Annotated in this window: 97 protein-coding genes and 1 other annotated feature (2 of these 98 cut by a window edge); of the genes, 79 read left to right on the top strand and 18 right to left on the bottom strand. The window is 41.8% G+C overall.

Going from position 1 to position 115,343, the window contains the following annotated elements:
• The 6 genes in view from RIL182_RS20125 to RIL182_RS20100 are tightly spaced (at most 59 nt apart) and all read left to right on the top strand, a layout consistent with a single transcriptional unit that may run on beyond the window.
• Nucleotides 1-672 carry the 3' end of an alpha/beta hydrolase-fold protein gene (locus tag RIL182_RS20125; RefSeq protein ID WP_006856472.1) on the top strand. 1,674 nt of this gene lie to the left of the window's left edge, so 672 of the gene's 2,346 nt are visible here — the last part of the coding sequence; the start codon falls outside the window, past its left edge; it ends in the stop codon at nucleotides 670-672.
• A 28-nt stretch (nucleotides 673-700) separates the two neighbouring features.
• Nucleotides 701-2,107, top strand: a complete 1,407-nt coding sequence (locus RIL182_RS20120; RefSeq protein ID WP_055195957.1) for a family 43 glycosylhydrolase — start codon at nucleotides 701-703, stop codon at nucleotides 2,105-2,107.
• A gap of 41 nt (nucleotides 2,108-2,148) precedes the next feature.
• Nucleotides 2,149-4,050: an endo-1,4-beta-xylanase gene (locus tag RIL182_RS20115; RefSeq protein WP_055195956.1), complete on the top strand. Its 1,902-nt coding sequence runs from the start codon at nucleotides 2,149-2,151 to the stop codon at nucleotides 4,048-4,050.
• Nucleotides 4,051-4,109: 59 nt separating this feature from the next.
• Entirely contained in the window at nucleotides 4,110-5,726 is a 1,617-nt protein-coding gene (locus RIL182_RS20110; protein WP_006856467.1) for a glycoside hydrolase family 43 protein, read from the top strand.
• Nucleotides 5,719-7,944 (top strand): glycoside hydrolase family 95 protein, encoded by a 2,226-nt coding sequence (locus tag RIL182_RS20105; protein ID WP_006856466.1) that lies wholly within the window; start codon nucleotides 5,719-5,721, stop codon nucleotides 7,942-7,944. Before RIL182_RS20110 ends, RIL182_RS20105 begins: the two co-directional genes overlap by 8 nt.
• Before the next feature lie 56 nt (nucleotides 7,945-8,000).
• Nucleotides 8,001-9,542, top strand: a complete 1,542-nt coding sequence (locus RIL182_RS20100) for a glycoside hydrolase family 43 protein (protein WP_006856465.1) — start codon at nucleotides 8,001-8,003, stop codon at nucleotides 9,540-9,542.
• Between the two features lie 209 nt (nucleotides 9,543-9,751).
• Here RIL182_RS20100 and RIL182_RS20095 read toward each other — a convergent pair whose 3' ends face one another.
• Nucleotides 9,752-10,885, bottom strand: coding sequence for a glycoside hydrolase family 27 protein (locus tag RIL182_RS20095; protein WP_006856464.1), 1,134 nt, complete (start codon nucleotides 10,883-10,885; stop codon nucleotides 9,752-9,754).
• A 114-nt stretch (nucleotides 10,886-10,999) separates the two neighbouring features.
• Between RIL182_RS20095 and RIL182_RS20090 the strand changes: the two genes are divergently transcribed.
• From RIL182_RS20090 to RIL182_RS20080, 3 genes are all read left to right on the top strand, one after another.
• Nucleotides 11,000-11,797, top strand: a complete 798-nt coding sequence (locus RIL182_RS20090) for an AraC family transcriptional regulator (RefSeq protein ID WP_167535099.1) — start codon at nucleotides 11,000-11,002, stop codon at nucleotides 11,795-11,797.
• Nucleotides 11,798-11,943: 146 nt separating this feature from the next.
• Complete coding sequence (locus RIL182_RS20085) at nucleotides 11,944-13,779, top strand: family 43 glycosylhydrolase (RefSeq protein WP_044998810.1); 1,836 nt, start codon at nucleotides 11,944-11,946, stop codon at nucleotides 13,777-13,779.
• Complete coding sequence (locus RIL182_RS20080; protein ID WP_006856461.1) at nucleotides 13,766-15,340, top strand: glycoside hydrolase family 43 protein; 1,575 nt, start codon at nucleotides 13,766-13,768, stop codon at nucleotides 15,338-15,340. Before RIL182_RS20085 ends, RIL182_RS20080 begins: the two co-directional genes overlap by 14 nt.
• Before the next feature lie 49 nt (nucleotides 15,341-15,389).
• Here the strand turns inward: RIL182_RS20080 and RIL182_RS20075 are convergent, their stop codons facing one another.
• Both RIL182_RS20075 and RIL182_RS20070 read right to left on the bottom strand, forming a co-directional pair.
• The gene (locus RIL182_RS20075; protein WP_006856460.1) at nucleotides 15,390-16,322 is read right to left on the bottom strand and encodes a helix-turn-helix transcriptional regulator; all 933 of its coding nucleotides are present in this window, start codon (nucleotides 16,320-16,322) and stop codon (nucleotides 15,390-15,392) included.
• 142 nt (nucleotides 16,323-16,464) lie between these two features.
• On the bottom strand, nucleotides 16,465-17,922 hold the full coding sequence (locus RIL182_RS20070) for an IS5-like element ISRin1 family transposase (protein ID WP_006856457.1): 1,458 nt from the start codon (nucleotides 17,920-17,922) through the stop codon (nucleotides 16,465-16,467).
• Between the two features lie 407 nt (nucleotides 17,923-18,329).
• Here RIL182_RS20070 and RIL182_RS20065 point away from each other — a divergent pair, with 407 nt between their 5' ends.
• The 15 genes from RIL182_RS20065 (at nucleotide 18,330) to RIL182_RS19995 (ending at nucleotide 40,715) form a co-directional block, all read left to right on the top strand.
• Nucleotides 18,330-21,242 (top strand): extracellular solute-binding protein, encoded by a 2,913-nt coding sequence (locus RIL182_RS20065; RefSeq protein WP_134523464.1) that lies wholly within the window; start codon nucleotides 18,330-18,332, stop codon nucleotides 21,240-21,242.
• Nucleotides 21,243-21,253: 11 nt separating this feature from the next.
• The gene (locus tag RIL182_RS20060) at nucleotides 21,254-22,192 is read left to right on the top strand and encodes a carbohydrate ABC transporter permease (RefSeq protein ID WP_006855167.1); all 939 of its coding nucleotides are present in this window, start codon (nucleotides 21,254-21,256) and stop codon (nucleotides 22,190-22,192) included.
• Nucleotide 22,193: 1 nt separating this feature from the next.
• Entirely contained in the window at nucleotides 22,194-23,096 is a 903-nt protein-coding gene (locus tag RIL182_RS20055; protein ID WP_006855168.1) for a carbohydrate ABC transporter permease, read from the top strand.
• Nucleotides 23,097-23,109: 13 nt separating this feature from the next.
• Nucleotides 23,110-24,627 carry an NHL repeat-containing protein gene (locus RIL182_RS20050; protein WP_134523462.1) on the top strand — a complete coding sequence of 506 codons (1,518 nt, stop codon included), beginning with the start codon at nucleotides 23,110-23,112 and terminating at the stop codon, nucleotides 24,625-24,627.
• 14 nt (nucleotides 24,628-24,641) lie between these two features.
• A complete protein-coding gene (locus RIL182_RS20045) occupies nucleotides 24,642-25,298 on the top strand; it encodes a YIP1 family protein (RefSeq protein ID WP_134523459.1) in 657 nt (218 codons plus the stop codon).
• Between the two features lie 19 nt (nucleotides 25,299-25,317).
• Nucleotides 25,318-27,915: a DUF5696 domain-containing protein gene (locus tag RIL182_RS20040; RefSeq protein WP_044998439.1), complete on the top strand. Its 2,598-nt coding sequence runs from the start codon at nucleotides 25,318-25,320 to the stop codon at nucleotides 27,913-27,915.
• A 17-nt stretch (nucleotides 27,916-27,932) separates the two neighbouring features.
• Nucleotides 27,933-28,838 carry a carbohydrate ABC transporter permease gene (locus RIL182_RS20035; RefSeq protein WP_242655437.1) on the top strand — a complete coding sequence of 302 codons (906 nt, stop codon included), beginning with the start codon at nucleotides 27,933-27,935 and terminating at the stop codon, nucleotides 28,836-28,838.
• Nucleotides 28,831-29,835, top strand: coding sequence for a carbohydrate ABC transporter permease (locus RIL182_RS20030; protein ID WP_006855241.1), 1,005 nt, complete (start codon nucleotides 28,831-28,833; stop codon nucleotides 29,833-29,835). The genes RIL182_RS20035 and RIL182_RS20030 overlap by 8 nt, the downstream gene beginning before the upstream one ends.
• A gap of 113 nt (nucleotides 29,836-29,948) precedes the next feature.
• Nucleotides 29,949-31,388: an ABC transporter substrate-binding protein gene (locus tag RIL182_RS20025; RefSeq protein WP_044998440.1), complete on the top strand. Its 1,440-nt coding sequence runs from the start codon at nucleotides 29,949-29,951 to the stop codon at nucleotides 31,386-31,388.
• 195 nt (nucleotides 31,389-31,583) lie between these two features.
• Nucleotides 31,584-32,246, top strand: coding sequence for a YesL family protein (locus RIL182_RS20020; RefSeq protein ID WP_006855244.1), 663 nt, complete (start codon nucleotides 31,584-31,586; stop codon nucleotides 32,244-32,246).
• Nucleotides 32,247-32,259: 13 nt separating this feature from the next.
• Nucleotides 32,260-35,109, top strand: a complete 2,850-nt coding sequence (locus RIL182_RS20015) for a glycosyl hydrolase 115 family protein (RefSeq protein WP_006855245.1) — start codon at nucleotides 32,260-32,262, stop codon at nucleotides 35,107-35,109.
• A gap of 16 nt (nucleotides 35,110-35,125) precedes the next feature.
• Complete coding sequence (locus RIL182_RS20010; protein WP_044998441.1) at nucleotides 35,126-36,838, top strand: GDSL-type esterase/lipase family protein; 1,713 nt, start codon at nucleotides 35,126-35,128, stop codon at nucleotides 36,836-36,838.
• 249 nt (nucleotides 36,839-37,087) lie between these two features.
• Complete coding sequence (locus RIL182_RS20005; RefSeq protein WP_006855247.1) at nucleotides 37,088-38,284, top strand: pyridoxal phosphate-dependent aminotransferase; 1,197 nt, start codon at nucleotides 37,088-37,090, stop codon at nucleotides 38,282-38,284.
• 20 nt (nucleotides 38,285-38,304) lie between these two features.
• Nucleotides 38,305-39,366 carry a histidinol-phosphate transaminase gene (gene hisC / locus RIL182_RS20000; protein WP_006855248.1) on the top strand — a complete coding sequence of 354 codons (1,062 nt, stop codon included), beginning with the start codon at nucleotides 38,305-38,307 and terminating at the stop codon, nucleotides 39,364-39,366.
• Between the two features lie 626 nt (nucleotides 39,367-39,992).
• A complete protein-coding gene (locus RIL182_RS19995; RefSeq protein WP_006855250.1) occupies nucleotides 39,993-40,715 on the top strand; it encodes a MerR family transcriptional regulator in 723 nt (240 codons plus the stop codon).
• Between the two features lie 49 nt (nucleotides 40,716-40,764).
• On the opposite strand, the gene RIL182_RS19990 is transcribed toward RIL182_RS19995, so the two are convergent.
• Both RIL182_RS19990 and RIL182_RS19985 read right to left on the bottom strand, forming a co-directional pair.
• Nucleotides 40,765-41,160 carry an HI0074 family nucleotidyltransferase substrate-binding subunit gene (locus tag RIL182_RS19990; RefSeq protein WP_006855251.1) on the bottom strand — a complete coding sequence of 132 codons (396 nt, stop codon included), beginning with the start codon at nucleotides 41,158-41,160 and terminating at the stop codon, nucleotides 40,765-40,767.
• A complete protein-coding gene (locus RIL182_RS19985; protein ID WP_006855252.1) occupies nucleotides 41,157-41,453 on the bottom strand; it encodes a nucleotidyltransferase family protein in 297 nt (98 codons plus the stop codon). The genes RIL182_RS19990 and RIL182_RS19985 overlap by 4 nt, the downstream gene beginning before the upstream one ends.
• Before the next feature lie 325 nt (nucleotides 41,454-41,778).
• Here RIL182_RS19985 and RIL182_RS19980 point away from each other — a divergent pair, with 325 nt between their 5' ends.
• Nucleotides 41,779-43,137 carry an ATP-binding protein gene (locus tag RIL182_RS19980; RefSeq protein ID WP_172606730.1) on the top strand — a complete coding sequence of 453 codons (1,359 nt, stop codon included), beginning with the start codon at nucleotides 41,779-41,781 and terminating at the stop codon, nucleotides 43,135-43,137.
• 85 nt (nucleotides 43,138-43,222) lie between these two features.
• Here RIL182_RS19980 and RIL182_RS19975 read toward each other — a convergent pair whose 3' ends face one another.
• A complete protein-coding gene (locus tag RIL182_RS19975; protein ID WP_022112022.1) occupies nucleotides 43,223-43,393 on the bottom strand; it encodes a DUF362 domain-containing protein in 171 nt (56 codons plus the stop codon).
• Between the two features lie 199 nt (nucleotides 43,394-43,592).
• Nucleotides 43,593-44,630 carry an aldose epimerase family protein gene (locus tag RIL182_RS19970; RefSeq protein ID WP_006855254.1) on the bottom strand — a complete coding sequence of 346 codons (1,038 nt, stop codon included), beginning with the start codon at nucleotides 44,628-44,630 and terminating at the stop codon, nucleotides 43,593-43,595.
• A 230-nt stretch (nucleotides 44,631-44,860) separates the two neighbouring features.
• Between RIL182_RS19970 and RIL182_RS19965 the strand changes: the two genes are divergently transcribed.
• The 15 genes from RIL182_RS19965 to RIL182_RS19900 all read left to right on the top strand — a co-directional run bounded on the left by RIL182_RS19965 (nucleotide 44,861) and on the right by RIL182_RS19900 (nucleotide 56,612).
• Nucleotides 44,861-45,913, top strand: coding sequence for an L-threonylcarbamoyladenylate synthase (locus tag RIL182_RS19965; RefSeq protein ID WP_006855255.1), 1,053 nt, complete (start codon nucleotides 44,861-44,863; stop codon nucleotides 45,911-45,913).
• Nucleotides 45,914-45,934: 21 nt separating this feature from the next.
• Nucleotides 45,935-46,414 carry an arsenate reductase/protein-tyrosine-phosphatase family protein gene (locus RIL182_RS21850; protein WP_006855256.1) on the top strand — a complete coding sequence of 160 codons (480 nt, stop codon included), beginning with the start codon at nucleotides 45,935-45,937 and terminating at the stop codon, nucleotides 46,412-46,414.
• A 1-nt stretch (nucleotide 46,415) separates the two neighbouring features.
• Nucleotides 46,416-47,045 carry a uracil phosphoribosyltransferase gene (upp, locus tag RIL182_RS19960; protein WP_015561153.1) on the top strand — a complete coding sequence of 210 codons (630 nt, stop codon included), beginning with the start codon at nucleotides 46,416-46,418 and terminating at the stop codon, nucleotides 47,043-47,045.
• Nucleotides 47,046-47,078: 33 nt separating this feature from the next.
• Nucleotides 47,079-47,564, top strand: a complete 486-nt coding sequence (locus RIL182_RS19955; protein WP_006855258.1) for a deoxycytidylate deaminase — start codon at nucleotides 47,079-47,081, stop codon at nucleotides 47,562-47,564.
• Between the two features lie 299 nt (nucleotides 47,565-47,863).
• A complete protein-coding gene (locus tag RIL182_RS19950) occupies nucleotides 47,864-48,109 on the top strand; it encodes an AtpZ/AtpI family protein (RefSeq protein WP_022112587.1) in 246 nt (81 codons plus the stop codon).
• Entirely contained in the window at nucleotides 48,090-48,524 is a 435-nt protein-coding gene (locus tag RIL182_RS19945) for an ATP synthase subunit I (RefSeq protein WP_006855261.1), read from the top strand. The genes RIL182_RS19950 and RIL182_RS19945 overlap by 20 nt, the downstream gene beginning before the upstream one ends.
• The gene (gene atpB / locus RIL182_RS19940) at nucleotides 48,487-49,275 is read left to right on the top strand and encodes a F0F1 ATP synthase subunit A (RefSeq protein WP_006855262.1); all 789 of its coding nucleotides are present in this window, start codon (nucleotides 48,487-48,489) and stop codon (nucleotides 49,273-49,275) included. The genes RIL182_RS19945 and atpB overlap by 38 nt, the downstream gene beginning before the upstream one ends.
• Nucleotides 49,276-49,347: 72 nt before the next feature.
• Nucleotides 49,348-49,602, top strand: coding sequence for an ATP synthase F0 subunit C (gene atpE, locus RIL182_RS19935; RefSeq protein WP_006855263.1), 255 nt, complete (start codon nucleotides 49,348-49,350; stop codon nucleotides 49,600-49,602).
• A gap of 59 nt (nucleotides 49,603-49,661) precedes the next feature.
• On the top strand, nucleotides 49,662-50,177 hold the full coding sequence (atpF, locus tag RIL182_RS19930) for a F0F1 ATP synthase subunit B (RefSeq protein ID WP_006855264.1): 516 nt from the start codon (nucleotides 49,662-49,664) through the stop codon (nucleotides 50,175-50,177).
• Entirely contained in the window at nucleotides 50,165-50,731 is a 567-nt protein-coding gene (gene atpH, locus RIL182_RS19925) for an ATP synthase F1 subunit delta (protein WP_006855265.1), read from the top strand. Before atpF ends, atpH begins: the two co-directional genes overlap by 13 nt.
• Nucleotides 50,728-52,236, top strand: a complete 1,509-nt coding sequence (gene atpA, locus RIL182_RS19920; RefSeq protein WP_006855266.1) for a F0F1 ATP synthase subunit alpha — start codon at nucleotides 50,728-50,730, stop codon at nucleotides 52,234-52,236. Before atpH ends, atpA begins: the two co-directional genes overlap by 4 nt.
• A 42-nt stretch (nucleotides 52,237-52,278) precedes the next feature.
• A complete protein-coding gene (gene atpG / locus RIL182_RS19915) occupies nucleotides 52,279-53,142 on the top strand; it encodes an ATP synthase F1 subunit gamma (RefSeq protein WP_006855267.1) in 864 nt (287 codons plus the stop codon).
• A 77-nt stretch (nucleotides 53,143-53,219) separates the two neighbouring features.
• Nucleotides 53,220-54,617 carry a F0F1 ATP synthase subunit beta gene (gene atpD / locus RIL182_RS19910; RefSeq protein ID WP_006855268.1) on the top strand — a complete coding sequence of 466 codons (1,398 nt, stop codon included), beginning with the start codon at nucleotides 53,220-53,222 and terminating at the stop codon, nucleotides 54,615-54,617.
• A gap of 15 nt (nucleotides 54,618-54,632) precedes the next feature.
• Nucleotides 54,633-55,043 (top strand): ATP synthase F1 subunit epsilon, encoded by a 411-nt coding sequence (gene atpC / locus RIL182_RS19905; protein ID WP_006855269.1) that lies wholly within the window; start codon nucleotides 54,633-54,635, stop codon nucleotides 55,041-55,043.
• A 240-nt stretch (nucleotides 55,044-55,283) separates the two neighbouring features.
• Nucleotides 55,284-56,612, top strand: coding sequence for an MATE family efflux transporter (locus RIL182_RS19900; protein ID WP_006855270.1), 1,329 nt, complete (start codon nucleotides 55,284-55,286; stop codon nucleotides 56,610-56,612).
• Nucleotides 56,613-56,713: 101 nt separating this feature from the next.
• Here RIL182_RS19900 and RIL182_RS21845 read toward each other — a convergent pair whose 3' ends face one another.
• The 3 genes from RIL182_RS21845 to RIL182_RS19890 all read right to left on the bottom strand — a co-directional run bounded on the left by RIL182_RS21845 (nucleotide 56,714) and on the right by RIL182_RS19890 (nucleotide 58,161).
• Nucleotides 56,714-57,421: a hypothetical protein gene (locus RIL182_RS21845; RefSeq protein ID WP_006855271.1), complete on the bottom strand. Its 708-nt coding sequence runs from the start codon at nucleotides 57,419-57,421 to the stop codon at nucleotides 56,714-56,716.
• 63 nt (nucleotides 57,422-57,484) lie between these two features.
• Nucleotides 57,485-57,829 (bottom strand): hypothetical protein, encoded by a 345-nt coding sequence (locus tag RIL182_RS21840; protein ID WP_006855272.1) that lies wholly within the window; start codon nucleotides 57,827-57,829, stop codon nucleotides 57,485-57,487.
• Between the two features lie 17 nt (nucleotides 57,830-57,846).
• Nucleotides 57,847-58,161, bottom strand: coding sequence for a hypothetical protein (locus tag RIL182_RS19890; protein ID WP_006855273.1), 315 nt, complete (start codon nucleotides 58,159-58,161; stop codon nucleotides 57,847-57,849).
• 46 nt (nucleotides 58,162-58,207) lie between these two features.
• Between RIL182_RS19890 and RIL182_RS21425 the strand changes: the two genes are divergently transcribed.
• The 24 genes from RIL182_RS21425 (at nucleotide 58,208) to RIL182_RS19770 (ending at nucleotide 86,520) form a co-directional block, all read left to right on the top strand.
• The gene (locus tag RIL182_RS21425) at nucleotides 58,208-58,381 is read left to right on the top strand and encodes a hypothetical protein (RefSeq protein WP_006855274.1); all 174 of its coding nucleotides are present in this window, start codon (nucleotides 58,208-58,210) and stop codon (nucleotides 58,379-58,381) included.
• A gap of 14 nt (nucleotides 58,382-58,395) precedes the next feature.
• Nucleotides 58,396-60,075 (top strand): IS66 family transposase, encoded by a 1,680-nt coding sequence (locus RIL182_RS19885; RefSeq protein ID WP_134523155.1) that lies wholly within the window; start codon nucleotides 58,396-58,398, stop codon nucleotides 60,073-60,075.
• 260 nt (nucleotides 60,076-60,335) lie between these two features.
• A complete protein-coding gene (locus tag RIL182_RS19880; RefSeq protein ID WP_006855420.1) occupies nucleotides 60,336-60,950 on the top strand; it encodes a histidine phosphatase family protein in 615 nt (204 codons plus the stop codon).
• A gap of 279 nt (nucleotides 60,951-61,229) precedes the next feature.
• The gene (locus RIL182_RS19875) at nucleotides 61,230-61,973 is read left to right on the top strand and encodes a DeoR/GlpR family DNA-binding transcription regulator (protein ID WP_044998456.1); all 744 of its coding nucleotides are present in this window, start codon (nucleotides 61,230-61,232) and stop codon (nucleotides 61,971-61,973) included.
• Between the two features lie 57 nt (nucleotides 61,974-62,030).
• The gene (gene pfkB, locus RIL182_RS19870; RefSeq protein ID WP_015521812.1) at nucleotides 62,031-62,948 is read left to right on the top strand and encodes a 1-phosphofructokinase; all 918 of its coding nucleotides are present in this window, start codon (nucleotides 62,031-62,033) and stop codon (nucleotides 62,946-62,948) included.
• A 176-nt stretch (nucleotides 62,949-63,124) separates the two neighbouring features.
• Nucleotides 63,125-65,062, top strand: a complete 1,938-nt coding sequence (locus RIL182_RS19865; protein WP_044998455.1) for a PTS fructose transporter subunit IIABC — start codon at nucleotides 63,125-63,127, stop codon at nucleotides 65,060-65,062.
• Between the two features lie 107 nt (nucleotides 65,063-65,169).
• On the top strand, nucleotides 65,170-65,427 hold the full coding sequence (locus RIL182_RS19860; protein WP_015561166.1) for an HPr family phosphocarrier protein: 258 nt from the start codon (nucleotides 65,170-65,172) through the stop codon (nucleotides 65,425-65,427).
• 31 nt (nucleotides 65,428-65,458) lie between these two features.
• On the top strand, nucleotides 65,459-67,099 hold the full coding sequence (gene ptsP / locus RIL182_RS19855) for a phosphoenolpyruvate--protein phosphotransferase (protein WP_006855414.1): 1,641 nt from the start codon (nucleotides 65,459-65,461) through the stop codon (nucleotides 67,097-67,099).
• Between the two features lie 338 nt (nucleotides 67,100-67,437).
• Nucleotides 67,438-68,700, top strand: a complete 1,263-nt coding sequence (locus RIL182_RS19845) for an amidohydrolase (RefSeq protein WP_006855412.1) — start codon at nucleotides 67,438-67,440, stop codon at nucleotides 68,698-68,700.
• 101 nt (nucleotides 68,701-68,801) lie between these two features.
• Entirely contained in the window at nucleotides 68,802-69,683 is an 882-nt protein-coding gene (locus tag RIL182_RS19840) for a VanW family protein (RefSeq protein WP_006855411.1), read from the top strand.
• A gap of 158 nt (nucleotides 69,684-69,841) precedes the next feature.
• On the top strand, nucleotides 69,842-71,368 hold the full coding sequence (locus RIL182_RS19835; RefSeq protein ID WP_006855410.1) for an Eco57I restriction-modification methylase domain-containing protein: 1,527 nt from the start codon (nucleotides 69,842-69,844) through the stop codon (nucleotides 71,366-71,368).
• A 23-nt stretch (nucleotides 71,369-71,391) separates the two neighbouring features.
• On the top strand, nucleotides 71,392-72,384 hold the full coding sequence (locus RIL182_RS19830; protein WP_006855409.1) for a BsuBI/PstI family type II restriction endonuclease: 993 nt from the start codon (nucleotides 71,392-71,394) through the stop codon (nucleotides 72,382-72,384).
• A 12-nt stretch (nucleotides 72,385-72,396) separates the two neighbouring features.
• On the top strand, nucleotides 72,397-73,110 hold the full coding sequence (gene surE, locus RIL182_RS19825; protein ID WP_006855408.1) for a 5'/3'-nucleotidase SurE: 714 nt from the start codon (nucleotides 72,397-72,399) through the stop codon (nucleotides 73,108-73,110).
• 190 nt (nucleotides 73,111-73,300) lie between these two features.
• Nucleotides 73,301-74,275 carry a substrate-binding domain-containing protein gene (locus tag RIL182_RS19820; RefSeq protein WP_044998453.1) on the top strand — a complete coding sequence of 325 codons (975 nt, stop codon included), beginning with the start codon at nucleotides 73,301-73,303 and terminating at the stop codon, nucleotides 74,273-74,275.
• A 92-nt stretch (nucleotides 74,276-74,367) separates the two neighbouring features.
• The gene (locus RIL182_RS19815) at nucleotides 74,368-75,480 is read left to right on the top strand and encodes a phosphate/phosphite/phosphonate ABC transporter substrate-binding protein (RefSeq protein WP_044998452.1); all 1,113 of its coding nucleotides are present in this window, start codon (nucleotides 74,368-74,370) and stop codon (nucleotides 75,478-75,480) included.
• Nucleotides 75,481-75,667: 187 nt separating this feature from the next.
• Nucleotides 75,668-76,429, top strand: a complete 762-nt coding sequence (phnC, locus tag RIL182_RS19810) for a phosphonate ABC transporter ATP-binding protein (RefSeq protein ID WP_006855404.1) — start codon at nucleotides 75,668-75,670, stop codon at nucleotides 76,427-76,429.
• Nucleotides 76,429-77,250: a phosphonate ABC transporter, permease protein PhnE gene (gene phnE / locus RIL182_RS19805; protein ID WP_006855403.1), complete on the top strand. Its 822-nt coding sequence runs from the start codon at nucleotides 76,429-76,431 to the stop codon at nucleotides 77,248-77,250. Before phnC ends, phnE (RIL182_RS19805) begins: the two co-directional genes overlap by 1 nt.
• A gap of 14 nt (nucleotides 77,251-77,264) precedes the next feature.
• Entirely contained in the window at nucleotides 77,265-78,074 is an 810-nt protein-coding gene (gene phnE / locus RIL182_RS19800; protein WP_006855402.1) for a phosphonate ABC transporter, permease protein PhnE, read from the top strand.
• A gap of 3 nt (nucleotides 78,075-78,077) precedes the next feature.
• Nucleotides 78,078-79,565, top strand: coding sequence for a bifunctional metallophosphatase/5'-nucleotidase (locus RIL182_RS19795; protein WP_006855401.1), 1,488 nt, complete (start codon nucleotides 78,078-78,080; stop codon nucleotides 79,563-79,565).
• 49 nt (nucleotides 79,566-79,614) lie between these two features.
• Nucleotides 79,615-79,823 (top strand) — a binding site (T-box leader).
• Nucleotides 79,824-79,877: 54 nt separating this feature from the next.
• Entirely contained in the window at nucleotides 79,878-81,653 is a 1,776-nt protein-coding gene (gene thrS / locus RIL182_RS19790; RefSeq protein WP_006855400.1) for a threonine--tRNA ligase, read from the top strand.
• Between the two features lie 234 nt (nucleotides 81,654-81,887).
• Complete coding sequence (locus tag RIL182_RS19785) at nucleotides 81,888-83,288, top strand: methyl-accepting chemotaxis protein (RefSeq protein ID WP_242655443.1); 1,401 nt, start codon at nucleotides 81,888-81,890, stop codon at nucleotides 83,286-83,288.
• 128 nt (nucleotides 83,289-83,416) lie between these two features.
• Nucleotides 83,417-85,411, top strand: a complete 1,995-nt coding sequence (locus RIL182_RS19780; protein ID WP_006855398.1) for a bifunctional metallophosphatase/5'-nucleotidase — start codon at nucleotides 83,417-83,419, stop codon at nucleotides 85,409-85,411.
• A 2-nt stretch (nucleotides 85,412-85,413) separates the two neighbouring features.
• Nucleotides 85,414-86,193, top strand: coding sequence for a hypothetical protein (locus RIL182_RS19775; protein WP_006855397.1), 780 nt, complete (start codon nucleotides 85,414-85,416; stop codon nucleotides 86,191-86,193).
• A gap of 12 nt (nucleotides 86,194-86,205) precedes the next feature.
• Nucleotides 86,206-86,520: a hypothetical protein gene (locus RIL182_RS19770; protein ID WP_006855396.1), complete on the top strand. Its 315-nt coding sequence runs from the start codon at nucleotides 86,206-86,208 to the stop codon at nucleotides 86,518-86,520.
• A 22-nt stretch (nucleotides 86,521-86,542) separates the two neighbouring features.
• Here the strand turns inward: RIL182_RS19770 and RIL182_RS19765 are convergent, their stop codons facing one another.
• The gene (locus tag RIL182_RS19765) at nucleotides 86,543-87,610 is read right to left on the bottom strand and encodes an LCP family protein (protein ID WP_006855395.1); all 1,068 of its coding nucleotides are present in this window, start codon (nucleotides 87,608-87,610) and stop codon (nucleotides 86,543-86,545) included.
• A 315-nt stretch (nucleotides 87,611-87,925) separates the two neighbouring features.
• Between RIL182_RS19765 and RIL182_RS19760 the strand changes: the two genes are divergently transcribed.
• The 7 genes from RIL182_RS19760 to RIL182_RS19730 all read left to right on the top strand — a co-directional run bounded on the left by RIL182_RS19760 (nucleotide 87,926) and on the right by RIL182_RS19730 (nucleotide 102,901).
• Nucleotides 87,926-88,618: a response regulator transcription factor gene (locus RIL182_RS19760; protein WP_044998451.1), complete on the top strand. Its 693-nt coding sequence runs from the start codon at nucleotides 87,926-87,928 to the stop codon at nucleotides 88,616-88,618.
• A 64-nt stretch (nucleotides 88,619-88,682) separates the two neighbouring features.
• The gene (locus tag RIL182_RS19755; RefSeq protein ID WP_006855392.1) at nucleotides 88,683-90,704 is read left to right on the top strand and encodes a sensor histidine kinase; all 2,022 of its coding nucleotides are present in this window, start codon (nucleotides 88,683-88,685) and stop codon (nucleotides 90,702-90,704) included.
• 153 nt (nucleotides 90,705-90,857) lie between these two features.
• Nucleotides 90,858-93,161, top strand: a complete 2,304-nt coding sequence (locus RIL182_RS19750) for a hydratase (RefSeq protein WP_044998450.1) — start codon at nucleotides 90,858-90,860, stop codon at nucleotides 93,159-93,161.
• A 121-nt stretch (nucleotides 93,162-93,282) separates the two neighbouring features.
• Nucleotides 93,283-94,611: an AI-2E family transporter gene (locus RIL182_RS19745; RefSeq protein ID WP_006855390.1), complete on the top strand. Its 1,329-nt coding sequence runs from the start codon at nucleotides 93,283-93,285 to the stop codon at nucleotides 94,609-94,611.
• 221 nt (nucleotides 94,612-94,832) lie between these two features.
• Nucleotides 94,833-97,499 (top strand): tetratricopeptide repeat protein, encoded by a 2,667-nt coding sequence (locus RIL182_RS19740; protein ID WP_006855389.1) that lies wholly within the window; start codon nucleotides 94,833-94,835, stop codon nucleotides 97,497-97,499.
• Between the two features lie 47 nt (nucleotides 97,500-97,546).
• Nucleotides 97,547-99,445, top strand: coding sequence for a 1,4-alpha-glucan branching protein GlgB (gene glgB, locus RIL182_RS19735; protein ID WP_006855388.1), 1,899 nt, complete (start codon nucleotides 97,547-97,549; stop codon nucleotides 99,443-99,445).
• 246 nt (nucleotides 99,446-99,691) lie between these two features.
• On the top strand, nucleotides 99,692-102,901 hold the full coding sequence (locus RIL182_RS19730; RefSeq protein WP_006855387.1) for a DUF6240 domain-containing protein: 3,210 nt from the start codon (nucleotides 99,692-99,694) through the stop codon (nucleotides 102,899-102,901).
• Between the two features lie 15 nt (nucleotides 102,902-102,916).
• Here RIL182_RS19730 and RIL182_RS19725 read toward each other — a convergent pair whose 3' ends face one another.
• From RIL182_RS19725 to RIL182_RS19705, 5 genes are all read right to left on the bottom strand, one after another.
• Nucleotides 102,917-103,681: an N-acetylmuramoyl-L-alanine amidase gene (locus tag RIL182_RS19725; protein ID WP_006855386.1), complete on the bottom strand. Its 765-nt coding sequence runs from the start codon at nucleotides 103,679-103,681 to the stop codon at nucleotides 102,917-102,919.
• Between the two features lie 89 nt (nucleotides 103,682-103,770).
• Nucleotides 103,771-105,603, bottom strand: a complete 1,833-nt coding sequence (locus RIL182_RS19720) for a glycosyl hydrolase family 18 protein (protein ID WP_006855385.1) — start codon at nucleotides 105,601-105,603, stop codon at nucleotides 103,771-103,773.
• Between the two features lie 251 nt (nucleotides 105,604-105,854).
• The gene (locus RIL182_RS19715; protein WP_006855384.1) at nucleotides 105,855-106,055 is read right to left on the bottom strand and encodes a hypothetical protein; all 201 of its coding nucleotides are present in this window, start codon (nucleotides 106,053-106,055) and stop codon (nucleotides 105,855-105,857) included.
• A 138-nt stretch (nucleotides 106,056-106,193) separates the two neighbouring features.
• Nucleotides 106,194-106,598 carry a hypothetical protein gene (locus RIL182_RS19710; RefSeq protein WP_006855383.1) on the bottom strand — a complete coding sequence of 135 codons (405 nt, stop codon included), beginning with the start codon at nucleotides 106,596-106,598 and terminating at the stop codon, nucleotides 106,194-106,196.
• 190 nt (nucleotides 106,599-106,788) lie between these two features.
• A complete protein-coding gene (locus tag RIL182_RS19705) occupies nucleotides 106,789-108,228 on the bottom strand; it encodes a serine/threonine protein kinase (protein ID WP_006855382.1) in 1,440 nt (479 codons plus the stop codon).
• 126 nt (nucleotides 108,229-108,354) lie between these two features.
• Between RIL182_RS19705 and RIL182_RS19700 the strand changes: the two genes are divergently transcribed.
• A complete protein-coding gene (locus RIL182_RS19700) occupies nucleotides 108,355-109,233 on the top strand; it encodes an adaptor protein MecA (protein WP_006855381.1) in 879 nt (292 codons plus the stop codon).
• A gap of 132 nt (nucleotides 109,234-109,365) precedes the next feature.
• Here the strand turns inward: RIL182_RS19700 and RIL182_RS19695 are convergent, their stop codons facing one another.
• Nucleotides 109,366-109,575, bottom strand: a complete 210-nt coding sequence (locus RIL182_RS19695; RefSeq protein WP_006855380.1) for a DUF1858 domain-containing protein — start codon at nucleotides 109,573-109,575, stop codon at nucleotides 109,366-109,368.
• A gap of 280 nt (nucleotides 109,576-109,855) precedes the next feature.
• On the opposite strand from RIL182_RS19695, the gene RIL182_RS19690 reads away from it, so the two are divergent.
• Together RIL182_RS19690 and RIL182_RS19685 are read left to right on the top strand one after the other, a co-directional pair.
• On the top strand, nucleotides 109,856-111,316 hold the full coding sequence (locus RIL182_RS19690) for a flagellin N-terminal helical domain-containing protein (protein WP_044998449.1): 1,461 nt from the start codon (nucleotides 109,856-109,858) through the stop codon (nucleotides 111,314-111,316).
• A gap of 15 nt (nucleotides 111,317-111,331) precedes the next feature.
• The gene (locus RIL182_RS19685; protein WP_022111842.1) at nucleotides 111,332-111,808 is read left to right on the top strand and encodes a flagellar export chaperone FliS; all 477 of its coding nucleotides are present in this window, start codon (nucleotides 111,332-111,334) and stop codon (nucleotides 111,806-111,808) included.
• On the opposite strand, the gene RIL182_RS22220 is transcribed toward RIL182_RS19685, so the two are convergent.
• The gene (locus RIL182_RS22220; RefSeq protein WP_241070994.1) at nucleotides 111,772-111,969 is read right to left on the bottom strand and encodes a DUF2508 family protein; all 198 of its coding nucleotides are present in this window, start codon (nucleotides 111,967-111,969) and stop codon (nucleotides 111,772-111,774) included. The genes RIL182_RS19685 and RIL182_RS22220 overlap by 37 nt on opposite strands.
• 203 nt (nucleotides 111,970-112,172) lie before the next feature.
• Here RIL182_RS22220 and RIL182_RS19675 point away from each other — a divergent pair, with 203 nt between their 5' ends.
• The 5 genes from RIL182_RS19675 to RIL182_RS19655 form a co-directional block, all read left to right on the top strand.
• Nucleotides 112,173-112,445: a pro-sigmaK processing inhibitor BofA family protein gene (locus tag RIL182_RS19675; protein WP_006855375.1), complete on the top strand. Its 273-nt coding sequence runs from the start codon at nucleotides 112,173-112,175 to the stop codon at nucleotides 112,443-112,445.
• A gap of 107 nt (nucleotides 112,446-112,552) precedes the next feature.
• Complete coding sequence (locus RIL182_RS19670) at nucleotides 112,553-112,993, top strand: prepilin peptidase (protein WP_006855374.1); 441 nt, start codon at nucleotides 112,553-112,555, stop codon at nucleotides 112,991-112,993.
• Complete coding sequence (locus RIL182_RS19665) at nucleotides 112,986-114,035, top strand: P-loop NTPase family protein (RefSeq protein ID WP_006855373.1); 1,050 nt, start codon at nucleotides 112,986-112,988, stop codon at nucleotides 114,033-114,035. Before RIL182_RS19670 ends, RIL182_RS19665 begins: the two co-directional genes overlap by 8 nt.
• On the top strand, nucleotides 114,016-115,266 hold the full coding sequence (locus tag RIL182_RS19660; RefSeq protein ID WP_006855372.1) for a CpaF family protein: 1,251 nt from the start codon (nucleotides 114,016-114,018) through the stop codon (nucleotides 115,264-115,266). The genes RIL182_RS19665 and RIL182_RS19660 overlap by 20 nt, the downstream gene beginning before the upstream one ends.
• Nucleotides 115,267-115,343 carry the 5' end (the start) of a type II secretion system F family protein gene (locus RIL182_RS19655; RefSeq protein ID WP_006855371.1) on the top strand. It continues 661 nt past the right edge of the window, so the window shows 77 of its 738 coding nt (coding positions 1-77); its start codon is at nucleotides 115,267-115,269; its stop codon lies beyond the right edge, outside the window. It abuts the gene before it with no gap.

The raw sequence follows: 115,343 nt of genomic DNA, 5'->3' as shown, positions 1-115,343 counted from the left end.
AGAGAAAAACTCTGTTATGTCTATACACCGGCAGATTATAATCCGGCCGGTGGGAAAAGGTACCCGGTGCTTTATCTGCAGCATGGCGGCGGCGAAAATGAAATTGGATGGCTGCATCAGGGAAAAATCGCAAATATTGCAGATGGGTTGATTGCAGAAGGAAAAATGCAGGAGATGATCATCGTAATGAATACAGGTTATGCATTTCGATCAGATGGAACAAGCCACCCGGCAGTAGGGTCGTTTGAAGAGGAACTGGTAGAGGATTGCATTCCATATATTGATTCCCGGTATAGGACAATTTCTGACAAAGAACATAGGGCAATAGCCGGTCTTTCCATGGGAGGAATGCAATCTCAGAAAATTGCGCTTCATCATCTGGATTTATTTTCCTGGCTCGGTATTTTCAGCGGTGGATTCGTAATCGCAGATGATGAGGAAGATTACAGATATCTGTTGTATCGGGAAGAAGTTTTCAGGGAGAAAATGAAATTATTATTTGTATCATGTGGAAAACAGGATGCATTTTATGAAAAAACAATTGCAAATACAGAGGAAGTAAATGCGCATGGAGTTCCGGTGACCTCATATTTTATAGAGGGAAGGCATGATTGGAATTTCTGGCGGCGCAGTGCGGTTGCCTTTTTACAAATGGTATTTAAAGAAAAGTAGAAAGAAATGAGAGGAATGAAAACGGGGGATGAAAAAGCAAGCATTTAATCCATATCTGCCGTCATGGGAATATATACCTGACGGTGAGCCGTATGTGTTTGGAGACAGGGTTTATATTTATGGTTCACACGATTACTATAACGGGCATGTTTTCTGTCTTGGCAATTATGTCTGCTGGTCTGCTCCAGTTGATGAACTTGGAAATTGGCGTTATGAAGGCGTGATTTATGAAAAAACAGAAGATCCATTAAACAGAGAAGGAAAAATGTGTCTTTATGCGCCGGATATTACCAAAGGACCGGATGGACGGTACTATTTATATTATGTACTTGATCATGTAAGTGTGGTTTCAGTTGCAGTTTGTGATACACCTGCCGGAAAATTTGAATTTTATGGATATGTACACTATGCAGATGGTACGCGCTTAGGAGAGCGGGATGGGGATGAGCCGCAGTTTGATCCGGGTGTTCTTACAGAGGGAGAAAAAACATTTCTTTACACAGGTTTTTGCGGAAAAGGAGATAAATCAAGAAGTGGTGCAATGGCAACTGTGTTGGGGGCAGATATGCTGACAATCAAAGAACCACCGGTAATTGTGGTACCGGGTTGTGAATATGGCAAAAATTCCGGATTTGAGGGGCATGAATTTTTCGAAGCCTCTTCTATTCGTAAAGTGGGAGACTACTACTACTTTATATATTCTTCTGTTGTGATGCATGAATTGTGTTATGCAATCAGTAGAGAACCGACAAAGGGATTTACCTATGGCGGCGTTATCGTAAGCAACTGCGACCTGCATATTGCCAGTTATAAGCCCTCCGCAATGCCAATGGCATATGGAGCAAATAATCATGGAAGTATCGTGCGGATTGGCAAAGATTGGTATATTTTTTACCATCGGCATACAAGCGGAACATGGTACAGTCGGCAGGGATGTGCAGAAAAAATAGAAATTTTGCCTGACGGAACCATTCCGCAGGTGGAAATTACCTCCTGTGGATTAAATGGAGGACCATTGAGAGGAGAGGGAGAGTACCTGGGCTATCTGGCATGTAATCTTTTTACGGATACACCATCCGTATATGTTGGTGGTGACGGATTTCCAAAGGTTATGCAGGATGGACGTGATGGTGACGAAGAGCCGGGCTATATTGGAAACATTCAGGATGGTGCTACTGCCGGTTTTAAATATTTTGATTGTCGGGGTGTTCATGAAATCGCAATTAAGGCACGAGGATATGGTGATGGGGTATTTGAAATTCGTACCAGATGGGATGGGGAGGTACTGGGAAGTATCCGGGTACAATATACAAATGTTTGGGAAGAATACAGTACAACGGTCCGCATTCCGGATGGAGTGCAGGCAATCTATATCACCTATCGCGGAGGTGGAAACGTGAGTCTGTTATCCTTTACCCTTAAGAAGGAAAAGTAAAACATTTGGATAAAGACAGGCGGAGAAGGGATGTAATTAGAATGAAGGCTGGAAAAGTAAGAAAAAAAGTGCTGGCATTATTGCTGGCGGGAACGGCTATATTGGGATTGACAGGAGGGGGAACAATGCAGGTGGAAGCAGCTGGGCAGGAAAATGCCTATGTGGATACAAGCAGTTATGAACAGCTTTATAAGCTTTATGAAGACTATTTCAAATTAGGTATAGCCTGTCAGGCAATGGATCATTGGAATGATCCGACTGCGGAAATTGGAAATCAGGAAAAAGAAGAGCTGATAAACAGAATGTTTAACAGCATGACATTTGGAAATGAATTGAAACCGGCATATAATTTTGATGCTTCGTCTGAAAACTTATTTAAGGTCGATTTTGCAGCTGAAGAAATGCTTGAGTGGGCAAAGGAAAATAATATGAAGGTCAGAGGACATGTATTGGTATGGCATAGTCAGGTGGATCCTTCTATTTTTGCAATTGATTATCAGGCATACGCAGACGGTAAACTGACAAAATCGGATACGGCAAAGCTGGATGAAGAATGTCTGGTGGATAGAGAAGAACTTCTGGCTCGTTTAAAGCGGTATATCTATGGTGTATTGGAGTATACTTACAAGAATGGTTATGCAGATGTTATTTATGCATGGGATGTAGTAAATGAAGCGGCCGACGAGAATCAGTATGATGGTTTGCGGCGCAGCTATTGGTATCAGATTATTGGACCGGACTATCTGTATTATGCTTTTTTATATGCGAGAGAAGCAGAGACATTGTATGCAAAGCAGTATGCATCACTTTATGGATTGGATGCGGATACAGATGATCTTTCTTCCATTCAGCCAAAACTGTTTTATAACGATTATAATGAGTGGTTTGGAAGCCGTAGCGATGCAATTATTCATTTTTTGACAGAAGAGCCATGGAATGAAAACCATGAAAAAGTAAAGAGTTCTGTAATTAATCCAGACGGAGATGGTACGATTTATGGAGATGGTTTACTTGACGGGATTGGTATGCAGGGTCATCTTGATGACACACAGAATATTGAGCAGTATATGATTGCATTAGAAAAATATAATGCGGCAGTACCGGAGCTTCATATTACAGAATTGGATATTGGACGTACCGGAACAGATGCAAATGCAAATTATTATCAGGCAAAATTTTATTATGAATTTTTCTCACGTTTAATTGAAGAAGTAAAAAAGGGAGTGAATCTTACCTCTGTGACATTATGGGGATTAACAGATGATGCATCATGGAGAAGAGATTCGAATCCATTGCTTTTCAATGCAGATTTGTCCAAAAAACCGGCATTTGAGGCAATGGTAATGGCTGCAAAAGGAGAAGAGTTCTCTATGACACCTGAAAAGATTGCTGTTGAAGCAAAAGATATGCTTGTCACTTTTGAACCATTTAAGGAAGATGGAAAAACAAAAACTGTAACACCACAGGACATCGGTGCAGTCAGTCGTGGAAGCGGTCATCAGTCAGTGATTACAGTTGTAAATGAAGAAAATCATACAGAGGATGCAGCAATTGGTTTCTCACTTCGCGTCAGAAGAAATGAGAATGATGCATCAATGAAAATGGATGTGTCTTCCTATATCGGTAAAACAATAAAAATTACTGCATTTGTTAAGACACAAGATAAGAAAATTCGTATGGGATTAGATGGGGCAGAGTCAAAATTACTTGTAGAAGAGAAGTCATTGGGTGATTGGACAGAATTATCTACTGTTTGTGAGATTTCAGAGGAGTTAAATTCTGCCTATTTATTTTTTGAAACAGATGGTAATGCAGACTTTTATCTGGATGATATTTCTATCACATGTCAGGATACAGATATTATAGAACAGGAACAAAAAGAAATGAGTCTGTGGGAAAAAATAGTAAAATTCTTTGAAAATTTATTTCATTCTGATAAATAGAGTGATAAAAATTTTCTGTGATAAATAGAAGAAGCTGTCAACGACAGGAGGAGAGCAGAATGAGTGAGGTGACATGGATGGAAAGAGATGTGAATCCAATTACAAAGCTTGATTATCCGGATGTGGATGTTATACGTGTAGAAAATACGTATTATATGGTTAGCACAACCATGCATTTTATGCCGGGCTGTGAAATATTACGTTCATATGACCTTATTCATTGGGAGCATGCTACATATGTGTATGATAGACTGGACGGTACATCAGGGCAGAGGCTTGAGGAGAATGAGAACATTTACGGAAAAGGAATGTGGGCAGCAAGCCTTCGTTGCCATAAGGGTATATTCTATGTGTGCTTTGTTGCAAATGATACAGGCAAGACTTATCTGTTTCAGTCGAAGGATATCTATGGACCATGGAAGAAACAGACAATTGAAGGGTTTTATCATGATTGTTCATTGTTATTTGATGACGATGACAGAGTGTATCTTGCATCCGGGAATAAGAATATTCGTTTAGTGGAGCTAAAAAAAGATATGAGTGGACCAAAGGAAGGTGGGATTGACCGTATCGTAGTAAGCGATGAGGGAAACCCGAACCTTGGATATGAAGGAACTCATTTTTATAAAATCAATGGAAAATATTATTTATTTTTCATTCATTCACTTAGGAGTGAGTGGAAACGTGTAGAAGCATGTTTTGTATCTGATTCACTCGAAGGAGAGTTTATAGGTAAAGACGTACTGAACGATGATAGGGGTTATTGTAATCAAGGTGTTGCACAAGGAGGCATTGTGGATACTCCGGATGGAAGGTGGTATGCAATGTTGTTTCAGGATCATGGTGCAGTAGGAAGAATTCCGGTGTTACTTCCGATAAGCTGGGAAAAAGATTTTCCAGTATTTGGAGACAATGGAAGAATACCTAAGATCTTTGAAATCGGTAGTACAAAAGAAACTTACGAATATCGTCCGTTAGTGGAGAGTGATGATTTTCGAAAGAGAGGAATGCCAGTAGATGCTTCCCAAGATAGAGTGACAGTCGAAGAAGCATATGATTCTTTTGGATTCAAAAGCTGTTGGCAGTTTAATCATGAACCGGATCTGGACTTGGTAGAAAACGACTGTGAAAAAGGTTGCATTACGATTAAAACAGGAAAATTATGTGAGAATATTATGCAGGCAAAAAATGTTCTGACACAGCGCATGATGTTTCCGGAATGTTGTGGAGAAATCACCATAGATGCTTCTAATATTAAGGAAGGTGATTATGCAGGGCTCTGTGCATTTCAGGGATGTTATGGAATGGTAGCCGTGACAAAGCGAAATGGCAGATATTATGTCGTTATGAAAGAAATGCCGGATGTAAAACATGGAACCCCAAAAGATATAGAAGAAATGGAAAGAGAATGCATTCCGGTTGAAAACACAAAAATTCATTTAAAAATTGAAGCTAATTTTCAAAAAATGAAGGATGAAACAGTTTTCTATTTCGATGATGGACAAGGTTTTAAACAGATTGGAATTCGAAAAAAACTATATTTTAAATTAGATCATTTTAGCGGCTGTCGCTTTGGACTATTTGTATATGCCACAAAGGAGACAGGAGGAAAAGCATCCTTCACTGATTTTATCTACACAGGCAGTTCGGATAAGAAAAGAGGAAAATATGAGTAGTCTATGGTATAAAGAACCGGCAAAAGTATGGGAAGAAGCACTGCCATTAGGGAACGGCAGAATAGGTGCAATGATTTTCGGTGGTGTGGAACAGGAACGAATACAGGTAAATGAAGAAAGTATCTGGTATGGTGGTCCGGTTGATAGAAATAATCCTGATGCAAAAGCGCATTTAGAAGAAATTCGGCAGCATATTTTTGAAGGAAGACTGAAAGAAGCACAAAGGCTTATGAATTTAACAATGTCAGGGTGCCCGGACAGTATGCATCCCTACCAGACATTGGGCGATATCAATATTTATAGTAGTGGAATCGAAGATGTGGAGAATTATAAAAGAAGCCTTAACTTAGAAGAGGCTGTATGTCTGGTAGAATTTGATAGTCGCAGTGTGCATTTTAAGCGAGAAATGTTTTTGTCATATCCAAAGGATTGTCTGGTAATTCGTTTTACAGCAGATAAATCATCACAGATTTCTTTTCAGGCGAATTTATCGCGCGGCAGATATTTTGACGGAATAAATAAGCTGGGAGAAAATGGTATCTGCTTATATGGAAATCTTGGAAGAGGTGGAAGTGATTTCGTAATGGGAATCAAAGCATGGGCAAAAGGTGGAGTGGCAAGTGCAGTTGGAGGAAATCTTTGTGTGCAAGGTGCAGATGAAGTGCTACTGACTTTTTGTGCAGCTTCATCCTTCCGGAACAAGAAAAAATGTGATGAACTGTTGCGGGAAATTGAAGAAAAAATGAATAATGCGGCAATGCTTACCTATGAAGAACTTTTTGAGGAGCACAAAGAGGATTATCGGACTTTATTTGCCAGGGTGGAATTTCAGCTTGATGGAGTCGAAAAGTTTGATGTTATACCAACAAATGAGCGAATAGAAAGAGCGGCAAAGGAAACGCCGGACATAGGCCTTAGCAAAATGTTATTTGACTATGGGAGATATTTGCTTATTTCCTGCAGTAGACCGGGAGGACTTCCGGCAACTTTGCAGGGAATTTGGAATCAGGATTTTACTCCGCCATGGGAATCAAAATATACAATAAATATTAATACAGAAATGAATTATTGGCTGGCGGAAAGTTGCAATCTTTCCGAATGTCATATGCCATTATTTGATTTGCTTGAAAGAATGGTAGAAAACGGACGAAGGACAGCAGAAAAAATGTATGGTTGCAGAGGGTTCGTGGCGCATCATAATACAGATATTCATGGAGATACTGCACCTCAGGATACCTGGTATCCTGCAACTTATTGGGTAATGGGAGCAGCCTGGCTTTGTACTCATTTGTGGACACATTATGAATACACATTGGATAGAGAATTTCTTGAAAGAAGTTATCCGATTATGTGTGAGGCAGCATTGTTTTTTATTGATTTTCTCGTGGAAAAGGATGGCTATCTGGTCACTTGCCCTTCACTGTCACCGGAAAATACATATTGTTTGCCGAACGGAGAAATGGGAGCTGTTAGCTATGGTGCTACCATGGATAATCAGATTTTAAGAGATTTATTTTCTCAGTGCCTTGCAGCGGGAAAAATTTTACAGGCAACGAATTCAGCTTTTTTGGAGAAGGCGGAATATGTGCTTCAAAAGCTGTTACCAACAAGAATCGGTAGCGACGGAAGAATCATGGAGTGGATGGAAGAGTATGAGGAGTGCGAACCCGGACACAGGCATATTTCACATTTATATGGATTGCATCCATCGGAACAGATTACGGTGGATAATACACCAAAGCTTGCCGAAGCAGCAAGAAAAACACTAGAGACACGTTTAAAAAATGGTGGTGGGCATACAGGATGGAGTAGGGCATGGATTATTAATCATTATGCAAAACTGTGGGATGGAGAAATTGCATACCATAATATTGAACAGATGCTTGCAAGCTCTATTTATCCGAATCTTTTTGACAGACATCCACCATTCCAGATTGATGGTAATTTCGGAGTTACAGCAGCTATTGCTGAAATGTTAGTGCAGAGTACAGCAGAACGGATTATATTGCTTCCGGCATTGCCGGTTGCATGGACAACGGGAAGTGTGAAAGGACTGCGTATAAAGGGAAATGCAGAGATTTCATTAAAATGGGAAGAACACAAGCTAACGGAATGCACGATACATGCATATGAGAAGCTACATACAAGGATTATTTATAGAAACAAAACGATGAAGATAATCCTTGAAAAGGGTGAAGAAAAAAACATGATGTTATAAGGGATATATGGAAGAATATACAAATAATGAAAATTTAGAAATATAGGAGAATAAGAATGACAACAGCAGTAAATCCGATTTTAAGCGGTTTTTATCCGGATCCGTCTATTTGTGCGGTAGGAGAAGATTTTTATCTTGTGAGTTCAACATTTGCATATTTTCCTGGGGTGCCGATTTTTCACAGTACAGATTTGGCACATTGGGAACAGATTGGAAATATTCTAGACAGACCTTCACAATTGCCATTGGCAGGATGTGAACATTCCCAGGGAATATTTGCGCCAACGATTCGATATCATGAAGGAACCTTTTATATGATTACAACAAATGTATCCTATGGGGGAAACTTCCTGGTGACTGCAGAAAATCCTGCAGGTCCATGGTCAGAACCACATTATATTGAAAATGCACCGGGAATTGATCCAAGCTTATTTTTTGATACAGACGGTACCTGCTATTATGTAGGAACCAGACCAAATACAGAAGGTGTTAGATATAACGGAGATTGGGAGGTTTGGACGCAGGAGTTAGACCTTAAGACCATGAAACTTGTTGGTGACAGCCATAAAATCTGGAAGGGTGCACTAAAGAATGTTATTTGGCCGGAAGGACCACATCTTTATAAGAAAGACGGATATTATTATCTGATGATAGCGGAGGGTGGAACCGGACCGGATCATTGTATTTCTGTTGCAAGAAGTAAGGATATTTTTGCGGAATTTGAAGGGAATCCAAAGAATCCAATTATTACACACAGACATCTTGGAAAAGACTATCCGATTATCTATGTCGGACATGGCGATTTAGTGGAAGATTGTAATGGAAATTGGTATGTTGTGATGCTCGCATCAAGACCATGTGAAGGTTATACCAATATGGGAAGAGAAACATTTCTTGCAAAAGTGGAATGGGAAGATGGATGGCCAATTATAAATCGGGGGGTTGGTAAACTAGAGGATACGGTTGAAATTTCACTTCCAAAGATGCAGATGATACCAAAAAGTCCAATCTATAGTTTTGCCCAGGATAAACTGGATATGGCATTTTTGACACTTCGAAATCCTGATTCAGATATGTACGAACTAGACCAGAATAAGGGAGTATTAAAGCTTGCATTAAAAAATGTAACATTAAAGGAACAGGCTTCTCCTGCATATGTTGCATTACGCCAAAGACATCAGGATTATCAGGCCGGTGTACAGATGAGATTTACACCAGGCAACGAGCAGGAATGTGCGGGAATAGCAGTTATGCAGAGTAATGAATATCATATCCGCTTTGAAAAGTACCTTGAAGGAGAGCAGGAAAGTGTTCGTGTTATTTCTTGCGTTGGGGGAAAAGATGATGTCATTGCCAGCTGTAAAGTGCCAAAGGGTGATATGATTCTAAAGATTGTTGCTTGCGGACAGAAAGCAGATTTTTGTTATCAGGTCTGCGGAGAGCAGGTGATGGTAGCTTGTAACGTGGATATTCATTTCTTGAGTACAGAGGTAGCAGGTGGCTTTGTCGGATGTACCATCGGAATGTATGCTTCGTCAAATGGAACAAAGAGCGATAATTATGCAGAGTACGGGTGGATGTTTTACGAACAGATTTAGGAGACATAAAAAGAGCCGGGGTTACACAAAAAGTGTGCAACCCTGGCTTTTAAAATGTTCGATTTTTTGTAGTATAAAATTTTCCGGAATGTCAAGCCGATTTGAAAGACAGGAAATACAAAGATAAGAAGTACTTCCGCGATTCACAAATTTTTTATAAGCTCCGATTTCGTTATGCGTTAATTCTTTTTTGCAATTCATACAGCAACTCAAGGTAAATCAACCACCTTTGCACGAAAGACGGCACAGTCATAAGGTTCTAATTCCCACATTACGTTTGCGTTTACCGTATTTGCTGATTTACCTGTCCATATATCCGTCATGGATAAGGTTTTTCCGGTGCTTTCAGGGAGAGAAACTTCATCGAGATTAAAACGTGCCATTGCTTTTTCTTCATTTAAATTAAAAAGACCAATAGCAATATCGCCGTTTGCAAGATTTTTTGCATAGGTAAGCATATTGTCATTTTGCCAGATTCCGTTTAATCGGTAAGGCTGTCTGTATGCAGGGTCCTGATTAATTGCAATTAGCTCCTTGTTTGTCAGAATTTTTTTTGTTTCAGGTGTCATATCACGAATATCGCAACCAATCATTAATGGGGAACCGAAAAATGACCAGAGAGAAAAATGTGTCCGGTACTGAGTATCATTACATCCCTGGAGACCGACATTTCCTTTTCCGTACATGCCGACTACGAGCATGTCCATATCGTTAAAGCAACCGACACCATTATACGGGAAGAGTGCAGGCTGCTGTTTTGCTAAATCTTTAATAGATTCCCATGTATCAAAAATATCACCGGTAGAGCGCCACATAGAGGAAGCAGAAGTTTTAATCCATTTATGTGTTTCGTCTGCACCCCAGGAGCATGCAGAAAATAGAATATCTCTTCCACAGTTTTCAAGTGCAAGACCCATGCGACGGTACAAGTATTCTCCCGGAATAATATTGCTGTGATAGCAGTAATCATATTTTAAAAAGTCTACACCCCATTCTGCGAATGTAGCAGCGTCAATAAATTCGTGTTCAAAACTTCCCGGATATCCTGCACAGGTTAGATTTCCGGCGCAGGAATACATACCAAATTTCAGACCTTTCTGATGTACATATTCAGCGACAGCCTTCATTCCATGTGGAAATTTTTCCGGATCAGCGACAAGACGACCATTTTTATCTCTTTCTCTTAAAGACCAGCAGTCGTCAATGACAAGATATTCATATCCACATTCGAGTAAACCATTTTCAACCATACTATCGGCTGTTTCCTTAATCATTGTTTCGTTGATGTGTTCGCCAAAGGTATTCCATGAGTTCCATCCCATTGGCGGTGTTAATTTTACCATTTTAATTGACCTCCCAATATATGTATTGTAAATTAATTATATATGGAAAAAATGTACATAATCCATTTATTTGCGTTACAAAACCATGGATTTTTGTTTCAGAAAGGAAGAGCTATGAAAGAAGAATTATTTTCAGAACAGTCAATAAAACTAGTAGGAATGGGGAGACAAAATTGTAAGGATATGCATGCATGGGGACCGGGAATCCGTTCTTGCTTTATTATTCATTATGTAATGAAAGGCGCAGGATATCTCATAGTAAATCATAGAAAATATCATGTGAAAGCCGGTGAGAGTTTTCTGACAAGACCGTATACACTTATTGAATATTACCCGGAGGAAGAAAATCCTTGGGAGTATATGTGGGTGGATTTCTTGGGAAATCAGGTTGAAAACTGGGTGGAACATACACAATTTGAAGAAAAAAACCCGGTTTGTTCTTTGAAACAGGAAGAAAAGATTTTGCCGCTCTTTCTAAAACTGTTAGAAATGGATATTTACCATCAGCAAAGAAATGAAGCTTGTGGAGTTTTGCTTTCAATACTTGGGGTTTACCTTGATATATTTCCTGTTGAATGTGTAGGAAGGAGCGATGAAGATGAGAAAAGGATGGAAATGGCAGTATTGTTGATAAAAAATCATTACCACAAATCAGAATTTCATATACAGAGGCTGTGTGAGATGTTGAATATCAGTAGGGTGACACTTTACCGTCTTTTTAAAAGTAAAACAGGTATTTCGCCTAAACAGTATTTATTGAATTACCGGATAGAACAGGCAAAATTGCTTCTTCGCATGGGTACCTCAGTTAAAAATACGGCGGCTTCCTGCGGATTTAATGATTCATTCTATTTTTCGAGAGTATTTAAGGAATATACAGGTTCTTCACCCTCAAGATATGCAGTCAAATAGCAAAAAATGAGAAAATGTAAGCAAAAACTGGGTAGTTAAGAAAACCAGTTTTTTTTATACTGTAAATATGGAAAGATATGTGAAAATCAACTCTGATTTTGAGAGAAAAATGAAATAAGATAAGTTTAGTGTGGGGGGAAAAGGAGATGTTTTATTTATTAAATTATACAAGAAAGCCGGTAAGTTCAATACTGTATGATGCGAGACTTGCTTATAGTATGCATCTTGCAATCAGTGATGACGGAGAAAAGTTTCAGGCTTTAAACCACAATTCAGGTGTGTTATTTGTGAAAGCCACAGAAAATGAAGATGGTTCTCTTAATCCGAAAAGTATCAAAAATCCTTTTATTTTTCAACTGAAAGAGGAAGGTTATGGAGTTGTAGCAGTCCGCACCAAGGCAGATGGTGAGGATGATGAGGAGAGCAGAGGATGCGTGGTATTGTTTTTTACGAAGGACTTTCTAGAATATGAGGAGTTAGGATTATTTCACTTAGAGGAGCAGTATGTGGAAGAAGTTATCTGTGAGTTTGAGGAAGAATGCTATATCGTGAGATGGAAAAACAGGGATGGAATTTGTAGTGTGGGGCAGACATCGGATATTCGGAAAAGAGATTTGGATTCGGTGGTAATGATGACAGAAGAGACACTTCAGAAGAGTGTGATATTACCGAAGAATGCAGAAATAGAAGGGGCTGTGTTCCACAATATGATTGAAATACCGGAAAATCTTGCAGAAAGGCTAGAAAAGAAACTTTTGACACCGATGAATACAGGGATGTCGTTTCCAAAACAGGTAATTGCTTCGAGTAGGTCAGAATTAAATCAGTTTCTTGCAATGGTAAGTTATAGTGATGGCACCTTTGTTCAGAAAAGAGTAGATTGGGAATTTTCAGATGATATTTTTCGTGAGGAAGGAAGGTACAGAATCCAAGGAAAGGTACATCAGGATAATTATCTGTTCCCGATCGCAGAAAATCGTGCGGATCCATGTATTGGAAGATGGAATGGAAAATATTATTTCATAGCTACAAATGATGCAGACGGAAACAGAACTTTATATATCAGGGAAGCAGATACTATACCGGAACTTCTTACTGCAGAGGAAAAACTGATTCTTGACTGCGAAACATATCCGGAAATCGGAGGGCTTTTATGGGCACCGGAATTTCATGAGATAGATGGAACACTTTATATTTTTCATGCTGCTACGACGGGAGAATTTTATTGTGAAGAAAGTCATGTGATGCAGTTAAAAGAAGGTGGAAATCCTACAAATAAGGAAGACTGGTCTAGACCAAGGCGAGTTGTAAAAAAAGACGGAAGTAAGTTGTGTGAAGACGGAAAAGAAATCACACTGGATATGACCTGCTTTGAGTGGCAGGGAGAATATTATGCAGTCTGGTCACAGCGCCAATTTTTACCGAAAGATTTAGGAGCCTGGCTGTATATTGCAAAGTTAAATCCAAAAGAACCATGGAAATTATTAAGTGATCCGGTTATTCTTTCGAAACCAGAGTATGGATGGGCAAATAACCATACATTTGTAGATGAAGGACCATATGCATTGAAATCAGAGAATACTTTATATCTGACATTTTCCAGTGCGGCTGTAGATACTTCTTATGTTGTTGGACTTCTTCATATAGAAAAAGGGAAAGACTTGCTAGTAAGAGAAAACTGGATAAAAACAAATTATCCGATACTAACATCACGGAGTGTAGAGGGAGAATTTGGAACAGGACACAATGCCTATGTAACAGATGAAGATGGTATCGTTTGGAACACCTATCATGCGAGACAGGGAGTGGATGGCGCACGAAGCAGTGGAATTCGAAGAGTGCATTTTGATATTGATGGTGTGCCTATGTTGGATTTGACAGAGGATAGGGATTTGGTAGAAAAATATAAAAAAATTGAAACAGTATTAGTTGTGGATAAAAATGGAATAGGAAAACGCGGAGGTTTATATGGAACAGATTAATCCTATTATAAAGGCAGATTTCCCTGATCCGGATGTAATAAGGGTGGAAGATACTTACTATATGATTTGTACGACAATGCATTTTTTCCCGGGAGGAATTATTTTACGATCATATGATCTCATACATTGGGAATTTGCATCTTATGTTTTTGACAGACTTGAAAGTACAGATGCACAACGCCTTCAGGGAGAGCAGAGCATCTATGGAAAAGGGATGTGGGCAGCAAGCCTTAGATATCATAAGAATAAATTTTATGTGTGCTTTTCTGCCTATGATGTTGGAAAAACGTATCTGTTTTCCGCAGATGAGATAACCGGACCATGGGAAAAACATTATGTGGAAGGTGTGTATCATCATAATTCTCTTTTGTTTGATGATGACGGAAGAACTTATATTGTATGGGGAATGGATCGGATTCATCTGACGGAACTCAACGAGGAACTTACTGCACCGAAACAAGGTGGATTGGATCGAGTGATAATAGAAGAGAAAGGAGATGTCTATCTTGGTTATGAGGGCTCTCATTTTTATAAAATTAATGGCAGATACTATCTGTTTCTGATACATTGGCCAAAGCGTGGAAAGGGGAGAAGAACCCAGGCCTGCTTTTATACGGATCATCTGACAAATGAATTTATTGGTGGTGATATTTTCGAAGATGATAACGGGTATCTACATCAGGGGATTCCAAAAGGAATTGCACAGGGAGGAATCGTAGAGACGCCAGAAGGAGAGTGGTATTCCGTAATGTTTCAGGATCACGGGGCTGCGGGACGGATGCCTGTGCTAATACCGGTAACATGGAAACAGGATCCGGACAGTCCGGAAGGAAAAAAGCTGCCTGTATTTGGAGATAATGGGAAGATGCCAAAGAAGATTGAGGTGGCAAGCATAAGACCGGATTATCAGTATAAATCATTATTTACATCGGATATTTTTGATAAGGAGAGTGAAAAAGCAAAGATCCATCCGTTATGGCAGTGGAACCACGAGCCGGATCAGAGCCTGTGGAGAAGAACGGAAGATGGAGGTCTGGCAATTAAGACCGGCAAAATCTGTGTTAATGTCATACAGGCAGTTAATACGCTGACACAACGAATGATGTTCCCATCCAGTTCCTTTAAGGTAAGAATTGATGCATCCGAAATACACAATGGCGATTTTGCAGGATTATGTGCATTACAAGGGTGTTATGGCTGGATTGGAATTACCAAGGAAATGGGAAGATATTTTATTGTAATGCACAGTAGAAAAATGCAGGATACTTCTTTACGCGACGTTACTGTAGACTATATGCCGGGAACAGAAGTGTTCCGGGCCCCATTTGATGGAAACTGCGCTGAATTTAAAGTAAAGGGAGATTTTACAGCGGGACGTGATGTCGCAGAGTTTTATTATCGTAGAAACCGGAGATGGATTAAGGCAGGAGAACAGAAGTTGTTTTTTAAGCTGGATCATTTTATGGGGTGTCGTTATGGAATGTTTTTATATTCTACAATCAAAACTGGTGGAGAAGCAGTTTTCTGGGACGGTGAATATAGCTGCCCAGATGAATCATAGAAAGACATATACTGCTTTTGGCATGCAGTTATGAAAAATATGTAGAATTTTATAAATGACGATTCATGGAATACAAAGAACGGTATTCACTTGGCGTACATCCCTTTTTTTGCTTAAAAATGCGGTTAAAAGTGGAAATACTGGAGAATCCGGACTGCAACGCAATTTCAGTAATAGACAGCTCCGGGTTTGCCAGTAGTTCTTCTGCAGCTTTTATTCTACGGTAAATTAAGTAATCATAAAAAGTAGAATCTGTATATTGCTTGAAAAGTCTGGTAAAGTGGTATTTTGAAAAGCCGCTGAAATCAGCAATATTATCTAAGGTCAATTCTTCTGTATAGTGAGAATCAATATAGTCTAAAACTTCATTAAACTTTTGCAAATATTCTTTTTGCTTGTGACTCCTGGTATTTGGAAATAAATCAACATTATTAATTCGGTTTCTGCCGATAGAGACAAACAGATTGATCAAATGGGAATAGATTGCAAGTTCACGAAATTCATTGGAACTAAAATATTCATTTCTCATCTGGACGAGCAACTGGTAAACATCGTTATAAATCTGTGGATAAGTAGTCTTTGTAATATGCAGGCAACTTGTCATCAGTGATTGGATACTGGTATATCCCTTCATCTGGGCAATACTTGATACATCAAATAAGAAGATAAAGCGTTTCCCAGATTCAGGTGCATATAGTGCATGCATTTCACCGGATGGAATGATAAGTATCTCACTTGGCAGGATATGATAGGCTTGACCGGACGCCTCTACATCATAGTGGTTTTCTACGGGCAGGATAATCTCAATAGCGTTATGCCAATGGGTATCATAGTTCTGGTTTTGCTCATTATACCAGATGCGGATTGTCGAATCCTTCTGGAAAGAGATCGTTTCAAAGGAATCTACAACGGTGCGTCCCTCCCAGTCGCTGTTTTGAAGGTAAAAATCCAGATAGTTTTCTTTTATTTGTTTATCAGCCATGGCAACCCCCTCTATTCAAAAGTGAAGATTTTAACTGCTCATTTATTGCCTTCTTTTTAGGACTAATTTAGTGTCTGCTCATTAAGCAACTTATTTTTTCGGTTCCATACGACAACTTTAACTGAAGCATGTTCCAATGAGCTTAAACAACATCATCTATAATGATATAATGCTCTGTTTTTTCGCTTGATATGTTGTCTGAAAAAAAGAGCAAAAAAATACCGGTAAGATCTACAGCAAAGAGATTCGTTACCAGTACTGACATTGCAATAGAGGACAGCGTGGTCTCCTCAAGTTTTGTCATGATAAGACCTGCTCCATTGCAGCGTTTTTCAGTGCTGAAAAATCTTTCAACTTCTATTCTGTCAGTGTTATCCTGGTATTCCTCTTTGGTACTTTTCTTATCCTTTGAAGGACGTCCAAGCTTCGGACCAGACATTGTAATGTTATGGTCTTTGCAGAAATTACGGTTGTCGCGTGTTCTATAGATCTGATCTACCAGAACACGTTTGGGATAATGCCCTGTACGCTCCTTATAACGGTTCATGGCATCTACAAAAATGGTATTCTCATTGTATGCATCAAAGGACAGCTTTTCCAGTCTTGCATGTCCTTTTTCATCTATGCTGACATCATATTTTGCGCCAAATTCCACTGGTGACTTGGCTTTTCCCCGGACAATCGGACGCAGATAGGGCTGGCTGATGCTGACAATACGATCCTCCACACTATGGGTTTTATTCTCATACATGTATTTCTGCTGTTCGTAGAGCTTCTGGATGGTAAGGTAGTAGTCTATGTGCTTTGAAGGCAGCGCATAGCCCGCTTCCATATAGTCTTCCAGGTACTCTAAATCACGCTTGACATAGCCAAGCTGCTTCCTGATTGTTGCACGTATTTTCTTTTCTGTACGCTTTTTGGACTTTGCAAGTGCAAGATACTCTTTTCTGGCTATCCTGCGGTAGGTGCGGGGCTTATCCCATGGATGATAGTTCTTGTGAAAATAGTCAATCATATCCTCAAGCTTCTCACGTGCTTCATTGAGAAGAGAAAAATCTTGTGGATATCTTATGTTGGATGGAGAGCAGGTGGCATCAAGAATCGCTGTCCCAAGATTTTCAATGTCATCTGAGCGTGTATTGGCAGCCTTTGCATTTTTGCTTTCGTTCTTGGGTTCATGCTCTTTTGTAACGCCACTGATTTCAAGGATGTACTCGTTTACTTCCATCAGGTAGTCAGCAGTCAGACGCTTGCGAAAACTGACAATGACAGAAGGCTTTATTGGTGCTTGATGACTGAATTTCTCCATTCCAAGGAAGTACTGCAGATATGGGTTTTCCTGAATCTCTTTTATGACATCTCTGTCAGAAAGTTTCTTGCGCTTCTGAATGATCAATACACCAAGAGCCATTCTAAACGGAGTCGCCGGACGACCTGTCTTGGAAGGGAACATTGCCACATATTTTGCTTCCATTTTGCTCCATGGAATGGCATGAGCCAGCTTGATCCACTCATTAATAGGATCGAGCTCCATGCCACATGACTGGTTGAAGTCGAACAGTGTAATTTGACGATTTTTACGTTTTTCAGGAATATACATGAGCTTTGTGCCTCCAAAATGCAAAGTTTTTTGTCTGAATGCTAATTTACATATGCATTTATTATAGCGCAAACCCTATATAAAATCCACTATTTATCTGTGCTTTTTAGTTAATGAGCAGGCGCTAATTTACTAAAGCCTTGAGAAAAAAGATGGAAAAATAGGCAAAAATATAGATAAAAACATATAAATAAAGGTAGCACATATAGAAAGAAAAGTAAATATTGCTTAAAAAGAAAGATTTTTACTGGAGAAATTGGGCAATATGTGAAGAACAACGAGCAATAAGTGATAAGCGTTTGTGTAATGAAAACATTATGATAATCATGTAGTGATTAAGAAAAACATTGGGGGTAAGGTTTCTGCATTCCATATGTTAGAAACAGTAGATGTTTGATGGAGGCATTATGAAAAAAAACGTTAAGAAAATATTACTGATAGTTGGAGCGATTCTTATAATCTGTGTTTTATGTTTTATTATGAGCAGGACGTCGGAAAACAGCAATTATGCAGATAAATATGAAGGAGTTGATCTGACAGCAGAAGTAGAAGGATTGAATAGAGAAGGAACCTATTCGGAATATCTTGATATTCATGCAGGTGCAATGTTCCCGGACGCCAGGGTATCGGTTGATGTTTGCGAATATGACACGGGAAAGGGCGTGACAGTCCAGAAAGAATATTCGGGAAAGAAAGATGTTCTCTATACAGAAGATGAATCTACTGTTACCTGGAAAATTGAAGTTCCGGAGGCAGGATTTTATCAAATATATCTTGAGTATATGACAGTGGAATCCAGAGGAGTAGCAATAGAAAGAAGCCTATATATAAATGGTGAAGAGCCTTTTGAAGATGCTGCGAATTTGATGTTTGGAAGATTCTGGACAGATGGTGGCGAAGTCAAAACAGATAACCAGGGAAATGAAATCAGACCGACTCAGGTGGAGACTTATGAATGGCAGTCGGCATATTGCAGAGATGATATGGGATATGAAACAGAACCGTATCAATTTTATTTCGAAAAAGGTGAAAATACCATTACATTGGAAGCTGTAAATGAGCCAATGATAATCAGCAAATTGGAACTTACGCCGGTGGAAGAGCAGGATACTTATGAAACGTATTGCCAGAAGAATACAAAAGAAGGAGAACAACCTGAAAACTTTATTCAGACAATTCAGGGAGAAGATGCAACCTTACGTTCTGAACCATCCCTTTATGCGAAATATGACAGGTCTTCTCCAACGACTGTGCCAAATAGTGTGACAACTACCGTACTTAATTATACAGGCGGAGAGGCATGGAACTCGGCAGGACAATGGATTGAATGGGAAGTCGAGGTTCCGGAAGACGGATATTATAATCTGACAATAAAAGGTAGACAAAATTATGCAAGGGGCAGTGTGTCCAGCAGAAGCCTTTATATTGACGGAGAAATCCCATTTGAAGAGGTTTCGGTTATTTCATTTGATTATGATAATGACTGGAATTTAATGACTCTGTCAGATGAGGAAGGAACACCATATGATTTTTATCTGGAAAAGGGAAAACATAAAATTCGATTGGAAGCAACATTGGGCGATATGGGGACAATTTTGGAAGAATTGGAGGATTCAACTTATCGTCTGAACCAGATTTATCGAAAAATTCTGGTATATACAGGAGCTGATCCGGATGATTATCGTGATTATAATCTGGACCAGGTATATCCGGAAGTAATTGAAGCAATGGATCTGGAGTCTAAACGGCTTTATAAGATTATTGATGATGTGGTTGCTTATACCGGGCAGAAAGCAGAGAAGATTGCGGTAGCACAAACACTTGCACAACAGTTGGAACGTTTTGTGGAAAGACCGGATAAGATTACGGTGGAATTTACAACTTTTAAAGAAAATATTACATCTTTGGGAACAGCAATTTTAAATATGAGTGAAACAAAACTCGACATTGACTATATTGTTGTGAGCAGTAAAGGAAGTGAAGTTCCTGAAGACCGGGCGAGTGGCTGGGCAAAGGCATGGCATGAAATCAAATCCTTTGCAGCTTCGTTTGTCGTGGATTACGATGCGGTAGGAGATGTATACGACGAGGATGACAATGAGGTCGTACGGGTATGGATTGTAACTGGACGGGATCAGGGAACCATTCTAAAAACTATGGTAGATGATACTTTTACCCCTGAAACGGGAATAAAGGTAAACGTGGAAATTGTTGATGCCAGTGCATTGCTAAATGCAGTTGTGGCAGGACAAGGGCCGGATGTTGTATTGTCTGTTGGTGCAGACCAACCGGTAAATTATGCACTTAGAAATGCAGCAGAAGATTTGACACAATTTGAAGATTATGAAGACGTTTTGAAGGTTTTTTATGAAAGTGCATATCGCGCGTACGAATATGATGGAGGACTTTATGCAATTCCAGAAACTCAGACTTATAATGTAATGTTTTATCGAAAAGATATTCTGGAAGAGCTGGAGATAGAGGTTCCACAGACTTGGGATGAGGTAATAAATCTACTTCCTACTATTCAGGGAAATAACATGGAAATCGGAATTCCGTCACCGACAAGTACAACGCTTCCGGATTTGTCGTTATATTATACATTACTATATCAGAACGGTACAGATGTATATGACGAGGATGCAAAGCAGACAATTATTGATAATGAAGCGGGTGTGAATGCATTTGCACAATATACAAGCTTTTTTACAGATTATGGAATGCCAACAGAGTATGACTTTGTCAGCCGATTCCGTTCCGGACAGATGCCGATTGGAATCGCTGCATACAGTACATATAATACATTGGTTGTATCAGCACCGGAAATCCGGGGATTGTGGGATTTTACACTGATTCCTGGGACGGTAAGGACAGATGATTCCGGAAACGAAACAATGGATCGCTCTGTATATTCTACAGGAACGTGTAGCATGATGATTCGTTCTGAAGATGAGGAAAAGAAGCAGCTTTCCTGGGAGTTTATGAAATGGTGGGCAAAAACAGATACGCAGGTTCGTTTTGGACGTGAATTGGAGGCGCTGCTTGGATCTTCAGCAAGATATGCAACAGCAAATACAGAGGCATTCAGCCAGCTGGCATGGAGTGCAGATGATGTGGAAATTCTGGAAGAACAGTGGAAGTCAACAGTAGGTTTCAGAGAAGTTGCAGGTGGTTATTATACCGGACGTCATATCATTAATGCGGTTCGAAAAGTGATTAATGAAAAAGAAGACCCAAGAGAGACTGTTTTAGACTATGCAATTACGATTGATGAAGAACTGATTAAAAAGCGGACAGAGTTCGGACTGCCGGTTGATTAAGGGGGATTAGAATGAAGGAATATTTGAAAAAATATTTTATACTGCGCCGACATGAGATGAAGATTACCTGGAAAAAAATGAAACAGAACAAGTCGAGTTACCTGTTTCTGGCACCGTATGCGATTTTATTTGCAGTTTTTTATATTTTACCGGTTTGTTCATCTATCTGTTTAAGTTTTACATATTACAATATTCTGGAACCGCCTAAATTTATCGGCTTACAGAACTATATTAACTTAATACTGCAGGATGATATTTTCCTTACAGCAATCAAAAATACCTTTTTGATTGCTGTGATTACCGGGCCGCTTGGCTATATTGCATCCTTTTTGTTTGCATGGCTTATTAATGAACTGCCAAGATGGATTCGAACAATTGCAGTCATTATTTTCTATGCACCATCAATTGCAGGAAACGTGTATGTAATTTTTTCTATTTTCTTCCGTGGTGATGCGTATGGTTATGTAAATGCATTTCTGATGAATCTGGGAATTATTGATGCTCCGATTTTATGGCTGACAAATCCGGATTACATGCTTCCGGTGTGCATGATCGTAATTTTATGGATGAGCCTTGGAACAGGATTCCTGTCATTTGTAGCTGGTCTGCAAGGGGTAGATCGTTCTCAGTTTGAAGCTGGATATATGGATGGAGTAAAGAACCGATGGCAGGAGCTATGGTATATTACACTTCCTAATATGAAACCTATGCTGATGTTTGGCGCTGTCATGTCCATCACACAGGCATTTGGTGTCTGTGATGTTACGATGGCATTATGTGGTTATCCAAGTACCGATTATGCAGCCCGGACAGTGGTAACACACTTGTTTGACTATGGTTTTTCAAGATTTGAGATGGGGTATGCATCGGCGATTGCCACTATGTTGTTTTTAATAATGATTTTATGTAACAAGGCAATCCAGAAACTGTTGGGAAGAGTAGGAACCTGATATGAATAAAAGAAGAAAAGAAAAAGTAATTGAGAAACCATATAAAAAGAAATTAATAAAACGTAGAAAACCGAATCGGTCAATTGTAGGAGATTTTTTTATCTATCTGGCACTTGCATTGATTGCAGCGGCAATGGCATTTCCGCTTGTTTTTGCAATCAGCAGTTCACTAAAGCCGCTGGATGAATTGTTCCTGTTCCCACCAAGGGTATTTGCACAGAATCCTACGTTGGATAACTTTCAGGATTTGTTTGTAACAATGGGAAAATCGTGGGTGACATTCTCCAGATATATCTTTAATACAGTATTTATCACGGTTGTGGGAACCTTTGGGCATCTGATCATTGCGTCGATGGGAGCTTTTGTATTAGCAAAATATGATTTTCCAGGTTCAAAATTATTTTTTAATATTGTTGTTACAGCCCTGATGTTTAATGGTTATGTAACGGCAATCCCAAACTATTTGATTATCAGTAAGCTGGGGTGGATTGATACATATTGGGCTATTATTATACCGGCTTTTGCTGCACCCATGGGGTTATTCTTGATGAAGCAGTTTATGGAAGGAATTCCAATGTCTTTAGTAGAAGCGGCCAAAATTGACGGGGCAAGTCAGTGGAGAATATTTATTAATATTGTTATGCCAAATGTAAAGCCTGCATGGCTGACATTGATTATTTTTTCGGTTCAAAATCTGTGGAATAACAAGGCTGCAACATTTATTTATTCGGAAGAGAAAAAGACACTTGTTTATGCACTTCAGCAGATTCAAAGCGGAGGAATTGCAAGGACAGGTCAGGCGGCAGCCGTAACGGTAATTGTTATGATTGTTCCTATTATGATTTTTATTCTGTCTGAAAGCCAGATCCTTGAAACAATGGCAAGTTCAGGTCTGAAGGATTAGGAGGAAATGAATAATGAAGAGGAGATGGAAAAGTCTTGCAGCAGTAATGCTTGGTATCTGTATTCTTGCTGGGATGGCTGTGGATGTATGGGCAGATGACGGATCGGAAAAGGGATATACCTATAATTATGATTATTGGGGAGATATTTCGTATTCACCGGATGCTTATAGAACAATTGGTGTGTATACATCTGTAGAACTGGGATTGGATAAAAGCTTCAGCTCTGCAGAAGGGATGTATGTAAAGGACAATTCTGTTTATATCTGTGATACCGGAAATAATCGAATTGTGCAATTAGAAAGGACTGATACCGAAAATTTTGAAGTTGTCAGAATTATTGATTCAATAAAGGGAGATACGGATGTAAAGACACTTTCCGGACCAACAGATATCTGTGTTACAGATGAGGGAGAACTTTATATCTGTGATAAGGGAAATCACCGTATTTTAAAACTTGATAAGAATTTGAATTATATAATGGAATTCACAAAACCGATAGATTCGACTTTTGATCAGTCAACAGATTTTCTGCCGGATAAGCTTGAGGTAGACGATGTTGGAAGAGTATTTTGCATAGCAGATAATGTTAACAAAGGAATGATCAAATATGAAGCGGATGGTTCCTTTACAGGATTTTATGGAGCAAGTCCTGTTACGTATGATTGGACAGATTATATATGGAAGAAACTGGCTACAAAGGCACAGAGAAGTGCTCTGGAAGCATTCGTTCCGACAGAGTATGACAATCTGTATCGCGACAGCGAGGGTTTTATTTTTGCATGTACAACAAATGTCAGTGAACAGGGTGTAGATAGTGGTGAGGATGAACCAATTCGAAGAATGAATATGCTTGGCAATAATATTCTGATCGAAAATGGCAACTTCAATGTCATTGGTGATGTTTATTGGGGAAATGCCGGTGGATATAAAGGTCCGTCTTTAATAACAGATATTACAGCACTGGACAGTGGTATTTATTTTGCAGTTGATAAAGTCCGGGGACATATTTTCGGTTATGACACACAGGGAAATATGCTTTTTGCGTTTGGCGGAAATGGAAATATGGATGGATACTTTCAACTGCCGAGTGCAATAGATCATATGGGAAATGATTTGCTTGTGCTGGATGCACAGAATGCGAGTATTACAGTATTTACACCGACGGAGTATGGAAATCTGATTTATCAGGCAATTGCAGAGTATGATGCCGGTGACTACGAAGCTTCTGGTGAAACCTGGCGAAAAGTAATGGCAATGAATGGAAATTACGACCAGGCATACATAGGTATCGGAAGAGCATTGATGCGGCAAGGCGAATACCATGAAGCAATGAAGTATTTTAAGTTGAAATGGGATACGACAAATTATTCCAAAGCATTTAAACAGTATCGAAAGATGTGGGTGGAAGAGCATATCGGACTGATTTTCTTATTGATATTCCTGGTGTTTATTCTTCCAATGATTGTTGGAAAAATCAAGAAAATCAAGTGGGAAATTGATACGGCAGACATATTTAATGATAGAACATAGGAATGGAGGCAGGCATGTTAGCTTCGTTAAAGAAAAAAGAAACATACACTCATTATTTGGAAACATTAAGATATGCATTGTATGTCATCACCCATCCATTGGATGGCTTCTGGGATTTGACACATGAAAAACGTGGTTCCATTGCAGCTGCTAATACGATTGTTCTGTTGACGGTACTGGCAAGGATTATGAAACTTCAATATACGAGCTTTGTATTTATGCAGGTTTATTGGGAAGAAATCAATATTTTCCTATATATTGCAAGTGTTTTATTTCCGCTGGCATTGTTTTGTGTAGGTAACTGGGGATTGACCACATTATTTGATGGGAAAGGAAGACTTTACCAGATTTATATGGGGACGGCATATGCACTGACTCCTTATCCACTGATTCAGATTCCGATGATTTTATTCAGCAATCTGGTAACGGAAGAAGAAGGAGCATTTTATACCTTCGCATGCACCTTTTCAATTGTATGGGCAGCTATCTTGATTATCTGTGCCATGATGGAAATTCATGAATACAGTTTGAGCAAGACACTTCTTTTCATGGTTGCTTCCGGATTTGCAATGCTGATTATGGTATTCATTTTGTTGTTATTCTTTTCAATGATCAGTCAGGGTGTTGCATATTTTGTTTCCATTGTAAAAGAAATTATGTTCCGAATGTAAAAGGGTGGAGGTAGAAGGTATGAGTAAAGACAAATCAGTAAGGACAGAAAAGTTAAAAAATGTCCTGAAAGAAAAGACGAAAAGTCTTCTGGGACCTGTTCTGATTCTGCTCTTGATTGTGATCGGAATATTGATTATCGCATTTTGGAAAGAAGAAGAAACCCCTGAGGAAATTGTTAAGGTTAACACCTATGAAGGAAATTCATCGGATATTGTACTGGAAAACGAAAATCTGAAGATGGTTATGGATCCGGAAACAACACAGTTTACAGTGACAAAAAAATCAACTGGGGCAATATGGTATTCCAATCCACAGGATGCGGATGAGGATACAGTTGCACTTAAGAGTGATATTGAAAATTTGAAATCAACATTGCTTTTAACCTATAGCGTTGTAAATGGTGTAGATACCTTATATAACAACTATAAATACAGTATTTCATCAAAAATTTTCAATATTGAGGCAACAGAGAACAGTATTAAAGTAGATTACTCTATTGGAGAAGTAGAAAAAGAATATATCATTCCTTTGGTTGCAGAAGAAGAACGAATGGAGGAATTGCTTGGAAATATGAGCAAAGGAGATGCCTCCATGGTAAAGGATTATTATAAAAAATATGATATTAATAATCTTGGGAAAAAGGACGATAAGGAAGCTTTACTGGAACAATATCCAATTCTTGAAGAAAAGGTTATTTATGTATTGCGTGATGGCGTGAAGGATAATCTGAAGAAGAAACTGGAAGAATTTTTCAGTGAAGCCGGATATACCGATGAAGAATATGCAGTAGATAAAGAATTGTATGCACAGAGTGGTGAATCTGATAAACCGGTTTTCAATGTCAGCATAGAATATCGGTTGGAAGGAGATGACCTGGTAGTAACGGTTCCAATGTCAGAAATTGAGTATAAAGACGAGTATCCGATTATTAGTCTGACAATATTACCATATTTTGGGGCAGGCGGGACAGAGGAAGATGGCTATATGCTGGTGCCGGAAGGTGGTGGATCAATCATCCGGTTTAATAATGGAAAACTTGCACAGAACAGTTATTATTCGAACGTTTATGGCTGGGATATGGCACAGGGCAGAGATTATCTGGTTCATGAGACAAGAGCATATTATGGAGCATATGGTATTGCAAAGGGAGATGCTTCTTACCTTTGCATCTTAGAGGATGGTGCATCTTATGCGTCTGTTTCAGCTGATATCAGTGGAAGAACAAACAGCTATAATTATGTGAATGCAAACTTTACGATATTACACAGAGAACAATGTGATGTAGCGGATAAATATAATGGTGAAATGTTCATGTATGAACAGCAGATTCCGGATGAAAATCTGGTAGAGCGTTTTCGATTTGTAGATACCGGAAACTATGTCGATATGGCGAATGCTTATCATGACTATCTGGGCGAAAAATATGGGGAAGCATTTGACAAAAATACAGATGAAACTGTACCTGTTGCTGTAGAAGTGATAGGCGCAGTGGATAAGGTAGAACAAATACTGGGTGTACCGGTTTCAAGGCCGTTAGCTCTCACGACATATGAGGAGACACAAAAGATGTTACAGGAAATAAAAGAAAGTGGTGTGTCAAATTTGTCTGTGAAAATGAGCGGTTGGATGAACGGAGGAATAAACCAGAAAATCTTAAAGGATGTGGACCTTATTTCTGATCTGGGAAGTAAAAAGGATATAAAGTCATTGCTTTCTTATGCGGAAGAAAATGATATAGATATTTATCTTGATGGTGTGACGAATTACGCAAATGACAGCGGTGTATCAGATGGGTTTTTAGTATTCAGGGATGCCGCACGTCTGGTAAGTAAGGAAAAAGTAGAACTGCTGGAGTACGATACCGTATATTATGGAGAACAGGATTGGAAAGATCCGTATTATCTGTTAAAACCGACGTTGGTTACTGAAATGATGCAGAATCTTTCAGATGCGGCAGCTGCCTATGGCGCGCAGGGAGTTTCGTTCAGGGATACAGGCTATCAATTATCTGCTGACTATAATCAGAAAGAACTGGTAACACGTCAAACTGCTCTTAATATGCAGTTGGAGGAACTTGAAAACATAAAAGCATCGGGTCTTTCAGTTATGACAAATATGGGAAATGATTATGTACTTGGGACTACAGATTTTATTACCAATATGGATTTGAAAGGTTCTAATTATACAATCATTGATGAGACGGTACCATTTTATCAGATTGCAATTCATGGATATGTAAATTATACAGGAAAAGCGCTGAATCTTTCCGGAGATTATCAGGAAGAATTATTGAAAGCTGCAGAATATGGAGCAGGTTTATACTTTGTTTTCATGGATGCAGAATCCACAGAATTGCAAAATACATATTATACACAGTATTTCGGCTCAAATTATGATTCCTGGAAAGATGAGATGCTGGAAATATATAGCAGATATGATGCAGAACTTGGGAAAACCTATAAGCAGCGTATCACAAATCATGAGGTTCTTGATGAAGGTATTACCCTTACAGCATATGAAGACGGAACAAAGGTGTATGTAAATTATAGCAGTACAGATTACAAAATTAAAAGTGGAATTACACTTCCAGCCAGAGATTATATGGTAATTCAGTAATAGAAAGGATAATGGTTATGCAGAGAAGAAAGAAATTAAGAGGTCTTCAAAGAAGAAATGCAATATCGGGATATCTATTCATACTGCCTTTCATTATTGGATTTCTGGCATTTATGGTGAAGCCGCTTTTTCAATCACTTTATATGAGCTTTTGCAATGTGGAAATCGGTGCCGGAAGCTTTGATATGATTCTGGCAGGAATTTCAAATTATGTCAGGGCATTTACCGTTGATACGGAGTTTACCAGATTACTGGCAGAAGAGATTGGCAGAATGACTTATAATTCATTAGCAATTATGGTATTCAGTTTCTTTGTTGCATTGATATTAAATCAAAAGTTTAAAGGACGTGCATTGGTTCGTGCCATTTTTTTCCTTCCGGTAATTCTTTCATCCGGTGTTATTCTTGGAATTGAATATGATAATTCACTCTTGGCAGGTATACAGGATACCATTCAGCAATCAACGGGAAACGCAAGTATTACCGGAGCCATTGAAAAGATTCTTATGACCAGCGGTATTGGCGGAGAAGTATTTGATATTGTATTTGAGATTGTTGATGGCGTATATGATGTAGCAATTGCATCTGGCATACAGATTATTATTTTCTTATCTGGTCTTCAGACGATTTCAACAAGTATGTATGAAGCAGCTGATATTGATGGTTGTACAAAATGGGAGAGTCTTTGGAAGATTACATTTCCGATGATAAGTCCACTGTTTTTGGTAAACTGGATTTACACAATTGTTGATTTCTGTATGAGGTCAGACAATGAGGTTATGGAAAAGATCAGTGATACAATGATCGTTGATTTAAATTACGGGTTTGCCTCTGCAATGGCCTGGAGCTATTTCCTGATAGTAATTGCCATTATAGGTATAAGCTCACTGATTATATCGAAGGGGGTTTATTACTATGACTAAAGAAGTGGCAATAAAAAAGAAAGAAAGCTTTTGGGAAAGAAATAAAAAATCGAATGGTCTTCTTTTGAAAAAGCGGGCAAAAAGCATAGCGATAAGTATGATTCGGGCAATTTTATTGTTTGGAATGTGCTTTATGATTCTTCAGCCGATTCTAAATAAGATATCTGTCAGTTTTATGGCAGAAGAGGATTTGTATAATGCAATGGTTATTTCTATACCGGAGCATTTTACAACTGCAAATTATCAGTTGGCAAATCAGTTTATGGAGTATTGGAGTACATTGAGAAATACACTTTTGGTATCGTTTACGATTGCGATACTTCAGATAGGTGTTTGTACGATTGTGGGATATGGGTTTGCGAGATTTGAATTTCCACTTAAGAAGTTCTGGTTTGCCTGTGTAATGCTGGTTATTATTATTCCACCGCAGACAATATCAACATCATTGTATCTGCATTTCCGCTTTTTTGATATTCTTGGTATTTTTAAGGCGCTGACCGGAAGTACTTTGAATTTAAGAGGATCTGCAATTCCGTATTATTTGATGAGTGCCGGATGTATGGGGTTAAAGAATGGATTATATATATACATGATCCGTCAGTTTTTCAGAAATATTCCGAAGGATATTGAGGAGGCAGCCTATGTGGATGGATGCGGAACATTAAGAACCTTTTTCCAGATTATGCTTCCGGATGCAAAGCCGATTTTGACATCCTGTTTCCTATTTGCCTTTGTATGGCAGTGGACAGATGGACTTTACAGTAAAATGTTCCTCGGAAATATTAAGTTGCTATCAATTCAGTTGACACAGATTGGTGAAAAATTAAGCCATTATCTGATGTATACCATGCATCAGGCAACCGGAGCATCTGTTGGATATACACAGTGCATTGTTTCGACTGGCACATTGATGGTAATTTTACCGCTGTTAGTCCTTTATCTGTTTGCACAGAAAGGATTTGTAGAAAGCCTAAGCAGTACAGGTATTAAGATGTAGTATATAGCTTTATGGCAAAGTATTTCCTGAAAAAATCGGTAGATAGGAAATATTGGCTGTGAGTTTATATAGAGACAATATAAGGAGAAGTTATATTAAAGGAGGAAAACAAAATGAAGAAAAGAAGTCGTGTATTGTCTGTGTTGTTAACAGCAACAATGGTAGTTGGCGTGGCTGGCTGTGGATCATCGGATGCAGCATCCGATAATGCTGGTTCCAGTGCACAGGAAACAGTTGGAGAAAGCACAGAAGCTGCTGATGAGGCAGAAACAGAAGAAGTAGGACAGTATACTGTACTTACAGATGAATCTGGTAACCCATATGATCTTGGTGGAATGGAAATCATTATTGCTGACTGGTTCAGTTCAGGAGAGGAAGAGGAAGCTTCCAGTGCATATGATGAGGCACATCAGGAATACTTGGATTGGATTCAGGAAACATACAATTTTACAATTAAACAGCAGGCAGTTACCTCATGGGGAGATTCACCGGAAGATTATGTAAACTATGCAACGACTGGTGGAGATGAAAATTATGTATTTACACTATATCAGGGAAGTGCCCTGACATCAGCAATTCAGAGCGGATTAATGTATGATCTTTCTACATTAGATTGTCTGGATTTTTCGGAGTCGAAATGGGATAGTGTTGTAAAGGATACAATGTCAAAAGGTGATTCTGTTTATGCGATGAGAGCAATGGATCATGAACCGACAGCAGGTATTTATTTTAATAAGAGACTGTTGGAAGAAGCAGGTATTGATCCGGAATCAATTTACGAACTGCAGAGAAATAATGAGTGGACATGGGATAAATTTGAAGAACTTTGCAAGCAGGTTCAGAAAGATACAGATAATGATGGTGTAATTGATTTATATGCAATGACAAACTTTTCATGTACATTGTATCCGGCAGCTGTTTACTCTAATGGCGGGCAGTTTATTGGAAAAGATGAAAATGGATTTTACAATGATCTGGAATCTGATGCAACAATGGAAGCATTGAACTGGGCACTTGATATGATTGATAAGTATGAAATGGTATATCCGGAGGATGCAGCATGGGATTATACATATACTGCATTTGCAAACGGCGAGGCTGTATTCACATGTGCAGAATCATACAAAGCAGGTGACTGGGCAGATATGGAAGATGACTTTGGTTTCGTATGTTTCCCGATGGGACCAAGAATGGATCATTATGTAAACTATGCACAGGATAATGTATTTGTTATTCCATCTTGCTATGATGCTGAAAAAGCATGGAAAATTGCGTTTGCATTTAATCTTTACAATGAACCGGTTCCGGGATTTGAAGATCATGAAGGATGGAAAGATAATTACTACAAATCTTTCCGTGATACAGAATCCGTAGATGAAACACTTGCGATCATGGTTGACAGCGGCGTTCCTATGTATGATAAATTAGTAAATGGTATAGATATGGGCCCTGATTTATTCTGGGGTATTAGTAAGGACAACACACCTGCACAGAAAGCAGAATCAATCAGAAATACATGGCAGTCATATATTGATACTGCAAACGGAAAGTAATTAAGTGAGAATTGAAAATTGGGATAGCAGTTTTTCTGCTATCCCAAAATGTTACACAGATTTGATAAAAGCAACCAGTGAGATGACTGTTTTTATGAGATTTGAGTATAAGGGTATCTGCATGAAGAGGTATGGATAAAAAGATGTTTATCCGTATAGACAATTAAAAAATATAAAAGGAAATGGTGGATAATTATGGGAGAAATTTTTGGATTAGATGGTGGCATCATGAAGTTTTTATCAAAGGTATCGGATATTTGTATTATCAGCATTTTATGGTTGATTTGCTGCCTTCCGATTGTGACGATTGGTGCTTCTACTACCGCAGCATATTATACGATGGTGAAGGTTGTCAAAAGAGAGATTGGAACATTACATAAAGAATTTTTCCGGTCTTTCCGGATGAATTTTAAAGATTCGATTGTAATCAATCTGATCTATTTGTTTTTAATGATAATTCTGGCATTTAATATTTATATGATGTATCAGCAGATCGGAAATCCGGAGGATAATTTTGCTTTTCAGATGTTTTTTATCTATCTGGCATTATTTATACTTGTTTTTATAGCTGCAATTTATACTTATCCAATGCTGTCCAGATTTGAAATGAGCAAAATAAGATTAATAAAACTATCTGTTCTTGCGATGTTCCATAATTTCCCGATATCTCTGCTTTTGGTGGCGATTTTCGTACTTTCTTTTTTGGTAATTGTAATGCTTCCATTTGGGGTATTGTTTATGCCGGGAGTGTGTTTATATATTTACAGCTATTTTATGGAACGGGTAATCAGAAAATATATGACGGAAGAAATGATAGAAGCATGGGATGCCATGGCTGAAAAGGAAACAGATATCTAGCAGGGGGAAGAACATGGAGTTTTGTCTTGTAAATGGAGAAGCAGCAACTTTTTTACTGGAAGAGGAATGCTATAGCGGTGTGGCAAAGATTGCAGAAAAAGTATGCGGGGATGTGGAATTGGTTACGGGAATCAGACCGGTAACAAGGAGAATTTCAAAAACATACTTGGATGAACAGAAGGAGTCTGAGTATGTAGTGCTGGTTGGTACGGTTGGAAAAAGTTCCGTATTAGAGAAATTGAATGGACGGGTTCCATTGGATAAGATACGTGGAAAAAGGGAGAGCTTTCTGTTTCAGATTGTAGATAATGGAACAAAAGCGACACTTGTTATTGCGGGAAGTGATAAACGGGGTACGATTTATGGATTATTTCATCTTTCCGAGTACATGGGTGTGTCTCCCTGGGTGCATTTTTCTGATGTGCTACCTGAGAAAAGGAAGAAACTGACCCTTACAGAGAAGGATAATATGATATCAAGAGAGCCGTCTGTAAAATACAGAGGTTTTTTTATCAATGATGAATGGCCGGCATTCGGAAGCTGGACTTTTGAACATTTTGGTGGATTTACAGAGGAAATGTATGATCTGATTTTTGAAACATTGCTTCGCTTAAAAGGAAATTATTTATGGCCTGCAATGTGGACATCTTCTTTTTCCTTAGATGGACCGGGAGATGCCAATGCGAGATTGGCAGATGAATATGGTATTGTGATGAGTAATTCTCATCATGAGCCGTGTTTGAGGCATAGTGAAGAATGGGATTTGGTAAGAGGTGAAGATTCTGTTTATGGAAATGAATGGAATTATGTAACAAACAGAGAAGGATTACTACGTTATTGGAGAGATGGACTGCAACGAAATGGAAAATTTGAAAACATCATCACCATAGGAATGCGTGGTGAGCGGGATTCGATGATGCTTGGATCAGATGCGACTTTAAAACAGAATATTGATTTGCTAAAAGATATTATTACAGAACAGAGGAAGCTGATAGCAGAATGTATCAATTCTGATGCACCACAGATGATCGCTTTATATAAGGAAGTGGAAGCATACTTTTATGGAAATGAAGGTATGATGGATGGATTAAAAGACTGGGATGGGTTAGACGGTGTTACATTCATGCTTTGTGAGGATAATTTTGGAAATATGAGAACCCTTCCAACAGCAGAACTAAAAAATCGAAAAGGCGGCTGGGGAATGTATTACCATTTTGACTATCACGGTGGTCCCATTTCTTATGAGTGGGTAAACAGTTCTTATCTGCCAAAAATCTGGGATCAGATGACAGAGGCTTATGAGTTTGGAATCCGTGATATCTGGGTTGTAAATGTGGGTGATTTGAAGTTCCAGGAGTATCCGCTGAGCTTTTTTATGGATCTGGCCTATGATTATGATAAATGGGGGATATCCAATTACAACGCACCGGAAGAATATTTGAAATACTGGATTGATAGAGAGTTTGGAAGCAGGTTAGAGCATCAGGCAAAGCAGAAACTGGAAACAATTATGAAAGGATATACTAGATTAAGCCATAACAGAAAAGCAGAAGCTATGGCACCGGAGACTTACCATCCGGTTCATTACTGTGAAGCAGAAAGAATGCTGAAGCAGGTAAAGGAATTAGAAAGATGCCTTGCAGCATTGGAGGTGCAGATTCCAAACGAACTGTTTCCGGCTTTTTTTGAACTGGTTTATTATCCTGCAAAGGGAAGCCTGAATGTGCAGAAACTGAATTTGCTGGCAGGAATGAATCATTATTATGCAAAGCAGGGAGCTGTGATTGCAAATGATTATGCAAATGAGCTAAAAAAGTGTATTGAGGCAGATAACAGGCTGACGAAGCAATTAAATGCGCTTTTGGGTGGAAAATGGAATGGCATGGGAGCGTCAGAACATATCGGTTTTCGTAACTGGAATGAAGAGGAATGTCAATATCCGGTCAGAATGTATGTGGAACCTGCAAATAAGGCAAGGATTCTTTCCTATGTAAAAGGGGATGGAGAAGTTGTTACAGCCGGAGGTGACTGGACAGGGAAAAAACTGGTATTAAAACAATTTCTTCGTCCGGATACGGACAATGGAACCGTTGTCATATTAAATGGTGGAAGAGAGCCGGTAGAATATGAAATACAATGTGATAATCCGGGAATTTTTTTTGATAAGAAAAGCGGAAGGCTTGAGACAAGAGATGAGATTACAGTAAGCATTGACAAAAACAGCATGGGGGAAAATAAGACTTTTGTAATTCATTATCGGGGTGGAAATATTCATTGTGAAATTCCTGTCCGTCAACAATTACCGGAAAAATTAAAAGAAATGACATTCGTGGAAACAGACGGAATCATTGCAATTGAGGCAGAACATTACGCAGAAGCAGAGTCGGGAGATGGTGGAAAGTTTGAAAAAATACCGGAATATGGGAAAACACTTTCTGGTATGAAGGCATACCCGTGTGACCGTACATTTGCAGAAAATGAAGGACCAAAACTTATTTATCGCATCTATGTGGAAGAAGAAGGAAATTATCGTATCCTGCTATATACTGCACCGGCAAATCCGCTTAACCAGTGGGATCGGGTAGAATTCGGTTTATCAGTAAACGGAAGGGAAACAAGACAAATCCCGCTGATACCGGAGCACTATATCTCGGGAGAACCATCCTGTCAGGAATGGTGTGAAATGGTACTGAATCAGATTCGCATCGTAGAGTGTAAGGATTACTTAAGACAGGGAGAGAATGAAATACAAATTCAGGCAGTAAAGCCGGGATTTTTATTAGAAAAGCTTGTAATTGTTAAAGCAGAAAAAAAATTACCGGAATCCTATCTGGGACCGGAAGAAAGTTATTATATTTATTAATTTATGGAGGAATGATATGAGAGGACCAGCAGCACCAAGAGATCCGGAGAAGCAAAGAGCATATTTTTATATTATGCGGGAAAAGGAAGTATTTGGATTAAGACAGCCGGATGGAAAAGGGGTACAGTTTTTATATGAAGATGGGGGAAGATTGATTAACAGCGCGCAGATTTCGGGAAATATTGCGGATCAGGAAATTCTTGAACTGCTTAAAACAACAGAAGGATTCAGAAAACTGGTACATAGCATCGGAGTCAGCATTGAAACAGAAAACCCGGAAGAAGAGGTGAAATTTATCTTTCAGATGTACGGGGAAAAGGATCCATATGGTGGTGGAACGAATCTTACTGCCATACTGCATGGGGATGGAGCAGAAACAAGAATAAAGCTGGAAGAGATTGAATGGTCTTTGGATGATAAGGAACCGGGACAGATACGCTTCGAATTTGAAAAGCCGGAAGTGTTTGGAACGGTAAGTGTCAGACTTTTTTTAAACGATGGTTATAACGCACCGGAAACTGCAGAGGAAAACGAAATTGATCTTACCTCAGAAGCTTACTGTAGGATGATAGAACGTTCACTGATGAGCAGAGGAAATACCAAAAGAGCGGAAAAGGCGATAGAAAAGGCGAGAAGCGGAGAAGCGGTAACGATTGCCTTCATAGGGGGGTCTATTACACAAGGAGCGGGCGCGATACCAATCAATACAGAATGTTATGCTTATAAAGCATATCAGAGCTTTGCAAAAGCATATGGAACTGGAGAAAATGTACATTTTGTCAAGGCTGGTGTCGGTGGAACCCCATCCGAACTTGGAATGCTTCGATTTGAAAGGGACGTATTAAGAGATGGAACCATAGAACCGGATATTGTTATTGTGGAATTTGCCGTAAATGATGAAGGAGATGAGACAAAGGGGAACTGTTATGAAAGCCTTGTCAGGAAGATATTAAAGCTTCCGAATCATCCAGCAGTCATTCTCCTGTTTTCTGTATTTGCAAATGACTGGAATCTTCAAGACCGGCTTTCTGTAGTTGGAAAATGTTATGATCTTCCGATGGTAAGTATTATGGATGCTGTTACACCGCAGTTTAAACAAAAACAGGGAGAAGGACGTGTACTTTCAAAAAATCAGTTTTTCTATGATATTTTTCATCCATCGAATATAGGACATACAATTATGGCAGATTGTCTGATGCATTTTTTCAAAGAGGCAGTTATGCACCCTGAGGAAAAAGAGGATAAGACAGTAGAACTTTTGGAGCAAAAAGCTGCGATTGGGAAAACTTTTGAAGAGGTGAAGCTGTTAGACCGCAAAAATTACAATGAAATTGCAAAAGTTAGCTGCGGATGTTTTGAAGAAACTGACACAGAACTTCAATGTGTTGAAATGGATGAAGATTTGACAGGAACACCGGAATTTCCATATAACTGGATGTACTGTGGAAAAAAGGAAGGAGTTATTCCTTACTTTGAAATGCAAATCTGCTGTAAGGCACTGGTTTTGATTTTTAAGGATGCTGGTGACCTGTCGGTCGGCACCGCAGATGCTTATGTGGATGGAAAGAAAGTATTAACAGCAGACCCGCATGTAAATGGATGGGTACATTGTAATCCTGTAATTTTGTTTACGGAGAATTTAGCAAAAGAGCATACAATAAGAATCCAGATGACAGCAGGTGAGGAAGATAAGAATTTTACAATTCTGGGATTTGGATATGTTTCGTAAATTAAGATAACAAGAGACTGCTACATTTAGAGTTTTCACTTATAATTATAAGTGAAAAGATTTAGTGTGGTAGTCTCTTTTTCATTTCTTATGTATGATAAATTCATTACGTTCGTTCACTGTTTTTTTGTATTTTCAAAATAAATAGATTTACTTTCTTTCACTAATATTGTAAAGTGAATAAAGATAATAGTTTATTGGATCTGAGTGGATAAATAGAAAGAACAGGATAGAAAGAAGGAATAAAAAGTGATCTCAAAAAAGATTGAAAAAGCATTACAGGGCAGTTCTGCAATCCGTGCAATGTTTGTAGAAGGAAAGCAGATGGCAGAAAAATATGGAGCAGAGAATGTTTATGATTTTTCGCTGGGAAATCCGGCAACACCGGCTCCGGCGGCATTCAATACGGCAATTAAGGAACTGGTGGATGAAACAGACCCATTGGTTTTACATGGATATATGGAAAATGCAGGTTATACGGATGTAAGGGCTGCAATTGCAGAGAATCTGAATAAGCGCTTTGGAACAAAGTTTGACTATCATAATGTGACAATGACGGTCGGTGCAGCAGGCGGATTGAATATAATTTTTAAAACCATTTTAGATCCGGGGGATGAGGTAATCGTATTTGCACCGTTTTTCGGAGAATATCGTCAGTATGCGGCAAATTTTGATGCGGATATCGTAACGGTAAATCCGGATCTTGAGACTTTCCAGCCGGATCTTGCAGACTTCGAAGCAAAGATTACAGAAAAAACAAAGGCATTAATTGTCAATACACCGAATAATCCTACCGGTGTGATTTACAAACCGGAAACAATGAGAAAAATCGCAGAGATTCTGGAAAAGAAGCAGACAGAAATCGGACATGATATTTACCTGATTTCCGATGAGCCATATCGTGAATTGGTGTATGACGGAAATGAAGTGGACTTTCTGACAAAGTACTATAAAAATACGATTGTGGGATACTCTTTCAGCAAGTCTTTATCCCTGCCGGGAGAGCGTATCGGCTATGTGGTAGTGCCGGATGAGGCATCGGATGCCGAGGATCTGATCCGTGGCATTGAGATTTCCAACCGTACACTGGGATTTGTAAATGCACCGTCTCTGTTGCAGAAGGCAGTGGCAAGATGCCTGGAGGAACAGACCGATGTGGCATTTTATGATAAAAACCGTACTATGCTTTATGAAGGGCTGACAAAGCTTGGATTTACCTGTATCAAGCCGGAAGGAGCCTTTTATCTATGGGTAAAATCTCCGGTGGAAAATGAGGAAGAATTTGTAACGGCAGGAAAGAAATATCATCTGCTTATGGTAAAGGGAAGTGCATTTGGCTGTGGCGGTTATGTCAGACTGGCTTACTGTGTTTCTCCTGAAACCATACAGAATTCCATGCAGGCGTTTGCAAAGCTGGCAGCAGAATATCAGCTTCAGAGCAGATAGAAAGGGCAGAATAGGAAAAAATGAGTAATTGGGAAGATTATGTACGAAGGGTAGAACCTTATGTTCCGGGTGAACAGCCGAAGAAGGAACATATGATAAAGCTTAATACAAATGAAAATCCATATCCGCCGGCACCGGGCGTTGTGAAGGCTCTGCGGGAGATGAACACGGATCTGCTCCGTCGTTATCCGCAGCCGGATTGTAAAATCTTAGTGGATGCAATAGCAGAGTTTTATGGCGTAAAAAGTGAGCAGGTATTCGTGGGAGTCGGATCGGATGATGTGCTGGCAATGATATTTTTGACCTTTTTTAACGATGCAAAGCCGGTGATTTTTCCGGATATTACCTACTCTTTTTATGATGTATGGGCAGAGATGCTTCGGATTCCTTATGAGACAAAGGCATTGGATGAAGATTTCCTGATTAAAAAAGAAGACTACTATGGCGAAAACGGAGGTGTAATTTTCCCAAATCCGAATGCACCGACCGGTATTTTAATGCCATTATCTGAAATTGAAGATATCATTGCACACAACCGGGATGTGATCGTGGTGGTAGACGAGGCATATATTGATTTTGGGGGAGAATCTGCATTGCCACTGATTGAAAAATATGACAATCTTTTGGTGGTACAGACCTTTTCAAAATCCCGTTCCCTGGCTGGAATGCGGATCGGCTATGTAATGGGAAATGAAAAATTGATTCGCTATCTGAATGATGTAAAATATTCCTTTAATTCTTATACCATGAATCAGACGGCATTGATTTTGGGTGCCGAAGCGGTCAAAGACCGTGCGTACTTTGAAGAAACCTGCAGGAAAGTGATAGAAACCAGAGAATGGACGAAAAAAGAATTACATAAGCTTGGATTTTCCTTTGGCGATTCCAAGAGTAATTTTATTTTTGCAAAGCACGCATCGGTACCGGCAGAGGATATTTTTGAAGCATTAAAAAAAGAAGATATCTATGTGCGCCATTTCTCAAAAGAGCGGATTTCCAATTACCTTCGCATCAGTATTGGAACAAAAGAAGAGATGCAGACAATGATTGGGTTCTTACAGAATTTTCTGGCGGAAGGGTAATTTTGCAGTAAAAGCGGATATTATGAAAGTATATATGAATTGTGCGCAGAATATTAGAAAGAGGAGATGTTAGATGGGAACATCTCCTCTTTTTTGTAGTGCGCTTCATCTAAAAGTGTGTGTCACGCACATTTTATTTTGACCTAAAATGTTTAATGCTTCAGGTTGCAAGATCCATCTGCTGAATGGTGCCACAGCCACCGTTTTCATAAAGAAACAGACCGGTCTTACGAACAATGGCATTGGTTGTATTTGCAGAAGATTTTAATGAAAATTCCGTATCGGAGTTACCAAGATAAATCGCACCAACACCGGCTTTTCCAATGGCGCAGAGCTTATCATTTCCGGCGGAGTCTTTTGTCCAGATCAGAAGTTTGTCAAAGATAGGATCGGCTTCATCAATCCATCCGTTATGGTCGCTGTCATAAGCAGCAAGGTCTGCAAACCCATTTCCGTTGGCAGTGCCGAAAAGCTCACTGCCATCATTTATTCTTCCATCGCCTTTTGCTGTTGGCAGTAAATATTTCGCGGTTCCTGTCGGAATAAGACGAGCGATTTTCGTTGTAGGCTTCCTTTTAAATGCTTATAATATAGGTTAGCAGGTGAAAGGAAGGAGAGGAACCGGAATGGAAAAGGTACGTTACATGATTTCCGACGCTGCGAATATTGTAAATGTAGAGTCACATGTATTGCGTTACTGGGAGGATGAACTGGAGCTTAATGTTCCGCGAAATGAACTTGGGCACCGGTATTACACAAAGGAAAACATTCAGGAGTTCCAGAGGATCAAGGAATTAAAAGAACAGGGATATCAGTTGAAAGCGATCCGTATGATCGTACATAATATGTCACCTGATGCGCAGGCAGAGGTTGGCACTGCACATCCGGGAATAAAACAGGATCTGCACCAGGTTGCATATACGCAGGATGAAAAAGCTGTCAAGGCGGAGCATCAGTCTGGTCAGGTTACGCGCATTCAGGATGGATATGCTGCAAAACAGGATCAGCATGCAGATTTGAATCCATACACAGATTCAGGCAGAAATATGCCAGTATCTGCGCAGCATGAGAATCAGAGTGTACTTGATAACACCGATAAAATGGCACAGTTTACCGAGCTGATGACGCAGATCGTCGGAACAGCGATTGCCGCAAATAATCAGGAATTAAGCCGCTGTATCAGCGAAGATGTGGGGGAGCAGGTCATCAAGGAAATGAATTATCTCATGAGAGAACAGGATGAGGCGGACGAGGAACGCTTCCGGAAACTGGATGCGGCAATCCGCGGCAACCTGAAAAAGAAAGAACCCAAAAAAAGATGGGGCAGAAACAAAAAAGAAAGGGCATAAAAAAACGCTATTGCATTAGAGTGTGATTCTGGTGCAATAGCGTTTTGTATTATTCTCCGTACCCGAATGCAATAATTTTCTCCTTCAGATCATCAAAATAAGGAAGAAGCTCTGGAATCATGCGGCACAGTTCAATGGCACAGTCCTGATTATAATGATGTGATTCGTCATTCAGGAGCCGTAACATGCGAAGCCATGCATTTTCATCTTCGATCAATCCACGGGTAAGGGCAGCCATAAGAATCAATTTTGGAGAACCGGTTCTGCCTTTATCGACACCTTCTGACTCCAAAACGTATTTCATTGCTTTCCACGATAATTCAAAAGTCAGGCAGAAGGTGTTGACACAACCGCTTAAAACAATTTTGTTTTGAGTATAGTCAGTAACGGAAGCTTCATGTAAAGTATCAAGGCTTGAAAAAAAGTTTTCAATTTTTCGGTTCATTTTCCTGTCCTCTCATATAAAATATGTCCGTCATTTAAAATATCTTTCATCAAAGGTTCACTTACCCTGCCGTCCAGATCAATAATATCCATGTCAAGCAGCGTAAATTCATTGTATTTTAATTCGGCAAATAAACGGTCAAAGTTATCAGCTCCTTTAATTGCAAGGTCGATATCACTGTAAGGTCCGTTATCTCCTCTGGCACGGGAGCCAAATAGAATGACTTTATTTGCATTATATTTTTTACAGCAGGCTATAATATCTTTTTTTATTGCCGGGTCTAATTGACACATCGAATCAATAACACTCCATTTTTAAATTTTTATTATTCATGACTATTATAACTGATTTGCACCGTTTGCGCATCATATAATTTGTGCAGCATAGTTTATGTAACCGTCTGATTTTCTTGACAGCAGCAAAGATGTGGATCATTTTCTGGAAAATGTTACAGATACTATCTGAAAATAAAAGAAAAATGTATTAAAAAATGTTACAGATATCATATAAAAATTAAAGAAAAATGTACTGAAAAATGTTACAATATACATTGAAAAACAAAGAAAAAATGTTAATATAAGAGCAGAGAGTTGGAAATCCTAATATTGGAGGATGGAAATGCTGAAAAGAAAAGTGTATGAGGATCTTCTAAAATGGAAAAAGGAAGCCAATGGAAAGGCTTTGTGTATTATAGGGGCAAGACAGATAGGAAAAACAACATTAATTCGTGAGTTTGGGAAAAATGAGTATGAATATTTCGCAGAACTGAATTTTGTGACAGACGAGCGGGCTGCAGATATTTTTAATGGAAAGCTGACAGCAGAGGCTGTTATTACAAACCTGACAGCATATCTTCAGACACCGTTAGAACCGGGAAAGACACTGATTTTATTTGATGAAGTTCAGGAATGTCCAAGGGTACGGTCTGCGATCAAATTTCTGGTAGAGGACGGAAGATTTGATTATATAGAATCTGGCTCGCTGCTTGGTGTGCGGTACAAGGATGTCACATCTTATCCGGTTGGCTTTGAACAGATTTTACCAATGTATCCGCTGGATTTTGAGGAATATTTGTGGGCGAATGGCATACAGAATCATACACTGCAGTATTTGAAATCGTGTTATGACAAAAAGGAAAAAGTATCTGAGACAGTACATGAGACACTTTGCAAACTTTTTTACAGTTATCTTGTAGTTGGAGGAATGCCAGAAACCGTACAGATTTATGTTGATACGCATGATATTGCAAAAGTGGTGCTGAATCAGAGAAGTATTTTAGATCTTTACCGCCTGGATATTGCAAAATATGCTACGGAAAATGAAAAAATAAAGATCAAGGCAATATTTGACAGCATTCCTGCGCAGTTAAATGAGAAGAACCGGAGATTTAAATTAAACAGTATTAACGCTTCCGCAAGGCATATCAGGTATGAGGACAGCTTTAACTGGTTAGCGGATGCGGGCGTTGCGTTGCCATGTTATAACGTGACAGAACCACAGGCACCGCTGCAGTTAAGTGAAAAACGAAACCTGTTCAAACTTTATATGAATGATGTTGGACTGCTTTGTGCTTCCTGTATGGAAAATATCCAGTTTGATCTTCTGATGGGAAATGTTGACGTCAATATGGGAAGTATTCTGGAAAATGCATTTGCGCAAAATCTGAAATCGAACGGTTTTGAACTTCATTATTATGATTCTAAGAAAATTGGAGAATTAGATTTTGTATTACAAAAAGGACTTCACACAGAACTTGTAGAGATCAAGTCAGGAAATGACTTCAAAAAGCATCTGGCAATGGATCATGCAATGAAAGTAGAACAATGGAAGTTTGAAAAAAATATTGTATTTTCAAAATCGAATGTGGAGGAAGATGGGGAAATCCTGTATTTACCATGGTATATGATCCTGTTTTATAAACAGGAAAGGGAACCGGAAAAGATGATCTATGAGATTGATCTAAGTGGACTTGTCTAAGTAAAAAAGAAGCTGTGAAACATAGTTTCACAGCTTCTTTTTGCGGTTTCCCGCAAGAGTTCTACTCGCAAAAACTCTTTAAGTATTATTCCTCGCTGATAGCTCCTGTTGGGCAAACCCCTGCACATGTACCACAGCTTACACAAGCGCCTGCGTCGATTACGAACTGGCTGTCTCCCTGAGAAATAGCTCCTACTGGACACTCTGGCTCGCATGTACCACAGCTTACGCAAGAATCAGAAATTACGAATGCCATTTGTATTCCCTCCTTAAAATAGAATCATAGACTCGCTACCGCTTCAGTAGCTTTAGATTATTCTAATACAAAAAAGAGGGTAATACAAGTCAAAACACGAAAAAACCGTGTACAAAAATAAGCACAAAGGAATGTGATAGCAAAATAGAGCCGGATATACACAAACGGTACATGCGGCTCTTTCGACCAATTATTTTTATCAGAATGTAGAAAAATGATACAGCGTCTTGGAATGGAACGGTGCATCCGGATGTAACACGATACTTGGGAAGTTGTCGTGGTTGATCGCGTCCGGGAAATGCTGTGTCTCTAAGCAGACGCTGGTGCGGCTGTCATAGATTTTACCGTTTTTGCCCGGCTGTTTCATCGGCTGGCTGGCAACATAAAGCTGCATGCCCGGCTGATCGGTAAAGCAGGTCATCCGGATACCGCTTTCTTTGGACTGTAATACAGCTGCTTCGCGAAGACCGGTTCCGTTGATCACAAAGTTGTGGTCGTAGGTGCCGAATTTGTGCAGCTGGTCATAGTCTGAGTAGTAGGATTTGCCAATCGTGTGCATCACTCTGAAATCAAACGGTGTATTGTCGACCGGGATCAGTTTTCCGGTAGGCGCCTGCGAATCGTCGAGTTCTGTGACAGAATCTGCATCGATATACAGTTCGTGAGAAAGAATATCACCGCTTCCCTCACCGTTTAAGTTAAAATAACCGTGGTTTGTGACGTTAAGCAGGGTGTCCTGATCTGCGGAAGCTTCGTATACGATCGAGAGCTCATTGTCCTCAGACCAGCCATAAGTAACGGTCAGAGTCAGATTACCAGGATAACCCTCCTCGCCATCGGCGGAAATCATAGTAAGGATCAGTTTATCATCTTTGATTTTTGCATCCCATGGTTTGGAGGCATAACCGATCAGACCTCCGTGAAGGTGGTTGGTACCGCAGTTTACGGCAAGATGGTATTCTTTTCCATTTAAAGTAAAATGACCATCTTTGATGCGGTTTGCAACACGTCCGACAACAGCACCAAGACTTGCGTCATCATTTTCATAGGCGGACATGGTGTCCATGCCAAGGCAGACATCTGTTGGATTGCCATTGCGGTCCGGAACGACGATCTTTACAAGACGGCATCCGAAGTTAAGGATCTCTACATAGGCACCTGCCTCGTTTTCAAGATGGTATATATTAATATTTTCTCCTGTGTTAGTTGTACCGAAATCAGATTTTGTAATTTTCATGAAAACCCCTTTCCAAACATAACTGTTTGCAGATGAACAGTAATAATTATGCCACATTTACGGAAACATAGCAAGTTACAGTTCGGGTTCTATGGTAATTTTGCTGGAAAATCAAGGTACAAATCCGCGAATTATGCACACTCTGTTGCCTATTTGGATAAAATGTGCGATAATATAAATGTTTGGGAAAAATAAAAATAAGAATTATATTAGAAAAGAAGTAGTGATATATGCAGACAAAATTAATAAAAATAGACGCAGACGATCCGAATAAGGAGGATATGCGGGAGGCGGCAGAGATCATAAGATCCGGCGGTCTGGTAGCATTTCCGACCGAAACGGTTTACGGACTCGGGGCAAATGCGCTTGATCCGGAGGCGTCCAAACGGATCTATGCGGCAAAGGGACGGCCTTCAGACAATCCGCTGATCGTTCATATATGCAGATTTGAAGAGCTTTTATCCATTGCGAAAGAAGTTCCGCCGCAGGCAGAGAAACTCGCAGATGCGTTCTGGCCGGGGCCGCTTACCATGATCGTATGGAAGAATGAAAAGGTTCCATATGAAACGACCGGTGGAATGGATACGGTGGCGATCCGTATGCCGAATCATCCGGTTGCGCTTGCACTGATCGATGAGAGCGGCTGTATGATCGCGGCACCGAGTGCGAATACTTCCGGAAAACCAAGCCCGACAGAAGCGGGACATGTGGCGTTAGATCTGGATGGTAAGATACCGATGATACTGGATGGGGGGCCGGTTGGAATCGGCATCGAATCTACGATCATTGATCTGACGGAAAAAGTACCGATGATACTGCGCCCGGGTTATATTACAAAAGAAATGTTAGAGGAAGTGCTCGGGGAAGAGGTACGCATTGATCCGGGCATCATTGCGTCGGATTCCACAAAGAAGCCGAAAGCGCCCGGAATGAAGTATAAACACTATGCGCCGAAGGCGGATCTGGTACTGGTTGAGGGAGAGCAGGAGGCTGTTGTTGCAGAGATCAATGCGCTGGTCAGGGAAAAACAGGCGGCAGGACTTAAGGTCGGTGTTGTTGCAACGGATGAGACGGAGTCTTTGTATCAGGCAGATTATGTGGTGACGATCGGAGCGAGAAGCGATGAGGATGCCATTGCCAGACATTTGTACAAAATATTGCGTGAATTTGATGATTGGAATGTGGATGCGATTTATTCAGAGAGTTTTTCAACACCGAGGATCGGTCAGGCGATCATGAACCGGTTAATGAAAGCAGCAGGACATCAGGTGATTCATGTTTGATGGGAGAAGGAAGGATAACGCATGAAACAATATAATCGAATCCTGTTTGTCGCGGAAAACGGAACATGCCGCGCGCCGATGGCAGCAGGCATACTTGGGGAGTATGTATTAAAACATCCGGTTGAGATTGGGGCAAGAGGAATGATCGTTTTATTCCCGGAGCCGCTCAATCAGAAGGCAGAAGCAGTCATGATCAGCAATGGCATCAATCTGGAAGGCTATATGTCAGCGCAGCTGACGGAGGAGGATTTTACAGAGGACACATTAGTTCTTGTTATGGAACACGCCCAGTTAGAAAAGGTTCTGGAAAAATACGAGAGAGCCAACCCGGAGAATGTATATGTTCTCACGGAACTTGTCGGAGATGAACTGGAGATTTTAGATCCGTATGGCGGCAGTCTGCAGGCATATGGGCTATGCTATGAAACAATGAGAAAGACCATCAAAAAGCTGGTCACTCTTTTAAATGAAGAAAGTAACGAAGGAAGCGGGGAAAATTAAAATGGGAAAAATCGTAGTAATGGATCATCCGTTGATCCAGCACAAAATCGGTATCATCCGCAGAGAAGAAACCGGATCAAAAGATTTCCGTACATTAGTCAGCGAGATTGCAATGCTGATGTGTTATGAGGCAACCAGAGACTTGAAACTTGCAGATGTGGAGATCGATACACCGATCTGCAAAACGACTGTGAAAGAGTTAAAGGGCAAAAAGCTTGCTGTTGTACCGATTTTACGTGCCGGTCTTGGCATGGTGGATGGTATGCTGGCAATGATTCCTGCAGCAAAAGTCGGACATATCGGACTTTATCGTGATCCGGAGACATTAGAGCCGGTAGAGTATTACTGTAAACTTCCGGCAGACTGTGCAAACAGAGAGGTGTTTGTGGTAGATCCGATGCTGGCAACCGGAGGTTCTTCCTCGGCAGCCATCCAGATGTTAAAGGACAAAGGAGTTAAAAATATCCGTCTGATGTGCATTATTGCAGCACCGGAAGGTGTGAAGAAAATGCAGGAGGATCATCCGGATGTAGATGTATATATCGGGGCTTTGGATGACCATTTGAATGAGCATGGTTATATTGTTCCGGGCCTTGGAGACGCCGGAGACCGTATTTTTGGAACAAAATAACAGTACAGGTTACGGAAAGCTTTGGAGGTTGGCATGAGCGGCAAACGGAAAGATTATATCAGCTGGGATGAATATTTTATGGGAGTTGCGGTACTTTCGGGAATGCGTTCAAAAGATCCGAATACGCAGGTGGGTGCCTGCATTGTCAGCGAAGATCACAAGATACTCTCGATGGGGTATAACGGATTTCCGACTGGCTGCTCGGATGATGAATTCCCATGGGAACGTGAGGGAGAACCTTTAGAAAATAAATATTTTTATACGACGCACAGCGAACTCAATGCGATCTTAAATTACCGCGGAGGAAGCTTGGAGGGCGCAACGATCTATGTTACGCTGTTTCCCTGCAATGAATGTGCAAAAGCGATCATTCAGTCGGGAATCCGCAGGATCGTGTATGACAGCGACAAATATGAGACAACACCGGCAGTTGTGGCATCCAAAAAGATGCTGAATGCGGCTGGGGTCGTGCTGCAGCGCTATGAACATACAAACCGCAGGATAGAACTGGAATTATAGAAGGTGATAAATAATAGAATGCTCAGTCCGTGAACATTCTATTATCATGAATAAAAAGAGCATGTATACAGAAATCTGGCATACATGCTTTTTTTATCTCACAAAACGTTTTTACGAAAAAATACTTTTTGAACCAGATCATATTGCACGGAAACTCTTTTGTAATGAGCATGTAAAAATTAAAATATTTATTAGTAAAAAGGAAATATTATCTATACAAAATGACGGATATTTGATGGACAAAATGGCGAAAAATGTTATAATGAATAAAGATTGTACTTTATGGAGGAACGATGTAAGTGAGAAAAAACAGAAAGGTATTTCAGGCACTGACACTGATCCTGCAGTTTGGACTGAATATGATCGTTCCGATCGTGATGTGCACTCTGTTTGGTACATGGATCGGCAGGAAATATGATATGCTCTGGATCGTGATCCCGCTGTTTATCATGGGAGCCCTGGCGGGATTTACCAACATTTTTAAAATGGCAAAAAAGATTTACGGACAGGACGGTGGCAGAAAAAATGTTACGAAGGATCAATGATGCATTGCCAGGACTTGTTTTGGGAATTATTGTGTATGGAGTGATCGTGGAACTGGCGGGTGTCTGGTTTGTCACAGATAAAGTCAGGTACACCACAGGACTTCTGATCGGTATCAGCTTAGCGTGCGGTATGGCAGTCAACATTGCGACCGTGTTAAGAGATGCGGTGGAACTGTACGGCGAGGACAATGCAAAGAAGAAGATCGTTGCAAAATCGCTGCTCCGCTATGCTGTCGTTGTGATCGTTTTCTTTGTTATGATGAAATGGAATCTGGGAAATCTGATCACTGCATTTATCGGGGTATTGGGACTTAAGGTATCTGCGTACTTACAGCCCTTTACACATAGAGTAATACAAAAACTGCAAGGAAGAGGTGATGTATCTTCAGACAGTGAAGATAATAATTTCATATGAGGGAGGTGAGAGAGTGAATCACGCAATTCTGATGTCATCCGGAGCCGAAAACATCGACTTTATGATACATGGTATCGTTCAGTATGAGATCTTCGGACACAAAGTCTGGATTACGACATCACATGTCTGCATATTGATCGTTATGCTTCTTATGATGGCGCTTGCCATTGCAGGAAACCGGGCGATCAAACATGCAAAGGAGATCCCCGGGGGATTTCAGAATGTTATCGAGCTGATGGTAGAAATGCTGGATAACATGGTAAACGGCACCATGGGAAAAGTGGCAGCACCGAAGTTTGTCAACTATATCAGTACCATTTTTATCTTTATTCTTATGAGTAATATCTCAGGTCTGTTTGGATTAAGACCACCAACGGCTGACTATGGTACGACACTGGCACTTGGTCTTATTACATTCTTCCTGATCCATATCACGCAGTTTAAGAATCTGCCGATCAGGCAGATCTGGACAGATATGTGTTCCCCATTGCCGCCATGGCTGCCAATCTGGTTTCCGATTAATGTGATCAGTGAGATCGCAGTGCCGATTTCATTGTCCTTGCGTCTTTTCGCAAACGTATTGTCAGGAACCGTTATGATGGCACTGGTTTATGGACTGCTGAGCAAAATAGCAATCATCTGGCCGGCAGCACTCCATGTATACTTTGACTTGTTCTCAGGAGCAATTCAGACGTATGTATTCTGTATGTTGACAATGACATACATTGGTCAGAACTACGAACAAGAATAATAATATTTAGGAGTAAAATCCTCTCCTCACCAGAGGGTTCGGATTTTGCTTCGCAAAACAAGGAGGATTTATATGAATATCACAGGACACGATTTAATTATGGCATGTTCAGCTATCGGTGCAGGTCTGGCAGTTATCGCCGGTATCGGACCTGGTATTGGACAGGGTATCGCAGCAGGACATGGTGCAGCAGCAGTTGGACGCAATCCGGGTGCAAAAGGAGATATCATGTCAACCATGCTTTTAGGACAGGCAGTTGCAGAGACAACAGGTCTTTACGGACTCTTGATCGCAATGCTCTTACTGTTCGTACAGCCTTTAGGCTAATGAATGGCGCTCCATTCTTGGAATAAAAAAATTGGAAAGGAGGCCGAACCTTGGAGGAAATGACAAGACTTTTTGGACTGGATTTTCAGTTACTGCATGATGTGGTTTTGATGGCGTTAGCAGTATTTTTCTTATTTTTATTCATGTCCAAGATGCTGTTTGAACCGGCACGCAAGCTGCTGAATGACAGAAAGAACCGTATCGCAGCCGATATTAAGACTGCAGAAACGGACAAACAGGACGCAGCAGCACTCAAAGCAGAATATGATGCGAAGTTAAAAGAAGTCGATAAAGAGGCAGAGCAGATCTTAAGCGAGGCCCGCAAGACGGCGCAGAAAAATGCAGCCCGCATTGAGAGTGACGCAAAAGAAGAAGCGGCGCGCATCATAAAGAGAGCCAACGAAGAAGCAGAGCTTTCTAAGAAGCGTGCAATGGATGAAGTAAAACAGGAAATGATCACAGTTGCATCCATGATGGCGGCAAAAGTTGTTGCAGCAAATATCGATGCGACCGTGCAGGATACGCTGGTAGAAGAAACATTGAAAGAAATGGGTGATTCGACATGGCAAAGCTAGTATCAAAAACATACGGTGATGCATTGTTTGAAGTTGCGCTAGAGAGCGGAAGGATGGATGAATTCCGGGATGAGGCAGTGGCAGTAAAAGCCGCTTTGAATGAGAATCCTGAGCTCTTCAAATTAATGAGTCATCCAAAAATCGTTAAAGAAGAAAAAGTAAAGATCATAGAAGACATATTTGCAGAAAAGATTTCCGCGGAGTTTGTTGGACTGCTCCGCCTGATTGTAGAAAAAGGTCATTTCGCAAAAGTGGATACGGTGCTGGATTATTTCATTGACTGTGTCAAGGAGTATAAGAACATCGGAACCGCTTATGTGACATCGGCAATGGAATTATCCGAAGCGCAGAAAGCAGCAGTGGAGAAAAGATTGTTAGAGACTACAAAGTATGTGAAATTTGAGATGCATTATGCAGTGGATTCCGCACTGATAGGCGGAATGGTGATTCGCATCGGCGACAGAGTCGTTGATTCCAGTGTCCGGACCAAATTAAATGATCTGACACGCGAATTGTCAAAAATACAGTTGAAAGCAGGTGAATGCGCTTCATGAATTTAAGACCAGAAGAAATAAGTTCCGTAATTAAAGAACAGATCAAAAGGTATGCAGCGCAGTTAGAGGTAGCTGACGTTGGTACCGTTATTCAGGTAGCAGATGGTATCGCACGTATTCACGGTCTTGACAACGCAATGCAGGGCGAGCTTCTGGAATTTCCGGGAGAAGTATATGGAATGGTATTAAACCTTGAGGAAGACAATGTCGGTGCCGTACTTTTAGGTGCGCAGCGCAATGTCAACGAGGGTGATACCGTAAAGACCACCGGACGAGTAGTAGAGGTTCCGGTCGGTGACGCCATGTTAGGACGAGTTGTCAATGCGTTAGGACAGCCGATCGACGGCAAAGGACCGATCGAGACGAACAAATATCGTCAGATCGAGCGTGTCGCATCGGGTGTTATTTCCAGAAAATCCGTAGATACACCGTTACAGACCGGTATCAAGGCAATCGATTCCATGGTGCCGATCGGACGTGGACAGCGTGAGCTGATCATCGGTGACAGACAGACCGGTAAGACAGCGATTGCGATCGATACGATCATCAACCAGAAGGGACAGGGCGTAAAATGTATTTACGTTGCCATCGGACAGAAGGCTTCCACAGTTGCCGCTCTGGTAAAAACATTGGAAGAATTTGGGGCAATGTCCTACACGACAGTGGTTGCTTCCACTGCAAGTGAGCTTGCACCATTACAGTATATTGCACCGTATGCAGGATGTGCGATCGGTGAGGAATGGATGGAGAACGGAGAAGATGTTCTCGTTGTTTACGATGATTTAAGTAAGCACGCAGCCGCATACCGTACACTCTCCTTGCTCTTAAAACGTCCACCAGGACGTGAGGCTTATCCGGGAGATGTATTCTACCTGCACTCAAGACTCTTAGAGCGTGCGGCAAGACTTTCCGACAAACTTGGCGGAGGTTCCCTGACTGCACTGCCGATCATCGAGACACAGGCTGGTGACGTTTCGGCATATATCCCGACAAACGTTATCTCTATCACCGATGGTCAGATCTATCTTGAGACAGAGATGTTTAACTCCGGTTTCCGTCCGGCGATCAATGCGGGTCTTTCGGTATCCCGTGTAGGTGGTTCCGCACAGATCAAGGCTATGAAGAAGATTGCAGCACCGATCCGTGTCGAGCTGGCACAGTACAGAGAGCTTGCAGCATTTGCACAGTTTGGTTCTGAGCTCGATGCCGACACGACAGAGAAGTTAGCACAGGGTGCCAGAATCCGTGAGATGTTAAAACAGCCGCAGTATCAGCCGATGCCGGTTGAAAAACAGGTCATCATCATCTATGCTGCAACCAGAAAATATCTTCTGGATATTCCGGTAGAACAGGTTTTACCGTTTGAAAAAGCACTGTTTGAGTATGTGGATACCAAATATCCGGATGTACCGGAAGCAATCCGCACAGAGAAAGTCATCAGTGATGAGACCGAGGCAAAACTCGTCAAAGCAATCGAAGAATGTAAGGCAGATTTCTTGAAATAAGCGTAACAAGCAGGACTTCGCCAAAAAAAGGAGGAAGTTGTTATGGCCTCAATGAGGGACATTAAACGAAGAAAAAGCAGCATACAGAGTACGCAGCAGATCACAAAAGCCATGAAGCTTGTTTCAACCGTAAAACTGCAGAAAGCAAAAAGCAGGGCAGAACAGACGAATCCATATTCGAACTATATGTACCAGACCGTTACTTCCATGCTTGCAAGATCAGGTGGGATCGATCATCCATATCTGAAAAAAGGTACTTCCACAAAGAAAGCGATCGTTGTGATCACATCCAACCGTGGACTTGCCGGTGGATACAACTCCAACCTGATCAAGCTGGTTACGGGAAGTGACTTTTCCAAAGATGATGTAGAGATCTATGCCATCGGTGGAAAGGGACGCGAGGTATTAGAACGCCGCGGCTATCATATCAAAGAGGATGACTCCTATATCATTGAGTCCCCGTCTTATGATGATGCGGCAGAACTCTGCAAGAAGGTGCTTGCGGATTATACCAATGGCACGATCGGCGAGATTTATCTTGTGTATACACATTTTAAAAATACAGTCGTACACGAACCGAAGCTGATGAAGCTGCTTCCGATCGAGTTTGATGAAGAAGAACTCGGCGCAGCAGCAGAGGCAAATGTTCTGATGAATTATGAGCCGAATGAGACAGAAGCACTTGATATGATCATTCCAAAATACGTTACAAGCCTGTTTTATGGTGCACTCGTGGAGGCAGTTGCCAGTGAAAACGGTGCGAGAATGCAGGCGATGGATTCTGCAACGAGCAATGCAGAGGATATGATCAGTGATCTGACGCTCAAATATAACCGGGCACGTCAGGGCTCGATTACACAGGAATTAACAGAGATCATTGCCGGTGCGTCGGCAATCTCTGGATAAGCAGATGAAGCTGCAGGTAATCTGCAATCGAATAAAAAGACAGCAGCACAAAATTTGATTACAAGGAGAAAGAAGCGATGGCAAATAATATCGGTAAGATTACCCAGATTATCGGTGCCGTTCTGGATATTAAATTCACAGAGGGCAATCTGCCGGAGATCAACGATGCGATTCGTATCCCGTTAAGAGGCGATCAGGCGGGAAAAGAATTGACCGTTGAGGTTTCCCAGCATCTGGGCGATGATACAGTCAGATGTATCGCAATGGGATCAACCGATGGATTAGTCCGCGGCATGGATGCAGTTGCAGCCGGCGGACCGATCAGTGTGCCGGTAGGTGAGAATACATTGGGCAGAATGTTTAATGTATTAGGAGATCCGATCGACGAGATCGATCCTCCGGCCGGCGTGGAAAAATGGCCGATCCACAGACCTGCTCCTGCATTTGAGGAACAGGCAACATCCCAGGAGATGTTAGAGACAGGTATCAAGGTCGTAGATCTTCTCTGCCCTTACCAGAAAGGTGGTAAGATCGGATTGTTCGGTGGTGCCGGTGTAGGTAAAACCGTTTTAATCCAGGAGCTGATCCACAATATCGCAACCGAGCACGGTGGATATTCCGTATTTACCGGCGTTGGTGAGCGTACCCGTGAGGGAAATGACCTTTACTATGAAATGAAAGAATCAGGAGTTATCGATAAGACCACCATGGTGTTCGGACAGATGAACGAGCCGCCAGGAGCACGTATGCGTGTTGCCTTAACAGGTCTTACGATGGCAGAGTATTTCCGTGATAAAGGCGGTAAGGATGTATTGCTCTTCATTGACAATATTTTCCGTTTTACACAGGCAGGATCTGAGGTATCCGCGCTGTTAGGACGTATGCCTTCCGCCGTAGGTTACCAGCCGACATTACAGACAGAGATGGGTGCTCTGCAGGAGCGTATCACATCTACAAAGAACGGTTCTATCACTTCCGTTCAGGCGGTTTATGTGCCTGCGGATGACTTGACAGACCCGGCTCCGGCAACCACGTTCGCACATCTGGATGCAACGACCGTACTTGAGCGTTCTATCGCAGAACTCGGTATTTATCCGGCAGTGGATCCGCTTGGTTCTACTTCCCGTATCTTAGACCCGCGTATCGTTGGCCAGGAGCACTTTGAGGTAGCCCGCGGTGTGCAGGAGATCTTACAGAAATACAAAGAATTGCAGGATATCATTGCAATCCTTGGTATGGACGAGCTTTCCGAGGATGATAAACTGGTTGTAAGCCGTGCAAGAAAGGTACAGAGATTCTTATCCCAGCCGTTCTTCGTTGCAACACAGTTTACCGGTCTGGATGGAAAATATGTTCCGATTGCAGAGACAATCCGCGGATTTAAGGAGATTCTTGAAGGAAAGCATGATGATGTACCGGAGAGTTATTTCTTAAATGCAGGTACGATCGATGATGTCCGCGCAAAGATGCAGTAATAATGGAGGGTGTGTATGGCAGAAGAAAACAGACTCTTTCAGGTAGAGATCATTACGCCGGATCGTGTTTTTTATACAGGTGAGGGTGATATGATCGAGTTTACCACTGCCTCCGGTGAGATCGGTGTGTATAAAAAGCATATTCCGCTCACGACCGTGTTAGCACCCGGCATCGTAAAGATCCACAAGACGGGTGAAGATGACGTGATCGCGGCAGTACATTCCGGCTTTGCGGAAATTCTGCCGGATAAGGTAACACTTCTCGCAGAGATTGCAGAGTGGCCGAATGAGATCGACAAGAACCGTGCTGAAGCTGCGCGTCAGCGTGCCGAGGAACGGCTTGCCCACCGGACAGAGGCAATCGATGTCAAACGTGCTGAATTTGCACTTCGCAAAGCACTGGTGCGTATTGATATTGCAAAATAAGATTTACTTGACAGAAATAAAATTTACTGGTTATAATATAGTTCCAAAACCATTTTATGGAGTGGACTTTTCTTGAGTGATGAACTCTATTTTTCGCCACACAGCTGCAATGATTTGCAACTGTGTGGCGTTTTTTTGTTGTCAGATTGCACATAAGCAGTCCCGGTTTTGTGGAATCTGCCAATTAAGAAGTCTGAAACCACGATGTGTCCTCATGTCATGAAACGAAAGGAATGAAAAATGAACCAGAATTTTATGAAAGAAAAACCGGTCATGCCGCTTGTGATCTCCATGGCATTGCCAATGACATTTTCCATGTTAGTCAATGCGCTCTACAATATCATTGACAGTTATTTTGTGGCGCGCATCAGCGAAGATGCGATGACGGCACTTTCTTTGGTGTTCCCATTGCAGAATCTGGTCAATGCAGTTGTTATCGGATTTGCAATCGGAATCAATGCGACAATCGCATATTTTCTTGGAGCACAAAAGCAGAACACGGCGGATAAAGCAGCGTCGCTGGGAACACTTTTTAATATGATCCACGGACTGATCTTAGCGGTAGTCTGTATTGCAGCCGCAGCACCTTTTCTTGCCATGTTTACAGATAAAAGGTCGATCATAGACATGGGCGCGGCATATGCGCAGATCGTATTTCTTTTTGCAGTACCCAATGCGGCAGGTCTTTGTTTTGAAAAGATTTTTCAGTCGGCAGGGCGCATGAAAACGTCCATGCTTTGTATGCTGATCGGCTGTGTGACCAATATTATCTTAGATCCTTTTATGATATTTGGAATTGGTTTCTTTCCTGAAATGGGGATCCGGGGAGCTGCTATCGCAACCGGGATCGGTCAGATGGCTTCTCTTGTCAGCTATCTGCTGTTTTATTTTTTTAAACCGATTCCGGTAAAGATAAGATGGAAAGATATGAAACCGGAAGCGGAACTTAGCAGGAAAATGTATTCGATCGGTGTCCCGGCAACATTGAGCATCGCGCTGCCGTCTGTACAGGTCTCTGCATTAAATGCGATTCTTGCGGTTTATTCTGCCAGCTATGTACTTGTACTTGGGGCTTATTTTAAATTACAGACATTTTTATATCTGACAGGAAATGGTGTCGTGCAGGGGATGCGTCCTCTGATCGGATATAACTACGGTGCGGGAGAGTCAAAGCGTGTCAGAGAAATTTTCCGGTCAGCGCTGGTATTGATCGCGGGGGTCATGGTAATCGGAACGATACTTTGTATGGCAGTGCCGCAGACGCTCATTGGATTGTTTACCAGTAATCCGGAGACGATACAATTTGGAAAAGAGGCGCTTCGTCTGATCAGCATTGGATTTATTGCGTCATCGGTCTCCGTCACGGTATCAGGTGCGTTGGAAGGACTGGGAAAGGGAAAAGAATCGTTGGTAATTTCTGTGCTCAGGTACATAGCAGTTATTTTACCATTGGCATTTATTTTGAGTAAAATATTGGGGGCTGCGGGCGTCTGGCATGCGTTCTGGATCACGGAAGTGGTTGTGGCAGGGATTTCCTATGTGATCTGTAAAAAAGAAATATTTCAGTAATAAAAACACCTGTAATTATATGTTGTTGGGCATGTAATTACAGGTGTTTTTGAAAATAGAATATGCGTGGAGTGTGTAGTCTGTTGTTTGAAATAATGAGTTTAATTTTCTTTTAGTGAATTGTAAAGATCTTCATCTGACCAGTCAGGGTGAGCCTGGCACAGTGAATATACTTTATCAATAAAAGCAGTATCCTTGTTAAGCAGTTTAGCACAGCTTTGTGCAGGAATATTTTCCTGGAACATGTTGTGGATGATGTGTAATTGCTCAAGACGTTTGCCCTCCGCTAAACCCTCCGCTAAACCCATCGCTAAGCCATCCTCATGTCCATCCGCATAGCTGTCCCTGCGTTCCATCTTAATATACTCATCCATATCGAATTCTTCCAATAACATACCAACGACCTCCGATCTGTGTTTGATAAGAAAATCCTTTAGGATACCGTTCCTGATACATTCCTGTACAGCGGCATCCGCTGCCTGTTCTAATGGAATACCGGTTCTGACCTTCGAAGAAATTCTGCCGATCAGAATGGAATATTCCTCTAAAGTCCGGCATCGTGCCATCAGTTCCTGATTGTGTCCGTAATTAATGTTGTAAACCCTCGCAGTGCACTCTAAGCAGGGGCGGGTGCCGATGGCGCTGGACGTATTTTGCGCAGCGGAGTCAGGGACATCAATATCAGAAACAGGAATATCGGTAGTGACGACTGGCTGTCTGGATGCAGCATCTGTTGTCAGGTGGTTTGATTCAGCACATATAAACGCATCTGAAAGATGCAGCTCTATGTAATCTTTATTATCTTCCAACGGTTCAACCCCATTATAAAAAATAACAAACTGGGGAAACGGCAGTGAAAGCAGTTTTTTCCCCTAAATGTTCAGGTTATTTTGTTTGATATAGCTTTCATACTGTTTGCCGAAATAGATCAGTCCGCGGATCGGCATGTTTGGGTTTAAGGTACTCTGGTGTTCATACAGATTTAATGTACCACGGACAATAAATGATACATCATTTTTATATCCGAGATAGATCACATCATCGATCGTGTAAAAGATCAGTTCATCTGCATCATCGTAATCTGTCTGATTCAGGGCATTGTACAGTTCCAGCAAAACCGGTTTCTCATTAAAAATTCTGCGGAATAAGGCATCCCGGTACTTCTTCTGCACAAAAACATGTTTTGTGTGACTGCGTTTTCTTTTGTTTTTCCCCATGTAGTTTTCTCCTTTAATTATAAAAAATTTAGGTGTTTTTCACAATAGTTTTCTGAAATAGCTGGCGAAATGCCGGAATGAAAGTTACTGTTCAGACCATTGTAAAAACTGACGAAATTTAAAAAAATATATTTGTGGATAAACTCAAGCAGGATGGGAAGTCTCGTTAACGACTTCCGAATCCTGCTTTTTCTTTTGAAATTATAAACAGTACCTGCATGTTTTCCTGCTTTTACATGGCTGGAATACGGATTTCCACTCCTGCTTCTTTCATTTTTCTGCCGGTTATCCACCGTCATTCTGCCAGTCCCGTAATTCGTCCGATTTCCCATTCGTCCCTGTTTCTGCTATACTTATCCTATACTTAAGGAGGCACAAATGAACGCAGATGATAAAAGCAAACTCAAAGCATATGAAGAACTTATAGGCAGTCTTGAGCATACAAACGGACTACAGCACAGGGTCATCGAAACCCAGTCCTCATTGATCAAATCCCTTGAGGAACATAATGCAGAATTAGAAAAAATCATTGATGATCTGACAAACATTTAAGGAAAGGACGCGGCATGGGGATGGGGAATTCTTTTGAAACCATTACAGTACTTCAATACAGGCTGAAAGCAGCACAGGAAGAACTTGCAGCCTTTCAATCGGGAGAAAAATATATCCGAATGGAAAAACAGCACCTTACACAGGTGCGTGCCCTGGAACGCAGAATTGCAAAACTGGAAGCAGCTGTAGCAAAAGAACACAGCCATGCCATTACGATTCGGAATCAATGGTTTGAGATTTTTGAACAGCTGCAAAAAGAATGCGACCGTATGGTCGCCGAAGCAGTAAAAAAGGCGGATATGATGGAAAAAAGGGCCATCCGTGCAGAAAAACAGCGCGACACCGCCCTTGAAAAAGTAACTTCCCAGAGACGGGAACTTTACAAAGTAAAGACAGAGCTTGATGATGAAAAACAAAAAGTACAGAAACTGACGGCACAGATTAACCGGAACTATGAAAACTCATCCATCCCGTCTTCAAAATCTATCGCCCGCAAAAAAATATCCAACAGCCGCGAAAAAACAGGAAGGAAACCCGGTGGACAGCCAGGACACAGGGGGCACTGCAGAAAGAAACTCACCCCGACAAGGGAAATCTATCTTCCGGCACCCGAAGAAGTACTCCATGACCCTGACTTTAAGAAAACATCGAAAACCATTACAAAGCAGAAAATCGACATCAGCGTAGAAGTGCATGTGACCGAGTATCATGCCGATGTGTACTATAATTCCAAAACAGGTGAACGGATCCATGCACCATTTCCACAGGGAGTCATTGATGACGTTAACTATGGAGGAAATTTACGTGCTTTCCTGTTTCTGCTGAATAATGACTGCTGTACATCAATTGATAAAAGCCGCAGGTTTTTGTCTGATCTGACAGATGGAAAAATAAACATATCAAAAGGCATGATCAATAATCTCTGCCGGTCATTTGCCCAAAAAACAGAATCCCAGCGTAAAGAGATTTTCTGCGATATGCTGCTTTCCCCTGTCATGCATACAGACTGTACCAATGCCTGTGTAAACGGGGAAAGTTCGTATGTATTTGTATGTGCGGTTCCGGATGGCGGTGTGCTCTATTTTGCCAGGGGCAAAAAGGGACACGATGGAATAAAGGGCACGGTCGTTGAAGACTATCAGGGGACACTGGTCCACGATCATGATGTAACCTTTTATAAGTATGGAACCGGCCACCAGGAATGCCTTGCACATGTACTGCGTTATCTGAAAGACAGCATGGACAACGAAAAGGACCGTACCTGGAACAGGCAGATGCATTCCCTGATACAGGAAATGATCCATTACCGGAATGGTTTATCTGAATCAGAAGAGCCAGATCCGCAGACCGTCTCCGAATTTGAAGAACGTTATAAAACAATCCTGTCCATAGCTGGGGATGAATACGACTATGAGCCGCCTGGGAAATACTACCGTGATGGATACAACCTGTACAAAAGGATGAAAAAGTATAAGAAAGATCATCTTCTTTTCCTCCATAATAAGAATGTACCTGCCACGAATAACGAAGCCGAACGGCTGCTGAGAAAATATAAAAGAAAACAGGCGCAGGCTGTGTCATTCCGGAGTCCGTCAAGCATCGACCATCTCTGTAAATGCATGAGCATGCTGGTTTTGATGCGCAGAAAAGAGCAGACCAATCTGTTCCGCGAGATTGCAGAAATATTTGCATAAGAAAACCGATGGTTTTGACTACGATTAGTCTATACCATCGGTTCTTTTGTTACAAGTTTACCTCTGAACAGTAACAATGAAAAGAGTGGTATTCAGAAAATGATTCTATGAAAATAAAATTGAATTGCGATAGATGTAGTATACATGGGGAAATCATAAATTGCAAGAAGAATCTGCCGTTGTATGGATTCACATAGACAAATCAAAACGAATTGCTTATACTTGATTTATGACAACATCACCCAAAAGAGGAGAAATCAATGATTTTATATTTTGTACGTCACGGAGAGACGGACTGGAATGTAAAAAAGAAAATACAGGGCAAGACAGATGTGCCGTTGAATGAGACAGGAAAGCAGCAGGCAAAAGAGCTTGCGGACATGCTTCTGGATCGGAAAAAGGAAGGGACTCTTCAGGTTGTGCGGGCATATACATCCCCACAGCTTCGTGCAGCACAGACGGCACAGGAGGCGGCGATCGCGCTTGATATTCCATGTATTGCGGCGGATGGTCTGCGGGAAATGGATATGGGCGACTGGGAAGGCAGAAGCTGGGAAAGCATTACGCAGGAAAATGCGAAAGAGTATCAGGACTGGGATGCCAACAGGCGTTATGTCCATACACCGCATGGAGAATGTTACAATGAAGTGCTGAGGCGTGCGCTTGATACACTCGGAATGATCTTAGAACGGGAGACGGAAGATGTGTTGATCGTAACGCACAGTGGCGTACTGATGGCATTGCGGTGTTATATTGCCGGACAGACATTTGAGGAAATGGGTATCATACGGTATAAGACGAAAAATGCAGAGGTGGTTGAAATTTTTGCGGATGACGTCAAAGACGCGATCGCACGTTTTAAAAAAGGGGAGTAAAACGGTCATGATCGTGCAATCACGGAAAGCAGTGTGAAAAAGCAGCGATTAGTATAAATTAGATTAAAAATATAAAGACTGTCGTAAGAAACAGCTTCCTGGTAAAGAAACAGGACTGATTCTTGCGACAGTTTTTTTGCATATTTCACAATTTTTAAAATGAATTTTTGTGAATGATTTTGACGGATTTTGATTGACTGTGACGGAATGGAATCATATAATAAAGCTATCAAAGATGAACGAATTTGAACGGTTGTGAATGAAATTGGAGGAAAAGATATGCTGACAGAAGAAAGATTTACAAGAATTTTATCCATACTAGAGAGTATGGGCAGCGTGACCGTTCAGCAGCTTATGACAGAACTGGATGCATCAGAGTCAACGATCCGGAGAGATTTAAACACACTGGACGCAAATGGACAGCTCATTAAAGTCCATGGTGGTGCGATTTTAAAAAACACCTTATACAGTACGGAAGATGACGAAGTCATGCAGCGTAGAGAACGGAACAAAGGTGCAAAAGAAAAGATCGCAAAATATGCGGCAGGGCTGATCGAACCTGGAGATTTTGTTTATATTGATGCAGGTACGACGACGGATCTGATGATCGATTTTATTACGGTCAGACAGGCAGTGTTTGTGACAAATGCGATCACACATGCAAAAAAACTTGCGCAGAAAGGTTGTACGGTATATATTCTTGGCGGCGAGTTCAAGACGGTGACAGAGGCAATCGTTGGAGAGGAAGCGGTCTCTTCGGTTGAAAAATATAATTTTACAAAGGGATTCTGGGGAGCAAACGGAATCAGCGTGCAGCGTGGATTTTCCACACCGGAGCTGAAGGAAGCACTCGTAAAAAAACGTTCCATGGAGAACTGCAGAGAATGTTATATCTTAGCAGATGACAGCAAGTTCAATCAGATATCAAGTGTGACATTTGCTCCGTTTGAGAGTGCAAAGGTCATCACGACAGGTCTTACAAAACCTGCGTACCGTAAATGTAAAAATGTAATTGAAGTATAAAAAATACAAAGACCTGCGGAACAAAAACGAGGGAAAAGCAGAAAGGAGACTGAGAAAATGATTTACACTGTTACATTTAATCCATCACTGGACTACATTGTGACAGTTCCGCATTTCACCTGCGGAATGGTCAACCGGACATCAGAGGAGAAGATTTTTCCGGGTGGAAAAGGAATCAATGTATCCATGGTGTTAAAAAATCTTGGACTGGAGAACACGGCACTTGGGTTTTATGCCGGATTTACCGGAAACGAACTGGAGCGTCTGATCAGGGAAAAAGGAATCCGGGCGGATTTTATTCCGGTAAAAGAAGGAATGACAAGGATCAATGTAAAAATGCGTTCCGACGAGGAGAGTGAGATCAACGGACAGGGACCGGCGATATCAGAAGCTGACATAAAAACACTTTATGAAAAACTGGATCGGCTTTCAGATGGAGATGTTTTGGTTATGGCGGGAAGTATCCCGGATGTGATGCCGCAGACCATCTACATGGATATCATGAAATATCTTGCAGATAAGGATTTAAAGATTGTTGTGGATGCGACAAAAGATCTGCTCGTAAATGTATTACAGTATCATCCGTTTTTAATTAAACCGAATAATCATGAGCTTGGTGAGATTTTCGGTGTGAAAATAACAGAAAAAGAAGATGTGATCACTTACGCAAAGAAGATGCAGGAAAAGGGTGCAGGAAATGTCCTCGTTTCCATGGCTGGCGACGGAGCAGTGCTGGTTGCTGAAGACGGCAGCATCTTTCAGGCGGAGGCACCAAAGGGTAAGGTCGTCAATTCGGTTGGCGCCGGGGACTCCATGGTAGCCGGATTTGTAACAGGTTATTTAAAGACGGGAAGCTATAAAGAAGCTTTCCAGATGGGGGTTTGTACTGGAAGTGCATCGGCATTTTCCGAGGAACTGGCAACAGAACCGGAAGTTTTGGCGCTTTTAGATAAAAACAAAGGCATATTTAAGTAGGAGGAGTAAAATCCTCTGCTCCTGCAAGGGCACATGCTATGCAAGCTATTAGGCATAGCATGCATAGCAGACATTTTGCTTCGCAAAACAAGGAGTAAAATCCTCTGCTCCTGCAAGGGCACATGCTATGCAGGCATAGCAGACATTTTGCTCCGCAAAACAAGGAGGATTTAAGCATGAAAATCAGGGATTTACTTGCCGTAGAGAGTATTGACTTAAATGGCAAAGTCACTGGAAAGAACGAAACCCTTGATGCAATGGTTGCATTGATGGCTAAGAGCGGAAAGATCAACGATGTTGAGAAGTACCGCAAGGGCGTATACGCCAGAGAGGAAGAAGGAACAACCGGAATTGGTGAGGGAATCGCCATTCCACATTGCAAGTCAGATGCAGTCAGCAGACCTGGTCTTGCAGCAATGGTCATCAAAGACGGGGTGGATTTTGATGCATTAGATGGAGAAAAGGTCAGCCTGATCTTCCTGATCGCAGCACCAAATACGGAAGACAACGTACATCTGGATGTACTTAGCAAGTTATCTGTTCTTCTGATGGATGAGAATTTTACAAGCGGACTTCGCAATGCAAAGACGGTTGAGGAATTTTTAAGTGTGATCGACCGCGCGGAAGCTGAGAAAGATGCCGAAGAAGAGAAAAAGAACAGCGCAGATACAAAGAATGCGGCAGAGGAGAAAAACACAGAGAATGGAAAGCTGATCCTCGCTGTAACCGGATGCCCGAACGGAATCGCACATACTTATATGGCGGCAGAAAATATTGAGAAAAAAGCGAAAGAGCTTGGATGCCGTGTGAAAGTTGAGACAAGAGGTTCCGGCGGTGCCAAAAATGTATTGACAAAAGCTGAAATTGCAGAGGCTGCATGTATTATTGTTGCAGCGGATACACAGGTTCCGATGGATCGTTTTGCAGGCAGACCTGTGATCCAGTGTAAGGTTTCTGATGGAATCAGTAAGGCGGAAGAATTGTTAGACAGAGCGTTAAACGGCAATGTTCCATTGTATCAGGCGAAGGGAAGCAGTCAGGCAGCAGACAGTGAGGAAGAATCTGACAGCGTTGGACACCAGATTTACAAACACCTGATGAATGGAGTTTCCCATATGTTACCGTTCGTTATCGGCGGTGGTATCCTGATTGCGATCGCATTTCTGATCGATGGTTTTGCAGTTGACTTAAACAGCCTTCCATTTGATGAGCGTTCAAACTTTGGTACGATCACACCGATGGCGGCAATGTTTAAATCGATCGGTGGTGTTGCATTCGGATTTATGCTTCCGATCTTAGCCGGATTTATCGCAATGAGTATTGCAGATCGTCCTGGTCTTGCGGTCGGTTTTGTCGGCGGAGCAATCGCAGCAAACGGAACATCCGGATTCCTTGGAGCTCTCGTTGCAGGTTTTGTTGCAGGCTATCTGGTACGTCTGTTAAAGAAACTGTTTGAGAAACTGCCGGAAGGCTTAGAGGGTATCAAGCCAATGCTTCTCTATCCGGTAATCGGTATCTTTTTGATCGGAGTGATCATGACTTATGTGGTAGAGCCTCCGATCGGAGCATTAAACGTTATGATCAACAACGGATTAAACAGCATGAATGGTGCAAAGGCAATCCTGCTTGGCGCACTGCTCGGCGGAATGATGTCCGTAGATATGGGTGGCCCGGTAAACAAAGCAGCATATGTATTTGGTACCGCATCTATCGCAGCAGGCAATTACAATATCATGGCAGCTGTTATGGTCGGTGGTATGGTTCCACCGCTTGCAATCGCACTTGCAACCATGTTCTTTAAAAACAAATTTACCGAAGAAGAGAGAAAAGCAGGACCGACAAACATTGTTATGGGACTTTCCTTTATCTCAGAGGGAGCAATCCCGTTTGCAGCATCGGATCCATTGCGTGTGCTGCCGTCCTGTATCATTGGTTCCGCAGTTGCAGGAGCATTATCCATGGCATTTAACTGCACATTAATGGCACCACATGGTGGAATCTTCGTATTCTTAACCGTAGGCCATCCGCTGTTATATCTCATATCACTGGCAGTTGGTTCTGTTGTAGGATGCGTGATCCTTGGACTTTTAAAGAAGGATGTATCAAAAAGATAGGAAACGGAAAAGGTAATTAAAATCGCAGGCTTTATGTTGCAACAATATAGAGCCTGTGAATATGTAATCATAAAACAATGTGTTATGTACAAAGAAAGGAGAAAATCATGAAAGAATTTAAATACGTGATCACAGACAAAGGGGGAATCCATGCAAGACCGGCAGGCGCACTTGTAAAGGAAGCAGCCGCATTTCCATGCAGCATTACCATTGCAAAAGATGGAAAAGCAGCAGATGCAAAACGTATTTTTGGAGTTATGGGACTTGGTGTAAAATGCGGCGAGGAGATCACAGTCTGCACCGATGGAGAGAATGAAGAGGCAGCAAGTGCTGCAATCGAGGCATTTTTGAAAGCAAATCTGTAAAAATTGATAAAAACAGAAATAAAAATCTAAAATGGAGGTAACGGGCATGGAACTGCACGGCAAAAGTGTATTCGGCGGAATTGCCATGGGCAGACTGTCTGTCTATCATAAGACGGATAACGCAGTAAAACGAACAAAGATAACGGATATAGAAGCAGAAAAAAAACGTTTTGAGGATGCAAAAGAAGAAGCCAAAAGGCAGCTTGGTGTTTTTTATGAAAAAGCAGTCAGGGAAGTCGGTGAAGTCAATGCGGCAATTTTTGAGATGCACCAGATGATGCTGGATGATCTCGACTATGTAGAGTCGATCATAAACATGATCGAAACCCAGCAGGTCAATGCAGAATTTGCAGTTGCTTCCACCGGAGATAATTTTGCGCAGATGTTTGCTGCGATGGATGATGATTATATGAGAGAACGTGCGGCGGATGTCAAAGATATCTCCAATCGCGTGATCTCTATTTTACAGGGAAACGGCGATGCAGGCTTAAGCGGTGATGAACCGTTTATCCTTTTAGCGGATGATCTTGCACCGAGTGAGACTGTGCAGCTTGATAAATCAAAAGTACTTGCTTTTGTAACACGTCACGGTTCCACCAATTCCCACACGGCGATCTTAGCGAGAACCATGAATATTCCGGCATTGATCGGAGTTGATTTTCCGGAAGAGGGCGTGGACGGACAGTTCGGTATCGTGGATGGATTTGATGCAAAGTTTTTCGTAGAACCGGATGAGGATACGAAAGCGGAATACCGGAAGTTAAAAGAAGAAAATGAGCAGAAGAAACGTCTGCTTCAGGAATTAAAGGGTAAGGAAAATATCACAAAGGATGGAACGAAGATCAATCTTTATGCCAATATCGGGGGTGTTTCCGATGTGGCAAATGTACTTGCCAATGATGCGGGTGGAATCGGACTGTTCCGGAGTGAGTTCCTTTATTTAGAGTCGGAGGATTACCCGACAGAAGAAGCGCAGTTTGCAGCATATAAGACAGTTGCGGAAAATATGGCGGGTAAAAAAGTTATTATCCGTACACTTGATATCGGAGCAGATAAACAGGTCGGTTATTTTGACCTTGAGAAAGAAGAAAACCCGGCAATGGGTTACCGTGCGATCCGGATCTGCCTCGACCGCACTGAAATTTTTAAGACACAGCTTCGGGCAATCTACCGTGCCAGCTATTATGGAACGATTGCGATCATGTTCCCGATGATCATTTCCGTAAATGAGGTGAAAAAGATCAAAGAAATCATTGCGGAAGTGAAAGCGGGACTTGATGCCGACGGTATTCCGTATAAGGATGTGGAACTCGGTATTATGATCGAGACACCGGCGGCAGTTATGATCAGTGATCTTTTAGCGAAAGAGGTTGATTTCTTTTCGATCGGGACAAACGATCTGACACAATATACACTTGCAATCGACAGGCAGAATCCGAAACTGGATAATATTTATGATTCACACCATGAAGCAGTCCTTCGGATGTTAAAAATGGTTGTGGATAACGGACATAAGGAAGGATGCTGGGTTGGCATCTGCGGTGAGCTTGGCGCGGATGAAACGCTCACAGAGACGTTCCTTCGGATGGGATTTGACGAGCTTTCCGTATCACCGTCCATGATCCTTCGGATCAGGGATAAGATCAGGAATACGGATTTGTCAGTGAAATAAAAGTGCATCAGGGATCTGCAGCGTATGATTCGCATGCAGATCCTTTTTTGCAGGATAACGCTATAAGGTATCGGCATGATTGTCAGTTGTGCGGTGAAATGGGCATATACAGCAGAAACGCTGCTGTTATGCCTATTTTTTTGTGTGATTTTGGGCATAATCACAAGGTTTTTCCTGTATATGGAAAATGAGGAGCCGGATAAAAAGAATACATGGTATAATGTTGGTATGATATGGGAATTAATTATGTAAGACAGAAAGGCGCAAAATGCGGATTCTGATCAAAACAACGGTAAACAGGATTTTTACAGTCACCGGACATAAAACAGGAGGCACACATGAGCAATTACTTACTGATCAAACAGGGAACGATCCACAACGCCATAGAGGAAGAGCCATTTGTGGCAGATATTTTAGTGGAGAATGGAAAAATAAAAAAGATCGCACCGGTCTTAGAGGGGAAGATCATCAATGACGCGGATGTGATCGATGCAACCGGGATCGATGTTTATCCGGGATTTGTGGATGCGCACTGTCACATGGGATTAGACGGGTATGCGACCGGATTTGCCGGCGAGGATTATAACGAATCAGGGGATCCTGTGACACCGCAGCTCTCCGCGGTGGATGCAGTCAATCCGCAGGATGAGACTTTCCAGATGGCACGCGAAGGCGGTGTGACCTGTGTGTGCACCGGACCGGGAAGCTCAAATGTCATTGGCGGAACATTCTGCGCCATCAAGACTTACGGAAAGCGTGTGGATGACATGTTAGTCAAAGAAAAAACAGCCATGAAGATCGCTTTCGGTGAGAATCCGAAAAACTGTTATAAGGAAAAAGGTGTTTATTCGAGAATGTCTGTTGCCGCGAAGCTGCGGGAGGCACTCACAAAGGCAAAAATATATGACACAAAATTACACGCTGCCGGCTGTCCGGAGGGCTGGAATGAACTTGAGATGGAACAGGCACAGGAACAAGTGATGGACGATTCGCAGAAAACAGACGCGGATAGGAAGGTGGATTTTTCAAAGATGCCTGCTTACGATGCAAAAATGGAGGCGCTTCTTCCAGTTATCCGCGGCGAGATGCCGTTAAAAGCCCATGCGCACCGCGCCGATGATATCTACACCGCAATCCGCATTGCAAAGGAATTTCATGTGGATCTTCGGATTGATCATACAACGGACGGAGCATTGATCGCAGATGATCTTGCAAAGGAAGGATTTCCGGTTGCGGTGGGCCCATCTTTTGGACATGCAACCAAATATGAACTGCGCCACAAAGGATTTCATACCCCTGCGGCACTTGCAAAAGCGGGATGTCAGGTTTCTATCATTACGGATTCCCCGGTGATCGAGGAGCGCTATCTGGCACTTTGCGCAGGAAGGGCGGTATTTAACGGGTTAAGTGAATTTGATGCGTTAAAGGCAATCACGATCAATGCAGCGAAACATATCGGAATCGAAGACCGTGTCGGAAGTATTGAGGCGGGAAAGGATGCGGATTTCGTGTTGACGGGGGAAAATCCATTTGCCGTGGATACTCATATTTTGTATACGATCATTGATGGAAATGTGGTGTACGAGGGGGAGAAAGCATAAACGGATTGTGAAAGAGCACTATTGTATAATTTTGTCATGTCTGATATGATGAATCCATATCTATAGTACCAGATAAAGAGTAAAATCACGGGGAGGATACCATGATAAAAAGAAAAAATTGGACGAAAAAGATGTTGGCGGTTGTGGCATGTGCAGGGCTTCTGATGACGAACCCGGCGTTTACTGAAGCTGCAACAGCGGCAGAACGCAGCGCATATCAGGCAGTTTTTGATGCAGATTATTACCGCAGTGCATATCCGGATGTAGCCGCTGCTTTTGGCAATAATAAAGCAGCACTTTTTAATCATTTTGTAAATTACGGATTAAGAGAAGGAAGAAGCTGTTCTGCGGATTTCAATCCACAGGCATACCGGGCAAAATACGCAGATCTGCAGCAGGCATTTGGTGACGACATGGCAGCATATTGCCGCCATTATGTGACATGTGGTAAGGCAGAGGGCAGAGACGGAGGCGGAACAGGAAGTGTATCCGCTGCTACTGTTACTGATGCAGCTACAACGGATACTGCCACGGTACAGGGCAATGTGATCGGTACCTGTACAACAGAATATGATGCGACAGTTCCGAGAGCTGTTAACGTAGAGCTGGCAGCAGCCCGCATCAATGGTGTTGTAGTACAGCCGGGAAAATCATTTTCCTTTAGCTCGACTATTCTGCCGCGTACATCAGCGAACGGTTATGTTGTAGCACCGATCTATATCAGTGGAACGGTCGGCACGGGAACCGGTGGAGGTGTGTGCCAGGTATCATCGACACTTTACGCTGCAATGTTGCATGCAGGTCTTCCTGCAACCGAGCGTTATCCGCATTCACTGCCGGTAATATATCTTCCGGCAGGATATGATGCAGCGATCGCAGGAACGAGCAAAGACCTTAAGTTTACCAATACTTTTTCACAACCGCTTCTGATCCAGGCATCTGCATCGGGTGGAGTATTGACGGTAACACTTTCATTACAATAGAGGACACAAGCAAATTAAATCCTTACAAAGTCTGTTGTATTTACAGACAATGTAGGGATTTTTTTGATATAATTGGGAAAAACAGAATATATGTTCGATAATCATTGCTTTTTTTCGAGGTATAAAGTATAATAAAAAGACAAGATGGAGGAGATCGTATGCTGAAAGAGATAATGAAAAATACAATTGAATATGTAAATTCTTTTCCTAAAAAAGAAAGAAAGAGCTACGGTCAGTTTTTTACTCCGATACAGACGGCAGAGTATATGGCATCGCTTATAAGAACGGAATCTGAAAAGGTTAAAATACTCGATCCAGGTGCCGGGAATGGTCTGTTGACAGCAGCAGTGGTAGAGCATTTAATTGCACGAGGAACAGCACGGGAAATTTCTGTAGTATTATATGAGAACGACAAAAATATACAGTCATTGTTAAAAAAGAATATAGAAATAATAAGTAGTTATTGCAGCCAAAAACAGGTAAAATTATTTATAAAGACCCAGAAAGAAAATTTTATTGTTGACAATCAGAAATATTGGGAGATGCAGAAAAGCAAAGGATTATTTGACATTGTGATCAGCAATCCTCCATATTTGAAAATTCGCAAGGAGGCCGCAGAGTCCGTGTGTATGAGTGAAATAGTGCATGGTCAGCCTAATATGTATTTCCTGTTTATGGCTATGGCAGTTAAAATGCTGAGGACAAATGGAGAGTTTGTATTTATTACGCCAAGATCCTGGACATCAGGGACATATTTTAAAAGTTTCAGAAGCTATTTTATGGATAGTATGGATATTCAGCGTGTACATTTGTTTGAATCTCGAAATAGCGTATTCAAAGGGAAAGAGGGACATAGTGATGATATCTTGCAGGAAACAATGATTACTTATGGAAAGAAATCGAAAAGTCAGTCTCGGAATATTATCATTGCGATTAGTCAGAATGCGCAGGATTTAGGCAAAGTAAAAGAAATTCAGGTAGAGAGTGGAAATTGTTTGCCAGAAGGAAAAGAGCATTATTTTGTACTTCCATCAGATGAAGAAGATTTAAAGGTATTAAACTATATGAAGAAAATGCCTAATACGGTCGAAGAGGCGGGCTTTCGATTTAAAACGGGACAGGTAGTAGAATTTCGTAATAAGGAGTATATAGCGTGGGAGAAAAAAGAGTCTACAATTCCATTGCTTCATTCATGTAATGTATTAGAAGGAAGAATAGTATTTCCTGCTCAGACAGAGAAACCACAGTATTTTGTAGTAAAAGATGAATCTAAGAAGAATGTGATGGAAAATCAGAATACAGTTTTTTTAAAGAGAGCGACGGCAAAAGAAGAAAAACGCAGACTACAGCCAGCCTTGCATTTAGCAGATGCTTTTGCATATAAACAATTTACCGCAGAAAATCATTTAAATTATTTAATTAAAGTAGGAGAACGGATTAGTCTTTGTGAGGTATATGGGTTTTATACGTTATTGTCTTCTGATATATGGGAACGTTATTATCGGATGTTAAATGGCAGCACACAGGTAAATTCGGCAGAATTAAATACAATGCCGATTCCGGCAAAGGATGTACTACAGAAAATAGGAAAAACTGCAATGAGAGAATGGAAAAAACAGGGTGATTATTTTACCAGAGATAATATGTTATCCAGCGATGAAATTTTAAGGCAATGTATTGGATAGAGCAGAAGAAAAAGGAGCTTTAAATGAAAGAATACCCTTACAGAAAGATGAATGAAATGCGCGAAATACTTGAAGTATTGCAGATGCCTTCAAAATTGAAAAATACACGGACTATTCTGACTTTACTGGCTGTTGCACGTGTAAAAGAAAAATCAAAATGGTCTCAGGTAGAGGAAAGTTATGCCAGAACACATGATATGATTGTGTTCATGAATGAATATTATCCTAATAAAGGTGGAACAGATTTAAAGCGTGGTGGTTATAGTGAAAATTCCCGTGAGACAATTAGAGATGATTCTGTTTCACCTTTGTGCAGTATGGCAGTTATGGAACATAATGGTGCTAAATCCCAGAGTGAGAAAAGCAGTTATCGTTTGACGAAAGAGTTTGCAACTCTGTTAAGAGCGTACGGAACAGAAAATTGGGAAGAGGAACTTTGCTATTATTGTGAGACACATCAGACTTACGAGGAGAAATATTCTCAAATAAGACAAGTAGATAAAGGGCTGTCAGTGTTATATAATGGGGAACAGTTTCATCTGAAAAGATCGGCTCATAATAAGCTTCAAGCAGCAATCTTAGAAGAGTTTGTCCCTATATTTGTACCAGGTGCAAAATTATTATATATTGGTGATACAAAGAAGCGGGAATTGGTCAAAGACGTTGAGTTTTTAAATGAGTTGAACATAACAGTGTTGGAACATGCAATGCTTCCGGATCTGATATTATACCAGGAAGAAAAGAAATGGCTGCTTTTTATAGAGGCATATACGTCAACAGGAGAACTTACGATAGAACGTGTATCCAAAATTAAGGAATATTGTAAAGATTGTCCGAAAGATATAGAAATTATTTTTGTGACGGCATTCCAGACAATGAAGAAATGCCAACAAAAATTTTTATCAATTGCATGGGATACGGAAATATGGGTGGCAGAAGAACCGACACATATGATTCATAAAAATGGAAATAAATTTTTAGACGCACATTCAAATACTATATCAAAAAATAAGTAGAAGAGAGAATTTATGCGGATTTTAGTAGTAAACGATGATGGAATTAAAGCACCGGGCATAAAGCGTCTTGTGCAGATGGCAGCAGGACTTGGCGAAGTATGGGTGGTGGCTCCGGCAGCACAGTGCAGTGCCATGTCACACCGGATCACTGTGCGTGGCGATTTAGAGGTAAAACCGTATGATTTTCCGGCCACAGGTGTGACGGCGTACAGTGTGGGGGGAACCCCGGCAGACTGTGTGAAAGTGGCACTTGGATGTCTGATGACAGAAAAACCGGATATTGTATTTTCCGGGATCAATGCAGGCTATAACGTTGGACGGGATATCTTATATTCCGGTACGATCGGAGCGGCGATGGAGGCTCTCTGCTGGGGTGTCCCGGCGATCGCATTTTCCGTTGCGGAGGAAGATGAGTGTGAGGTTTTAAATACATATTTAGAACCGGTTGCAAAAGAACTGATCTCCAAAACATTACCGCAAAATGAGATCTGGAACGTCAATTTCCCGGGATGCACTTTAGAGGAATACAAAGGAATCCTGTGGGATCGTATCCCGGATCAGAACCAGTATTACCGGGATAACTACAAGAGAACGGACAGACCGGACGGAAGCTGTATTTTTTCAGCGGCAGGGCTGCCGGAAACGGAAGCGGCGGATGGAACGGATGCGGGAGCAGTTCTTTCCAATTACATATCCATCGGAACAATCAAAAATATGATCATATAAAAAAGGAAAAAACAGGTTTGTTTTTCAGTAAACGGGAAAATATTTATCAGCAGAATTAATGATTTTTATTAACGTACCTGATAAATATTCTCTCTTTTGTATAAACTGGGTAAAATTTTAGTAAAACTTTACTAAAGCTATTGAAATCTGCAAAATCGTGAAATATAATGCAGAAGAAAGGCGTGATTATATGGCAACAATCAAAGAGATTGCCAAGCTGGCACATGTGTCGGCGGCAACGGTGTCGAGAGTGTTGAATCAGGATGAGACATTATCTGTGACACCTGAGGTAAAAAACCAGATAATTAAAATCGCTCATGAGTTGAAATATGTCCCGCCTAAGATGCGTCATGCCAAACGAGACAGACAGATCGTCATCGGAGTTGCGGACTGGCATATCGTAAGAAGAGACAGACCGGATGTGAGCATTACATCGGAGGATATCTTATCCGGAAGTATTGCGCAGAAAGCAGATATCGCCTTTTTACGTCTGATTTATGGAGAAGTAAAACAGGTGGACGGTATCATTGCATTTGGCTTGTTCTCGGAAGTGGAAGTTGACTTTTTACGGTCACTGAGCACGGAGATTCTGTTTGTTAATTCAGATAAGAAGGATTATGAATTTGATCAGATCATCATGGATTATGAGCAGGGATTAAATGATATGGTGCATTATCTGATGGACGAGAAAGAGTATCGCAGCATTGGTTATATTGGCGGTATCTATGAAGATGATATGGTGCGTATCGGAGTGCGTCGTCTGAATGGATTAAAGCAGATCCTGCAAAAAAAAGACCGTTATCGGGAAGACTATTTTAAGGTTGGAGAGATCAGTCATGAAAATGGGTATACACTCACAAAGGAAATGCTTTTGACGAAGGATGTGCCGGAAGTTCTTATTTTAGGAAACGATGAGGTCGCAGAAGGGGCATTAGAGGCGATCAAAGAGTTAAAATTCCGGATCCCCAAAGATGTTGCGGTTGTAGTTTACCGCGATATTGAGACGCTGTCGACAAAATACCCGACGTATACAAGTCTTCGCATGCTGCCGGATATCGTATGGACGACTGCCATAAAGCTTCTTTTGGAGCGGATCTTAGATGGCAGGAAAGATACGATGAAGGTATATCTGCCAACAAAGCTTGAACTTGGAGACAGTGCCTGATCATTGGCTGGACAATTCATGAAAAGAGCAACAACAAAAGTGTGCACGCCTGCATGGGAATGGATGCAGGAGAGAGAGGAGAACATTTCATTATGAAGAAAAAAATTGCTATGTTACTTGCAGCAGCATTATGCATGGGTACATTTGCAGGATGTGGAAACAGCACATCAAACAACAGCAGCGCAGCAGACAACAATACGACAAATAATACGGCAGCTGCAACAGAAAGTTCTGACGTGACAGCTTCTGCTGATAACGTAAAGATCGATACGTTAAACGTATATTTCGTTCCATCCAGAGATCCGGATGAGATCGTAACTGCAACAGAGCCGCTTGCAAATTTAATGCAGACAGAGTTAGCAGGCTTAGGATATGATATCGGAGAAGTAAAGATTACCGTTGGTACAACTTTTGAGGCAGTAGGTGAGGCACTTGCAGCAGGAACTGCTGATGTTGGATTTATTCCGGGTGGTACCTATGTACTTTATGATGATGGAGCAGATGTGATCTTAACAGCAACCAGAGATGGTTTAAATAAAGATTCGGACAACCCTGCAGACTGGAATGACGGACAGCCTACAGAAGGTACTGACAAACAGGCAGTTTCTTACCGTGCATTATTCATCGCAGGTCCTTCTGACAAAGGACAGGAACTTGCTGATAAAGTTAACTCCGGCGAAGAACTTACCTGGGATGATTTAAACGGCGCAAACTGGAGCGTTATGTCCTCCTCCTCACCGGCAGGTTACATTTACCCGGCTTTATGGTTACAGGACAGATACCAGAAAGGTATTACAGATCTTTCTTCTGCAGTACAGTCTGATTCCTACGCAAGTGCATTTGCAAGACTTGCTTCCGGACAGATCGACGTACTTGTAACTTATGCAGATGCAAGACGTGACTATGAAGAAAGCTGGACAAGTGAATTTGGTCGTACAAAATCTATCTGGGAAGAGACAAATGTTATCGGTGTAACAGATCCGATCTACAATGATACAGTCTGTGTCAGCAAGACATCTCCGATCATGGATGACGGCTTAAAATCAGCAATCCAGACAGCACTCATCAATATCGGTAACACAGAGGAAGGTAAGGCAGTTATCTCTATCTACAGCCACAACGGATATGAGCCGGCACAGTCTTCTGATTATGATAAAGAGAGAGAAGCACAGAAACTGATCCAGGAATTAAGTGCAGCAAACTAATCGTTACTGGAACGTCTGACAGGGAGTGGACAGTAACAACGAAATAATAACAGGCAGTATGACGGGCAGCAGGAGGGCTGCTGCAGAGCCGGGAAACCGGCTTTGCGGCAGCCTTTCAATGAGTATACACCTATAAAAAACACACACCATAAAAACAGCAGGTAAAAGAAAGGTTTGGTTTAAATTTATGATCGAGTTTAAGGACGTATCGAAGGTATATCCGAACGGGGTAGTGGGACTGGATAATGTCAATTTAAAGATCGAACAGGGTGAATTTGTAGCGATCATCGGTCTTTCCGGTGCAGGAAAGTCCACGTTACTGCGGACGATCAACCGTATGCATGACATCACATCAGGAACTCTGACGGTGGATGGATTAGAGGTTAAAAACTTAAAAGGAAAAGAGCTTCGTACTTTCCGCAGAAAGATCGGAATGATCTTCCAGTCATTCAATCTTGTCACACGAACAACAGTAATCCGTAACGTATTGATGGCAAAAGTGCCGGAAATGCCTTTCTGGAGAGTTCTGCTTGGTGTGTTTAAAAAAGAAGACAAAATGCAGGCACTTGAGAGCCTGGATAAAGTCGGTATTCTGGATAAAGCATATATCCGTGCAGACCAGCTTTCCGGTGGTCAGCAGCAGCGTGTTGCCTTAGCACGTACACTTGCGCAGAATCCGGAGATTATCTTAGCAGATGAGCCGGTTGCAGCACTTGATCCGGTAACGGCAAAACAGGTTATGAGTGATTTCAGAAAGATCAATCAGGATATGAATATTTCGATCCTGATCAACATCCATCATGTGGAATTAGCACTCGAATATGCAGACCGCATCATCGGAATCCGTGCCGGAAAGATCGTCTATGACGGACCTTCCGAGAATGTGACACAGGACGTGTTAAACACAATTTACGAAGGAAAGATTCCGGAGAAAACGGAGGAAGCGTAATGGGATTGTACGATAAAATATTTAAACCGAAAAAACTTGTGCTTGCAAACGGCAAAGTTGTGGAAGAAAAATGTTCCCGCGCGCCGCTCATCATTATTCTGATCGTGATCGCAACATGGATCTCTGTGAAAGTTACAGGTTTTTCCATGACAACACTTGTGACGAGAATACGGTTTTTCTTTGACATTTTAGCGCAGATGTTCCCGCCGAAAGTCGGTTACATCTCAAGTATCTGGGGACCACTTTTTGATACGATCAAAATGTCTCTGCTCGGCTCTTTTGTGGGTGGAGTGCTTGCGATTCCTTTTGCGATTTTAGCATCCAGCAACCTGATTAAAAATAAAGTTGTGATCGGTGTGGTCCGCGTATTTTTAAGTATCGTGCGTACGATTCCGACGCTGGTTGCAGCCCTGATCGCAACCTATATCTGGGGACTTGGCACCATGGCAGGTACCTTTGCAATCGCAGTATTTACTTTTGCTTATGTCGGAAAACAGTTATACGAGATGATCGAGACGGTCGACATGGGAGCTTATGAGGCAATGGAAGCCATGGGTGCAGGAAAGGCGTACTCCTTTATTTCTGCGATCATGCCGCAGGTACTGCCGGCATATATGTCAGTCTGTTTATTCTGCTTTGAGGGAAATGTCCGCTATGCAGCGATCTTAGGTTACGTTGGAGCCGGCGGACTCGGTCTGATCTTAAATGAAAAGATCGGCTGGCGTGAGTATGACAGTGTTGGAATGATCCTGATCGTTCTGTTTGGTACAGTTCTTATTATTGAAGCAATCAGCCATTATATCAGAAAGAAATTAACGTAGGAGGAACCGGCAAAATGAATGAATCAATCAAAAAAATGTACGAGCAGGAACCAAAGACCTGGTACGCAAAGATCATTGTGGCTTTGATTGTTGCAGCGCTTCTTGCATGGTCACTTTCTACGGTTCAGTCCACCGGATCAAACGGAAGCGGACTTTCCGTCGCAGGAAAGATCATCAGTGGTATTTTCCATCCAGACACCGGATTATTGTTTGACCTTTCTACATCCGGAGTGGCATATCTGTTACTGGAAACAATGTGTATCGCATTCTTAGGAACGATCGTTGGTGCTGTATTATCAATCCCGCTTTCTTTCCTTGCGGCAGCAAATCTGATGCCGAAGCCGGTTGCACTGATCTTCCGTGTATTTATCATGGCAATCCGTACGATTCCGGCATTTGTATACGGACTTATGTTTATCCGTGTGACAGGACCTGGACCATTCGCCGGACTGCTTACCATGTCACTTTGTTCGATCGGTATGATCAGTAAAATGTTTATCGAGAGCATTGAGGATCTGGATACTAAGATCCTGGAATCCTTAGATGCAGCAGGATGTACGATGTTCCAGAAGATCCGTTACGGTATCTTATCCCAGTTGTTCCCGGATTTTATGTCTACTTTGATCTATCGTTTTGACATGAACTTAAGAGATGCGACTGTACTTGGTCTGGTTGGTGCCGGTGGTATCGGTGCACCGCTTATCTTTGCGATGAGTGCATACAAATGGAATCAGGTAGGAGCAATTCTTGCCGGACTGATCGTACTGATCTTAATTATTGAAGTTATCTCATCAAAGATCCGTACAAAATTAGCGAGGGGTTAAAAGATGCAGCAGAGAAAATTAAAAATCTATTTTACCTCCGATGTGCACGGTTATTTTTACCCGACGACCTATGGGGATATGACAGAAAAAAATGTCGGTTTGTTCGGCTGTGCGGCAGATTTTAACAAGGATGATGAGACACTCATCATAGATGGCGGAGATATTTTACAAGGCTCCGCCTTTGCTTATTACTGCCGTCAGGTTGCAAACTCTCCGGAAGTGATCGCAGATATTATGAACGACTGCGGATACGATTATTATACACTTGGCAATCATGACTTTAATTACGGACTAGATTATCAGGCGGCATATCGCAATAGAAATAACGGTGTATGTGTGTGCCAGAATATCATGGATGAGGAAGGAAACACCCTGTTTCCATGGAAACTTCATACGATGAAAAACGGATTGCGCATCGGTATCGCTGGTATTGTAACGGATTATGTAAACATCTGGGAAAAAGAAGAAAACTTAAAAGGAATCCATATTACAGATCCTTTTGAGGCAGCGAAGAGGGCACTTGCCCAGATGAAAGAGCAGACAGATCTTACGATCTGCATCTATCACGGAGGTTTTGAGTGTGATTTAGAAAGCGGAGCGGTGCTTTCTAAGACGACTGAAAATGTGGGTTACAGGATCTGTAAGGAACTGGATTTTGATATCTTACTGACCGGACATCAGCATATGTCTGTGCATGGAAGAGAGCTGTTTGGAACTTATACAGTACAGCCATGTGATAATGCAAAAGAATATCAGTATCTGGAGGTCACCGTGACAGAGGATAAAAAGAGCATCAGGTCCGAATTGCGGCAGTCAGATCCCACAAAGGGGGCTGGGCTTGCAGATAAATACCGTTCTACGGAAAATTCCGTGCAAGCATGGCTTAATCAGCCAATTGGTCATTTGAGCCGTGCAATCATGCCGGAAGAAAAGGTAAAAATGGCATTGTATGGCTCACCGATCGCCGATTTTTTAAACCGTATCCAGCTTCATTTTTCGGGAGCAATGTTATCGTCCGTCGGTCTGGCAAATGAAATCGCAGGTTTCCGCAGTGAAGTGAGCACACGCGATATCATAGCCACTTATCCATATCCGAATACACTTGTGGTCTGTGAGATCACGGGTGCACAGCTAAAGACAGTAATGGAGCGCAGTGCAGAATACTTTGCATATGATAACGAAGGAAATGTCTGTGTTTCCGACAGCTTCCTGGTTCCAAAGGTGGAACATTATAATTATGACTATTATATGGGTGTGGATTTTGAAATCAATCCAAAAAACCCGGTCGGAAGCAGGATCGTGGGGCTTTCAAGAGACGGAAGGCCGGTTTTAGATGAAGATAAATTTACATTATGCCTGAATAATTACCGTTACAGCGGTGCTGGTGGATATGATGTTTACACAGAATGTCCGCTGGTCAAAGAAATCAATGTGGAGATGGTGGAACTGATCATGGATTATTTCCACGAATATCCATATATTGAGGTGTGATGTACGAAAGAATAAACTTGACAGAATGCATTCTATGAAATAAAATCAAAGAAACGCATTGAAGAGAAGAGTACTGATCGGAAATTTTAAAGAGAGAGATACATTTTGGTGTGAGTATCTTAAAATGGAACTTCAGGAAGACCATCTCTGAGCGGCCCTAATCCGGTCCGGTGATTCCGTTATCATCAAAATGAGTGATTTTCCACATGGAAATAAACGGGGTGGAACCGCGGATAAAAATGTTTATTCGTCCCTTATACAGATAAGTTGTCTGTATAAGGGACTTTTTAGTTTAGGAAAAGGAGATTAATCATGGTAGATTTTAAAGAAGACGAGAGACTGAATACGCTCAACCATTCCTGTGCACATGTGATGGCACAGGCAGTAAAACACTTATATCCGAACGCAAAGTTCTGGGTAGGACCTGTTGTAAAAGAAGGATTTTATTATGATATCGATCTTGGCGATACTGCTGTCAATGATGATGTGATCGCAGCGATCGAAAAAGAGATGAAAAAAGTCTGCAAAGAAGGTAAAAAGATTTACAGACGTGAGATCTCAAAAGCAGAAGCGTTAGAGCTTTTTAAAGATGATGAGTACAAACTTGACCTAATCGATGGTTTAGAGGATGGAAATATTTCCGTATACGATCAGGGCGATTTCACGGATCTCTGCCGTGGACCGCATGTTGACAATACTAAATTATGTAAAAACTTTAAACTGATCAAATATTCCGGTGTTTACTGGAAAGGTGATGCAAATAATCATGTAATGCAGCGTATCTACGGTGTATGTTTCCCGACCGCAGAAGAGTTAGAGGAGCATTTAAAACTCTTAGAGGAAGCGAAAGACCGTGACCACAGAAAGATCGGCAAAGAGATGCACCTGTTCATGTCCGATGATCTGGTTGGACGTGGACTTCCGATGTTTCTTCCAAAGGGATATACCGTATGGCAGGAGCTTGAAAATTATATCAAAGCAAAAGAGCGCAAACTTGGTTATCTGCATGTTATGACACCTTGTGTCGGTACGGTAAATCTGTACAAGACTTCCGGTCACTGGGATCACTACAAAGAGAACATGTTCCCGGCAATGGAAGTTGAGGGAGAGTCTTTCGTACTCCGTCCGATGAACTGCCCGCATCACATGATGATCTACGCAAACAGAATGCATTCCTATAAAGATCTTCCGATCCGTATCGGTGAGATCGCACACGACTTCCGTTTTGAGGCAAGTGGTACTTTAAAGGGTATCGAGAGAGGAAGACATTTCTGCCAGAATGATGCACATTTATTTGTAACACCGGAGCAGATCGAATCAGAGTTTGCAAAAGTGGTTGAGCTGATCTTTGATACTTACAAAGATTTCAATATCACAGATTACCGCTGTGTACTCTCCCTAAGAGATCCGGAAGATAAAGTAAAATATCATGATGATGATGAGATGTGGAACAACGCAGAGAACGCACTCCGCAAAGTACTTGATGATATCGGTATTGAGTATACAGAGGAGATCGGTGAGGCTGCTTTCTACGGACCGAAACTGGATGTAAACGTAAAACCGGCGATCGGTAATGAGTATACACTTTCCACCTGCCAGTTAGACTTCTGTCTGCCGGCAAAATTCAATCTGTCCTATATTGACAGTGACGGAACAAAGAAAACGCCGGTCGTTTTACACAGAGCGATCCTTGGTTCCCTCGACCGTTTCATGGCATATATTTTAGAGGAGACAAAAGGAAACCTGCCGTTATGGTTAGCTCCGGTTCAGGCTAAGATCCTTCCGGTAAAAAATGAGGATGAGGAACTTAACGCATACTCACATGACTTATACAAATATCTCGATGATAACGGAATCCGTGTTGAGATCGATGAGAGAAACGAGAAACTCGGCTACCGTATCCGTGAAGCACAGATGGAGAAAGTGCCGTATCTGTTAGTACTTGGTAAGAACGAAGCAGCTGACGGAACCGTAAGTTACAGACTGCATGGAGAGCAGAATTCCACCACAGTTTCCAGGGAAGATTTCCTTGCACTGTTAAAAGAGGATATCCGCACAAAGAAGATCAATCCTGCAGCATTAAAATAAACAGAAATATGAAAATGCGGTGTGTCCGGCAGGATATGCCGTATTTTTTTAAATTCATAGGAAATTACGTCCTATGAATTTAAAAATTCATGACTGGAATACACCAGACAGGAAACAAAAGCCTGATAAATTGTCAAAGATGTATATTGCAATCAAAATTAAATGATAGTAGAATGAAACCAATATAGGACCGTTTATGAGAATAAATCAGAAAGAACAAGGGAGGATATTGATGTGACCCTAAGTGGAAAAGTATCATTAAAGGTAAAAATGACGATTCTGATTATTGAGATTTTAATAATCGGATTATATGGAGTAGTTGTCGGAGCTAAAAATATGGGTGCTATCCGTAATGATGCGATCGCCAGCATGGAAGAATATGTAAGTGAGGAACATCCGGAATATTCCCAGGAAGAAATACAACAGGAACTGCAGCCGATATTGCAGAAAATGCAGCAGGAAAAGAAAGCAAAACAGGATCAGTTTTTCTATTTTATGGTTATTATGTGTATACTCACGGATATATGGGTACTGTATCTTACATTCGACATTACATCGGGCGTCAAAAGATCTGCGCTGTTTGCCAAAAAAATGGGACAGGGCGATTTTACGCAGCGTGTGGAGGAAAAATACCTGAAACGTGAAGATGAGATCGGTATTCTTGCACGCAGCATCCGTGACATTCATCACAATATGAGACATCTGATCGGCTATGTACAGCGCGAAGCGGATACATTGGATGAAACGGTTGGAACAGCAGAGACGGCACTGGCAAAACTTGCGGACGAGATCGACAGTGTATCCGGTATCACGCAGGAACTTGCAGCCGGAAATCAGGAGACCGCAGCAGCTGCACAGGAAGTGAATACGATGTCCGGAGAGATTGAGGAAGCTGCAAAAGGAATTGCAGAGCATGCGCAGGAGGGAAACGGAAAAGTTGATGAGATCCATACCAGAGCGGCTGATACGAAACAAAAAATCAGTGCAAGCCGTGCAAATATCAGGAAAGTGCATGGGGAAATCAATGAGAGCTTATTGGAAGCACTGGAAAATGCAAAAGTCGTGGAGCAGATCGGTGTTCTTGCGGAGTCCATCATGGGAATCACTTCGCAGACAAATCTGCTGGCTTTGAATGCATCAATTGAAGCCGCAAGAGCCGGAGAGGCGGGAAAAGGATTTGCAGTTGTTGCAGATGAGATCCGTAATCTTGCGGAGCAGTCGGCGAGCACGGTCGGGAATATCCAGGAAGTGACAGAGCGTGTCCAGACAGCAGTTGCAAGACTGACCACAGATGCAAAACGTCTGTTAGAGTTTGTGGGAGGAGACGTTACGGAGAGTTTTGATGATTTTGAAAAAATGGCAGATAATTATAATGAAGATGCAAACTATGTTGAAGAACTTGTAACGGATTTCAGTGCGGCATCCGAACAGCTTTTAGCTTCAGTCAGCGGAGTGGTTGCAAATATACAGGAGGTAACGAAAGCTGCGAATGATGGTGCGGCAAGTACCGGAAGCATTGCAGAGCGTGTTACCAATGTTGACAGACAGGCAGAAGATATGCGTGTACTGATGAAACAGACGCAGGAAGCATCTTTGATGCTGCGGAAGGACACAAAGAAATTTACGGTTGCATAGACAGGATCAATCTATTGTAAAAAATATTTTGGATAAAGTGAAAATTAGGACTGCACCACCATTTACTAATTTTAAAAGTTCAAGTAAAATATAAGTAAAATTATGCTTTGTAAAACAGGGAGACTTATATGTTACGGGAAAAGATTAAAAATTGGAAAATGGAACTGGCTGCAGTCCTTGTTTTTGTTCTGGTTTTGGGAATGACGGGGCTATCCGGCAGTGTGAAGGCGGCAGACCAGACGGACTTGAAAACAATAGATATCATGTTCGTGCATGACACACATTCTCATCTGAACAGCTTTTCAACGGTAGTAGATGAAAAACAGGAAATGATCGGCGGGTTTGCAAGGATTAAGACACTGATCGATGAACAGAAAGAAAAAGACCCGGATACACTGGTGGTGGATGGCGGAGATTTTTCCATGGGAACGCTGGTGCAGACCGTTTTTGAGACACAGGCGGCAGAGATTCGGATGTTAGGGGCACTGGGCTGTGAGGCGACAACACTTGGCAACCATGAATTTGATTATCGTTCAAAGGGGCTTGCTAAGATGCTTGAAACCGCGGCGGAAAGCGGAGATACCGTGCCGGAGCTTCTTGTCTGTAATATCAACTGGGATGCCATGGAACAGCAGGGATTCTCAGAAGGACAGCAGCAGATCCGTGATGCATTTACGGAATACGGTGTGAAAGATTATGTGATGGTGCAAAAGGGCGATGTCCGGGTGGCACTGCTTGGCGTATTCGGAAAAGATGCACTGGCATGTGCACCGACCTGCGAACTGCAGTTTACGGATCCGGTGGAAGCAGTAAAAAAGACCGTAGCTGAAATTAAGAAAAACGAAGATGCGGATATTATCGTCTGTCTTTCCCATAGTGGAACTTCAGAGGATGAGTCAAAGTCAGAAGATGAGATTCTTGCGAAAAAAGTGCCGGATCTGGATGTGATCGTCAGCGCACATACGCATACGAAACTGGATGAGCCGATTGTGCATGGGGATACTTATATCGTTTCCGCAGGTGAGTACGGCAAGTATTTAGGTTCCTTATCCTTAGAACAAAAGGATGATGGCCGATGGAACATGAAAGAATATAAACTTACTTCAATCGAGACGGACATTGCAGAGAATGCTGCTACACAGGAAGAAATCAATTCTTTTATGGCGACGGTGGATACCGATTATCTGGCACAGTTTGGGTTTACGAGAGAACAGGTACTTGCGGAAAATGATGTAGCATTTGACAGCCTGGAGGATCTCTACAACATCCATACCGAGCATAATCTGGGGGATCTCATCGCAGATGCCTATGCTTATGCGGTCACAAACAGTACGGATTATAATGGCACTCCCGTGGATGTGGCAATCGCGCCGAGTGGAACGATCCGTGACACCTACACAAAGGGAAATATTACAGTAGAAGATGTTTTCAATTCATTTTCACTTGGAATCGGTGCAGACGGTGTGCCGGGTTATCCGCTGATCGAGGCATATCTGACAGGAAAAGAGTTAAAAACCGTGGCAGAGATCGACGCATCCGTGTCGGATCTGATGACATCCGCACGTTTGTATATGTACGGCCTGCAGTTTACTTATAATCCGCACCGTATGATCTTAAACCGTGTTACCGACGTGTATCTGCTGGATGCAGATGGCAATCGCAGGGAGTTAGAGGACGATAAATTGTATCGCGTGGTGGCAGATCTTTACAGTGGGCAGATGCTGTCTGCGGTGACGAAAACATCGTATGGACTGTTGTCTGTTGTGCCGAAAAAGGCAGACGGAACACCGATTGAAAATTTTGAAGATGTGATTTTGACAGATAATGGCGGGGAATTAAAGGCATGGACGGCGATCGCACATTATATGGAGTCGTTCCCGGATGAAAATGGAGATGGAATTGCGGATATTCCACAATATTATGCCGGATTGCATGAAAGAAAAGTGGTAGATGATTCGGCCAATCTCATAAAATTAATAAAAAATCCGAACAAATATGCCGTCATGATCGCAGGAATAGTATTGATCGCTATTTTACTGGTTGTTTTGCTGATACGGTTAGTGTTAAAATTAGTAAAATATCAGACAGGAAAAAGACGCAGCGGAAGTAAAGCAGGAGAATAACCATGAGCGCGCAGGACAAAACGGAAGAAATTTTAAGACAAATGCATATATTGCTTGCAGGCAGTGAAGCTTATGACAGTATTGGCAGTAAAATTATCCTTGATAAAAAAAGAATGTTAGAGCTGCTTGCAGAGCTAAATAAGGCCATTTACGCGATGCTGGATGAGTATGAACTGACAACGCGGGGCAAGGAGCGTGCAAGACGTGAGGCGGCAAAAATCGGAGAAGATATCTTAAAAGATGCCAGCGGGAAAGCGGAGGATGTGTATGCTGCGTCTGTTATGTATACCAATGAGGCACTGCGGCATGTACAGGAAATCATGCAGAGGGCAACGGATGCCATGCAGGAGATTTATAAGGATGCCAATGAAAAACTTCAGAAAGAAAAAGATGTTGTAAGGAGAGACCAGTCAGACCTGAAAGGACATCTGCAGAATCTTGCTGATACGGACAAATATCTGAATCTGATCGAGGATCGTAACCGTGAGATTGAAAAGGAAAGAGCAAAGGAAAAGGGTGAGGTGAAGCCATCTCCTTATTCAGCGATCAAACCCGAGATTAAGATCAACCAGGAATATTTTGAAAAGGCAGGAATCGTGCCGGAAAATGAACTGCCCGAAGAAATTCCCGAAGATACGCCAGAGGAAGCTGCGCCAAAAGCAGAGGTAAATGTCAATGTCAATCTGGATGCGGAATATTTCCACTGGAAAGAGGGCGGGGAAGCTTCCGGCGAGAAGAAACCGGAGAAACATTCTTTCTTCTCCAGACATCATAAAGAGTAAAAGGAGAATGTGATGTTAGAGAAGCCGGAGGAAAAAGAGTTTCACAAAAAATGGGAAAGCCTGTATGTTTTTACGGGACGCAGAAGTGACCTGACAACGATGATTTCCATTGCGGTCATAAATCCAATGATCCTGTATGTCTTTATCGGGTATGTAGCAGGGAAACGGATCAGTCTGCCGGTGTTGTATCTTATCATCGATGGAGTATTGTTTTTACAATGGGGACTGCTGGTAAAAAGACGGAAAAGAAAGATAGAGCAGTCCATACAGGATGTGGCCGGACAAATGGACACCATCAGGGAAAAAATAAATGAACTGGGAAATTAACTGACAAAACAGGGAGACAGCCTTAATGGCCGTCTCCCTGTTTATATCCTGTATTAGAGATGATCTGCTGGCTGTTTGAAAGAACTGTTGCAGATGGGGTATAATTTTCATCATTAAATAAAAACTGATGTAATTGTGTAACGTTAGAAGCAAGATCGCACGGAATGACAACATCGCCGATCTTATCATATTTGTGCGTTGTTTTTTCATATGGAAAACCGGTTGTATCTCCAATGTCATAACTGAAAACTTTTGTGGCAAGGGCAAGGAGATCCGTGTTGGAAAAACTGGTCTGAATGTCCCCAAAAGCTGCGTTGATCAGTTTGTTGAGTGTCAGAATGTTGGATTTCTGCGCTTTCTGCATCATTGCGGTCAAAACAGTACGCTGGCGTTCGGTTCTGCGGTAGTCATCACCGCCGCCATAACGGATTCGTGCGTAGGCGCATGCCTGTACGCCGTCTAAGGTGTAAGTTCCGCCGGAGGCAGGTGGTGTGGAATTGTGTCCGGTCAGTTCATTTAATTCTTTCATATAACCGATCATCAGACTTGCCTCATCATCGGTGATCGTGATGTCGACACCGCCTAACAGGTCGACACATTCAATGATCGCATTGAAGTCGACGGTTACATAGTCGGTGATTGCAAGATCAAGATTGGTATTTAACATGGACAGTGCCTGTTCCGGTCCGCCCTTTGCGTAGGCTGCGTTGCATTTCTGGTAAGTGCCGTTTCCGGTATCTAAATAAGAATCACGGTAAACAGATACCAGATTGATGGTATGCTGTTTCGTATCGATGTTTGCCAACATGATAACGTCGCTGTTTCCTTTGGAGAGGCTGCCGTTGGAACGGTTGTCGAGTCCGAAGAGTGCGATCGTTTTGTAATGAGCCATCGCTTCTTTTGTCTCATCGGAGAGATCGTCATTGATGGAAACGTCGTTCATGTCCAGCTTATTCTTTTCAATTTTTGATAATTTGGTTGTGATAAAAAGGGCAATGGCGAGGAGCAGGATGATCAGCAGCTCCAGTAGAAGGAGCATGATTTTTTTCTGCTTTCTGCTTTTGCCTGCAGTGTGCACATTTTTTTTCATAAGAATCCTCCGTTTTGTGTAAAACTTATTTTATTTACGGGAAAACTGTGGAAAATCTACGGAATTCCTGTGTGTACCAGTACGGGTACGAAAGATATCATAAGGCGGGGATGAATAGGATGCAATAAAGTATTTCTTAAATTTAAGGCCAATTTCTTAAATTAAATTAAGAAATGTGGGAAATGTTGTATATGCAGTGGGAATTTAAAGGAATATTAAGAAATCCGCTCTATAACAATTTAAACTTTCCTGTTAAAATAAATGTAAGATCTGGTGTAATACTTGAAGTAAGACACAAAAAGAATGGAGGAACTTATGCAGACAATTTTAGTGTGTGATGATGATAAGGAAATCGTGGAAGCGATCGAAATATATTTACAGCAGGAAGGGTATCATATTTTAAAGGCATATGACGGCGAAGAAGCACTGGAGATCTTAAAAGAAAATGAGGTTCATCTTCTGATCATGGATGTGATGATGCCGCGTCTGGACGGAATCCGTGCGACCTTAAAAATCCGTGAGGAGAGCAGCATTCCGATCATTATTTTGTCTGCAAAGACGGAGGATGCGGATAAAATTTTAGGACTTAACATCGGGGCAGATGACTATGTGGAGAAACCGTTTAATCCGCTTGAACTGGTAGCGAGGGTCAAATCACAGTTAAGGCGTTATACCCAGCTTGGAAATGCGGCAGAGAGCAGCGCATCGGTGTATACAGTCGGTGGATTGTCGATCAATGATGATTTAAAAGAAGTGACCGTGGATGGAGAAGTGGTAAAGCTGACACCGATCGAGTACAACATACTTTTATTACTGGTCAAAAATCAGGGAAAGGTATTTTCCATTAATCAGATCTATGAGAGCATCTGGAATGAGGATGCGATCGGAGCGGACAATACGGTGGCAGTACATATCCGCCACATCCGTGAAAAAATCGAGATCAATCCGAAGGAGCCGCGCTATTTAAAGGTTGTGTGGGGCGTTGGATACAAGATCGACAAGAACTGATTCTGGGAGGGATTCCGTACGCCGGCATACAGGATAATGTCCGGCACGGGGATGGAGACTTCATATGGAAAAGAAATCATACACATACGGCAGTAAGCTGGCAGGGATGATCCTGCACCTGTTTTTTACGGTAATACTTACCATCGCTGTCTATCTTTTGGCATCACTGATCAGCAAAAATATTCTGCAGGTAACGGATATCGGTACAGATGATTTTTTTAATTCGGGCTACTATACCAAATGCATGGAGCAGAAATGCAGTGAACTGACCGATTATCTGCATCTGTTACAAAAAGGCAATAAGCGGAGTGCGGAGGACGATAAGCGTTATCTGCAGTATACAAATGAGTTTAAGCGTGAAGACACCAATTTCTGTTACTGGTATAAACAGAATGGGGTGTGGTATACCAATCAGCCGGATTCGGTGGAAGGCCAGGAGTTTGATACACAGACTGTTCTCATGGAGGCAAAGACCATGGGGGATTATCTGATCTATGATATGGAGAAAAAGGAATTTGGAACGGATATCCGCGGCATGGAGAATTACTTTTTTGACAGTTATAATAACCAGATGTATCTGCCACTGGAAAATGTGGTGCTTGTGATCGGAGTGGATACGGATCTGACGGCAAAAGACGATCTGTATGATGCCGAGATGGAGTATGTAAGACTGCATCCGTGGATCAAAGTCAGTATTGTTGCTGCGCTGGTCAGTCTGATGGGATGGGTATTAAGTCTTGTATATCTGACACTTGCAACCGGACACAGAGATGGGGAAGAAGGAGTTCATCTTAATTTTGTGGACCGGATAAAAACAGAGATCGTGACCGCCGTATTTATTGCAGCAACCAGTGAGCTCATCATGCTTTTGTCCCATGTAAATAATAAAACGTGGAACGTGTCGGGACTGTTGGTCGCATCGGGAACGGTCAGTCTATTGATTGATGTACTGTTTCTCATTTTTTATCTGAGCATGGTGCGCCGGATGAAGGCGGAAGTGATGTGGGAAAACAGCCTTGTCTGCTGGTTTGTAAAAGGGATGGACAAGTTTTTTGAAAAACGGACGGTGACGGTGAGCGTGCTGGTTGTCTTTGCAGTCCACATGATCGTCTGTTTCGTGCTTGCGATGGGAGCTTTTTATTACCACCGGGTAATCTGTCTGGTACTGCTTTTAATCTTCAGCGGCATGGAGGCATATCTCCTGCTGCGTTCGGCAGTGGAACATTATCAGGTATATGAAGGCGTGGAAAAAATTACGGAAGGTGTGCTAAGCAACAAGATCGACACAGAAGGACTGCATGGTGAGGATAAAAAACTTGCCGAAGCGATCAATAATATTGGCAGCGGTCTTTTGCATGCGGTGGATGACAGTACGAAAAATGAGCGCATGAAGGCAGACCTGATCACGAATGTTTCACATGACATCAAAACACCGCTGACCTCGATCATTAATTATGTCAATCTGATCAAACTGGAACATATTGATAATGAACGGGTGAATGGTTATATCCGAATCCTGGATGCCAAGTCACAGCGGTTAAAGCAGCTGACGGAGGATCTGGTTGAGACATCGCGTATTACATCCGGAAATGTCAAACTGGATATGCAAAAGATTGACTTAGTGGAGCTGATCTATCAGACGGCAGGCGAGTTTAATGAAAAATTTGAGGCGAAAGAGCTTACAATCGTCACCAAACTCCCGAAAACGGAAGTGATGATCCTTGCGGACGGCAGACAGCTCTACCGTGTCATCGAAAACCTTTATAATAATGTTGCAAAATATGCGCTGGAAAAAACAAGAGTTTATGTGGATGTGCATGTACTGGAGGAAAAAGTGACATTTTCCATCAAAAATGTTTCGGAGCGTTCCCTTGCGTTGGAAAACAGTAATGCGGGAGATCTGACAGAGCGTTTTATCCGTGGGGATGCCTCAAGAACGACCGAGGGAAGCGGACTGGGGCTTTCCATTGCAAAGAGTCTGACACAGCTTATGGGCGGCATCTTTTTCATCGGGGTGGACGGAGATCTGTTTAAGGCTTCGATCACATTCCCGATGTACAGGGAAACAATAGATACGGATGAATAAGAGAGTAAATTTACGGCTGTTTTCAGCAGATAGGGCATGCGCTTTCAAATGCTTTCGGTTTAACGTGTAAAAGTACTTGATTTTTGCTGATGCTGTCTATATAATTTTAAACAATGGATCTAATAGAAAATGGGCAAAAGAATGGAGGAAACCATGAAATTATACGATAGCGGTGTATATCTCGTAAATGGAAATGAACTGGTACCGGACGGTGCAAATGCCATCGAAGAGGTCGTAAAAAAGACCGGGGCAGCAGTGACCAAAGAGCAGGCGGCAGAAAATACGATTGCTTACGGTATCTTAAAAAATCATAATACATCCGGCAATATGGACAAACTTCAGATCAAGTTTGACAAGCTGACATCCCACGATATCACATTCGTCGGAATCATCCAGACAGCAAGAGCATCAGGATTAGAGAAGTTCCCGATCCCATATGTGCTGACGAACTGTCACAACAGCCTCTGTGCAGTCGGAGGTACGATCAACGAGGATGACCACATGTTTGGTTTAACCTGTGCAAAGAAATACGGCGGGGTTTATGTACCGCCTCATCAGGCAGTCATCCATCAGTTTGCACGCGAGATGCTTGCGGCAGGCGGAGCGATGATCCTTGGTTCTGATTCCCACACACGTTATGGCGCACTTGGTACCATGGCAGTCGGCGAGGGTGGACCGGAGCTTGTAAAACAGCTTTTAAACAAGACTTATGATATCGATATGCCGGGTGTGATCGGCGTTTATCTGACAGGCACACCGATGAACGGTGTCGGACCGCAGGATATTGCACTTGCCATTATCGGGGAAGTATTTGATAAAGGTTATGTAAAGAATAAAGTCATGGAGTTCGTCGGACCGGGCGTTGCAAACTTAAGCGTTGATTTCCGAATCGGTGTGGACGTTATGACGACAGAGACGACCTGCCTTTCCTCCATCTGGAAAACAGATGACAAAGTAAAAGAGTTTTATGCGATCCACGGCAGACCACAGGATTACAAAGAGTTGAATCCGGGCAGCGTGGCATATTATGACGGAATGATCGAGATTGACCTTTCAAAGATCAAACCGATGATCGCAATGCCATTCCATCCGAGCAACACTTACACGATCGAAGAGTTAAACGCAAACCTGATGGACATCTTAGATGACTGTGAGAAACGTGCAGAGGTAAGTTTTGACGGTGCGGTCAAACTGGACTTAAAGAGCAAAGTAAGAGATGGAAAACTCTATGTAGATCAGGGTATCATCGCAGGCTGCGCAGGCGGTGGATTTGAGAATATCTGTGATGCAGCAGACATCTTAAAGGGTGCGAGCATCGGACCGGATGAGTTTACGTTAAGCGTATATCCGGCAAGTACGCCGATCTATATGGAGTTAGTAAAGAATGGTGCAGTTGCATCCCTGATGGAGACAGGTGCGATCGTTAAGACGGCATTCTGCGGACCGTGCTTTGGCGCTGGCGATACACCGGCAAACAACGCATTTTCCATCCGCCACTCCACCAGAAACTTCCCGAACCGTGAAGGCTCCAAGGTACAGAAGGGACAGGTTGCCTCCGTTGCGCTGATGGATGCACGTTCGATCGCAGCAACAGCCGCAAACAAGGGATTTTTGACAGCCGCAACCGATGTGGATGTGAACTTTAGCAAACCGAAGTACTTCTTCGATAAAAATATTTACGCAAACCGTGTCTTTGACAGCAAGGGTGTAGCAGATCCTTCCGTTGAAATCCAGTTTGGACCAAACATCAAAGACTGGCCGGCAATGAGTGCATTGCCGGAAAATATGGTATTAAAAGTGGTATCCGAGATCCACGATCCGGTCACGACCACAGACGAGCTGATCCCGTCCGGAGAGACATCCTCCTTCCGTTCCAACCCGCTTGGACTTGCAGAGTTTGCACTTTCCAGAAAAGATCCGCAGTACGTGGGCCGGGCAAAAGAGATCCAGAAAGCGCAGAAAGCGTTAGAAGCCGGAAACTGTCCTTTAGAGGCAGTAGAAGAGTTAAAACCGGTTATGGATGTCATCGATAAAGTATTCCCGGAAACAAAATTTGAGGATAACCATTCCAATGGTGAGATCGGTTTTGGAAGTACGATCTTTGCAGTAAAACCGGGCGATGGTTCTGCACGTGAGCAGGCTGCTTCCTGCCAGAAAGTACTTGGAGGCTGGGCAAACATTGCAAATGAGTATGCAACCAAGCGTTACCGCTCGAACCTCATCAACTGGGGTATGCTTCCGTTCATCATCCCGGAGGGCGAACTGCCGTTCAAGAATCTTGACTACTTATACATCCCGAATATCCGTAAAGCAGTCGAGGACAAACAGTTCGAGATTACAGCGTATGTGATCAAAGATGGAAAGGCAGAAGAGTTTAAACTTGGACTTGGTGCGATGACTGATGATGAGAGAGAGATCATCTTAAAGGGCTGTCTGATCAATTATTACAGAGGGTAAAACCGCAGACTGATATTTTGGGGCATCGGCGCATGAGCACCGGTGTCCCTTTTTGCAAAATCCAGTAATTAACAAAAATTTCAGCAAAATCTGATTGCGTTGCCTGTCTGCGAAGGTTATAATGAAAATATTAGATAAGACGGAGGATGGCAATTTGGACGAACAGGAAAAGATAAAAAAAACATCCCAGGAAACAGAATGGGAATTAAAACCACAGTATGTCATCATCGCACTGGTCGTATTTGTGACTTTCTGCTGCTGCATACTGTTTTTCTTTATGATCTACCGTTACAATGGATTCACAGACTTCTGGAAGAAGCTGTCTTTGATCTTACAGCCGATCATTATCGGTGTAGTGATCGCATATCTGTTAAATCCAATCATGAAATTTTTAGAGGGACACCTGCTTAAGTTTTTAGAGCCGCGGATGAAAAGCAAACGCAAAGCGAAAAAGACATCACGGGGAATAGCAATTACCGGATCACTGGTATTTTTAGTGGGAATCTGTGTGCTTTTAGTGGCGGCGATCGTTCCATCTATCTCTGCGAGTATCCAGAGCATGATCACATCGTTTCCACAGGAAGCAAAGGATCTGACGAAATGGGTAGACGAGGTGACAAACGGTGATACGGAACTTGCGTCCATGATACAGCAGGGCGTGGACAAAATAACGGATACGGTTGAGACCTTTTTTGAAGATGATATTTTTTCAAAGGTACAGACTTATCTTACATCGATCACAAGCGGTGTGATCTATGGTGTCAAATTCGTTTTAAATGTGATCGTCGGTCTGATCATTTCAGTCTATGTGATGGCAGACCAGGAACATTTTGCAGGACAGGCGAAAAAGATCGTATACGCGATGTTTAAACCGGTGCGGGCAAATGTTATCGTTGATACTGTCCGTAAGAGCAATGAGATTTTCAGTGGATTTATCAGTGGTAAAATATTAGATTCGGCGATCATTGGTGTGCTCGCCTATATCGTGCTTGCAATCATGAAGATGCCGGATACGGTGTTAGTCGCCGTGATCATCGGTGTCACGAACGTTATACCGTTTTTCGGGCCGTTTATCGGCGCGGTGCCGTCCTTTATCATTATCGTGCTTCAGAATCCGATACAGGGATTATATTTCCTGATCTTTATCGTTGTGTTACAGCAGATCGACGGAAATATCATTGGACCGAAGATCCTTGGAAGCTCTACCGGATTATCGGCATTCTGGGTTGTATTTGCAATTCTGGTATTTGGCGGATTATGGGGATTCCCGGGAATGCTGCTCGGTGTGCCGTTAATGGCAGTGATTTATTATGTTGCACAGAAAACGGTATCTTATTTCTTAAAGAAGCGTGGACTTACAACAGATACACTGGCATATGTATATCTGACTAAAGTTGACAAGGAGAGTAATCAGCCTGTTTATGATAAAAATCCGTCAAAAAAGAGTTGAAAAAACATCATGGAAAACATATCGAGGAATCCATAGAAGAGAGTAAAAAAGAAGAATAAGATCAATGACAGAAAAGAGGGTATGGCAGACTGCAAACCCTCTTTTTTTGCCTGTATCATGGCTTTTTTTTCTAAGATTAAATTTTGACATCTATATGTGCGTATGATAAACTAAGAACAAAAGAAGCAGCAAAAGAATAGCGCGTTCTGAGGTGGCATAATTTGGATAAATATGAATATAAATTAAAGCTGGATCAGATGAAATCTCTGACGGCCGAACATAATTATGAAAAGGCAGCAGAGATAGCTGATACGATTAACTGGAATAAAATAAAAAATGTAAATGCACTTGTAAAAGTTGGAGAGATTTATGAGAATACCGGTCGTTTAGAAGACAGCCGTGAGGTTTTGCTTATGGCATATGACCGGTCTCCAATTGGAAGAATGATCATTTATCGCCTGGCAAAAGTTGCCATTAAAATGAAAAATTTTGATGAGGCGAAAGATTATTATCAGGAATTTGTGGAGATCGCACCACATGATAATTTGAAATATGTGTTGAAATACGAGATCTGCAAAGCCCAGGGTGCAAATATAGAAACTCTGATCGGAATTTTAGAGGAGTTAAAAGAGCAGGAATATACCGAAGAATGGGCATTTGAACTTGCATGTCTGTATCATAAAGCAGGTATGGCAGATAAGTGTGTGGAGGCATGTGATGAACTGGTACTGTGGTTTGGTGACGGTCCATATGTAGAGCGTGCCTTAGAACTGAAGATGATCTATCAGCCGTTAAATAAACAGCAGGAAGAAAAGTATCGCAGATTTTGTCAGAAACGCGAAGGTGTTGTTGAGGTCAGACCGGAGGAGGAGCTTGACTCCGGTGAGATCGTGAATGAAACCGTACAGATACCGGATGTGAAGCTTTCACCGGAACGGTTTAATACACAGAATCTGCAGGAAGAGCTGCAAAAGAGCATGCAGCAGATCATGCAGGCGACGGAAAAAGAAACTGTTACAGACAGTATGGACAACATCAAAAAGCTTGTGGAGGAGATTCCATATCTGCAGCTTCCGAAAGAAGAATATGATCCATCTGAGGAAGAGGAAGATACGCTGGAACATATAGAGACGGATCACGAGATCGATGATTCGTTAAAGATCAATTTCAAAGAGCTGCTTGCAGAAGAACATGATGGACAGATTGGGATGTATATGCCGGAGAAAACGGCATTAGAGCACCAGATCACAGGTCAGATGAGCATTGAAGAAGTGCTTGCTGAGTGGGAAAAGACGAAATATGCCGCAGAAGTTGCATTAGAAGATGCAAAGCAGCGCAGACTTGAATCTGCAAAGGCGCGTGCGCTGCAGGAAGCAGAAGAAATTATGGGACGTCTTGCAGACATTATTCCAAAGCTTGATGCAGGTGTTGCTCCAAAAGATATACTGCAGGATCAGTACATAGAAGGCAAGCCGTTAGAAAATGACAGGGCAGCAGCTATGGTTGCAAACATGAATCAGATCTTACAGGAAGAGATTGACCGGATATCGACAGAGACGGCGGATATCGATAAACAGCTGGCAGAGGCAGCCGGAACAGCAGCGTCCGCAATGGAACCGGAGCCGGCAGCGTCAATGGGAGAGATATCTGGGCCAGGAGTGAATGCAGCGGAGCTTGCAGAAGAAGTATCCGGGATGATGCAGGAGACAGAAGATGTGGAAATATCCGGACAGGAGCAGATACCGGGATCTCAGCCGGATGAGGAAATCGCAGATCTCTCCGCAGAAGAAACGGATGAGGAAACTGTAGATCTCAGTACAGAGGAGAAGGCGGCAGAAGAAGTTTCAGATATTAGTGAAGAGAAAACATCTGAAGCAGATGATTTTGATATAGTTACCGCAGACACGATCGATCTTGGCAAAGTGGTAACGGAACAGGCATTAGCCGAAGCGGTAGAGCATATTACCGATACGGAAAGCGCAACGGATGATATCACACAGAAAGAGCTGGCTGACAACACGGCAGTTGAGGTAACGAAAGAGGTTCTTAAGAAAGAGGACCGGGTGGAAAGAGTCCTTCCGGAGATCACAGAGCCTGAGGATGAGACCGGTTTTGAGGCAGTTACATCACTGGGTGAAGAACTTCGGGGGATATTTACCTATTTTGTTTCGATCAAGGGAATGGAAGAACAGATTTGTCAGGCACTTACAGGTGCGGCAAGACATCTGATAACAGGAAAGGATGCTTCTACCGGAAATATGGTGATCCAGGGTGGCAGCGGAAGTGGCAAAACAGTCCTTGCAACGGCTATGGTGAAAGCACTTCAGAAAGAAACCGGAAAACCAAAAGGAAAGGTTGGAAAGATTGAAGCTTCCGCACTGAATAAAAAGGATGTAGCATCACTGTTAAAGAAAATTTCCGGGGGCTGTCTGATCATAGAGAAAGCCGGAGATATTTCCAAAGAAACGGCAGTCCGGCTGGCACTTCTTCTGAAAAGTGATACAAGCGGATTATTTGTCATTATGGAAGATACACACCGTGGAATTGAGAAGGCACTCGGCAGAGATGAAGGATTTGCTTCCCGTTTCTCTGAGAAGATCAATATTCCGATATTTACCAGTGATGAGCTTGTTTCATTTGCGAAAGCGTATGCAAACGAACTTGGCTATACAATAGATGAGATGGGTATTCTGGCACTTTACAACAGTATCAGCAATATTCAGAAATATGACAAGGCAACAACGCTTACAGAGGTAAAAGAGATTGTGGACGATGCGATTCATAAATCTGAGAAGGGCGGTTTACGAAAAGCATTTAGCATTATTACGTCCAGAAGATATGATGATGAAGATTATGTGATTCTTCGCGAAAAAGATTTTGGAATCTAAAATATACAGGCTATAATCATGACATAAAAATAAAGGGGTGTAAGGGTATGGCTAATTTTTCAGAGTTGGATCGCTATTTATTTGGACAGGCGACGCATTACGAGATTTACCGGAAACTGGGGGCTCATTTTACGGATCAATATGGAATTCGTGGAGTATGTTTTGATGTGTGGGCTCCGAATGCCGCAAGAATATGGGTGATTGGTTCTTTTAACGGATGGGATGAAACGGCAGATGAAATGACAAGGTTAGAGCCGGATACCATGGGAATATTCGAATTGTTTATTCCGGGGATCGAGGAAGGTGCACTGTATAAATACCTGATAGAGACGAAAGATGGAAAACGGCTCTATAAGGCGGATCCATATGCAAATTATGCAGAGCTTCGTCCGGGAACGGCATCTGCCGTCACGGATATAGAGCATTTTAAGTGGACCGATGAAAAATGGATGGAAGAGCGTGCAAAGACCAAAGATATCTATGCAAAACCTATGACGATCTACGAGGTACATCCGGGATCCTGGATGCGCCATCCGGGCAGAGAGGATGACGGATTTTACAGTTATAGGGATCTTGTGAAATATCTGATCCCGTATGTGAAGGAGATGGGATATACACATATTGAGCTGATGGGTATTTCCGAGTATCCGTTTGACGGTTCCTGGGGATATCAGGTAACCGGTTATTATGCACCGACTTCCCGTTATGGAACGCCGCAGGATTTTGCATATTTTATCAATGAATGTCACAAGCACAAGATCAGTGTGATCCTAGACTGGGTGCCGGCGCATTTCCCGAAAGATGCACATGGACTGGCTGAGTTTGATGGAACATGTCTGTATGAATATGCGGATCCAAGAAAAGGAGAACATCCGGACTGGGGTACAAAGATATTTGATTACGGCAAGAATGAAGTAAAGAATTTCCTGATCGGCAGTGCATTGATGTGGATCGAGCATTATCATATTGACGGGCTGCGTGTGGATGCAGTGGCATCTATGTTATATCTGGATTATGGAAAGCAGCCGGGACAGTGGGTTCCGAATAAATACGGTGATAATAAGAATCTTGAGGCAGTGGAGTTTTTTAAGCATGTCAATACACTGATCCTTGGAAGAAACCCGGGAGCAGTCATGATCGCTGAGGAATCTACGGCATGGCCGAAAGTCACCGGCCGTGTGGAAGATGACGGACTGAATTTCAGTTATAAATGGAATATGGGATGGATGCATGATTTCCTGGATTATATGAAACTTGATCCGTATTTCCGCAAGGATAATCACCACAAAATGACTTTTGCCATGAGTTATAACGAGAGTGAGAAATACATTCTTGTGCTTTCCCATGACGAAGTGGTACATCTGAAATGTTCCATGATCAATAAGATGCCGGGCGAGATGGAAGATAAATTTAAAAATCTGATGGTCGGCTATGCGTTTATGATGGGACATCCTGGTAAAAAACTTTTGTTTATGGGACAGGAATTTGCACAGCTTCAGGAGTGGAGTGAGGCGAGAGAATTAGACTGGTATCTGCTGGAAAACCCGGATCATAAGCATATGCAGAACTGGGTAAAGAAATTATTACATATTTATCAGAAAAATCCGGCACTCTATGAACTTGACAGCAGCTGGGGTGGATTTGAATGGATCAATGCAAATGATGCTGAGCGCAGTATTTTCAGCTTTATCAGAAAGAGCAAAGACGGAAAGAATAATCTGCTTTTTGTATGCAATTTTACACCGGTGGAACGCAGCGACTACCGCGTAGGCGTACCAAAACACAAGACTTATAAACTGATTTTAAACAGTGACGATGCAGAATTTGGCGGAAGCGGCAAAGAGCGTCCGGTAAATTATAAATCTGTGTCGCAGGAATGTGATGGAAGACCATACTCGTTTGCATATCCGCTTCCGGGCTTTGGTGTGGCAGTATTCCGCTATTAAAAACTGTATAAAATAGCAGAACAGCGTTTGGAATCGTATCGAAAAACTTAATAAATGTGCTGATGTATCCGATATATACATCAGCTATGGATGGCGCAGATATTTCAGGGAAGTGAAAGTATGCGCCATTCTTTTGTCCTGATATAACCGGATTGGTCAGATATAACTGAGTGAAAAGCAGAAATCAGGCAAGGAAAAACTGTACGGAAAGTATGTAAGAACAGAAATGACAAGGAGAGTCGGATCATGAGAATAGATAACCAACAGCAGCAGAATAAGGGCGTGATGGATTTAATGCCGCAGACAGGCGCCGTGGAAGAAAAAAACGGAATTCAGATGTTTGCGGATGCGGTAAAGACAGAGAGTAGTAAAAAATCTGCAGGAACTACGTCTTTTCAGGCAAAAGAGGTTACTTATCTGAATCCGACAAAAGAAGAGAAAAAGACGGTCATAGATGAAATAGAGCAGTCCGGTTCCATGGATGCAGGCGAGCGAAAAGCACAGATGGCTGTGCTTGCGGAAACTACTTCACCGGAAGATTATGAAAAAATGCAGGAGGATGGCTTTTCGCTGGATGATACCACGAGCAATAAGATCGTGACCGTGACGGATAAGATCAAAGCACAGCTGGCAAAGGCGGGGGTGGATATTTCTAAATTTGGAGATGATCTTGATCTCGAACAGCTTGCACAGATCACGGGCAGTCCGGAACTTGCAGTTCAGATCGCAAACAGTCTGCGGGAAGCGGATCTGCCGCTTGCGGATGATAATTTTAAACAGATCGCAGAGACAGTAAATATGGCGGATTCTTTATCCGCATTGGATGATGGCGCTGTAAAATATCTGATTGATAATCGGTTAGAGCCTACGGTGCGAAATATATATTTTGCTGAGCATTCTGCAAGTGCAGGCTATATTTCGGCAGAACAGCAGGATATTTCGTCCTTCCTTCCACAGGTGAAAAACGTGATCGCATCAGCAGGACTGGAAGTAAATGATGATACCATTGCAACCAGTAAGTGGATGTTAGAAAATGATATACCGCTGACGAAGGAGAATCTTACTTATGCACAGGCTCTGCGCCAGACGGGACTGACCACGGGGGCAGAAGATATTGCCGCACTTGCAGCAGAGGCGGTCAGCGAAGGGAAAAGCGCACAGGATGCGGTGATCCTGTCCGGCTATACATGGATGGAGCAGGCGAAAGACGCTGTGGATACCGTAGAAAATGCCACGGATGAAGATCTTGCTTATATCGTGGAAAAAGGATTGCCACTTACCCTGGACAGTTTAAGGGAAGCTGCGGCAAACCGGACATCGGGAACGGCGGCATCAGAAAGCCAGACGGTGGGAACTGTGTCATCATCTGAAGCTCAGAGTGAGGATGCAGCGCAGAGCATTGCGAACGAGAGTTATACCCCAAAAGGGCAGCAGCTTCTGACGGCACGCAGACAGTTAGAAGAAATTCGTCTTGCAATGACGGTGGAAGCAAATTACCGTCTATTAAAACAGGGGGTTTCCATTGACACCGAGCCGTTGGTAAAACTGGTGGAACAGCTGAAGGATCAGGAAAATGCATATTATAAAAATCTCCTGATATCTGAAGGTGTGGATGTGAACGACGAGCAGGTGGAACTTTTTAGAGAGGTCGATAAAAAAGTTTCCGATATGCGTTATGTTCCGGCATATGTGCTTGGAATGAAAGATGCCGAGGTGTCGACGATCAATGGTGTCCATAAAGCCGGTATGGAACTGAAAAGTTCTTTTGAAAAGGCAAGTCAGCAGTATGAGACCCTGATGACAGCACCGAGAACTGATCTGGGAGATTCCATCCAGAAGGCATTCCGTAACGTGGATGATATTTTAAACGACCTTGATATGGAACTGACGGATGAAAACCGTCGTGCGGTTCGGATTCTTGGATATAACAGTATCGAGATCACCCAGGATTCTGTGTTTCAGATGAAAGCAGCAGATGAAGAAGTGCAGCGTGTCTTTAAAAATATGACTCCGGCGGTTGTCACACAGATGATAAAACGCGGGATCAACCCACTGGAAATGGATTTTACATCGTTAAACCAGGAGGCAGAGAACATTAAGAGCGAGGAGTCTGGTAGGGAGGATAACCGCAGATTCAGTGAATATCTCTGGAAAATGGAACAGAATCACGAAATCAGTGAGGAGGAGCGAAGCTCTTATATAGGAATCTATCGTCTGATCCGACAGGTAGAAAATACAGATGGTGCAGCAATAGGTGCACTGATACAGCAGGGATCGCCCCTTACGATGAAAAATCTTCTGACAGCTGTGCGGTCTGAAAAACGCAGCAATAAGATGGATTATTCTGTAGATTCTGATTTTAATGGCGTATCCGGGACATCCAATGGCAGCTCGATTACGGATCAGATTGAGGCAGCCTATCAGAATAACTGCTTAAAAGATGCTTCGGAATTACTGACACCGGAGCGTGCGAAAGTGTTGTTTGATCAGGATTCTGACTGGGAGAACATGACGCCGGAGGAATTTAAAGCAGCGCTGGAGCTGGCAAAAGAACAGGCAGATGAGAGTGGCATTGATGCAGATTATGCAAAAGAGCAGCTTGCGCAGTTAGAGCAGGCAGCAAATGCGGATGAGAGTATTTATCGTATTTTGGATAAATATGATATTCCAAATACAATATCAAATGTGCTGGCAATGGAATCCATGCTCAACCAGCGTAATCAGATGTTTCGTAAGATTTTTGGAAGCAGTATGGCAGACCACAATGGAGACAATCAGGTAGATGCGGATGATTTAGAAGCAATTAAGCAGGAATTGTTAGAGGAATTTGGAGAAGCTGTTTCAGAACCGGCAGATATGGCGGCTGCACAGGAGAAGTTAGGCGAACTTGCAGAAAATGTGATGAAGACGATGATAAACAGCGATCATGTGACGAGTCTTGATGTGCGTGAGATGAAAATGCTTTCCGCGCAGCTTTCCGTAAACAGTATTCTTGCAAAAGAAGAGCAGTATGCTGTTCCAGTAATGGTCAATGATGAACTTATGAATGTTTCTGTTAAAATCGTGCGCGGTGTGGACAAAAAAGGAATCGTCGATATAATGATGGAAAGTGAATTGCGCGGAAAGATCGCGGCGACATTCCAGGCAAAGGAAGATGGTATACATGGACTGGTCGCCACAGATTCAGAGGAGACGGCAGAACTCTTTGAAGAACAGGCACAGAATCTTATGGATTCGCTTGGCGGAGAGAATGATGATGTTACAGAATTACACTGTGCACACATAAAGGACCTTGATCTGAATCATTTCTCCATGGGAGCGTTTGGAGTCGATGCAAAGAATGAAACTCCGACCTCTGAGGATCAGGATACTTACCGTGTGCAGACCTCACGTTTGTATGGAATTGCAGAGCATTTTATCAAAGCAGTAAAAGGAACACTCGCACAGGAGGCATAAAAATTGATTTTCGGACTACATGGATTCCGATAGATAATTTTGTATACCGATATATATGGCATTTACGAGCTTATTTTGGTAGTCGTCTGTCAAAAGAAGATCTGCCTCTGTCGGATTACTTAGAAACCCACACTCTACAATAACGGTAGGTGTGGGTGTTTTTTTGAGCAGATAATAGCTTTCATTTGCTTTTGCAACGCGGTGATTATCAGGATCAACATTTGCGATCAGGCTGTCCTGGATCGTATCTGCCAGTTTTTTTCCATCCTGCGACTGACCAAAATAAAATACCTGTGCACCGCAGACTTCCGGAGACGGATAGCTGTTCTGGTGCAGGCTGACCGTAAAGATGGGGGCTGCCTCCGTGATGATTTTACAGCGGTTTTGCATATCTTCCGCTTTTTTGTTGGTGTTTCCCTCAGAATAAAGACCGATGTCCGAGTCGCGTGTTAGGATAATCCGGATGGAATCCTGCTTGAATTTATCCCGAAGTTTCAGTGCCAGTGCAAGATTGATGTCCTTTTCCAGTGCGTCATTGGTGCCGACTTTGCCGGGATCGATACCGCCGTGCCCGGCATCGATCACGATCGATAAATTACCGGAAGGTGAGCTGGTCTGTCCGGTGTCCCCGGTAAGCTCTGTATTATGTGCGGAATCTGTGTCCGGTGTGCCTTTTGTGTCTATGTGACTGTTTTGTACAAGTATGGCGCTTTGACTTCCAAGAAAAAATGCGGCGATCACCAGACAGACAGCCATGATAAGTTCTATCTTTTTTTTCATAAAAACCCCGGAGTATCGTTTTTATAAAATATTCACGATATCCGGGGTTTATGTCATAATAAAATGATTGAATATTTGAATGATTGTATTTAATTGATGTATTTAATGATAGTGTCCCAGATAGAAGGCAGCTCTAAACCAAGTTTCCAGAAGGAGCCGCCGGCAAGCTGGTTTTCCTGAAGGACTTTTAATTTCTCTTCCAGGGAAGCAGCATTCTCCACCCATATTTTGTAAGTGATACCATTGTTTTCGTATTGTACATAATATTGACCGTCAATGTCTGACCATACCGGTTCGGCAGCATTTGTACTGATCAGTTTTTGAATCTCTGACATGCTTGTTGCATAGGAATCCAGTGTAAAAAGCTGATAGCTGTCGGCTGAGTCACTGGTGCCAGCAGCTTCATCGGCAGCCTGGGCATCGGCAGCAGCATTGTCTGTTTCATCAGTGTCGTTATTATTGTTATCGGATGTCTGTGTTGTGCTGTCAGCACCTGTGGTGTCATCAACAGGTGTCTCGGACCATACACGGGCATAAAACGGCATGCCTAAGATCAGCTGATCTGCCGGAACTTCTTTTAAGGTATTGGCAACGCCTTCTTTTACAAAGCCGATCGAAGCTACAGATCCTGCTTCCTCAGAACCGGCATAATGTTCATCGTATGCCATGACAACAACATAGTCTGCAAAAGTTGCCTGTTCTGCGCGATTATAGAATGCAGTAAAACTACTGGGAACATAATCGTCCACGGAAAGAACAATGCCATTGTTTGCACATTTTAATGACAACTCCCGTATGAACTGAATATAAGAGTCACCGACTTCAGAACTTAATGCTTCAAAGTCAACATTGATACCGTCAAAATTATATTGAATAGCTGCGGAGATCAGGTTATTGATCAGGTTCTCACGTTTGGATGTATAAGTTAAAACGGATGTGGTGTCGACATCTTTGTTTTCCAGATTGCTTACAAGTGCCCAGACTTCAATACCTTTCTGGTGGCAGTAATTTACATAGTCGGAGCTTGCAAGTGAGGCAATGTTTCCGTTATTGTCATTCAGGTAAAACCATGTAGGGGAGATAACATTGATCCCCTTGGTGTTCTGAAGCACGGATGCAATGGTTGTATTGGCATCTGCGTTTGTGATCTGATGCCATGCCATATTGATCTTAAAATCTTTTTTTATATGTGTAAATTCTTCCGCAACATAATCGCTGGTCAGCGTTTTTGTGGATGTTGCGCCAAGTGCTTTTGATTTGATATATCCGATGATTCCTTCTGCAGTGGATACTTTTGTCCAGGTATCTCCTGTTTCTAAAACAGTAACTTCCGTGTTTTTGCCAATATCTGCGAGGATCGGACTCTTGATGCCGCCTTTTTGACGGAGCTGTGTTTTTTGCTTCGCCGGCGCAGTGGTGTAGTCACCCCAGGCAGTCGTAAGAATTACACGGTTTGGTGAGTCAAGTACTTCATAGGAGAAATCGGAGTACAGTTTTAAAAAGTCGATTGCGATATATGCAGTCTGGGCATCCGCCTTGACAATTGGGTGATCTAAGGAATGAGAATCCTTTGTCACATAATAGCTGGTACTGTCTGCATCCGCAGAAATCAAATCTGTTGCAGTTGTGTAAAGAAGTTTGTTTTCATTGTGATCCCAGTAAAAACGGTCATTCAGATAAGAACATACAGTTTCATAATCAAGATAGACAGTTCCGTTAAGGAGTTTTCCTTTTGCGTCGAGAATCTGGTTATCTAAGATCAGGGCTACGTCCTGTTCGCCGGACAGATTATAATAATCAGATAAATTCATATGTTCTTTGGAAGGTGTATATTTTTCTATGATGCTTCCGAGAAGCATAAAACAGATAATGACGACGATCAGAGCGCCGGCAGCCAAAATAGGGACAAATTTTTTCTTCATGTTAAGAACCCTCTTCTTCTTAAGAATTATCGTTTGTGTTCCTATTGTAGCATAATGATATGTAAATTCAAAGTTATTTACTCTTATTTTACGGCAGAGCTTATGTTCGGTAAAACTCTGCCGTTTCTTTTTGTCGGATTTGTATATCGTCTTAGATATTTTTTCTTATTCTGACCGGGTGGGCATTGAGGTACTCCATCCCTGTCAACTGTTATGATACCGGATCTGTCTGCAAAATGTACAGACCGTTATCAAAGGTTCGTTTTTTTGATCTTATCAAAATGTAATTCTGTTAACACCCCCTCGTTGAATATATAATCTCTCATGTAAGAATTTTCTTCTGTGACGGAAAGCTCTTCTGTGACCTCTTTTGAATTGCTTGGCACACCTTCGAACCAGATGGTTGTCCCCATATGTTCTAAGGAAGAGAGCTCTAAATAAAGCTTTTTCATATGTTTAGAATCCAATGTAGTTATCCCCCGTTATTACTTACTGTATGACAAAGCGGATCAAAGTCCTTTGTTCCCAAAAGGAAATTCGCTGGTTACAATTATGTGATATATTAAAAAAATGTTTTGTGCAGAAACTTTTCAGCAGATAAATTCCTGCAGAATGGAAAAGTGTTCTTTCTTTATATAAAATGGATCCGGAATGGATGGAACACTGCTTATGGAAATCTGATAAAGACGGGAAAAATCACGAATCTGTTTTGGACTTTCCGTTCGTGTTAGACAGTAAAAACCTTCCCCAAGGTTTGTATAGTGACTGATCGATTCTAATAATTCCCGATATTGCCTGATATTCCATGGTGCGAGACTTCCGATGACAAGTTTTCTGTCACAGCGCAGAAATTCATTGATACAGCATTCATTAAAACTTCCAAAATCAAGGAGCAGGATATGGTATCCCTGATTATATAGCTCCGGCAGTTCGTCCGGTGTTATGTCCGGATAGTAATCTACTCCATGAATGTCAAAAACAGTCCGGTCACCCATAAACCCGCATCTGCATGGGAGCGTGGTTTCAGAGGGAATCGTTGAAAGGTTTTTTCTCTTATGCAGCTCTAACAGTGCAGTTTTTTTATGCAGTTTGGAATGGCACAGGTTTGAAAGTGTAATTGCAAGGTGTGTTACACCGGCACCGGCTGTGCAGCCTAAAATACCTATGGTAAGTCTCTTATTTAAGTCAGTTTTTCCGATGTTCCGGATGATGTATCAGCTCCTTTCGTTGTAGAATTTGCATAATAAGACGTTCCTTCTCTGGAGTCACATAAAAAGGATTGGTGTCTTCAGGAAAACAATAGACCGGATTTTTCAGATATCTGGCATATTTTTTTGCAGCATTTTTATTGCCATGGTTGCAGATATATATGTAAGATCCAGTATTTTCAAGCCGGCTGATAAAAGACAGTGTATCTGCAAAATCCCATGGACTGCCGCTTAACAGGATAAATGTCAGGTCGAAATGACCAAAGTCAGAATATTCGCTGGTGTGAGTGCCAAAATCCCTTACCCGGATGACAGATGGTAAAACAGGATCTTCAATTCCGGGACCATAACAGGGAGTGGCGGTAAAATTTTTTGACTGAAAGATTCCCTCGTGTTCTGTGAGCGAAATCCCTGTCTGGGTCATGGATATAAGGTTGTCAGAATGATCCATTGGTATATAACAGCAGGGAATATGTCTGTGATTCAGTGTGTTTACCAGGGATACTGAAAAAAATGTTGCACCGGCACCGGAACGGCTGCCGATCACGGCTATGTTTTTTATGAGATGTGCAAATGAGTGACACGCAGAATATCTCTTTTTGGATGACTGTCGGAAGATAAGACCTTTTTTGACCGGATTTTTTTCCCCGGCAAGTTCTGACAGTGCAAGCATAAGATCTGTGGCTGTCTGGTATCTGGAATCCGGATTCCGGTCGGCCGCTTTTTCTATAATATGCGTGAGTGTTTCAGAACAGTCAGGTGTGCATGCTCTGGCGAGTGCTTCTAACACTTTCCCAAGAGAATAGATATCGGAAGCTGTAGTTACGGTATCTCCGTTAAGAGCTTCCGGCGCTGCATATCCTTCTGTTCCGTATAACTGGAAATTTTTACCGAAAACGGTAATAAATGAAGCAATTCCAAAGTCGATTATTTTTACCTGATTTCCACATAATATAATATGCTCCGGTTTTAAATCCTGATACAGGATAGGGTATGGAGATAAATGATGCAGATAATCAAGAACGGCGCAAATCTGCATGCCGTAATTTATGAATTGTTCCTCTGGAATTATTTCCTGATGGAGAATAAGATCCTCCAGTGAATCACCCTGAATAAATTCTTCTATCATATAAAAAAAATGATCGTCTTCGTCGATATCATATATGAGGGGGATGCCAGGATGATTAAGATTCTTCAGAAGGCCGGCTTCCTTTAAAAGCTGTTCTTCTGAAAAGTTGGAAGTGTTTCGTGCCGTGTCTTTGGGGATACACTTAATAGCACGATAAACTTTCAGTTTGAGATGTTCGGCAAGATAGACAGTGCCGCTGCTGCCGGCACCAAGAGTCGAAATGATACGGTATTTGCCAAACAATAATTTGGTATCTATGCGATATCCGCTCCTTTCTGGGCGTGTCATATTCGCATCTCATGCATAGTTTATATCATGAATTATTTTACATTGCAACTTCTTTTGTAATGTTTGTGTAATATATACAAAGATTAATGCTTATAATACAGCATATGTTACAGAAAAAAAGCAGTTATGGTTTTAGAAAGTTTTAATAATGGTATACTTTACATCGATATTGCATTTGTTTATAATAGATGTACAGTTTACAAGGTTTTCCGGATAAAAGGAAGTGATTGTATGAAAATTGAAAAAGTAAATGATAATCAGATTCGCTGCACACTGACGAGAGAAGATTTAGTAGAACGTCAGATCAAGTTAAGTGAGTTGGCATATGGCACGGAAAAAGCGAAGATGCTGTTCCGTGACATGATGCAGCAGGCAGCATACGAGTTTGGGTTTGAGGCAGATGATATTCCGCTGATGATAGAGGCGATTCCGCTTTCGGCAGATACCATTATATTAGTCATTACAAAAGTAGAGTATCCGGAGGAGCTTGATACGAGATTTTCCAAGTTTTCTGATCCGGATCCTGAGGATTTATATGACGATGCTATTGTTGGTGGAAATGCTCCGATTTCCGAGGGGGCAGATGATATACTTGGATTATTCAAAAAACAACAGGAATTGAGAAATGCAGCAAAAACGCAGCAGAATAGCAATTTCGTACCGTCAGATGGCGGTCAGAAAGAAAAAGAAGATCCGGTCAAGGTCCTTGTAGACATTACGAAATTGTTTATGTTCCAGAATCTCACTGAACTGTCAAAACTTGCGGCTGTGTTAGGCGGTTTTTACAAAGGTAAAAATGACCTGTATGAGGATGTTGCAACACACAGATATTATCTTCTGGTAAGTAAGAGCAGCCAGTCACCGGAGGAGTTTAATAAGGTGTGCAATATTTTATCTGAGTATGGAGCCCAGCAGGCATATTCACCTGCGACGGAGGCTTTTTTTGGCGAACATTACAGACTGGTGATAAAAGGAAAAGCGCTGCAGATGCTTGCCGCATTATAACTGACGGACGATGATTTTATGAACGATAGATCAGTTTGATATCAGAAAAGGATCGTGAAGATGAGCAAAATCATTTTCACGATCCTTTTCTGATGTAATCATTTTTACCTGTAAGATGGTATTCCAAACTTACTATGCAAGGTCTTTTGCAAGAAAATCATTGATCTCTTTTACAAGAGCATCCGGCTCAATTCCATGAACCATAGCGGCCTCTTCGATGGTCTCCATCTGGGAAGATGGGCATCCGAGACAATGCATACCGATATTTAAAAGAATTGGCGCGATGTTTTCGTCAATCTGAAGCAGTTCGCCGATCATAGTAGATTTTGTTACCTGTGTCATATAGTCCTCCTTATAAAAAAATAGGTGTTTTTAGTTTTTATCACAGCTTATTATGCCTGGATGTGGTCATTATAATACGAATCGACAGGGATTGCAATCAGTTCCAACGGAAGTACGAAAAAATAAACATGGAGAATCCGTGAAAAAATTTATGATTTTTCAAACAATCTGCTCTTTAGAGAAAGTGTGTTGAAACCGATATATACAGCAGAGAATTGGGACATGGAATGTCGGAAATACAGCATGGATGCGTGGCGGAGACAATAGAAGGAGAAACAGAATGAGAATTAATTACAATGTGTCAGCAGCGATTGCGAATAAACATTTACTTGGAATTGAGGATAATTTAAGTGCATCGATGGAACGGCTTTCATCGGGACTTAAGATCAACCATTCCAAGGACAATCCGGCAGGAATGGCTATTTCCAACAAGATGAAAGCACAGATTGATGGTTTAAACCGGGCTTCCCAGAATGCATCGGATGGTATTTCTGTTATTCAGATCGCAGATGGTGCGCTGAGTGAAACGACCAGTATTTTACAGCGTATGAGAGAACTTTCCGTGCAGGCAGCGAGTGATGCAACAATGACACCGGCGGATAAAGAAGCAATCCAGAAAGAAATCACTTCATTAAAAGATGAAGTTGACCGTATTTCTACAGATACAGAGTATAACAGCAAAACACTTTTAGATGGTTCATTAGATACCAGGGTTTACACCAAAAATGCAACAAGAGTGGACATTTCTGATCATGTGAAAGCAGGACAGTATCAGCTTTCCATTGATACTGCAGCTACACAGGCCGGACCGGTAACAGCAAATCAGAATTATAATTCCACAGCACCGGTCGGTGCGTCCGGAACAATGAGTATTAATGGTTCTAAAGTAGAGATAGAGGCAGCCGACACCTATGCGGAGGCTTTTGAGAAGATCAGAAATGCAGCAGAGACTGGTGAAACAACCGTTAAGATTGAAAAGAATGGAGCACTTTCATTTACCGCAGAACAGTACGGAATGTCAAGCATCTTAGAGATCGCATTTGATGATAAGCAGCTTGCTAATGCACTTGGATTTACAGCAGACGGAGGAAACAGTGTTGTAGAAGATCCAGAGAATAAAGGCAGCTATGTATACGGACAGATTCAGAATGGCAAAGTGATCGTACCTTCCGGTACAGATGCCGAAGTAACGCTCACAAAACCGAGTGATGGAACCGGATTTGGTGATACAGCTACGGTAAAAACAGATGGAAATAAGATTACGGTTACAGACAGAGCCGGATTTGAGATGTCATTTCTTGCTGATGCAGGTTATACGGGTAAGCTGGATTTTGATGTCACGGATATCGGAACGATGGCACTTCATATTGGAGCAAATGAGGATCAGGAAACAAGAGTGCGTATTCCGGAGGTTTCCTGCAAGAGCCTTTACATTGATGATGCAGACGTGACGACTGTAAATGGAGCAGGCAGAGGTATCACACAGTTTGACGATGCCATTTCAAAGGTCAGTGAAGTGCGTTCAAGACTTGGTGCATACCAGAATCGTCTTGAGAGTACGGTATCAAGCCTGGATACGTTTGAAGAAAATATGACAGGAGCCCAGTCACGACTGACAGATGCGGATATGGCATCGGAAATGACAGATTATACACATCAGAATGTATTAAATCAGGCAGCAATCTCTGTTTTGACACAGGCAAACGATCTGCCACAGCAGGTATTGCAGATTCTGCAGTAACAGGAGGGATCTGTTTTGAAAAAAGAACAGATAATGGATTTTACAAGAAGGATCAGTCAGAGTAACAGGGGTGGTCTGGTCATTGTGATTTATGACATATTTTTTGCATATATGGAAGATACAAAAGAGGCACATGATAACGGAGAATGGGAAAATTATAAGACAGCATTGCGGAATGCCTCAAAAACTATCAGTGAATTGATCTCATCGCTTGATTTTTCCTATGAACTTGCAGGAGAGTTATATCGCATCTATGTATTTTGCAGGGAGACACTTGCAAAAGCAATGTATAAAAGGGATTTAAAAGAGGTTGAACTTGCGGAGAACCTGATGAAGAAACTTTACACGGCGTTTGCGGAGGTAATGAAAGAGGATACCTCCGCACCGCTTATGCGTAATACCCAGCAGATTTATGCCGGATATACGTATGGAAAAAATGATTTGGTTGAGACGTATCAGGATTTTGATACTTCCAGAGGATTCTTAGTATAGGAATCCTCTATTTTTTTTATACTAGCGAGTAAAAATTTATAGCGCATTTGCACAGAATATAGTTCATAAATGCAGCAATCAATCATGTCCGGGTCAATTACATTTTCTAAATTACGGTATGCATCCTGCAGATCCTGCGCAGTCTGATGGAGGTCATTCATTAGCACTGTGTAATGCGCATCATTTGTTTTTTCTGGTTGAAAAAAACGAAACATAATATTCCTCCGTCTGAAAAATTCTTTATTTTTAGTATAATCACGAAATTTCCATTCTATACAAAAAACGGAAAAATTGTAAGAAATTATTTGCATAAAATATGTCCGGATGAATAAATTTGATAAAAAGAAGAGAAAAGGATATCTATATGCAGCAAATACAGGGAGAATGGGCAATCATAGGAGTTCTTGGTATGGTCCTTTTTATTGTTGTAATCGGGAAAAAAATACAGATGCTGTTAAATTTTATGATTCGTATTGTTTTAGGCGGAATCGGGATTATTTATGCAAATGATTTTTTTACTTCACAGGGAATAGCGATTAGCGTGGGATTAAATCCGGTAAGCCTTTTGACAATTGGAATCCTTGGTATAGGCGGGTTTGCGCTGCTTTATGGAATTTTGGCATGTAAATTTTTGTGAATAGTCTACAAAGATAGGCTGTTTTGTAAAAAAGTATGGACAAACAAAAAAAGCATTGCTATAATTCGACTTACAAACTACGAAAGAGGTGATGAATTGGGGAACTAATGAATCTTACATTGCTGACGCATCTTACGTTAGCGGTGGTGATGGATTTTGGAAACGGCAGGATCAGTAACCGGCTGATTGTTTCCGGATTAATTTGGGGACTTGCATTTCGACTGCTGGGGGAAGGAAGTGCAGGTGCAGTTCATTTTCTGATGAATATATCTATTCCGGTTATCTTATTATTTCTTTTATTTAGTCTGTGCATACTGGGTGCAGGCGATATCAAGTTATTTTCCATTGCAGGAGGTTTTCTGACACTGACACAGCTTTGCTATCTGATACCTGTGGCGTTTGTTGTGGGGGCAGTGATAGGAGCAGGAAAGATCGTTTACAAAAAAGTAACGGTTGGTTATGCAATTGGGACAAAGACATTCATGCATTTTTCAACAGCAATTTTAATTGGATATTTTATCGTGGTCTGGGGGTGGGGTATTGCATAAACTGGATGTGGCATTCTGCGATACGAATGAAACGTACGGGGAAAGATTTGCTGCATATCTGATGGAACATAAGGCAAAGGAATTTACGGTTCATTTATTTCCGGAGCCGGAATTATTTTTACAGAAAATAAAAAATGAAAAATTTGATCTGGTTTTGCTGGGGAGTGGATTTTCAGAATTTGGCGAACAGGCAGTTTTGTCGGGAATGACCGTGCTGATCCTGTCAGAAAATATACCAGAGCGTCTGTCAGAAGATAATTCTTATCTGCAGTCGGGGAGAAAGCTGACGGTCATTTTTAAATATCAGCCAATGGAGGCGATCCTTCATGAAATGATGGTAGTGACAGGAGGGAAAAAAGCGGGAAAGGAATCATTTACAGACAGATTAACCAAGCTGGAGATAATAGGGGTATATTCTCCAATCGGTCATGAAATGCAGATGCCGTTTTCTATGGTACTGTCTTCTGTACTGGCAAAACAACGACGGATATTGTATATCAATCTGATGCAAAATACCGGATTTTTACAGTTGTTTGACAGTCAGGCAGAATACGATATCGGGGATCTGACCCTTCGATTGAGAAGGGGAACAACAGAATCAGAACAGTTTTTTCAGAGCATATATGAAATGGGAGATTTTTCGTATGTAGCACCATTTCGCAATCCTGAGCAGCTGGGGGAGTTTCAGATGGATGATTACCGGAAACTGCTGGCACATCTGGAAGAAAATACAAAGTTTGATACGGTTGTATTTGATTTTGGAACTGGGATTCCATCCATAGCGGCGTTTCTGGAAGAATGCAGCAGTATTTATTGTCCGGTAAAAGAAGGATATTTCTATGAATGCCAGAAAACGGAATTTGTTCATTATCTGGAACAGGTAAAGCCGGACGGAATGTCCGAACGGTTACAGTTTGTAAATCTTCCGTTTACCGCAAAAGGAATCCGTGGTGGGGGAAATATGTTAGAACAGCTTGTCTGGAGTGAATTTGGAGATTATATAAGAGACTATCTGGCAGGGGATGCTTATGGAGAAATATAGGTGGAGTGAAGAAATATTTGATGATTTAAGATCAAATATCATAGCAGCACTTGACTTGTCCAGAGAACAAAATGATGAAGAAGTTTGCCGGTTTATTGAAAAGGAAGTGGAAGAATACTCCAGAAAAAATCTGTTAACTCTGAAAGAACGGGAACAATTAGAACATTTATTGTTTAATTCTTTAAGAAAGTATGATGCGATTCAGGAATTATTAGAGGATCCTGAAGTGACGGAGATTATGATCAATGGAGCGTCCCGTATTTTTTATGAGAAAAAAGGAAAATTATTTCGGGCGCAGACACATTTTTCATCTGAGCAGAAATTGGGTGATGTGATACAGCAGATGGCAGGAAACAGTAACCGTATGGTAAATGAGGCATCTCCAATCGTGGATACAAGATTAGCAGATGGATCGCGTGTAAATATTGTGCTTTCGCCAATTTCCATAGACGGTGCTGCAGTATCTATCCGAAAATTTCCACAAACACCTATTTTAATGGAAGATCTGATACGGATAGAGTCAATTACAGAGGAAGCCGCAGCATTTTTAAAAGTGCTTGTGATGGCAGGATATAACATATTTATATCAGGAGGGACAGGCTCCGGAAAAACAACGTTCTTAAATGCGCTGTCCCAGTATATTCCGAGGGAGGAAAGGATCATTACGATTGAAGATTCGGCAGAACTCCGGCTTGTCGACAAACCAAATCTGGTAAGACTTGAAACAAGAAATCAGATGTTTGAAGGAGTAAAACCGATTACGATACGGGATCTGATCCGTACGGCACTTCGAATGCGGCCGGAGAGAATTGTGGTTGGTGAGTGTCGTGGAGAGGAAGCGCTTGATATGCTGCAGGCAATGAATACCGGACATGATGGAAGTTTATCTACCGGGCATGCAAATTCCTGTCGGGATATGATGAGTCGTTTAGAAACAATGGTGCTGATGGGAATGGAGCTGCCGCTTACTGCGATACGAAGTCAGATTGCATCCGGACTGGATATTCTGGTTCATCTTGGGAGAATGAGGGATAAAAGCCGTAAGGTCCTGACAATTACAGAAGTGACTGGTATGCAGGAAGGGGAGATTGTGTTGAAAGATCTGTATCGTTATGTGGAAAAACCATCGGACGGAGAAACAGTCTGTGGAGAATTACAGCGGGTAGGTACACTTTTTAATCAGGAAAAATGTAAAAGAGCAGGAATCACACTTCCTGGTACAGGAGAATAAATGGATTATCGTAAATATCGGTGTAATCTGTGGGAACGACTGGGGTGTCTGGCAGCAGGGACGGCAGTCGCAGCAGC

The organism is Roseburia intestinalis L1-82 (assembly GCF_900537995.1).
GTDB classification, from domain to species: Bacteria; Bacillota; Clostridia; order Lachnospirales; family Lachnospiraceae; genus Roseburia; species Roseburia intestinalis.
Note: the sequence above shows the minus strand (reverse complement) of the source record. Positions and strands in the feature narration are given on the sequence as shown.

Bases quoted from the DNA above. Each gene is read 5' to 3' on its own strand.
- atpG (WP_006855267.1), top strand. From the start codon at position 52,279: ATGGCCTCAATGAGGGACATTAAACGAAGAAAAAGCAGCATACAGAGT.
- RIL182_RS20100 (WP_006856465.1), top strand. From the start codon at position 8,001: ATGACAACAGCAGTAAATCCGATTTTAAGCGGTTTTTATCCGGATCCG.
- RIL182_RS19690 (WP_044998449.1), top strand. From the start codon at position 109,856: ATGAGAATTAATTACAATGTGTCAGCAGCGATTGCGAATAAACATTTA.
- RIL182_RS20105 (WP_006856466.1), top strand. From the start codon at position 5,719: ATGAGTAGTCTATGGTATAAAGAACCGGCAAAAGTATGGGAAGAAGCA.
- RIL182_RS20040 (WP_044998439.1), top strand. From the start codon at position 25,318: ATGAGTAAAGACAAATCAGTAAGGACAGAAAAGTTAAAAAATGTCCTG.
- RIL182_RS19710 (WP_006855383.1), bottom strand. From the start codon at position 106,598: ATGGGTGACCGGACTGTTTTTGACATTCATGGAGTAGATTACTATCCG.
- surE (WP_006855408.1), top strand. From the start codon at position 72,397: ATGCGGATTTTAGTAGTAAACGATGATGGAATTAAAGCACCGGGCATA.
- RIL182_RS20030 (WP_006855241.1), top strand. From the start codon at position 28,831: ATGACTAAAGAAGTGGCAATAAAAAAGAAAGAAAGCTTTTGGGAAAGA.
- RIL182_RS19780 (WP_006855398.1), top strand. From the start codon at position 83,417: ATGTTACGGGAAAAGATTAAAAATTGGAAAATGGAACTGGCTGCAGTC.
- phnC (WP_006855404.1), top strand. From the start codon at position 75,668: ATGATCGAGTTTAAGGACGTATCGAAGGTATATCCGAACGGGGTAGTG.
- RIL182_RS19695 (WP_006855380.1), bottom strand. From the start codon at position 109,575: ATGACACAGGTAACAAAATCTACTATGATCGGCGAACTGCTTCAGATT.
- upp (WP_015561153.1), top strand. From the start codon at position 46,416: ATGGGAAAAATCGTAGTAATGGATCATCCGTTGATCCAGCACAAAATC.
- phnE (WP_006855402.1), top strand. From the start codon at position 77,265: ATGAATGAATCAATCAAAAAAATGTACGAGCAGGAACCAAAGACCTGG.
- RIL182_RS20035 (WP_242655437.1), top strand. From the start codon at position 27,933: ATGCAGAGAAGAAAGAAATTAAGAGGTCTTCAAAGAAGAAATGCAATA.
- RIL182_RS19985 (WP_006855252.1), bottom strand. From the start codon at position 41,453: ATGTGTCAATTAGACCCGGCAATAAAAAAAGATATTATAGCCTGCTGT.
- atpB (WP_006855262.1), top strand. From the start codon at position 48,487: ATGTATCTTCAGACAGTGAAGATAATAATTTCATATGAGGGAGGTGAG.
- RIL182_RS20115 (WP_055195956.1), top strand. From the start codon at position 2,149: ATGAAGGCTGGAAAAGTAAGAAAAAAAGTGCTGGCATTATTGCTGGCG.
- RIL182_RS19890 (WP_006855273.1), bottom strand. From the start codon at position 58,161: ATGGGAAATCGGACGAATTACGGGACTGGCAGAATGACGGTGGATAAC.
- RIL182_RS19880 (WP_006855420.1), top strand. From the start codon at position 60,336: ATGATTTTATATTTTGTACGTCACGGAGAGACGGACTGGAATGTAAAA.
- RIL182_RS19840 (WP_006855411.1), top strand. From the start codon at position 68,802: ATGATAAAAAGAAAAAATTGGACGAAAAAGATGTTGGCGGTTGTGGCA.
- RIL182_RS19730 (WP_006855387.1), top strand. From the start codon at position 99,692: ATGAGAATAGATAACCAACAGCAGCAGAATAAGGGCGTGATGGATTTA.
- RIL182_RS20010 (WP_044998441.1), top strand. From the start codon at position 35,126: ATGAGAGGACCAGCAGCACCAAGAGATCCGGAGAAGCAAAGAGCATAT.
- RIL182_RS19720 (WP_006855385.1), bottom strand. From the start codon at position 105,603: ATGAAGAAAAAATTTGTCCCTATTTTGGCTGCCGGCGCTCTGATCGTC.
- RIL182_RS20025 (WP_044998440.1), top strand. From the start codon at position 29,949: ATGAAGAAAAGAAGTCGTGTATTGTCTGTGTTGTTAACAGCAACAATG.
- RIL182_RS19835 (WP_006855410.1), top strand. From the start codon at position 69,842: ATGCTGAAAGAGATAATGAAAAATACAATTGAATATGTAAATTCTTTT.
- RIL182_RS19865 (WP_044998455.1), top strand. From the start codon at position 63,125: ATGAAAATCAGGGATTTACTTGCCGTAGAGAGTATTGACTTAAATGGC.
- RIL182_RS19705 (WP_006855382.1), bottom strand. From the start codon at position 108,228: ATGACACGCCCAGAAAGGAGCGGATATCGCATAGATACCAAATTATTG.
- RIL182_RS19775 (WP_006855397.1), top strand. From the start codon at position 85,414: ATGAGCGCGCAGGACAAAACGGAAGAAATTTTAAGACAAATGCATATA.
- RIL182_RS19830 (WP_006855409.1), top strand. From the start codon at position 71,392: ATGAAAGAATACCCTTACAGAAAGATGAATGAAATGCGCGAAATACTT.
- thrS (WP_006855400.1), top strand. From the start codon at position 79,878: ATGGTAGATTTTAAAGAAGACGAGAGACTGAATACGCTCAACCATTCC.
- RIL182_RS19900 (WP_006855270.1), top strand. From the start codon at position 55,284: ATGAACCAGAATTTTATGAAAGAAAAACCGGTCATGCCGCTTGTGATC.
- RIL182_RS20045 (WP_134523459.1), top strand. From the start codon at position 24,642: ATGTTAGCTTCGTTAAAGAAAAAAGAAACATACACTCATTATTTGGAA.
- RIL182_RS19755 (WP_006855392.1), top strand. From the start codon at position 88,683: ATGGAAAAGAAATCATACACATACGGCAGTAAGCTGGCAGGGATGATC.
- RIL182_RS21850 (WP_006855256.1), top strand. From the start codon at position 45,935: ATGAAACAATATAATCGAATCCTGTTTGTCGCGGAAAACGGAACATGC.
- atpA (WP_006855266.1), top strand. From the start codon at position 50,728: ATGAATTTAAGACCAGAAGAAATAAGTTCCGTAATTAAAGAACAGATC.
- RIL182_RS19715 (WP_006855384.1), bottom strand. From the start codon at position 106,055: ATGAAAAAGCTTTATTTAGAGCTCTCTTCCTTAGAACATATGGGGACA.
- RIL182_RS19745 (WP_006855390.1), top strand. From the start codon at position 93,283: ATGAAAATATTAGATAAGACGGAGGATGGCAATTTGGACGAACAGGAA.
- RIL182_RS19750 (WP_044998450.1), top strand. From the start codon at position 90,858: ATGAAATTATACGATAGCGGTGTATATCTCGTAAATGGAAATGAACTG.
- RIL182_RS20070 (WP_006856457.1), bottom strand. From the start codon at position 17,922: ATGTATATTCCTGAAAAACGTAAAAATCGTCAAATTACACTGTTCGAC.
- RIL182_RS19670 (WP_006855374.1), top strand. From the start codon at position 112,553: ATGAATCTTACATTGCTGACGCATCTTACGTTAGCGGTGGTGATGGAT.
- RIL182_RS19725 (WP_006855386.1), bottom strand. From the start codon at position 103,681: ATGAAAAAAAAGATAGAACTTATCATGGCTGTCTGTCTGGTGATCGCC.
- atpF (WP_006855264.1), top strand. From the start codon at position 49,662: ATGACAAGACTTTTTGGACTGGATTTTCAGTTACTGCATGATGTGGTT.
- RIL182_RS20050 (WP_134523462.1), top strand. From the start codon at position 23,110: ATGAAGAGGAGATGGAAAAGTCTTGCAGCAGTAATGCTTGGTATCTGT.
- RIL182_RS19820 (WP_044998453.1), top strand. From the start codon at position 73,301: ATGGCAACAATCAAAGAGATTGCCAAGCTGGCACATGTGTCGGCGGCA.
- RIL182_RS19700 (WP_006855381.1), top strand. From the start codon at position 108,355: ATGGTTTTAGAAAGTTTTAATAATGGTATACTTTACATCGATATTGCA.
- RIL182_RS19770 (WP_006855396.1), top strand. From the start codon at position 86,206: ATGTTAGAGAAGCCGGAGGAAAAAGAGTTTCACAAAAAATGGGAAAGC.
- RIL182_RS19990 (WP_006855251.1), bottom strand. From the start codon at position 41,160: ATGAACCGAAAAATTGAAAACTTTTTTTCAAGCCTTGATACTTTACAT.
- RIL182_RS19860 (WP_015561166.1), top strand. From the start codon at position 65,170: ATGAAAGAATTTAAATACGTGATCACAGACAAAGGGGGAATCCATGCA.
- RIL182_RS20065 (WP_134523464.1), top strand. From the start codon at position 18,330: ATGAAAAAAAACGTTAAGAAAATATTACTGATAGTTGGAGCGATTCTT.
- RIL182_RS19885 (WP_134523155.1), top strand. From the start codon at position 58,396: ATGGGGATGGGGAATTCTTTTGAAACCATTACAGTACTTCAATACAGG.
- RIL182_RS19760 (WP_044998451.1), top strand. From the start codon at position 87,926: ATGCAGACAATTTTAGTGTGTGATGATGATAAGGAAATCGTGGAAGCG.
- RIL182_RS19945 (WP_006855261.1), top strand. From the start codon at position 48,090: ATGTTACGAAGGATCAATGATGCATTGCCAGGACTTGTTTTGGGAATT.
- RIL182_RS20080 (WP_006856461.1), top strand. From the start codon at position 13,766: ATGGAACAGATTAATCCTATTATAAAGGCAGATTTCCCTGATCCGGAT.
- atpE (WP_006855263.1), top strand. From the start codon at position 49,348: ATGAATATCACAGGACACGATTTAATTATGGCATGTTCAGCTATCGGT.
- RIL182_RS19875 (WP_044998456.1), top strand. From the start codon at position 61,230: ATGCTGACAGAAGAAAGATTTACAAGAATTTTATCCATACTAGAGAGT.
- atpC (WP_006855269.1), top strand. From the start codon at position 54,633: ATGGCAGAAGAAAACAGACTCTTTCAGGTAGAGATCATTACGCCGGAT.
- RIL182_RS19995 (WP_006855250.1), top strand. From the start codon at position 39,993: ATGGAAAAGGTACGTTACATGATTTCCGACGCTGCGAATATTGTAAAT.
- RIL182_RS19975 (WP_022112022.1), bottom strand. From the start codon at position 43,393: ATGGCATTCGTAATTTCTGATTCTTGCGTAAGCTGTGGTACATGCGAG.
- RIL182_RS20090 (WP_167535099.1), top strand. From the start codon at position 11,000: ATGAAAGAAGAATTATTTTCAGAACAGTCAATAAAACTAGTAGGAATG.
- pfkB (WP_015521812.1), top strand. From the start codon at position 62,031: ATGATTTACACTGTTACATTTAATCCATCACTGGACTACATTGTGACA.
- atpD (WP_006855268.1), top strand. From the start codon at position 53,220: ATGGCAAATAATATCGGTAAGATTACCCAGATTATCGGTGCCGTTCTG.
- RIL182_RS21840 (WP_006855272.1), bottom strand. From the start codon at position 57,829: ATGGGGAAAAACAAAAGAAAACGCAGTCACACAAAACATGTTTTTGTG.
- RIL182_RS19675 (WP_006855375.1), top strand. From the start codon at position 112,173: ATGCAGCAAATACAGGGAGAATGGGCAATCATAGGAGTTCTTGGTATG.
- RIL182_RS20085 (WP_044998810.1), top strand. From the start codon at position 11,944: ATGTTTTATTTATTAAATTATACAAGAAAGCCGGTAAGTTCAATACTG.
- RIL182_RS20015 (WP_006855245.1), top strand. From the start codon at position 32,260: ATGGAGTTTTGTCTTGTAAATGGAGAAGCAGCAACTTTTTTACTGGAA.
- RIL182_RS19965 (WP_006855255.1), top strand. From the start codon at position 44,861: ATGCAGACAAAATTAATAAAAATAGACGCAGACGATCCGAATAAGGAG.
- RIL182_RS20020 (WP_006855244.1), top strand. From the start codon at position 31,584: ATGGGAGAAATTTTTGGATTAGATGGTGGCATCATGAAGTTTTTATCA.
- RIL182_RS19795 (WP_006855401.1), top strand. From the start codon at position 78,078: ATGCAGCAGAGAAAATTAAAAATCTATTTTACCTCCGATGTGCACGGT.
- atpH (WP_006855265.1), top strand. From the start codon at position 50,165: ATGGCAAAGCTAGTATCAAAAACATACGGTGATGCATTGTTTGAAGTT.
- hisC (WP_006855248.1), top strand. From the start codon at position 38,305: ATGAGTAATTGGGAAGATTATGTACGAAGGGTAGAACCTTATGTTCCG.
- RIL182_RS21425 (WP_006855274.1), top strand. From the start codon at position 58,208: ATGAACGCAGATGATAAAAGCAAACTCAAAGCATATGAAGAACTTATA.
- RIL182_RS19815 (WP_044998452.1), top strand. From the start codon at position 74,368: ATGAAGAAAAAAATTGCTATGTTACTTGCAGCAGCATTATGCATGGGT.
- RIL182_RS20055 (WP_006855168.1), top strand. From the start codon at position 22,194: ATGAATAAAAGAAGAAAAGAAAAAGTAATTGAGAAACCATATAAAAAG.
- ptsP (WP_006855414.1), top strand. From the start codon at position 65,459: ATGGAGGTAACGGGCATGGAACTGCACGGCAAAAGTGTATTCGGCGGA.
- phnE (WP_006855403.1), top strand. From the start codon at position 76,429: ATGGGATTGTACGATAAAATATTTAAACCGAAAAAACTTGTGCTTGCA.
- RIL182_RS19970 (WP_006855254.1), bottom strand. From the start codon at position 44,630: ATGAAAATTACAAAATCTGATTTCGGTACAACTAACACAGGAGAAAAT.
- RIL182_RS20060 (WP_006855167.1), top strand. From the start codon at position 21,254: ATGAAGGAATATTTGAAAAAATATTTTATACTGCGCCGACATGAGATG.
- RIL182_RS19845 (WP_006855412.1), top strand. From the start codon at position 67,438: ATGAGCAATTACTTACTGATCAAACAGGGAACGATCCACAACGCCATA.
- glgB (WP_006855388.1), top strand. From the start codon at position 97,547: ATGGCTAATTTTTCAGAGTTGGATCGCTATTTATTTGGACAGGCGACG.
- RIL182_RS19660 (WP_006855372.1), top strand. From the start codon at position 114,016: ATGCTTATGGAGAAATATAGGTGGAGTGAAGAAATATTTGATGATTTA.
- RIL182_RS20110 (WP_006856467.1), top strand. From the start codon at position 4,110: ATGAGTGAGGTGACATGGATGGAAAGAGATGTGAATCCAATTACAAAG.
- RIL182_RS20095 (WP_006856464.1), bottom strand. From the start codon at position 10,885: ATGGTAAAATTAACACCGCCAATGGGATGGAACTCATGGAATACCTTT.
- RIL182_RS19765 (WP_006855395.1), bottom strand. From the start codon at position 87,610: ATGAAAAAAAATGTGCACACTGCAGGCAAAAGCAGAAAGCAGAAAAAA.
- RIL182_RS22220 (WP_241070994.1), bottom strand. From the start codon at position 111,969: ATGAATGACCTCCATCAGACTGCGCAGGATCTGCAGGATGCATACCGT.
- RIL182_RS19955 (WP_006855258.1), top strand. From the start codon at position 47,079: ATGAGCGGCAAACGGAAAGATTATATCAGCTGGGATGAATATTTTATG.
- RIL182_RS20120 (WP_055195957.1), top strand. From the start codon at position 701: ATGAAAAAGCAAGCATTTAATCCATATCTGCCGTCATGGGAATATATA.
- RIL182_RS19980 (WP_172606730.1), top strand. From the start codon at position 41,779: ATGCTGAAAAGAAAAGTGTATGAGGATCTTCTAAAATGGAAAAAGGAA.
- RIL182_RS20075 (WP_006856460.1), bottom strand. From the start codon at position 16,322: ATGGCTGATAAACAAATAAAAGAAAACTATCTGGATTTTTACCTTCAA.